Raw genomic sequence first — 115,343 nt, forward strand, 5'->3', positions numbered from 1 at the left:
CCGTGCAACACCACAATGGTTTGCATCTGTTGAAATGTTCCGAAATGAATTATTAGATGCCGTAAAAGCGACAGAATTTACACCGGCATGGGGCGAAACTCGTCTTTACAATATGATCCGTGACCGCGGTGACTGGGTAATTTCTCGTCAGCGTGCATGGGGTGTGCCAATTCCGATTTTCTATGCGGAAGATGAAACACCGATCATCACACCAGAAACAATCGCACATATTTCAAAATTGTTCCGTGAACACGGTTCAAATATTTGGTTCCAGCGTGAAGCGAAAGACTTGCTTCCAGAAGGCTTTACACATGAAGGTAGCCCGAACGGCAAGTTTACTAAAGAGAACGACATTATGGACGTTTGGTTCGACTCAGGATCATCTCACCAAGGTGTGCTTGTAGAGCGCGGACTGAAATATCCTGCTGACCTTTATCTTGAAGGATCTGACCAACACCGCGGCTGGTTCAACTCATCATTAATTACATCTGTTGCAATTAATGGGCATGCACCATATAAAGGTTTATTAACACATGGTTTCGTATTGGACGGTGAAGGACGCAAAATGTCTAAATCACTTGGCAACACGATTGACCCGATTAAAGTAATGAACCAATACGGTGCCGACATCATTCGTATGTGGGTAGCATCTGTCGACTATACAGGCGATGTTCGTATTTCAATGGATATGTTGAAGCAAGTTTCTGAAACATACCGTAAAGTGCGTAATACATTGCGCTTCCTGCACGGAAATGTGACTGACTTTAACGAAACAACTGACCGTGTAGCTTACGAAGAATTACGTGAAATGGATCAGTATATGTACATGCGCTTACAGGATGTTGTAAAAACAATCCGTGAAGCTTATGACCGTTATGACTTCTCAACTGTATACACAACTGTAAATAACTTTGTAGCTATCGAGCTTTCTTCTTTCTACTTGGATATCGCAAAGGATGTTGTATATATCGAAGGAACAGATAATAAAGACCGTCGTGCAATGCAAACAGTTATGTATGATACATTAATGGCACTAGTAAAACTATTAACGCCAATTATTCCACATACGACTGAAGAGTTATGGAGCTACATCGAATTCGATGGTAAGCCACAATCTGTCCAATTAACAGATTTCCCTGAAGTAGTAGAACAGGCAAACTTTGCAGAACTACGTACGAAGTGGGTAAAAGTAATCGCAGTACGCAATGAAGTGTTAAAAGCATTGGAAGAAGCGCGTAATGCAAAAACAATCGGTAAATCACTGGAAGCAAAAATTTCGGTTTATGCAGATAGTGAAACAGTCGAGCTATTGAATGATGCAAACATCGATTTTGCACAGCTTTCAATTGTATCTCAATTCGTTATCGCAGGCAGTAAGGAAAATGCACCTGCAGAAGCGTTGGTACTTGATAAAACAGCGTTAGTTGTTGAAAAAGCTGATGGGGAAAAATGTGAGCGTTGCTGGACAATTTCAGAAACAGTAGGCGCAAGCGAAAATCACCCTACATTATGTAAACGTTGTGCAGATGTTGTAGAAAACTATTACGTATAAAAATCCGGAACGCTATTGCCATTTTGGCAATGGCGTTCCTTTATACCTTTTTTATTTTTTGAAAAAATAAATTATTTAGGAGTTGTACATTTTGGAACGAATCGAACAGAAGCCATTAACTCCTGATACGTTTCTGCAGGGGGTAAAAGACTGTGTGCCGACATTGCTCGGCTATATTAGTATCGGTCTTGCATTTGGTGTTGTCGGAATTGCTTCGGGAATTTCGGTATTGGAAGTATTTTTACTTTCGGTACTTGTATATGCAGGATCCGCCCAGTTTATCTTTTGTGGCCTGTATTTAGCCGGTGCCCCTGTAACGGCGGTCATTGCTACCATTTTTATCGTCAATTTACGGCACTTGCTTATGTCTTTGACTATTGCCCCGTATTTCACAAAGTATTCCACGCTGCGTAATATCGGATTCGGGACATTGCTGACAGATGAAACATTTGGTGTTTCCGTCGTTAGTGCCGGAAAAGAAGGACGTCTTGGCGGGAAGTGGATGGACGGTTTAAACATTACAGCGTATACGACTTGGATTGCGGCATGCTCAATAGGCGGCGTTATCGGGCAATGGCTGCCGGACCCGGAAAAGTGGGGATTGGACTATGCTTTGGTGGCAATGTTTGTCGCACTGCTTGTTCTGACACTTGCGAGCATTCCAAAAGAAAAATTAATGCATTACATAAAACTGATCCTCATTATGGTTATCAGCATGTACGGGATGCTTTACTTTATGCCCGGACATTTAGCTGTCCTGTTATCAACCGTAATTGTTGCAACGATTGGGGTGGCATTGGAAAAATGACAACCTCGGTAGCGATGGTATTCCTAATTTTAGGCTGCGCCCTAGTAACGTGGATTCCTAGAATATTACCGTTTATATTAGTGAAAAATATGAAGATGCCGAAAATCGTGCTGCGATGGCTTGCCTACATACCTGTTTGTATATTGTCTGCCCTTGTAATTGAAGGTTTCTTCGAGAAAGAAGCAGCGATCGTTACGGTTCATTGGCTTAATGTGATGGCGTTTATTCCTACGTTATTTATTGCTTTACTTACAAAAAGTTTATCGAAAACAGTCATTGCCGGAGTATTGACAATGGCAGGATTGCGATTATTTTTTGGTTGAAGGTTTAGAGGATTTTGAGCTTGTTTAGTTGAATGTGACTAAACAGGCTTTTTCATAATGAAATGTAGTGGCCGCTCTTTTATTAGCTAATGTGGATTAGAATGTAGAAACTTGATCACCAAAAGTAGAATCTTTAGTATGAAAAGTAGATCTTTCACCTAAAAAGTAGAAGCTGCTGCTTTTATTGTCACTTTTCACACATTAAAAATATCAGATGGTCTGATATTATGTTAAAATAGGTAAGATATATCGTAAACGGAGGATTTGCTGTGTATAAATATTACGGAATCGCAATAATTGCAGTCATTTTGGATCAATGGACAAAGTGGCTCATTGTTAAAAATATGGAATTAGGGGAACGCATCAGTGTATGGGATCCTTGGTTTGGCATTTTATCGCATCGTAACCGTGGTGCGGCATGGGGCATGTTGGAAGGACAAATGTGGTTGTTCTCAGTTGTTACAGTTGCTGTCATTATCGCCATTATTTATTTTAATCATACAGAAGCAAAAGGGAAGCCACTTTTTCATGCCAGCTTAATGCTGTTATTAGGTGGCGCGGTTGGTAACTTTATTGACCGATTATTCCGTGGAGAAGTAGTTGATTTTGTCGATGTTTATATACCGGTAATCAATTATCATTTCCCGATCTTCAATATAGCGGACGCAGCTTTGACAATTGCTGTTGTAATGCTTTTCATTACGATCATACTAGAAGAAAAAAAGGATAAGAAAAAGGTGAAATAATGACAGTAGTCACATTAACAATAGAAGAATTTGCAGGGGAACGTATCGATAAGGCACTTTCACAAATGGAAGAATCTTGGTCACGTTCGCAAATTAGTAACTGGCTGGATGAAGAACGTATTTTAGTTAACGGTGCAGCCGTAAAAGCAAAATATAAAGTGAAGCAAGGCGACGTTATTGAAGTAACGGTTCCGGAAGTAGAAGATTTGGAAATCATTCCAGAGGATTTAAATTTGGAAATCGTTTACGAAGATGCGGACGTTTTAGTTGTGAATAAACCGCGCGGAATGGTTGTTCACCCGGCACCAGGCCATGCAACCGGCACATTAGTAAATGGTTTGATGCATCATTGCAAAGACTTATCCGGCATTAACGGTGTGGCACGTCCAGGTATTGTACACCGTATTGATAAGGATACGTCCGGTTTATTAATGGTTGCAAAAAATGATGTTGCCCATGAAAGTCTTGTTAATCAGCTTGTTGAAAAATCGGTAACACGTAAGTATACGGCTTTAGTACATGGTCATATTGCGCATGAAAAAGGAACAATTGATGCTCCAATCGGCCGTGACCAGAAAGACCGTCAAAAGCAGGCAGTTGTCGATAAAGGCAAGCATGCGGTTACACATTTCCAAGTGATCGAGCGTTTCGGTGAGTTTACTTTAGTGGAGTGCCGTCTTGAAACAGGCCGTACACACCAAATTCGTGTGCATATGAACTATATCGGTTTCCCGTTAGCAGGAGATCCGAAATACGGTCCAAGAAAAACAATCGATTTCGGTGGCCAAGTATTACATGCAGGTGTATTAGGATTTATCCACCCTGTAACGAAAGAATATTTAGAGTTTGAATCACCGCTACCGGAAGATTTCAAACAATTAATAGAAGAATTACGCGGATAATTTTGAACAGCCGGCTCCTTATATAGGGGTCGGCTGTTTTTTAGTTAGGAAAGGTTTGTGGTCGGCTTTATTAGAACTATTGAAGAGGATATTAGAAAATAGTGCGGCGATATTAGAAGGTGAAGAGCTTTTATTAGAAAACGGGTGGAAATTGGTTCGAATTGAGACATTATCTTTTGCATGCAGAGGCTTTCGAGGAGCTAAAATTAATTTTATTAGAACATTTGAAGAGGATATTAGAAAATACTCAGTACATATTAGCACATTGGGGAGCTATATTAGAAAATCACGCATACTTATTTGAACAATGCGCCAATATATTAGAAGATACAGCTTTTATTAGAAGATTTAAGAATATATTAGAAAATACAGCACACTTATTAGAAAATCACTACCAATACCAAATATAAAATAAAATTCACACTTTTCAAACATTAAATTTCAGTTGTCTGACCTTCACTAAGTTAGTTGACTTATTAAATAATCAAGCCTATACTGACAACAGTGAACTACAGAACTTGACGAGAGCAAGCAGGTAGTCACAGCAAATCAAATCAATCTGAATATTGTTCACCTTTAATGGCAGTCCAGAGAGGCTGAGAAGGGATAATGTGAAGCAACGGAATTTTTGTGCGCAAAAATACCCGTGTGCAGTTTTTCAACATGACTTTTCAAACCCTCTAGAACTTTCTAGAGGGTTTTTTGTTTGAAATTTACATTGATCATACCCAGTGAACATGGAAAAAACGAAAGGAGCAGCACCATGGAAAATTTTACAGTATTACTTGATGGCCCATCGATGAACCGTGCGATTACACGAATTGCACACGAAATTATTGAACGTAACAAAGGCATTGATGAAGTGATTTTAGTCGGGATTAAAACACGCGGTGCCTATTTGGCAAGACGGCTTGCGGAAAGAATCGAATCGATTGAAGGAAAAGCGATTCGCACAGGAGAGCTTGATATTACATTGTACCGAGATGATTTAACACCTAAGCACGAGCAGGCACAGGTTAAGCAAGTTGATATTGAGCACGAAGTAAAGGAACAGAAAGTTGTGCTGATCGATGATGTTCTTTATACAGGAAGAACAGTACGTGCAGCATTGGATGCCATTATGGACTTAGGGAGACCGGCGCAAATCCAGCTTGGGGTTCTCGTTGACCGGGGCCACCGTGAATTGCCGATACGTGCTGACTATGTAGGGAAAAATATCCCGACATCAAGCGCTGAACGCATTGTCGTTAATCTCGTAGAAACAGACAAAGAAGATATTGTAACAATTCATAAATTTGAGGAATAAGTGAATACAGGGAGAGAACATCATGACAAAAGCAGTATTGGATATTCATGAAAAACCTACAGTAGGGCAGCTGATTACATTTAGTTTCCAGCACATGTTTGCCATGTTCGGATCAACAATTTTAGTACCAAAATTAGTCGGGTTAAGCCCATCCATTGCACTTTTAACAAGCGGAATTGCGACAATTATCTTTTTGATCATTACACAGTTTAAAGTACCGGCTTACTTAGGTTCATCATTTGCCTTTATCTCTCCGATTATATTAGTAGCAGGCTTATCGGAAGCAGGTGTTGCGATCAACCCTGGAAATGCAATGATCGGGGCTATGATGGTCGGTGTTGTATACGCAATCGTAGCATTATTAATCTGGAAAACAGGCTACAAATGGCTGATGAATATTTTACCGCCAATCGTCGTTGCACCAGTAATTATCGTTATCGGATTAGGGTTATCTGGCACGGCAGTCGATATGGCGATGAATGTAGACGGCGAATATAGCGGCCTTCACTTCTCGGCGGCATTGGTAACGTTAGCTACTGCGATTATTTTCACAGTATTCTTTAAAAACATTTTAAGTGCAATGCCAATTTTAATGGGGATTATCGTTGGTTATATTTATTCGGTCATCATCGGAATCGTTGACTTCACAGCTGTCAAAAATGCAAAGTTCTTCGCATTGCCGGACTTTTTAATCCCTGGTGTACACTATGACTTCCAACTTACCGGCGCAATTTTTATCGGAATGGTGCCGATTGTCATTGTGACGATTTCAGAACATATCGGCCACCAGCTAGTATTAGGGAAAGTTGTAAACCGCAACTTCATTAAAGACCCGGGCTTACATCGTTCGCTGTTAGGTGATGGCCTTGGAACATTTGCTTCAGCTTTGATCGGCGGTCCCCCAAAAACAACATACGGCGAAAACATCGGGGTTCTTGCTATCACACGTGTATATTCAGTGTATGTAATTTTAGGAGCAGCAGTTGTGGCCATTGTCGTATCATTTTCGGGTCAGCTGATGGCACTGATTGAAACAATCCCGACAGCAGTACTTGGCGGTATTTCAATCCTGTTATTCGGGATTATTGCAGCAAGTGGCTTACGTATGTTAGTGGAGAGCAAAGTAGACTTCGGAAATAACCGTAACATGGTCATTGCATCGGTAATATTAGTAGTTGGAATTGGCGGGGCGGCAATGCGCTTTACGGAAAGCTTTGCGATTGAAGGAATGGCATTAGCATCGATTATCGGTGTCATCTTGAACCTCGTATTGCCAGGTCGTGAAGTAACAGAAAAAGATATTTACGAAACAGAAGAATAAAAGAAATACCTTTTAAAGATTGTCCAGAGAGGCAAGGAAGGGTATGACATGCATGAAAGGATCATTTTTAGAATGATACCTTACCTTGTCACACCCTCCAAGCCTCGCTAATGATGATAGCGAGGCTTATTTATGACGAGATATTGTATATTTAAACAAAAAGTAGATTAAATATTCATAATGTAATAAAATAATATCAAGCTAGCATTTGCGCCGGGGCGTAATTGATATAAGCGGAGGCACTCACATGAAAAATTTATTATCGATGGAACATTTGTCAAATGAAGAAATAATGATGATTTTAAATCGAGCACAGCATTTCGAAAATGGGGGAAACCCTGTGTTACAACGCGAATTTCATGTAGCAAACCTTTTCTTTGAGCCAAGTACACGTACAAAAACGAGCTTTGAAATGGCGGAGCGTCGACTAGGATGTACGGTTATACCGTTTGATGCCGAGTTTTCCAGCACAACAAAGGGAGAAACGCTGTACGATACAGTCAAAACATTGGAAATGATCGGAATCGATGCTGTCGTTATTCGAGATAAGGAAGATGAATATTACAACGAGCTTCTAGAAGGCATCGGGTGTGCGGTCATTAATGCAGGTGATGGCGCTGGCCAACATCCTTCCCAGTCATTGCTGGATTTATATACGATCCAAAAAGAGTTCGGTCGATTTGAAGACTTGAATATTACGATCGTCGGTGATATTTCACATAGCCGTGTCGCAAAATCAAATGCCACAGCACTTACTCGATTAGGGGCAAATGTTCGATTCCTTTGTCCGCCGGCATGGGCAGGCAATTTCGAAGCGGCACATAGCTGGGATGAAGTGCTGGAAGACAGCGATGTCATTATGCTGCTGCGAATCCAGCATGAACGTCACTCCGTAAGTAAAAACTTTTCAAAAGAAAGCTACCATGCAGAGTATGGTTTAACGATTGAACGTGAACAGCGGATGAAAGAGAGGGCCATCATTATGCACCCGGCACCGGTAAACCGCGATGTGGAAATTGCGGATGCCCTTGTAGAATGCAGTCGTTCCCGCATTTTTGAACAAGTGCGGAACGGTGTATTTACACGAATGGCCATTTTAGAAACGATTTTGAAAGGAAGAGATCAATATGACAACAGTTATACAAAATGTGAAGCTACTCAATGAGGAAGGCGAATTAGTAGTTTCTACTATTGTAATAGAAAACGGCAAAATCGCTTCAATTAATGGAGACATTCCAGCTGGCGCTACGGTGATTGACGGGAATGGCCATTTCGCATCACCCGGTTTTGTCGATGTACATACCCATTTACGTGAGCCTGGCTTTGAACATAAAGAAACGATTGCAACAGGTTCTGCATCTGCAGCAAAAGGCGGTTTCACAACAATTTGTGCGATGCCAAATACAAAGCCGGTACCGGATTCAGTAGAAAATATGCAGCTCATTAACGGATTGATCAAAGAAAGTGCAGTAATCCGCGTTTTACCATATGGCTCTTTAACGAAAGATATTTCCGGAGAAGTTCGCACGAATATGCAAGAGTTAAAAGAACAGGGGGCAGTCGCTTTCTCGGATGACGGCATCGGTATTCAGCTAGCGTCGACCATGTATGAGCAAATGCAGCAGGCAGCAAAGCTCGATGCGGTTGTCGTAGCACACTGTGAAGATAATTCACTTATTTACGATGGGGTTATGCATGAAGGAAAGCGAAATAAAGAACTTGGTTTACCAGGGATTCCTTCAATTTGCGAGTCCGTACAGATTGCTCGAGATGTACTGCTGGCTGAAGCGGCTGGTGCACGATACCATGTATGCCATGTATCGACGAAAGAATCCGTACGTGCTGTAAGGGATGCAAAAGCAGCAGGAATTAAAGTGACAGCAGAAGTTTGTCCACACCACCTATTGTTAGAAGAGATGGATATCCCGTCTGATGATGCCAACTGGAAGATGAACCCGCCATTACGTGCTGCAGACGATAAAGATTCACTGCATGCAGCACTGCTTGACGGTACGATCGACTGTATCGCAACAGACCATGCGCCGCATACAGCAGAAGAAAAATGCTGCGGTATGGTTGGGGCACCATTCGGTATTGTTGGTTTTGAGACAGCATTCCCGTTATTGTATACAAATTTTGTAGAGACAGGAAAATGGACATTGAAGCAATTAGTCGACTGGATGAGTGTAAAGGCAGCCCAAATTTTCGATCTTCCATACGGAACATTGGAAGTAGGCGCTTCAGCGGATCTTGTACTAATCGATTTGGATAAAGAACAGACAATTGATGCAGAAGGGTTTGTCTCAAAAGGACGCAACACACCATTTAACGGATGGACTGCAAAAGGATGGCCGGTAGTAACGATGTTTGAAGGCAATATTGTATATCAGGAGGCAGAATAATGAAGAAGCGTTTACTAATTTTAGAAGATGGCACTGTATTTACAGGTACTGCATTTGGAAGCGACAAAGCGAGTCAAGGAGAAGTTGTATTTACTACAGGGATGACAGGCTACCAGGAAACTATTTCAGACCCATCATTTTACGGACAAATTGTTACATTAACATACCCGTTAGTCGGAAATTACGGCATTAACCGTGATGACTTTGAAGCAATTACTCCTGCAATCCGCGGTTTTGTCGTACGTGAATTGGCAGAGCAGCCTTCAAACTGGCGCTCGGATATGTCTTTAGGGGATTACTTGGCAGCGCAAGATATCCCGGGCATTGAAGGGATCGATACAAGAAAATTAACGCGCATTATTCGTACAAAAGGAGCTGTACGAGCGATTTTAACTGAAGCAGACGCCGAAGTGGATATCGCAAAGATCGTAGCTCAATTACAGGAGACACCATATATTACTCACCATGTCCGCGAAGTATCACCAAAAGCGGCATACCCGTCACCAGGACGCGGAAAACGTGTTGTGCTGATCGACTTCGGAATGAAGCACGGTATTTTACGCGAATTAAACAAGCGTGACTGTGATGTACTGGTCGTACCTTATAACACGACAGCCGAGCAAATTTTAGCAATGCATCCGGATGGCATCATGCTTTCGAACGGTCCAGGAAACCCGGAAGATGTAACAGAAGGAATCGAAACAATTAAAGGACTAATCGGAAAAGTGCCAATCTTCGGTATTTGTCTAGGGCACCAACTGTTTTCACTAGCTTGTGGCGCAAAATCGTTTAAACTGCCATTCGGTCACCGAGGCGGAAATCATCCGGTTAAAAACCTTCGTACTGGTCGCACGGATTTAACGAGCCAAAACCATGGCTATGCAATCGATATTGAATCATTAAAGAATACAGATCTAGAGTTAACACATGTCGCTTTAAATGATGGTACTTGTGAAGGGGTTCGCCATAAGAATTATCCGATTTTCACTGTGCAGTATCACCCGGAAGCATCACCAGGTCCTGAAGATTCAAACTACCTATTTGACGAATTTATCGAAATGATGGAATTCGAAGCAGCAAAGGAGAACCAATATGCCTAAACGTACAGATATAAATACAATTTTAGTAATCGGCTCAGGTCCGATCGTAATCGGTCAAGCAGCAGAATTTGACTATGCAGGGACACAAGCATGTCTATCATTAAAAGAAGAGGGCTATAAAGTAATTTTAATCAACTCGAACCCGGCGACAATTATGACGGATACTGAGATCGCAGACAAAGTATACATCGAGCCAATCAGCCTTGAATTTGTATCGCGAATTTTACGAAAAGAGCGTCCGGATGCAATTCTTTCTACATTAGGTGGTCAAACAGGGTTAAATATGGCGATCGAGCTTGATGAGTCTGGAATTTTAGATGAACTAGGAATTGAAATTCTTGGTACAAAACTGGATGCGATTCATAAAGCTGAAGACCGTGATTTATTCCGAAACTTAATGTATGAACTTGGTGCACCGGTTCCAGAGTCTGATATTATCCATAACATGGAAGAAGCGAAAGCGTTCGTTGCGAAAATCGGTTATCCGGTAATCGTCCGTCCGGCATTCACACTTGGCGGAACAGGCGGAGGAATTTGCTACAACGATCAGGACTTACAGGAAATTGTAACGTCTGGTTTAAAATACTCGCCTGTAACGCAATGTTTACTGGAAAAATCAATCGCAGGCTTTAAAGAGATTGAATATGAAGTAATGCGTGATGCGGCAGATAATGCGATCGTTGTATGTAACATGGAAAACTTTGACCCGGTCGGTATCCATACAGGTGACTCAATTGTTGTGGCGCCAACACAAACATTATCAGACCGTGAAAACCAAATGCTGCGTAACATTTCACTTGATATTATTCGCGCATTAAAAATCGAAGGTGGCTGTAACGTACAGCTTGCATTAGATCCGTACTCATTCCAGTACTATGTAATTGAAGTAAATCCTCGTGTATCGCGTTCATCTGCGTTAGCATCAAAAGCGACAGGCTACCCGATCGCGAAGCTTGCAGCAAAAATCGCTGTAGGGCTTACACTGGATGAGATTAAAAATCCTGTTACAGGTTCAACATTCGCGTGCTTCGAGCCGGCACTTGACTACATTGTGGCAAAAATTCCGCGTTGGCCATTTGATAAATTTGAATCGGCAAAACGTAACCTTGGTACACAAATGAAGGCGACTGGGGAAGTTATGGCACTTGGTCGTACATTTGAAGAAGCGATTTTAAAGGCTGTCCGTTCATTGGAAACTGGCCATGTGCATATTGAAATGAAACATGCAGATGAATTAACAGATACATGGATTGAAAAGCGTATTAAAAAAGCAGGGGATGAGCGTCTATTCTTTATAGGTGAAGCAATACGACGTGGTGTTACTGTGGAAAAAATCCATGAATGGTCTGCAATTGACATGTTCTTCTTAACGAAGCTGAAAAAAATTGTAGATATGGAAACAACATTGGCAGAAAACATTGGCAATCAGGAAGTTTTACGCACAGCGAAACGTTTAGGCTTTGCAGATAAAAAAATTGCACAGCTTTGGGAAATGCAAGAGCAAGCGGTTTATGATTTCCGTAAAGAGCATGGCATTATTCCAGTATATAAAATGGTTGATACGTGTGCGGCGGAATTCGAATCGAATACACCATACTTCTACGGTACTTACGAGGAAGAAAATGAATCGATCCGAACTGACAAACCTTCAGTTGTAGTACTCGGCTCAGGTCCGATCCGTATCGGTCAAGGCGTAGAGTTCGACTATGCAACAGTTCACTCTGTATGGGCAATTCAAGAAGCGGGCTATGAAGCAATCATCATTAACTCAAATCCAGAAACAGTTTCGACGGACTTCTCAATTTCGGATAAATTATACTTCGAGCCGTTAACAATTGAAGATGTGATGCACATTATTGATCTGGAGCAGCCAATCGGCGTAGTCGTACAGTTCGGCGGGCAAACAGCGATCAATTTAGCGGATAAGCTTGAAGCGAATGGTGTGAAAATTTTAGGGACGACACTTGAAGATATCGACCGTGCTGAAAACCGTAACAAGTTCGAAACGGCATTACAAGAACTGAAAATTCCGCAACCTCCTGGCGATACAGCAACATCAGCTGAAGGTGCGATGAAAATTGCAGAAGGTTTAGGCTTCCCTGTATTAGTTCGCCCGTCATATGTACTAGGCGGCCGTGCAATGGAAATTGTTTATAACATGGAAGAGCTTGCTCACTATATGACAAACGCGGTTGAAGCATCACCGGATCACCCTGTATTAGTAGACCGTTACTTAACGGGACAGGAAATTGAAGTCGATGCAATTTGCGACGGTGAGAATGTATTAATTCCAGGAATTATGGAACATGTTGAACGAGCAGGTGTGCACTCAGGTGACTCAATCAGTGTATATCCACCACAAAAGTTAACAGATGCTCAGAAAGAAACATTAGTAGACTATACGACTCGCCTGGCAAAAGGCCTTGGTATTGTCGGCTTAATGAATATCCAATATGTAATGAGTGAAGGTGAAATTTACGTCATCGAAGTAAATCCTCGCTCAAGTCGTACTGTACCGTTTTTAAGTAAAATTACAAACATCCCAATGGCAAATATCGCAACAAAAGCGATTCTTGGTCAATCGATTATTGAACAAGGCTATCCAACAGGGCTGGCACAAGAACAGAAAGGCGTATTCGTAAAAGTACCGGTATTCTCATTCGCAAAATTACGCCGTGTCGACATTACATTAGGACCTGAAATGAAATCAACAGGGGAAGTAATGGGGAAAGACGCTACTTACGAAAAAGCATTATATAAAGGTTTCGTAGCAGCAGGAATGGAAATTAAAACACATGGTACAATCCTGTTCACTGTATCGGATAAAGATAAAGATGAAGCAATCAGTCTGGCGAAACGCTTCTCGACAGTCGGCTACCGTATCGTAGCGACAGAAGGTACAGCAAAAACATTTGAAGCAATGGGTATTAAAACTGACGTCGTAGAGAAAATCGGCGGTAAAGGGAAGACATTGATCGATATGATTCAAAATGGTGAAGCCCAATTAGTTGTCAATACATTAACAAAAGGGAAACAGCCTGCACGTGATGGTTTCCGTATTCGTCGAGAATCCGTTGAAAACGGTGTACCATGCCTAACTTCATTAGATACAGCAGAAGCAATGCTGCGCGTAATCGAATCAATGACATTTACAGCAGAAGAAATGCCGAAAGCGGAGGTAGTACACTAAAATGATTCGTCAAGAGAAAATGACAGTTGTAGCGCAAAAGCAAATTGCGACGAATATTTTCGAATTGACACTACAAGGACAACTGGTTCAGGACATGACGCCTGGCCAGTTTGTTCATGTAAAGGTGTCAAATACATTCGAACCTTTGTTACGTCGACCAATCAGTATTGCCAATGTAGATAAAGAAAAAAATGAATTTACGATGATTTACCGTGCTGAAGGCCGTGGCACGAAATTTCTGGCAACAAACCGCGAAAATGAAATCGTGGATGTGTTAGGCCCGTTAGGGAACGGGTTTCCTGTTGAAGCGGCAAAGCCCGGCCAGACTGCGCTTTTAGTAGGAGGGGGAATTGGTGTCCCGCCACTCCATGAATTAGCGAAACAACTGAATGCGCGCGGCGTGAAAACGATCCATGTTCTAGGTTTCCAATCAGAGGATGTATGCTTCTACGAGGAACAGTTCACTGCTTTAGGCGATACTTACTATGCAACAGTAGACGGCACGAAGGGAACGAAAGGGTTTGTTACAACAGTATTTGATGAGGTGAAGCCCAAGTTCGATCTGTTTTATTCATGTGGTCCATTGCCGATGCTTCGTGCTTTAGAAGGCTATTACCCTGAAAAAGAAGGGTACTTATCCTTTGAGGAACGAATGGGCTGCGGAATCGGTGCATGCTTTGCATGTGTATGCGATACGACAGAAGGTTATGGAAAAGACTATGTAAAAGTGTGCTCAGACGGGCCAGTATTCCCGAAAGGAGTTGTGGCATTATGAGCCGATTAAACTTACAATTGCCAGGTTTGGACTTGAAAAATCCAATTATGCCCGCGTCAGGCTGCTTTGGCTTTGGACGCGAATATGCCCAGCTTTATGATTTATCAAAGCTAGGTGCTATCATGATTAAAGCAACAACAGTGGAAACGCGTAAAGGAAATCCGACACCGCGTGTAGCCGAAACATCAGCAGGCATGTTAAATGCGATCGGCCTGCAAAATCCAGGTATTGAAAAGGTAATGGGTGAAGAGCTGAAGTTTTTGGAAAGCTATGATGTCCCGGTTATTGCCAATGTTGCCGGCACGGAAGTTGCGGATTATGTGGAAGTAGCAGACCGTATTTCAAAGGCCTCTAACGTAAAGGCGTTAGAATTAAATATTTCTTGTCCGAATGTAAAATGCGGCGGGATTCAATTCGGGACAGATCCGGAAACAGCTAGACAGTTAACTGCTGCTGTAAAGGCAGTTTCAAGTGTACCTGTATATGTGAAACTATCTCCGAACGTGACAAATATTGTAGACATTGCCAAAGCGGTGGAAGCAGGCGGAGCGGACGGTATAACGATGATTAATACACTTGTGGGTATGCGTTTGGACGAGCGTACAGGGAAACCTGTCATTGCAAACGGGACAGGCGGCTTATCAGGTCCTGCCATTAAACCGGTAGCTATCCGTATGGTGTATGACGTTTATAAAGCTGTGAATATTCCGATTATCGGCATGGGTGGAGTGACTTGTGCACAGGATGTGATCGATTTTATGTCTGCAGGTGCATCAGCTGTGGCAGTAGGGACAGCAAACTTTGTGGATCATTTCGTATGTCCGACAATCATCGAGGAATTACCGGTCTTGCTTGATACATTAAATGTGAAGCATATTTCAGAAATTATCGGAAGGAGCCACCGTTAATATGAATACAAAACCAATTATTGCTTTAGATTTTCCTGGTGAGAAAGAAGTTATGGGCTTTTTAGGACAATTTGAAGAAAACCTTTTCGTTAAAATCGGAATGGAACTGTATATGCAGGAAGGCCCAACTATTGTCCGAAAAGTAAAAGAACAAGGACATGATATATTTTTAGACTTAAAGCTTCATGATATCCCGAACACAGTGAAATCAGCAATGAAGGGCTTAGCAGGGCTAGGTGTGGATTTAGTGAATGTTCATGCAGCAGGTGGACGGATGATGATGGAAAGTGCATTGGAAGGTTTGGAGGCGGGTACACCAGCTGGAGCTAAAAGAGCGGCGTTAATTGCCGTTACACAACTGACTTCTACGACTGAACAGCGAATGCATGATGAGCAAAAAATTGCCCTATCTTTGAAAGAATCCGTCTTACATTATGCACAGCTGACAAAACAAGCAGGTCTTCACGGTGTTGTCTGTTCTGTTCATGAGGCACAGGCTATTCGTGAAGCATGCGGAGATGACTTTTTACGGGTAACACCGGGAATCCGTATGCTTGGTGGGGAGGCACATGATCAACAGCGTATTGCAACCCCTGATGGTGCTAAAAAAGACGGCTCATCACTTATTGTTGTAGGACGTGCCATTACAGGTGCCGTCAATCCGGTGAAAGCATATCAAGAAGTTTGTAACTTATGGGAGGCTAATTAAAATGTCATTACAAAACGAAATTGCACACGCAATGCTAAAAGTAGGAGCGGTGGAATTGAATCCGACCGATTTATTTACATGGGCTTCAGGAATTCAGTCACCAATTTACTGCGATACACGTTTAACTATTTCAGATCCAGTTATTCGCAAGCAGCTTGCCAACGGACTTTCCTCATTAATTAAAGATCATTTTTCTGACTGTGAAGTAGTGGCGGGTACTGCAACTGCGGGGATTCCTCATGCTGCATGGGTAGCGGATATTATGCAATTGCCGATGGTTTATGTGCGTTCAAAAGCAAAAGAGCACGGCCGCGGAAATCAAATTGAAGGAAAATATGCAAAAGGTCAAAAAGTCGTTGTAATCGAGGATATCATTTCAACAGGAGGTTCATCCATTACTGCTGTTGAAGCATTACGAAATGCAGGTTGTGAAGTGTTAGGGGTCGTATGTGTGTATACATATAATTTGCCTAAAGCGGATCAGGCGTTTGATGAAGCTGGCGTGAAATTTGTTTCATTAACAAATTTTGATTACTTAATCGATGCAGCAAAAGAGGCATCAGCCATTCAGGAAAAGGACATTCCTTTCTTAAAAAATTGGCATCAAGATTTAAAAACAGGTAAACTGAGATAAAGTAAAACTTCAATCCGGGGGCTCATCACCCACGGATTGTTAGTTGCACCAATCGGGCTTTTACGGGTAGTTGGTCACCCGCCTGGGTGTCTTACTACCCGTTAATGCGGGATAAAAAAATATTAAAAATATTCAAAAACGTGTGAAGTTATCAAAAATATACTTTACACGTTTTTGTTATAGTTATATAATTCCATTATGTGAAATATCAGTTTTTTTAATAATGAAGTTTAATGAAATGCTTTTTTATTAAACAAGCCTAAAAGTAATTCTCGTTGTTTTATGTTGGAAAAGCGATAATTTTAATCATTAAACGTTAATTTTTAAATTAAATTATCGGAAAATTTAAACTTAAAAGAATAGTTTGCTATTGATAAATTTAAAATGTTAAATTAGAATAGTTAGAAAGTTTAATAATTGACATGTAAATATGTTTTATGGATAATTTACAATGTAATACAAAAATTAACAAATAATTAATATTTTAAAAAGACTGAGTATTAGCAAGGTTTAAATTTTTTTGATAAGGGTATTTTATTCTATTTGGAAAAATTTAATTATAGAACGAGTTTAGCAGAGTCGAAGGTATGTTTAAGGAGAAAGGAGCGGTTATATAGTGTCTACGAATGAATTATTAGAAATCCGAAATTTACGTACGAGTTTCCGAATTAAAGATACATACTACCCAGCTGTAGACAATGTTTCGTTAACGCTTCGCAAAAATGAGATTTTAGCAATTGTTGGTGAATCAGGTTGTGGGAAAAGTACTTTGGCAACATCAGTGGTTGGGTTGCACAATTCTGTTACTACAAAAGTTGAAGGGGAAATTCTTTACAACAATCAAAACTTAGTTAAATTGACAGATGAACAGTTTAATAAGTTAAGAGGAAATGACATCGGTTTCATTTTCCAAGATCCACTTTCTGCATTAAACCCATTAATGCGTATCGGTGAGCAAATTGAGGAAGGGTTAATTTATCATACAAAATTAACTAAAGAACAACGTGAAAAACGTGTTATTGAATTATTGGATCAAGTAGGGATTGCGAATATGCAACGTGTTGCAAGTCAATTCCCGCATCAGTTATCTGGTGGTATGCGTCAGCGTGTCATGATCGCCATCGCATTATCAGGAAAGCCTGCAATCATTATTGCGGATGAACCGACAACAGCGCTTGATGTAACAATCCAAGCGCAAATTTTAGACTTATTAAAGTCTCTGCAAGATGAAATTCAATCAGGCATTATTTTAATTACACATGACTTAGGGGTTGTTGCTGAAGTAGCGGACCGAGTAGCTGTAATGTATGCCGGAGAAGTAATAGAGGAAGCACCTGTTGTGGAATTATTCAGAAATCCGAAGCACCCGTATACAAGATCTTTACTGAAATCAATTCCTCAAACAAACAGTGAGAATGAAAAATTAGAAATAATTCAAGGGATGGTTCCTTCTTTAATGAAGTTACCACGCCAAGGCTGCCGTTTCTCATCACGTATCCCTTGGATTCCGCAATCAGCACATGAAGCAAATCCACAGCTTCATGAAGTTGCTCCTGGCCACCTTGTACGCTGTACATGTTGGAAAGATTTCCATTTTGAGGATGAGGAAGGGAGCGTAAATCAATGAGTTTCATGCAAGTAGAAGATTTAAAAGTTCACTATCCGATCCGAGGTGGATTTTTTAACACAGTAGTTGACCATGTTTACGCTGTAGATGGTGTAACGATGGAATTTGACCGGGGGAAAACTTACGGTCTTGTAGGGGAATCGGGCTCAGGTAAATCGACTACCGGTAAAGCAATTATCGGGTTGGAAAAAATTACATCAGGCCGTATTCTTTATGAAGGTGAAGATGTAACAAATGCACGCCGTAAACGTGATTCAGCCTATAACCGAGATATCCAGATGATATTCCAGGATTCACATTCCAGTATGAACCCGCGTAAACGTGTATTGGATATTTTAGCAGAGCCAATTCGTAATTTCCTGAAGTTGTCTCCGCAAGAAGAGCGCAAACGTATTAATGAGCTACTGGCAATTGTAGGGATGTCAGAGGACGTACTACTTAAATATCCGCACGAATTTTCTGGTGGACAAAAGCAACGTTTAGGGATTGCCCGTGCTGTTGCATGTAACCCAAAAATGATTATTGCTGATGAGCCCGTTTCGGCACTTGATTTATCCGTCCAGGCACAAGTTTTAAACTTTATGAAGGATATTCAGGAACAATATGGAATTAGTTATTTATTCATCTCTCACGATTTAGGTGTTGTTCGCCATATGTGTGACCACATTTCTATTATGTATAAAGGTAGATTCGTAGAAACAGGTAAGCGTGAAGATATTTACACAAATCCGCAGCATATTTATACAAATCGTCTGCTTTCTGCAATTCCTGATATTGAGCCTGAAACACGAATTGAACGTAAGCTTGAACGTCAGCAAGTTGAAGCAGCATATCGCCAGGAACAACATAAATATTACGATAAGGATGGAAAAGTATATCCTTTAAAATCGATTTCAGGCTCACATAGAGTAGCAATGTCTGAAGATGAAAAGGAGCGTGTATAGTATGTGGAAAACGATAGTTCGCCGTGTATTAATAATGATTCCGCAGCTATTTATTTTAAGTCTCCTAATTTTCATATTAGCGAAACAAATGCCAGGGGATCCATTTACAGGATTAATTACTCCTGAGACAGATCCGAATGTTATTGAAGAATTACGTGTTAAAGCAGGTTTCTATGATCCGTGGTATGTGCAGTACTACAACTGGATTACAAATGCTGCACAAGGTGACTTCGGTCAAAGTTATACATTTAAAAAGCCTGTTGCAGATATTATTGGAGACCGTGCAATGAATACATTATTACTTTCATTGCTTAGTGTAGTTTTCCTTTATGTGCTGGCGATTCCTCTAGGAGTACTGGCAGGACGTTACCACGATTCATTTTTAGATAAATCTATTGTACTTTACAGTTTTATCTCTTATGCAATCCCTGCATTCGTACTGTATTTAATTTTCGTATTCATTTTCGGTTACCGACTGATGTGGTTCCCGACAAGTGGTACGGTGGAAATAGGGTTAGACCCGGGAACCTGGAGTTATTATTGGAGTAAGTTCTACCATTTATTGTTACCGGCAGCCAGCTATGCACTGCTAGGTACGACGGGTGTCATTCAATATTTACGTTCGGAAATTATTGATGCAAAAACAATGGATTATGTTAAAACAGCACGCAGTAAAGGGATACCGATGAAGAAAGTTTATTCTCGTCATATCTTCCGTAACTCTTTGTTACCGATTGCAGCGTTCTTAGGATTCACGATTACCGGTTTACTCGGTGGATCGATTTTCATTGAAACTGTATTCGCTTATCCGGGAATGGGTAAATTGTTTGTCGAATCCATTTCAAGTCGTGACTACAGTGTAATAACGGCATTAGTAATGTTATACGGCTTCTTAGCATTATTAGGTAGTCTATTATCCGATATTATCTTAAGTATAGTGGATCCGCGAATTCGCATAGACTAATCAATCAATTAATAATGACTAAGGAGAGGTGATTTTAATCATGGAAAACAAAAATGAACAGACAGTAGAAAAATTAGAATCTCAAAGCTCTCCACCAACTGGTATTCAAGTAATATGGCGAGAGTTTAAAAAAGATAAATTAGCGATGTTCTCATTAATAGGAAGTATTCTGCTAATGATTGCGATTATGATTATGGCATTCTTCACTATTGATCAGACTGAAGTAATGAAAATTCAATTATTGGAGCGCTTCACTGAACCTGGTGTCCGAGGTTATCTCCTTGGAGCCGACGAAGCCGGACGGGATATGTTTGGGCAGCTGATCATTGGCGCTAAAAACTCAATCTTGATTGCAATTGCTATTACAATTATTGCAAACGTAGTAGGTATCGGTCTTGGTATTATTATGGGGTATTACGGTGGTTTCATCGATAATTTCTTCATGCGTATTATTGATTTCTTTATTACTCTACCAACTACAATGATTATCATCGTAGTCGTAACAATCATTCCATCATACGGAATAGTAGATTTAATATTAATTATTGCAGCATTTCAGTGGATGTCGACGGCCAGACTTGTGCGATCCAAAGCACTTTCTGAAGCACGACGCGATTACATTAGTGCCTCTAAAACAATGGGTACAAGTGATTTCGCGATCATGTTTAAAGGATTATTGCCAAACTTAAGCTCACTACTTATTGTCGAAGTGACATTAAGCTTTGCGGGAAATGTAGGGATCGAAACAGGTCTTTCATTCTTAGGTTTCGGTTTACCACCGTCAACACCAAGTTTAGGAACTTTAGTAAGTTATGCTATGAACCCGATAATTTTATCGAGTAAATGGTGGGTATGGTTGCCTGCATCAATATTAATTTTAGTAATGATGCTTGGTATAAATTACGTTGGTCAAGCGTTACGACGCTCTGCTGACGCAAAACAACGTTTAGGATAATAAGGGAGGAAAAACAGATGAAGAAAAAGAAGGGTTTAATGCTGTCATCAGTATTTGCTACGGCACTAGTATTAGCAGCTTGTGGAGGCGATGAAGAAACGTCAACTGAAAAACCGGCTGAAAATACGGATGGTACAAAGACAGAAGAAAGTACAAATGACGGCGGTTCTACTGCACAATCTCCATCACTTCCATCAGAAGTTACAAATGATGGAGAAGCAATTCAAGGTGGTACGTTACAATATGCATTAGTAACAGATTCTCCTTTCCAAGGTGTTTTCTCTTGGGAATTATATGAAGATGCTTATGATTCTGAAATTTTAGGCTTCATGTCAAATGTAATTTTCGATACAGATGGCGACTTCCTTGTAACTGATGAAGGGATTGCGAAGTTAGATGTCGATGCAGATAACAACAAAGTAACAATCACTATCCAGCCTGATGAGGTGAAATGGTCTGATGGAACGCCACTAACTGTTGAAGATATCATTTATCCATATGAAATTATCGGTCATCCAGATTATACAGGTATCCGTTATGATGATGACTTCAAAAACATCATCGGTGCTGCTGAATATAAGGCAGGTAAAGCAGATACAATCTCTGGTATTAAAAAGATCGATGACAAAACAGTTGAAATTTCTATGACTAAAGTTTCGCCGGCTATCTATTCTTTAGGTGACGGTTTATGGGGTTATGCAGCGCCGAAACATGTGCTGAAGGATATTCCAGTTAAGGACTTAATCTCTTCAGATGCGGTACGTAAATCTCCTGTAACTTTAGGACCATTTAAATTAGATAAATTAGTTGACGGTGAATCTGTTCAGTTCGTAGCGAACGAGCATTACTTCAAAGGTAAACCGAAATTAGACAAAGTTGTATTACAAGTTGTCCCTTCATCTTCTATCGGTGAAGCATTACGTACAGGTAAATACGATATGGCTTCTTCATACCCGACGAACCAGTATGATGGCGTAAAAGATCTTGAAAACTTAACAGTATTAGCTCGTCCGGAGTTAGCATACTCTTACCTTGGCTTCAAGCTTGGTAAATGGGATGCAAAAGGAGGAGAGGATAAAACCGGCTTAAACATTACGGATGAAAATGCAAAAATGAATGATGCTAACTTACGTAAGGCAATTGCTTATGCAATGGATATCGAGCAAGTTGGTGAACGTTTCTACCAAGGATTACGTTCACGTGCAACATCATTAATTCCGCCAGCGTTCGCTTCATTCCATGACAATTCTTTAGAAGGATACAACTATGATCCGGAAAAAGCAAAAGAGTTATTAGATGAAGCTGGATACAAAGATGTTGACGGCGACGGCATCCGTGAAGATAAAAACGGTGAGAAATTTGAAATCCGCATGGCAGGTATGTCAGGTTCTGATACTGACGAAGCAATCGTTGAATACTACCGTCAAAACTGGAAAGATGTTGGTTTAGATGTACAGTTAACAACTGGCCGTTTAATCGAGTTCAACAGCTTCTACGACAAAGTAAAAGCGGATGATCCGGAAATCGATATGTTCATGGCAGCATGGGGTACTGGTACAAACCCATCTCCACTTGGTTTATACGGTGAAGGAGCTTCATTTAACTACAGCCGTTTCGTAACACCGGAATTACAAGCATTATTAGTTGATATCGACTCTAAAGAAGCGGTAGATCCAGAATACCGTGCGGATGCATTCCGTAAGTGGGAAGAGTATATGTTCGAACAAGCAACAACAATTCCGACATACTTCCGTACAGAAATCATTCCGGTTAACAAACGTGTGAAAAACTACAATGCTAACTATGCTAATGATACAATGGATGATTTACAATTACTTGAATTAACAGCTGACGCACCAATTAAATAATTATAATTTATTAACAATAAAAACCGCTTAGAAAATTTCTAAGCGGTTTTTTAAGTTTAAAGTATTTTAAAATTATAAACTATTAAATTTTACATGGAATCTCTCATTTTGTTGAACTTTATTGGTAACAACTAGCTAAATTAACAAACATGGAATAATTTTATGGCAATAATTACCTATAATTGTTATTTGTGCTATAATATAGGTGAAAGGGGGGGATATCATGAAGAAAGTTAAAGTATTAATTTTGGCATGTTTACTTGCAGTTGGATTTACAGCAAGTGTTAGTCCTATGTCAGCATCAGCTAATGGTTGTGGTAATATGCCGTGTAAAGAATATAAATGGTTGAATTAATGGGTGTTAAAGTAATTATGAATAAAAGTGGAGTCGCTGATTTCAAATGTGGTAACAGAAGTTAGGGACAAACTAAAATATCAGTGATTAAAGATGCTGGGATAACCCCTGGCTTCTAACTGAAAAACCCCAGAACTTTTAAGCATCGTAAAAGTTCTGGGGTTTTGTTTTTGGGGTATAAAAATGGTTGCTTCTCTGTTAAATTTCGGGAGATTTCACACGTAATGAACGTATTGGAATTTTTGTTAAGAAGTCCTAAGCGAAAGGTGGAGACATTTCGTTAATCGTGCCAATGGTTGCATACTGTGAAAATACGGAACATGATGTAGATGTTATCGAAACAGAGAATGGTATTGCCGATTTACATGGAATAACGCCCAAAGAGCGAATAAAAGTAATTATTAAAAACTGTGTGCATCCTGACTTTAAAAAGGCTATGTGAGATTATTATAACTATGCGGTTGAAAAAACAGGTTATACATATACACTACTTGATAGAGAAAAATCATTATTATGGCATGTGAATTACCTAAAAGTAAAATGATGAAGTAATAATTATGATAGCATACTCTAAAAATTTATTAGAGTGCACTTTTAATATTTACTTTTTCAGCTTCATAACAATCGCTTCATCCGGTGTTACATAAAGCGTTTTTTGTTCAAAATAAATGACAAACCCTGGTTTTGCACCATTCGGTTTTTTCACATGGCGAATTTCCGTATAGTCTACCGGAACCGATGAAGAGTCGCGTGCTTTGGAAAAATAAGCACATAATACGGCGGCTTCCGTTAATGTCTGCTCATCCGGGTTTTCCGAATGGATGACAACGTGCGACCCCGGAATATCTTTCGTATGTAGCCATACTTCGTTGCGTTTTCCAATTTTGAATGTCAAATAATCATTTTGTTTATTGTTTTTGCCGACCGAAATTGAAATACCTGAAGTAGATACAAATTTTTCAGGTTCGGGTTTTGTCGGTTTCTTTTTTCGTTTAGCCTGGCGAATTCGCAGTAAACCTTGTTCTGCCAGTTCTTCACGGATTTCTTCAATATCTTTAGTGGAGGCTTGCTGTACTTGCTGTGTAAGCATTTCCAAATAGTTGATATCTTCAGTTGCTTTATGTTTCTGTTCTTCAATCATAACCAACGCAGTCTTTGCTTTATTGTACTTTGTGTAATAGCTTTGCGCATTTTCGATCGGTGTTTTTCTCGGGCTAATCGGTATTCTTACTGTTTCGGCATTTTCACTGTAATAGTTTTCAACATCTACAAATTCTGCACCTTTTTCGAAATTATAAAGATTGGCCATCAAAAGCTCACCGTAAAGTTGGAACTGCTCCAGATTTTGAGCACGTTCGAAATCTTTTTGAAGCTTTTTTTGTTTCAGCTTTAATTTATTCAATTCATTTTGCAGCCAGCGTTCAAGATCACCCGCTTGCTGTTTTACCCGGTCCCGTTTTGCACGGGCAAAAAATACACGGTCAAGCAGTTCGCCAAGTGTTCCATAGTTTGTAACAGCACCTGATAAATGAGTTAACGCTGTTGGCGAGAAGTAGATTTTTCCTTCCTGCTCAACATAGGTCGGGTTTGCACTCGTTGCAATTTCATTCATCAGCTGTCTGCAAGCAGTAACAGCATCAGTTGTTGTGATACGGTGCAGCAATTCATTCGCATGCAATGGAGAAAAACCGGCAAACTGTTCGACAATGTCTTTAGCGGTTAGTTGTTTTGAGAAAACCTCTTTCAACTCAACATCCGATAAACTTGTCAGGGCAATTTTTTGTTGTTGGGGCGGTGCGACATACTGCTGCCCCGGTAAAACAGTCCGGAAGCTGTTCATCGATGGCGGCAGATGTTTTATGCTATCGATAATTACATCGTTTTTAGCATCGATTAACAGCAAGTTACTATGACGCCCCATAATTTCAATGACGAGTTTTCGCTTTACCGCATCGCCGATTTCATTTTTACTGTCAATTTCAAAAGTGATTACCCGTTCAAAGCCGTCCTGAATGACAGCTGAAATAAAGCCTCCTTCAATATGTTTGCGTAACAGCATACAAAACATTGGCGGATCTGCCGGATTTTCAATCGATTGATCTGTTATGTGAACACGGGAATACGAAGGGTGAATAGAAAATAATAGTTTACTATTTTGGCCTGCTGCACGAATTTGCAATACAACTTCAAGTGCATTCGGCTGATAAATTTTTGTAATACGTCCGGAAGTCAAGCTTTGTAGTTCCTTGCTCATCGAACGAGTAAATAGTCCGTCAAATGCCATCTTTATGCCTCTTTCATTATATAAGTTCTTTGATTGTTTTATCATACCATTTTTTCGTTGAAACCTGTAGTTATCGCAAATTACTATATATTAAGGAAACGTATTATTAATATGAGGGAAATATGATTAAAGCCTGTTGATTGGAATGGAGGGGTGGCGACTCCAGCGGGAGCAGCGTGACGCCTGAGACTACAAGCTCAGGCCACGCCCGCGGAAAGCGTCCGCCCCGGAATGGAAATCAACTCCCTAATTATAGGAAGCCAATTCTTTCCTTCTTACATAAAATAAAAAGTATTTTATTACATCCTATCTATGATAAAATATATATTTGGATAATAGACGTTAACGCAAAATCGATAACACATATGCTATAATTGAAACAATTAAGTAAAGAAGGATGTGACGAACCTTGGTACGTAGTATGACCGGATTCGGCAGGGGGGTCACAACAACGAAACACTTTCAACTCACTGTTGAAATTCGTGCTGTGAATCATCGTTTTTTAGAAATTAATACAAAGTTTCCAAAAGAATGGATGGAATCTGAAGTAGTAGCAAAAAAAATGTTGTCGGATGCAGTTTCTCGTGGGAAAATAGATGTTATCATTTTTCTGAAGGAGCTCCATGACACTGAACAGACGATTCAAATCAATTGGTCACTGCTCAATGCTTTCCTCCAGGCAAAAAAGGAATTGTCACGAACGGTTCCAATGGAGGAAAAGTGGACAATGCAGGAGATTGTGAGTTTGGACCAAGTGTTGCAGGTTGAAAAAATTGAGTTTATGCAGGATGAGATCATAGAATCTGTAAAAAATGCATTGGCAGAAGCGATTCAAAACCTCATTGCGATGCGTGATCGTGAAGGGCAAGGTCTGCAGCAAGTGATGCTACAGTACAAAAAAGACCTTGAAGCGCAAATTGCTGAAATACGCCACTATGCACCGCTCGCAGTTGAAAAATATCGCGAACGTTTAATGAGCCGTTTAGAAGAAGTGGCGAGCGGTCAAACGTTGGATGATCGTTTACTTACGGAAGTTGCGATTTATGCAGAGCGAATTGATATTACAGAAGAGCTGGACCGGTTGGATAGCCATTTCAATCAGTTGTCCGAAACATTAAATGAAAACATTGCGATTGGACGGAAGCTTGATTTCATTATGCAGGAAATGAACCGTGAAATTAATACAATCGGTTCAAAAAATCAGTCAACCCAATGTTCAGCTGCAGTTGTACAGGCAAAGACGATTTTGGAAAAAATGCGTGAACAAGTTCAAAATATTGAATAATATAAAGGAGTTACTTATGAAAAAACAACGTGGATTATTAATTGTTTTATCTGGTCCATCAGGTGTCGGTAAAGGGACAGTTCGTAAAGAGCTCTTTTCACAACCGGATACAAATTACGAATATTCGATTTCAATGACAACGCGTAATCCTCGCGAAGGAGAAGAAGATGGTGTAGACTATTTCTTTAGAACACGTGAGGAATTCGAATCGTTAATTGAGCAAGGAGGCTTACTGGAACATGCGGAATTTGTCGGCAATTATTACGGTACACCACTTGCATATGTACATGAAACGCTAGAAGCAGGACGCGATGTATTTTTGGAAATTGAAGTACAAGGAGCAGCACAAATTCGTGAAAAAGCACCAGATGCGTTGTTTATCTTTTTAGCACCACCAAGCATTACGGAACTGGAACAACGTTTAGTTGGTCGTGGTACGGAAACAGAAGATGTAATCGCCCGTCGTATCGCTACTGCACGTGAAGAAGTCGAAATGATGAGTTTATATGATTATGTTGTAGAAAACGACCAAGTTCAAAATGCATGTGATAAAATAAATGCTATCATAGTAGCAGAGCACTGTCGTCGTGAACGTGTGGAAAAACGCTATTTGTCAATGTTGAGAGGAGAATGAAACCATGTTATATCCATCAGTAGATAAGTTAAAAAAACAAATTGATTCTAAGTATTCTTTAGTGAGCTTAGCTTCAAAACGCGCGCGCCAAATGCAAGAAGAGGGCGGCGAGCACTTAAGCTCATACGTTTCTTACAAACCAGTAGGAAAAGCATTGGAAGAAGTAGCTGCCGGAAAGCTTCGCAAAGTTCAACAAGACGCTTCAACTGTTTACGAAGACGAAATCTAGTTGTTAATTTACTAAAAGAATACTCCCTGAGTAGAAGCTCCCTAAGAATTTTTCTTTGGGAGCTTATCCTTTGAAAGGACGGTAAAATAATGAAAAAAAACAATATACTATTGTGTGTGTCGGGTGGAATTGCTGTATATAAAGCGGTAGCGTTAGTAAGCAAACTGTCTCAGGCAGGCTTCAATGTAAAAGTGATCATGACAGCTTCAGCACAAAAGTTCGTTACCCCTTTAAGCTTCCAGGTGATGTCTAAAAATGATGTGTTTTTTGATACGTTCGATGAAAAAGATTCCAATGTCATTGCCCATATTGATCTGGCGGATTGGGCAGATTTAATTATCGTAGCTCCTGCAACAGCCAATATGATTGCCAAAATGGCACATGGAATGGCGGATGATATGGTAACAACAACATTACTTGCAACGACTGCACCTGTTTGGGTGGCACCGGCGATGAATGTACATATGTATGAACATCCGGCCGTTTTACGGAATATTGCACAACTTCACGAAGATGGCATCCGCTTTATCGAACCGTCTGAAGGATTTTTGGCATGCGGCTATGTAGGGAAAGGTCGTCTGGAAGAGCCGGAAAAAATTACTGCACTCGTAGAAAAGCATTTCCGTGAGCAATCAGGAAGCGATGGACAATGAGATTTGCACAAGTAATCGTCGATGTTTCCGCATATCCGGTTGACCGTCCTTTCGACTATTTAATACCGGAAGATTGGGAAGAGCTGATTGACATAGGATGTCGTGTAAAAGTCCCATTCGGACCGCGCAATGTGCTTGGTTTTGTCGTCGGCATTGTAGCCGAATCAGACGTTCCGGTTGAAAAAATAAAGCCGATTTCAGAAATACTCGATTTGGAATCCATTTTGACTGAGGAAATGCTGAGCTTGGCAAAATGGCTGAAGCATCAAACAATCTGTTATGAAATTGATGCATTACAAGTAATGCTACCGGGTGCTTTGCGGGCCAAGTATGAGAAGTATGCTGTCCTGCTAGGCGAAGTGCCGCAATTACCTCAAATGCTGCAGCCTTACTTTGAGAAAGCCAAAAAAGTGAATTTAGTACAATTTGAAAAGGCAAATTTATTAAAACCATTAAAACGGGCAGTAAAAGAAGGTCTTGTCAATATTGAAAATGAAGTGAAACAAAAAGGCCAAGTGAAACAAGTACGTAAAGTGCAAATTTATCCCCGTGAACAAATAGAAGAAGTGATAGAACAAATGGGAAAACGGGCACCAAAGCAGCTGGCATTGATGGAATGGATGCAAGACCATGCTGGAGCCATCGTTTTACCGGAACAAATATATGAAGCCGTTCAAGTGACAAGCAGTGTATTAAACAGTGTCATTGAAAAAGGGGCAGCAGCGTATATACAAGAGGAAGTTTACCGTGATCCGTTTACAAAGGAAGTCGTAAAAACAGACTTTTTACAATTAACAGATGAGCAAGACAAGGCACTGAAAAAAATTACGGAAGCCATAGATGAAAAACGTCAAGAGACCTTTCTTCTTCACGGCATTACAGGCAGCGGCAAAACAGAAGTGTATCTACAGGCAATTCAGCGCACAATTGCAGACGGGAAAGAAGCGATTGTACTCGTACCTGAAATATCATTGACACCACAAATGACGGAGCGTTTTAAATCGCGTTTCGGTGACGAAGTGGCAGTTATGCATAGCGGATTGTCTGTCGGTGAAAAGTATGATGAATGGCGAAAAGTGCAGCAAGGAAAAGTAAAGGTAGTAGTAGGTGCACGGTCAGCTGTTTTTGCACCGTTTAAAAATCTCGGTCTGCTTATTTTGGATGAGGAACATGAGTCAACATACAAGCAGGAAGATTCGCCTCGCTACCATGCACGGGATGTCGCGATATGGCGCGGAAATTATTATAATTGTCCGGTTATTTTAGGAAGTGCGACACCTGCATTAGAATCGTTTGCACGTGCGAAAAAAGGTGTGTATACGTTACTGACATTGTCACAGCGGGCAAAAAATCAGGCATTGCCGACCGTTCAGATTATCGATATGCGGGAACAGCTGCAGGCAGGAAACCGTTCGATGTTTTCTGAACCGCTTATGGAAGCATTAAGGGATCGTCTCGATAAAAAAGAACAGACCGTCCTATTTTTAAATCGCCGCGGCTACTCATCGTTTGTATTATGCAGGGATTGCGGGACAACAGTGCAATGTCCGAACTGTGATATTTCGTTGACGTACCACCGCTATCAGGAAAAGCTGAAATGCCATTATTGCGGTCACGATGAATATATACCGGAAACATGTCCTGAATGTCTAAGTGAAAACATCCGTTATTTCGGTACCGGAACTCAAAAGGTTGAAGAAGAAATTCATAAGCTGTTCCCGGAAGCACGTGTTATGCGGATGGATGTCGATACGACAAAACAAAAAGGGGCACATGAAAAAATGCTCGATGCGTTCGGCCGAGGGGAAGCGGATATTTTGCTCGGTACGCAAATGATCGCTAAAGGACTTGATTTCCCGAATATTACATTAGTCGGAGTATTGAGTGCCGATACCTCGCTTCATTTACCGGACTACCGTGCAGCGGAAAAAACATTCCAGCTCATGACACAAGTAAGTGGTCGAGCAGGACGCCACAATAAACTGGGCGAAGTATATATCCAAACTTATACACCGGAGCATTATGCAATCCAGCTATCAAAAGATCAGCATTATACTCCGTTTTACGAACGCGAAATGCATGCAAGACACATTGCAGGATATCCGCCATATTTTTATATTGCGCTTATTCAAGTGTCGCATGAAGACGTCATGTTTGCTGCTGAATATGCCGGCCGTGTTGCCGAGTATTTGCGGTCCAATTTATCATTTAATGTTTCCGTTATCGGACCGACCACTGCCAGCATCGCTCGTCTCCAAAATAGATATCGTTATCAATGTTTGATAAAATATAAAGTAGAGCCAAATTTGATTCCGGTTCTTTTACAGCTAATAAAACTGTATCGTTCGGAATGGATAAAAAAAGGCATTGTGTTAACAGTTGATTTAGATCCGACAATGATCTAATGCATATAGAAAGAGGTATTGAAATGGCAATTAAAGAAGTTGTAAAAAACCCGGCGAATATACTATCAAAAAAAACAAGAGAAGTTGAAGTAATCGATGAAAATATCATTCAACTTTTAGATGATTTATATGACACGATGGTAGAAAATGATGGTGTAGGAATTGCTGCACCTCAAATTAATGTTGATTTACGTGTAGCAATCGTAGAATTAGGTGAAGATATTTTAGAAATGATCAACCCGATTGTACTTGAAACACGTGGAGAAGAAGAAGATGTGGAAGGCTGTTTAAGTTTCCCGGACTTATTTGGCATGGTAAAGCGCCCAACATACGTAAAAATCGAAGCCTCAGATCGTGAAGGACGTATTTATGAACTTGAAGCTGAGGACTTTGAAGCACGCTGTATTTTGCATGAAATCGATCATTTAGATGGCGTTTTATTTGATTCGAAAATGACGCGTGTATTAACAGAGGAAGAATTAGAAGAGCTATACGCGGACGTTGAGGAGGAATAATCGATGACAAAAATCGTATTTATGGGAACACCTGCCTTTTCAGCGCCAATTTTGCGTATGCTTCATGAAGAGGGCTATGACATCGCAGCGGTTGTTACACAGCCGGATCGTCCAGTTGGGCGTAAAAAAGTATTAACACCGCCACCTGTAAAAGAAGAAGCACTACGACTAGGCTTACCGGTTATTCAACCTGAAAAGTTGCGCGGTTCACAGGAGCTGGAAGAAATTTTAGCATTAAATGCGGACATTGTCGTAACGGCGGCATTTGGACAGATTTTGCCGAAAGAACTGCTTGAAGCACCTCGACTAGGTTGTATTAATGTCCATGCATCATTATTACCTGCATATCGAGGCGGTGCACCAATTCATCAGGCAATTATCGATGGACAGGCATCAACCGGTGTAACGATTATGTATATGGCGGAAAAACTGGATGCCGGGGATATTATTTCACAACGGGAAATTGCCATTGAAGATACAGACAATACAGGTACAATGTTTGATAAATTAAGTGCAGTAGGTCGTGAACTATTAAAAGAAACAATGCCATCGATTATCGACGGAACAAATGCCCGCATTCCACAGGATGAATCACTCGTAACATTTGCGCGCAATATTAGCCGTGAGCAGGAGTTGATTGATTGGAATAATGAAGCGCGTGCATTGTATAATCAAGTGCGCGGACTACACCCTTGGCCTGTTGCCTATACGACATTTGAAGGGGCTAACTTTAAAGTCTGGGCAGCAAAGGTTGGGGAAACTGCAACAAATGCTGCACCGGGAGAAGTCGTGAAAATTGAAAAAGATCATTTTGAAGTAGCGACAGGCGATGGCAGTACATTGGCGCTGTATGATGTACAACCAGCAGGTAAGAAACGCATGACAGCAGAAGAGTTTTTACGTGGTACGGGCTCGAAATTACAGATTGGGGACCGTTTTGAATGAGTAAAAAGAAACAAGTAATTTGGGACGGTAATGTGCGGGATGCCGCTTTAACGATTTTACTGACGGTCGATAAAAGCCAGGCATACAGTAATTTATTATTACACCAAACGATTGAAAAATATAAAATCGATGCGAAAGATCGTGGCCTGTTAACAGAGCTCACATATGGAACATTGCAGCATAAACTGACACTGGATTATTATCTGGAGCCATTTATTCGCGGAAAAGTGGATATTTGGGTGCGTTGGCTGTTGCGTATGTCGCTCTATCAAATGCAGTATTTAACACGTATTCCTGCACACGCCGCTGTCAATGAAGCAGTGGAAATTGCAAAACGCCGAGGCCATAAAGGGATTGCCTCAATGGTAAATGGTATTTTACGTTCGATTTTACGTGAAGGTGTTCGTTCAACCGATTTAATAGAAGATGCAAATGAGCGTCTGGCAATCGAAACAAGTCACCCGCAATGGCTGGTCGATCGCTGGGTTGAAAGCTACGGCTATGATAAAACACGTGAAATGCTGCTTGAAAATAATATTGCACCATTGCAGACAGTACGTGTCAACACGACGAAAGCAACTGTTGAACAAGTATTGACAACACTTGAACGTGAAGGTGTAAAAGCGCGCCGCAGTGAATATATACCTGAATGTCTGCATCTTGAAAGCGGGCAGGCCGCACGTACGGGAGCGTTCCGAAATGGGCTTATTACGATTCAGGATGAAAGTTCGATGCTGCCGGCAAAAGTGCTGAATCCGCAACCAGGTATGAAAGTACTTGATATGTGTGCAGCACCAGGAGGGAAAACAACGCATCTTGCTGAAGTTATGAAAAACGAAGGCTCGATTTTAGCGACCGATCTTCATCCGAAAAAATTGGATTTAATCGAAGAGAATGTCGCGCGTCTAGGATTGAATATTATCGAAACAGCTCCGCTTGACGGAAGAAAAGCAGCAGGCTTCTTACAAAAGGAAGGCTATGATGCGATTCTGGTTGACGCACCTTGCTCAGGTTTGGGCGTAATGCGACGCAAGCCGGATATTAAATATACAAAGCGAGAAGAAGATTTAGAGAGCCTGCAAACAATTCAGCTTTCGATTTTGAATAATGCAGTCCAGCTATTAAAACAAGACGGACGATTAGTGTATTCAACATGCACAGTAGACCGTAGTGAAAATGAAGGTACAGTACAAGCCTTCTTAAAAGAGCACCCTGAAATGAACTTGGTGCCGATTGAAAATTTACCAACACAACTAGAAGCGAAGCAACAGGACGGGATGCTGCAAGTATTCCCGCAAGATATAGGCAGTGACGGATTTTTCGTAGCTGCATTCGTAAAAAAAGGAGCGTCCAATTAACTAATGGAGCAAGAACAATTAAAACAATTTGATGAACGAATTCAGGATTTAGTGGAAGAAACAGCAGATAAACCGGTACGTCGTGCGAAGAAAGAAAAGCCACAGTTAAAACCTTCCGTCTACTCATTACGTCTAGATGAAATGAAGGAATGGCTGACAGCAAATGGAGAAAAGGCTTTCCGGGCAGCGCAAATTTATGAATGGCTTTATGAAAAGCGTGTCCAAACATTTGAAGAAATGTCAAACTTGCCGAAAGCATTGCGTGAAAAACTTGAGGCCGAGTTTGCATTAACGACACTATCGACAATTATTAAACAAGAATCAAAAGACGGCACGATCAAGTTTTTATTTCAGCTGCAAGACGGCTATTCAATTGAAACTGTATTGATGCGCCATGATTACGGTAATTCAATTTGTGTAACGACACAAGTAGGCTGCCGTATCGGTTGTACATTCTGTGCATCTACGTTAGGTGGCTTGAAGCGTCATTTAATGGCAGGTGAAATTGTTGAGCAGGTCGTAAAAGTTCAGCAACAGCTTGACGAAACAGAAGAGCGTGTATCTTCAATTGTTATCATGGGAATCGGTGAGCCGTTTGACAACTACGATGCGATGATGAATTTCCTTAAAATTATGAACGATGACAAAGGATTAAATATTGGTGCGCGTCATATCACGGTTTCGACTTCGGGAATTGTACCGAAAATCTATGAATTCGCAGATGAAGGCATGCAAATTAACTTTGCGGTTTCTCTTCACGCACCGAACCAAGAGGCACGTCAGAAATTAATGCCGATTGCCAAAGCATATAAATTAGAAGAGTTGATGGAAGCAGTAAAATACTATACGAAGAAAACAGGGCGTCGTGTTACATTTGAATACGGTTTAATGTCAGGTCAAAATGATACAGAAGAAGTAGCAATGGAACTGGCAAAGCTGATCAAAAATATTAAATGTCATGTTAACTTAATTCCGATTAACTACGTGCCGGAACGTGATTATATTCGTACATCACGCAGTAAAATTTTTGCTTTTGAAAGAACGCTTAAGGAGCAAGGTATTAACGTAACAATCCGCCGTGAGCAAGGTGCAGATATTGCAGCTGCATGTGGCCAGTTACGTGCACAAGAACGATCACACGAAACAAAGTAGGTGGACTATAGTGAACTTTACAGTGGAAAGTGATATTGGGTTGAAGCGAAAAATAAATGAAGATCGGGCCGCGTTTTTTGAGCGCCCCGATCATTTTAAGCTTGCGATTTTAGCAGATGGTATGGGTGGTCATAATGCTGGTGATGTAGCGAGTGAAATGGTTATTACCGAAATGCATGCACTCTTTAAACAGGAAAATGCAGAAAATTTTGCAACTAAACAGTTAAAGCTGGAATGGTTGCGTAATGCGGTGTCACATATTAATCAAAAAATATATCATTACTCATTAACACATGAAAATTGTCAAGGTATGGGTACGACAATGATCGCTGTGTTGCTTGATAGGAATGATTGCACGATAAGCCATGTTGGCGACAGTCGTGTATACCATATTACAAACGAAACAGTAAAGTTAGTAACAAGAGATCATTCTTATGTAAATATTTTATTGGAAAATGGAGAAATTAGTGAAGAAGAGGCACAAAATCATCCTCAACGGAACTTTATTTTAAAAGCACTCGGTACAGAAATTTCGATTGAACCTGATTTTTATGAAATCACTCTATCAAATGAGGCCTTTTTACTCATTTGTTCCGACGGGTTAAGTAATAAACTGTCTACAGAGGAAATGGGCAAAATTATTACTACACAGGTTTCCGTTCAGGAAAAAGGAAAAAAATTAGTTCAATTAGCAAATGAGCGTGGTGGAGAAGATAATATTTCCCTTATCTTAATGACAACGGTGCAGGAGGTGTAACAATGCTAGTAGGAAAACATATAAGTGGCCGTTATAAAATTTTAAAATTAATTGGCGGAGGCGGTATGTCAAATGTATATTTGGCACACGACATTATTTTAAGCCGTGACGTCGCAATTAAAATATTGCGTTATGATTTATCGAATGAAGAAGAATTGCACCGTCGTTTCCAGCGTGAAGCATTGTCTGCAACAAGTTTGACTAATCCTAATATCGTAAGCATCTATGATGTTGGCGAAGATGGGGATATGCACTATATTGTCATGGAATACATTAAAGGGAAAACATTAAAACAATACATACAAGAGTTTTCACCTTTATCTGCAGCGCGTAGTGTCCATATAATGAAGCAGCTTACATCGGCAATTTCCCATGCACATGAAAACGGAATTATTCATCGAGATATAAAGCCTCAAAATATATTGATGGACGAAGAAGGAAATGTGAAAATCACTGATTTCGGGATTGCGACATCGCTTGGAGCAACAAGCTTCACGCAAACGAACTCAGTCATCGGAACAGTCCATTATTTATCGCCGGAGCAGGCACGCGGCGGTGTAGCAACGATGAAGTCAGATATATATGCACTTGGAATCGTTTTTTATGAGCTTTTAACAGGTGAATTGCCATTTTCAGGGGAATCTGCTGTATCTATTGCGTTAAAGCATCTGCAGGCGGAAACACCTTCCGTACGTGAATTCGATGCAAGCATTCCGCAAAGCGTGGAAAATATCGTATTAAAGGCAACAGCAAAAGATCAAAACCACCGCTACAGCAATGCAGAAGAGATGGAAGAAGATTTAAATACATGTTTATCATTACAACGGGTGAATGAACCTAAATTTATGCCGCCGGTTGATAATGGGGCGACAAAGCTAATGCCGATTATAAAAGATCCGAAGCCTGTACCTGTCCCGGTTCAGGAGCCATCTACCGGCATTACGGAACAGACAGTCCGAATCGATTCAAAACCGCCTGCAGAGGAAGAACCGAAGCCGCTTAAGCCAAAAAAGAAAAAGAAAAAATGGCCGCTTATCGTTGGTCTATTAGTTCTTTTAGCAATTGGTGCAGTAGTAGCAGCTGTTCTTTTAACACCAAATAGAGTAGTCATAGAAGATGTGACAGATATGACGGTTGAAGAAGCAATTCGAATTTTAGAAGAGCAAGGTTTCGTTATTGGCGAACAAGAGGAACGCAACAATGAAGAAATTGAATCCGGAAATATCATTGAAACGAATCCGCAAGCAGGTCGGGAACGTGATAAAGGCACTACGGTGGATTTAATCGTCAGTATCGGTAAGGAATTGACAAAGATGGAGGATTTCGTCGGTAAACAGCGTGATGATGTAATCGATGCGTTAGAAGAATATAATAGCTATGATTTTAGAGAGGAATATTCTTCAGAGCATGCAGCGGGCGAAATTATCGGTCAAACACCGGAAGCTGGAGAGGAAATTCACGTCAATGAGACAGATGTTGTATTAACAGTTAGTAGAGGACAGGAACAAGTAACGGTGCGTGACTTGATGGCGTTTAATGATGCAAACCGTTCAGAATATGAAAAAAGCTCAGGTTTTAAAGTGAATGTAACTGGTGAAGAATATTCGGATAAACCGGCAGGTGAAGTAATCAGTCAAACACCAAAAGCAGGCACGAAGCTTGAAAAAGGTGGCACAATTAATGTCGTCATCTCAAAAGGACCAAAAGCAAAACAGGAAAAGTTCTATACAAAAACAATTGAAATTCCGTACGAGCCTTTTGAAGAAGGGATCGAGCAAGAGGTCTCCATTTACATTCAGGACAAAACACGTACAATGGCAGAGCCTGTAGAAAAGTTAACGATTAATGAAGATACTTTATATACAATTAAGCTGGTCATCGTTGAAGGGGACAAAGCAGCCTATCAGATTGTACGGGATAACAATGTAATCGAAAATAAAACAATTACGTATGAAGAATTGGCGGAATAAGGAGGAATTGGATGGCGCAAGCCCAAATTCGAAAAGCATTAAGCGGTTATTATTATGTTGAAAAAGACGGCAATTTAATTCAATGTCGCGCTCGTGGGATTTTCCGTAATCGCGGAGAATCACCACTAGTCGGCGATTTTGTGGAATATTCCTATGATGGGGAATCGGATGGTTCCATCGATAAAATACTGGAACGTCACAACGAACTCGTCCGACCACCGATTGCGAATGTGGATCAGGCATTACTTGTGTTTTCCGCAAAAGAACCGGATTTTAATACAGTGCTGCTCGACCGTTTTTTAGTCGTGCTCGAGTCGTTCCATGTACAGCCGATCATTATTTTAACGAAGATGGATTTATTAAATGATGCAGAACGTGCACATCTACAAACATACATTGACGACTATAAAGAAATCGGCTATGACATTATCGAAACATATATTGATGATCCAACATTGCTGGAGAAAATTGAACCATACTTGCAAGAAAAAACATCGGTGCTTGCCGGACAGTCAGGTGTCGGAAAGTCAACATTATTAAATACATTGCTTCCTGAGCTTGATTTAAAAACAGGTATTATTTCAAAAAGTTTAGGGCGCGGGAAACATACAACTCGCCACGTCGAGCTGATTGAAGTATGCGGCGGACTATTGGCGGACACACCAGGCTTTAGTTCTTTTGATTTTGAAATGATAGAAAAAGAAGAGCTGACATCCTGTTTACCAGAGTTCGAACGTATTAGCGAGAATTGTAAGTTCCGTGGTTGTCTGCATATAAAAGAACCGAAATGTGCGGTAAAACAGGCAGTAGAAACGGGAGAAATCCGTTCGTACCGCTATGAGCATTATGAACAAATCTTACAAGAAATTATTGACCGAAAGCCGAGGTATTAGACATGATTAAAATTGCACCATCAATTTTAGCAGCAGATTTTGCAAAGCTGGGACAAGAAGTAAAAGAAGTAGAAGCAGCAGGAGCCGAATTGATTCATATCGATGTAATGGACGGTCATTTCGTACCGAATATTTCATTTGGTGCAATTGCATTAGAAGCCATTCGTCCTCTTTCTACATTACCGATGGACGTACATTTAATGATTGAAAATCCGGACCAGTATATTGAACAGTTTGCGAAAGCGGGTGCAGATTATATTACGGTACATGTTGAAGCATGCCGCCATCTGCACCGTACGATTCAGTTAATTCGTTCACACGGTGTGAAACCGGGTGTTGTATTAAATCCGCATACGCCGATTGAAACAATACAGCATATTTTGGAAGATGTTGATATGGTGCTGTTTATGACGGTAAACCCTGGCTTTGGCGGACAAAAGTTCATTGAATCGGTTGTGCCGAAAGTGGAAGCATTATCGGAAATTATTAAAGAACGTGGCTTGAATATCGAAATTGAAATTGATGGCGGAATTAACGCTGAAACAATCGTACCTTGTGCAAAAGCAGGTGCAACGGTTTTTGTTGCTGGTTCAGCTATTTACAGTAAAGAAGATCGCGCACAAGCTTTACAGGAAATTAAACAAGCAGGATTAGCGGCAATTCAATGATTGTAGCAATCTGCTCAGGCGGCCCCGTTCATGAGGTCGCCTTTTCTTTAACACCGGATGTCTGGATTGGAGTCGACCGGGGGGCATTATATTTAGTGGACAAAGGCATACAGCCACATAGTATTGTCGGTGATTTTGATTCCATTACAGCGGAGGAATTTGCGCGGATTTCCGAAGCTGTAGACCATGTTGAACAATTTCAGGCAGAAAAAGATGAGACGGATACAGACTTAGCCTTGCAGAAGGCACTCACATATGAGCCGCAGGAAGTCTTTTTAACGGGTGTTACAGGCGGGCGTTTAGATCATTACGAAGCGACATTACGGTCTGTATTTCTCATGCAGCAGCAGCATCCTCATATTACTTTTAAAATCATTAATTCTCATAATATCATTCAATTTTTACTGCCGGGTACACATATTTTGACAGAAGACTATTATTCTTACGTATCGTTTTTTGCCTATGGAAAGACTCTGCGAAAGGTGACGTTGCGTAGTGTTAAATATGAGACGACAGATGAAGTGATTGAACAGGGGACAACGCGTTTCACAAGCAATGAAATAATAGGTACAGGGTCTATTTCATTTAGGGAAGGCATATGTTTAATGATAAAGAGTAAAGATTAAGGAGGAACAACACTGAAAGTATATACATTCCAAATGCCAAAATGGTTAAGCGGTGTGGCAAGAGGCTGCGTGAAGTTGTTTCGTAGAGATAAAAAAGAAAAATAAAGATCCTGTCTACAGCTCATAGTGATTATGGGCTGTATTTTTTATGTTGTTGTTTAAGGAAATTATAAACTATCGCACTATGGATAACCTGGAAACAAGTTTTTGTCCCCGTCCAGGCTAAAGCGCCAACTCCTCGGCCATTTCAGTCCCTCCGTGCAAAAGTGGTGAACCGTTTACTTTTGCGTCGGGCCTTCCAATGTCTGAGGCTCACACGATGTGAGCCATTGGGGGTATGCCACAAGGACGTGGCGTTATACCCCCTCGGAGTTGAACGGGCGCTTTAGCGCTTTTGTTCATTTTTTGCAAAAAAATAGAGTACCAGCAAATTGCTGATACTCTATACGCGATTATACGCGCTCGATTTTACCTGATTTTAAAGCACGAGCAGAAACCCATACACGTTTTGGCTTACCGTCAACTAAGATACGAACTTTTTGAAGGTTAGCACCCCAAGTACGTTTGTTAGCGTTCATAGCGTGTGAACGGTTGTTGCCTGTACGAGCTTTACGGCCAGTAATTACGCATTGTTTTGGCATTGTAAAATTCCTCCTTACAGCTGAATCTGAAATCTTTATTTCAGTTCGTTATTTCACATACCATAATAATTTAACATACAGAGTCAATGAGTGCAAGACATTTTACATAACCTTTCAAGAAAAAAACCTTTACACCCCATTTTGCTTAATCGGGATTAAAAACTTCCTGGAAAAGGTAATGTACTATATAAACTAATTATTTGGGGGAAATATTTATGAAAAAGTGTATGGTCATCATCAACCCATCTTCAGGGAAAGAAAAAGCAAGTGAGTATGAAAAGAAAATTATCGGACAATTACATAATTATGAAGTCATTGTAAAAGAAACAGAAGGTGAGAAGGATGCAACCCGCTTTGCTAAAATGGCATGTGATGAGCAATATGATGCGGTCATTTTAGTCGGAGGAGACGGTACACTAAATGAAGGGATCAACGGAATTGCCGAGCAGCCTCACCGCCCTGTTGTGGGAGTTGTTCCATTAGGTACAGTCAATGATTTTGCGCGTGCATTGGACATATCGCTTGATCCTGATGAGGCGATAGCGTTACTTGGCGGAAAAACAACAAAAGCGGACATCGGGAAAGTGAACGATCATTATTTCACGAATGTCATTGCAATCGGATTATTGGCAGAAGCGGTTGGTGACGTGTCGGTAGAGCAAAAAACATCTCTTGGATCGCTCGCCTATTTATTTGAAGGAGTGAAAGCGGCCATTCAAAATGACTCCTACGAAATGGAAGTAACGGCAGATGGACAAACGTATAAAGAAAATATGATGCTCTTCATATGTGTATTAACCGATTCCGTCGGAAGCTTCCGCCAACTAAATGAAGATGCCGATAAATCAGACGGCCTCTTGCACGGGTTTATTATTAAAAGTACGAGCACACTACAAGTAGTAGGGACGGCTAAAAATTTGCTTACAGGCAATTATGAGGACGATGACAATATTATTAAATTGAATGCACGTGAAATGCATATAAAAGCGACTGAAGCATTTCCGCTGAATGTTGACGGAGACTTAATCAGCCAACTTCCGGCAAAAATATCCATTTTGCATAATCATATCGAATTTTTCGCGGTTAATAGTGGGACTCGGCCAAAATAGGTACGTAATAAATAGTCGGTTGGCAGCTAAGCACATGGAACAGAAGGCGGCGACTCCTGCGGGATAAGCGTGACGGCCGATATACCGCAAGAGCGTAGCGGTGAGGAATGGCCCACGCCCGCGGAAAGCGTCAGCCTGTAGTGGAATGTGCGGATAAACATATATTTCGGTATTGAGCTAAAATAGTCAGTGATATGTTTCAAAAATGCTTCCTTGTATAACAACTGAAAATTGTCGAATACTCTAATTAGGTTGTGCAAAAAAAAATATGATGTTGTTTTGCATTCAGTGGGGATAAAGAACCTAACTAATTGAAATTTCACTTTATTAAAAGATTAAAAATAAAGAGATTTTTAATAAAGAGAAATTCAAAAAAACGACTTCAGGCTAGACGTAGATGAACGTTTTCTTTTATAATCGACTTTTGTGTAGTACAATATAAATTAGTCAAATAGAGCCAAGGGGGCATTCACTATGTCAGTAGAATTAAATAACGAATTCGGTCATATTGATATATCCAATGATGTTATTGCTCAAATTGCTGGTGGAGCAGCGATTGAATGCTATGGCATTGTAGGCATGGCATCAAAACATCAGATTCGTGATGGATTAACAGATATTTTACGAAAAGAGAATTTTGCAAAAGGTGTGCTCATTCGCCAAGAAGGTGATGACTTACATATTGATATGTACATTATTGTAAGCTATGGTACGAAAATTTCTGAAATCGCTTATCAAGTACAATCCAAAGTAAAATATACAGTAAATAAAACATTAGGTATGAGCGTTAAATCAGTTAATATTTTTGTTCAAGGCGTTCGTGTTGCGAACGTGTAAGAGGAGGAAATGAATCGAATGAAGTCTTTAGACGGAATTAAATTTGCTGAAATGGTACAAATGGGTGCACATCACCTATACCAAAATGCAGCATATGTAGATTCGCTAAATGTATTCCCTGTGCCGGATGGTGATACAGGGACAAATATGAATTTATCAATGACATCTGGTGCAGATGAAACAGAAGCCAATGTAAGTGCACATATCGGCAAAACAGCTCAGGCTTTATCAAAAGGCTTACTAATGGGCGCACGCGGAAATTCAGGCGTAATTTTATCGCAGTTATTCCGCGGGTTCGGTAAAGCGATTGAAAAAGAAGCTGAAATCGATGCAAAAGACTTAGCGAACGCATTCCAGGCTGGCGTAGATACTGCCTATAAAGCCGTTATGAAACCAGTGGAAGGGACAATCTTAACGGTTGCTCGTGAAGCGGCGGCAAAAGGTGTGGAAGTTGCTGAAACAGAAGAAGATATGATTGTCTTGATGGAAGCTTTTATCGAGGAAGCAAAACAATCATTAAACCGCACGCCGGATCTTTTACCTGTATTAAAAGAAGTAGGCGTTGTCGATAGTGGCGGCCAAGGTTTACTGTTCGTTTATGAAGGATTCCTTGCTTCTATGAAAGGCGAGCCATTACCGGAAAAAAATGAATCTTCACTGGATGATTTAATTAGTGCAGAACATCACCGTGTACAAGACTTCATGGACACATCTGACATCGAATTTGGATACTGTACAGAAATCATGGTGCGTTTCGAAGAAGACAAAGCGCCTTTTGATGAAGACGAGTTCCGCCAAGAGTTGAATCCGATGGGCGACTCATTACTGGTCATCTCGGACGATGAAATTGCAAAAGTACATATACACTCGGAAACTCCAGGTGCCGTACTTGCAGCGGGTCAAAAATATGGTAGCTTAATTAAAATTAAAGTAGACAATATGCGTGAACAGCATTCTGCGATCGTCAACGATGCACCACAAGCACCTGCGAAACAGCAAAAAACAAAAGTTCCATATGCGATTGTAACGATTGCAATGGGTGAAGGTGTATCCAATCTTCTACGCTCGATCGGTGCTTCTTATGTAATTGAAGGCGGACAGACGATGAACCCTTCTACAGAAGATATCGTAAAAGCGGTAAAAGAAATTGGTGCAGAGCGAGTACTAATTTTACCGAACAACAAAAATATCATTATGGCGGCAGAGCAAGCAGCTGAACTTCTGGAAATTGAAGCAGCGGTTGTGCCGACAAAAACGATCCCTCAAGGAATGGCAGCTATTTTAGCATATAATCCTGCCGAGTCAGTTGAAACGAATAAGGCAAACATGACACAAGGCTTTGCACATGTAAAGACTGGTCAAGTAACATTTGCCGTGCGTGATACATCGATCGACGGTGTTGAAATCCGTAAAGATGATTATATGGCATTGGCTGAAGGTAAAATTATTTTATCGACTCCTGAAATGATGGATGCAGCTAAAAAAGTGCTTGAAGGATTGATGGATGAAGATTCAGAAATCATCACAATCATTTATGGTGAAGATGCAACAGCTGAACAAGCCGAAGAATTACAAAACTTTATCGAAGAAAATTATCCGGATGCTGAAGTGGAAATTGTTGAAGGTAAACAATCCCTTTATCCGTTCATTTTATCTGTAGAATAAAATAAATAGTGAAAGCAGTGTGTACTTTCAAGTATGCACTGCTTTCATTATGTTTAAGTGTCTTAAGCGGGCGCTTTGGTAATAAGCCCCAAATTTGCGGTGTTTACAGTAGTGAGACCTATTTGGTGGGAAGTAAGGGGAATAATTCTATTGATTTATTCATCTAACCGCTTAATTGTCAGCGTTAACTTATGGAGTTTAATCCTCATTATGGTTATTATTCTGATTTTACAACAAGAAGTTTGTTAATTGCAGAAAAAATGAGTACACTAGGAGTAAATGAAAGTATAAAAGAATATGGGGGGATAACTTTATGAAATTTACTTCGGTTTTTGATATTATTGGACCTGTTATGATTGGTCCGTCCTCTTCACATACAGCAGGGGCAGCACGTATTGGACGTGTTGCACGCGATTTGTTTGGACGTCAGCCGAAATGGGCGAAAATTTATTTATACGGTTCTTTTGCCGAAACATACCGCGGTCATGGTACGGATGTGGCAATTATAGGTGGATTACTAGATTACGATACGGATGATGAACGGATTAAAACTTCTTTTGCTGAAGCGGAAAAAGCAGGCTTACAGTTTGAGTTTATTCCTGAAACAGCCAATAAAGAGCATCCGAATACTGCGCGCATTTTAATGGGCGATGATGAATCGGAAATGAGCGTTGAAGGTATTTCAATTGGTGGCGGTAAAATTGAGATTAGCGAAGTTAATGGCTTTAAGCTGCGTCTGACAGGCGGGATGCCGGCAATTCTGGTTGTGCATGATGACCGTGCCGGCTGTATTGCAAACGTGGCGAACTGTTTGGCCATGCATGATGTCAATATTGGACATATGGAAGTATCGCGTATTGAACGTGGATTAACGGCTTTAATGGTAATTGAAGTCGATCAAAATATAGATAAGCGTCTGTTAGAGCAAATCTCATATATTCCACATATTACGAAGGTATCGAAAATTAATAACTAGGGGTGACAAATATGGATGTTTTATTCCGCAGTGTTCGAGAGTTAGTGGAGTTGGCTGAGAGAGAAGGAAAGCTTATTTCCGAGTTAATGATTGAGCAGGAAATGTTAATTACAGGTCGCTCTCGTGAAGATATTTTTAAACAGATGGACCGCAACTTAACGATTATGGAAGAAGCAGTAGAGCGCGGCTTAAAAGGTGTACAATCCGTAACAGGTTTAACTGGTGGCGATGCTGTACTCATTCAAAATTATATTAAAAAAGGCAATACATTAGCCGGAGACCTTTTACTTGATGCTGTCAGCAAAGCTGTTGCGACAAATGAAGTGAATGCGGCAATGGGTACAATTTGTGCGACTCCAACAGCAGGTTCAGCGGGAGTAGTTCCGGGGACATTATTTGCAGTTCAAAATAAATTAAATCCGACACGTGAACAAATGATTCGATATTTATTCACTTCGGGAGCATTTGGATTTATCGTTGCGAACAATGCTTCAATTTCAGGTGCAGAAGGCGGCTGTCAGGCAGAAGTCGGCAGTGCATCGGCAATGGCGGCGGCAGCGATTGTAGAAATGGCTGGCGGAACAGCGCAGCAAAGTTCGGAAGCATTTGCCATCACGCTGAAAAATATGCTCGGATTAGTATGTGACCCGGTTGCAGGCTTAGTGGAAGTACCTTGTGTTAAACGTAATGCAATGGGTGCATCCAACTCATTAGTCGCAGCGGATATGGCATTGGCAGGTGTGACAAGCCGCATTCCATGTGATGAGGTAATCGGCGCAATGTACCGAATCGGTCAGGCAATGAGCCCGAACTTGAAAGAAACAGCGCGAGGCGGTTTAGCCGCAACACCAACAGGCAAAGCGATTACCCATGCAATCTTTGAAGGCGGAGACCTGAAAAGCCTGCTCAAATCTCGTGTAGGCAGTAACTAACGTTTGTTTATTAATATAATAATTTAATAAGGAAATTATCTCTTTGTTATAATATTGCATTGAATTAATAAAAAATTGAACACAAATTTTTGTGTTCTTTTTTTAGTTTATGAGAGAACGTATGCACCCATTTTATGATATTGTTAAACTATAAAGTGAAACTTCAATCAGGGGGGTCATCCCACACTGATTATAAGGAACACAAGCTAAAATCGTCACGTCCTGTGACAACGCTTGTGTAACCAACATCGTGTCGGCCCGAACCAATCGGGCTTTTACTACCCGTTAATGCGGGATAAATAATTCGTAAAGGAAGTGTCGACAATGATTCATGAGCCAGTTTCACAATTAAAGGGAATCGGAAAAGAAACAGCCGAAAATTTAATGAAAATTGGCATCGAGACAATCCATGACTTGATTTGGACATTTCCATACCGCCATGAAGATTTTCGATTAAAAGATTTAACTGAAACACCGCATAATGAGCGTGTGACGATTGAAGCACGTGTCGAAAGTGAACCGACCGTATTATTTTTAGGGAAAAATAAATCCCGACTACAATTTACGGCTCTTGCAGGAAGACATTTAATTAAAGTTGTGTTTTTCAATCAAAATTATTTGCGGCAAAAAATTTCAACTGGCGGCATCATAACCGTTACCGGTAAATGGGATCGCGGACGTCAAGTTATTGTCGGATCGTCCGTGACATTCGGGCCGAAAACAGAACAAGTGGATTTTGAGCCTGTTTATAGTTTAAAGGGGAATATTCAGCAAAAGCGCTTCCGTAAATATATGCGCCAGGCGTTGGATACTGTGAAGGAAGAACTGCCTGAAACATTGCCAAATTATCTGCGTGAAAGCTATCAGTTAGTTAATATTCAAGAAGCGCTCGAAGGGGTGCATTTTCCGCTAAATGCAGATCATGCAAAACAGGCCCGTCGCCGTTTCGTATATGAGGAATTACTGCAGTTCCAGCTGCGTATTCAAGCCCTAAGAAAAGCGAATAAGGAAAATGAGAAAGGAATTTCCGTTCGCTTTGATCTGGAAAAATTAAAAGCATTTATAACGACATTGCCATATGAGCTTACAGGTGCCCAAAAGCGGGTTGTCAATGAAATTTGCAAAGATATGTTATTGCCGCAACGTATGAATCGTCTGCTTCAAGGGGATGTAGGATCTGGAAAGACTGTCGTGGCAGCGATCGGACTATATGCAGCTGTAACGGCAGGATATCAAGGGGCTCTAATGGCGCCGACCGAAATTTTAGCAGAGCAACATGCAGAAAACCTGCATATGTGGTTTGATCCGATTGGCGTTAAGATAGCATTATTATCGGGCTCGACAAAGACAAAGGCACGCCGTGAATTATTGGCACAACTTGCAGCAGGAGAAATCGATATTCTCATTGGGACACATGCACTCATTCAGCCGGATGTTGAATTCAAGAAGCTAGGATTTGTCATAACGGATGAACAGCATCGTTTTGGTGTAGAACAACGTCGTGTACTGCGTGAAAAAGGCGAAAATCCGGATGTACTGTTCATGACCGCAACACCTATTCCGCGTACATTAGCCATTACAGCTTTTGGTGAGATGGATGTTTCGATTATTGATGAGTTGCCTGCCGGGCGTAAAGAGATTGAAACGCATTGGCTGAAAAAAGAACAGCTGAACAGTGTGCTGATGCGCATGACCCAAGAACTTGAAGCAGGCCGCCAAGCGTATGTCATTGCGCCGTTAATCGAAGAGTCCGATAAACTGGATGTGCAAAATGCAGTGGAAGCTTACGAACAATTGAAGGCGTATTTCGGCACCCGTTTTGAAATCGGCCTGATGCATGGTCGATTGCATTCTGACGAAAAAGATGCGGTCATGCGAGCATTTAGTGATGGGAAAATTCATGTGCTTGTATCGACAACTGTTGTCGAAGTTGGGGTAAACGTACCAAACGCGACTTTCATGACAATTTATGATGCCGAGCGTTTTGGTTTGGCGCAGCTTCACCAGCTGCGTGGACGTGTTGGTCGTGGAGAACATCAATCCTATTGTGTGCTGATTGCCGATCCGAAAACAGATGAAGGAAAAGAACGTATGATGAGTATGACCGAGACGAATGATGGTTTCCGCCTAGCTGAAAAAGATTTGGAGCTGCGAGGATCAGGGGATTTCTTCGGAAAACGGCAAAGCGGGTTGCCGGAATTTAAATTGGCCGACCTTGTCCATGATTACCGGGCTCTTGAAACGGCAAGACAGGATGCCGAGAAAATGCTCTATGATGAAGCATTCTGGAAAGATCAGGAATATGAATTTTTAAGAGAAGATTTAACGGCTTCTGGAGTTATGCAAGGAGAACGAATCGATTAAACGGTTAGAACCTGTAATTGGTGGAAAACTATTTAGGCTACTTAAAAATGCTGAAAAGAGGTAATAAGATGGGAAACATGTATCCGTATTTTGTGTTAAATGGACGAGCAAAAGAGGCAGTAGTGTTATATGCAGAACTGTTTAATGCCAAAAGTGTAACGATTTCAACATTTGGAGAATTACCGCCAAATCCTGAACACCCTATTCCGCCAGAAGCAAAAGATTTGGTCATGAATGCACAAATTGAACTGGAGGAAGGTCAAATGATGTTTTCCGATACGTATCCGGGCTCTCCGCAAGTGACGGTAGGGGACAATATCAGTATTGCCTATACGTCAAAAGACGAGCAGGAAATCCGATTTATTTTCTATGGTTTAAAAGAAGGCGGAAAGATCGTAATGGAGTTACAGGAGACCTTTTGGAGCAAGTGCTATGGGCAAGTAACAGATAAGTTTGGTGTGCTGTGGCAGCTAAGCTTGGAAGCTTAAGATTTCAAGGACGCAACAAAAAGTTGTTGCGTTCTTTTTTTTATACATGTATATTGATATTAGTACCAAGTGCTAATACTAATCTTTTAGAAAATTAAAGGTAGGTAACAAATACGATGAAGCGTTCCAAAAAAGAGCGACAGTCGTTATTGACTGAACAGATCGCAGACAATCCTTTCGTGACAGATGAACAATTAGCAGCTGAATTTAATGTGAGCGTTCAAACAATTCGATTGGATCGCATGGAACTCGCTATTCCGGAATTGCGTGAACGTATTAAAGATGTTGCTGCTAAAAAATATGATGAAGTAAAATCGTTGCCACTTGATGAGGTCATCGGTGAAATTATTGATATAGAGCTGGATAATCGGGCAATTTCAATATTTGATGTTGGAGAAGAACATGTTTTCCAGCGCAACGGCATAGCGCGTGGTCACCATTTATTTGCACAGGCCAATTCTTTGGCGGTTGCAGTAATTGATGATGAGCTTGCCCTTACTGTAAAATCAAATGTAGCTTTCGTAAAGCCGGTTCGTGCAGGCAATCGTGTCGTAACGAAGGCTGTTGTAAAAGGGAAAAACCCTGATAAAAACCGTACATTTATCGAAGTGACTTCTTCCGTTGATAATGAAGTAGTTTTCAAGGGAGAGTTTGAAATGTATCGGATGAAAGGTGAAGAAACAACATGAAAATAGCAGTAGATGGTATGGGCGGAGATAACGCACCACAGGCAATCATAGAAGGAGTCTTTATGGCGCTTGAAGATTTTCCGAAATTAACGATTGATCTATATGGCGATGAACAGAAAATGGCGCCATATTTAAAAAATCACGAACGCTTAACGGTTATTCATTGTAGTGAAGTTGTAGAGGCAGAGGACGATCCGGCACGCGCAGTACGCCGCAAAAAAGATTCTTCAATGGCTCGTATGCTGGATGCAGTTGCTGAAGGAAAGGCGGACGCTTGTTTATCGGCAGGGAATACTGGTGCCTTAATGGCAGGCGGACTTTTCAAAGTAGGACGTATTGATGGAGTAGCGCGTCCTGCATTAGCAACAACTTTACCGACAATGAATGGCGACGGCTTCCTTATGCTTGATTTAGGTGCCAATGCAGATGCAAAACCTGAAAACTTATTACAGTACGCAATTATGGGAGATATTTATGTGAAGCAAGTTCGCGGTCAAAAAGCACCTCGAATTGGATTATTAAATATCGGTACTGAAGATAAAAAAGGGAATGAATTAACTAAAGCGTCATTTACATTATTAAAAGAAGCGGACTTTAACTTTGAAGGCAATGTAGAAGCACGAGAATTGCTGAATGGGGTCGCTGATGTGGTCGTAACGGACGGGTTTACAGGCAATATGGTGCTGAAAACAATCGAAGGTACGGCAGGCACGGTATTCAAAATGTTGAAGGAAGCGTTATTTGCTACGACAAAAACGAAAATTGCTGCTGCATTAGTAAAGAATGACTTAAAACAGCTAAAAGGTAAAATGGACTATACAGAATACGGTGGGGCGGCTTTATTCGGCCTGAAAGCACCTGTTATTAAAGCACATGGTTCATCGAATGCACGTGCGATTTACAGTGCGATTCGTCAAGCGACAATTATGGTAGAGCATAAAGTATGCGAAACAATTGCCGAAAAAATCGAGCAATTGCCAAAGCCAGAATAAGCGTATTTACAAAGGGGATTATCAAATGACAAAAATTGCTTTTATTTTTCCAGGACAAGGTTCACAAACTGTAGGGATGGGTGCGGAGTTTGTTGCGAATGATGAAGTAAGCAAACAGTATTATAAACGAGCGGACGAAGTGTTAAACCTTCCATTGTCGGACTATATGTTAAACGGTCCACAAGAAACATTGACACTGACATACCATGCTCAGCCGGCTTTATTGACATCAGGGGTGATGATCGCAAATAAGCTGATTGAAGCTGGTATTGCACCGCAATATACTGCGGGACATTCATTAGGGGAGTACAGTGCATTTGTCATTTCAGGAGTAATTGATTTTGAAGATGCAGTTCAAACGGTTCATAGACGGGGTGTATTTATGGACGAGGCAGTACCTGCAGGTCAAGGAGCAATGGCAGCTATATTGGCGTTAGATGGAGAAAAACTAGACGCCATTTGCCAGCAAGTATCCGCTGAAGGAGAAGTCGTTCAAGTAGCGAACTTCAACTGTCCGGGCCAAATTGTGATTTCAGGGACGAAACAAGGTGTTGACGAAGCATGTAAAAGAGCGAAGGAAGCAGGAGCAAAACGAGCTTTACCATTAGTCGTAAGCGGTCCTTTCCATAGTTCATTAATGCAGGAAGCGGCACATAATTTAAAGAATACGGTAGCAAATTTACCATTACAGGAACCAAACATTCCAGTAATGAGCAATGTGACTTCAGAGCTCTTAACAACTGTTGAAGCGATTAAAGAAGAAATGGTAGCCCAAGTAACAAGCTCAGTACAATGGCAACAAAACATTGAAAAGCTTATTGCTGAAGGGGTAACGGTCTTTATCGAGTGCGGACCAGGAAAAGTATTATCAGGCTTAGTGAAAAAAATTGACCGCAATGTACAAACATACTGTGTATATGATGAGGCGAGTTTGACACAAGTTGTTGAGGCATCAAAGGAGTGGAAACAATGGGTTTAACAGGGAAATGTGCTGTCGTAACAGGGGCATCCCGTGGCATTGGTCGCGCGATCGCATTACAATTGGCAAGTGAAGGGGCAAAAGTCGTTGTCAATTATAGCGGGAGCGAGCAAAAGGCGCAGGAAGTTGTAGAAGAAATTAAAGCAAATGGCGGCGAAGCAATTGCCGTACAGGCGAATGTGGCAGATACGGTTTCTGTGCAGAATTTAATGAAAACAGCGCTTGATACGTATGGTTCGATCGACATTTTAGTAAACAATGCGGGCATCACTCGCGATAATTTATTAATGCGTATGAAAGATGACGAATGGGATGATGTCATCAATACGAATTTAAAAGGTGTTTTCCTTTGTACAAAAGCTGTTACGCGTCAAATGATGAAACAGCGTGCAGGTCGCATCATTAATATTTCTTCAATCGTTGGGGTTGCCGGAAATGCTGGACAGGCTAATTATGTAGCGGCAAAAGCGGGTGTGATCGGTCTGACAAAAACAACTGCACAGGAGCTTGCGTCTCGTAATATTTTAGTCAATGCAATTGCACCAGGTTTTATTACAACGGAAATGACGGAAGGCTTACCGGAGGATTTGAAAGAAGGTATGCTAAAACAAATTCCGTTGGCAAAACTAGGTCAACCGGAGGATATCGCAAAAGCTGTCGTATTTTTCGCATCAGATAGTTCCAACTACATTACAGGCCAAACGCTCCAAATAGACGGCGGCATGGTAATGGCTTAATATTATTTAAATATATAAGCTGTAGGCTGTAAATATTTATGGAAGACTTAGCGAAATGTGCTCGAGTGTAGCTGACGGCTAAGCCTTTCGCTACAAGCAAGCTTCCTACGGGAATAGCGGGACTGCCGATACACCGCAGGAAATTTATTTGCGACGAAAGCGAAAGCGACAGGAGCACCGAAGCGACGAGGAGGATTGGCACCGCCCGTGGAAAGCGAGCTCTAATTTCGCTTGTTAGTAGTAGAAAGCATTGTTAGTGATATTATTAAAGTAGCATGCATTGAGGGGAGGTGACTGATTTGTCTACAGTATTTGAGCGTGTTTCAAAAGTAGTCGTTGACCGTTTAGGCGTTGACGAAAGCGAAGTGAAATTAGAAGCATCATTCCGTGAGGATTTAGGTGCAGATTCATTAGACGTTGTTGAGTTAGTAATGGAACTTGAAGATGAGTTCGATATGGAAATTTCTGATGAAGATGCAGAAAAAATTGCAACAGTTGGTAATGCAATTTCATACATCGAAAGCAAAATTAGCTAATTCATTTATAAAACACCAGGCTGTACTAAGTCACAACGACTTTTGTACAGCCTTTTTTGCGTCTGAAAATTTTGTTAAATTGCCATTTCTAGTGGGCTGAATAAATATAGTGAAATTTGATAGGTTTTTGACTGATACCCTTTGCACAATGCTATAGAACAAGGTAAACTAAACGATAGAAACTAGAAGGAAGGCAGAATTACATGACCTATAGAAAAAAAGGGAACAACCAGAAACCCGGTGTCCTCCCTGAAAAAGTAAAATCACAATTTGAAATTTTAGAAAACGAAATGAACATTCATTTCCAGAATAAAGATTTATTATATCAAGCATTTACACATTCATCTTATGTGAATGAGCATCGCCGCAAATTATTTACGGACAACGAACGATTAGAATTTTTAGGGGACGCTGTATTAGAGTTATCTGTATCAAAATATTTATTTGAAAAATTTCCGCATATGAGCGAAGGGGAACTTACGAAATTACGTGCATCAATCGTATGTGAGCCATCACTAGTTGTTTTTGCGAACGAATTGAACTTCGGACAATTTGTATTATTAGGTAAAGGCGAAGAATTAACAGGTGGTCGTGAACGTCCTGCATTGCTTGCTGACGTATTTGAATCATTTGTCGGAGCCCTTTATTTAGATCAAGGTTTAGAAGTTGTTGTCGCATTTTTAGAACGTGTCGTATTCCCTAAAGTTGAAGTCGGTGCTTTTTCGCATGTGATGGATTTTAAAAGTCAATTACAAGAAATTATTCAACAAACAAATAACGGCCTTTTAAATTACGAAATAGTTGATGAAAAAGGTCCAGCACATAATCGAACATTCGTTTCACGCGTATTGTTAAACAGCCAAGAGTTAGGTATTGGCCGTGGAAAATCAAAGAAAGAGGCTGAGCAGCAAGCAGCGCAAAGTGCCATGCTAATGCTTAAGCAGTCAAAGCAAGAGGAGGAATAACATGTTCCTTAAAAGACTCGAAGTAGTAGGCTTTAAATCATTTGCCGAACGAATCGGGATCGATTTTGTACCTGGTGTTACTGCAGTTGTAGGACCAAATGGTAGTGGGAAAAGTAATGTAACAGATGCAATCCGGTGGGTATTAGGAGAGCAGTCTGCCAAAAGCCTGCGTGGAGCCAAAATGGAAGACGTTATTTTTGCAGGAAGTGAATCGAGAAGAGCACTGAATTTTGCGGAAGTTACACTTGTTTTAGATAATACAGATGAACAAGTAGCAATACCTTATACTGAGGTAAGTGTGACAAGACGTGTCTATCGCTCGGGCGAGAGTGAATATTTATTGAATAACCAGCAGTGTCGCCTGAAGGATATTACAGACTTGTTTATGGATTCGGGGCTTGGGAAAGAAGCCTTTTCAATTATTTCCCAAGGACGAGTTGATGAAATTTTAAACAGCCGTCCAGATGACCGCCGCAGTATTTTTGAAGAGGCTGCAGGTGTTTTAAAATATAAGCTGCGCAAGAAAAAAGCGGAGCATAAACTTGTTGAAACAGATGAAAATCTAAATCGGGTTCTCGATATTTTGCATGAAATCGACCAGCGCCTGGAGCCATTGAAAATTCAGGCTTCCAGTGCGAAAGATTATGTGCGGATGACAGAAGAACTGAAAGATTTTGATATAGCATTAATGGTTCATGATATCCGTACAAGCGGGAAAGTATTGCAAGGCTATACCGAAGAGCAGCGCAAATTAACAGCAACCGAAAAAGAACATGCAACGGAAATTGCGACAGTTGAACAGCAATTGCGCAAAATGCGTACGGAGTTAAAAGCGATTGATGAAGTGCTGGACAGTTCTCAAGAGCAGCTTGTCGAAGCGAGCGCAGAAGTAGAACGTTGGGAAGGGCGTAAAGCGCTATTTAACGAAAAGCGTTCAAATGCCGAAAAACAAATTCAGCAACTACGTGATAGCTTAACGGAAGCATCCAATACGGTAAAAGATCTGCAAGAGGCTGAACGGGAAAAACGCGGTCAGTTTACGGAAAAGCAAAAAATCGTAACTGAAATTCGTTCAACGTTAAAGCAAGTAGAGCAAGCTTTAACACGCTCTGCTTCGGAAATCGAACAAGAAATTGAAGATGCGAAAAATACGTATATTAACCTGCTGAATGAAGAAGCGACAGTAAAAAATGAATTAAAGCATATCGACCAGCAACTTTCGCAGGAACAGGCATCTGTTGAGCGAATGACAGGTCGTTCATCAGAAATTCAAAAAGAACTGACTGAAGCACTCGTTGCAAAAGAAGTGACAGAACGTGCGCTGGAACAGGCAGAACAGTCTGTGAAAGAGCAGCTTGGTCATTTTGATGTCATGCAGCTTCAGTTAAAATCAGCGACTGCCGATTTAGATGAAAAGCAAGCATTATTGTATAAAGCTTATCAGCATCATCAGCAATTAAAGGCACGTAAAGAAACATTGGCTGAACTTGAGGCTGATTTTTCAGGCTTCTTCCATGGTGTTAAGGAAGTCCTTTTAGCGCGGGATCGTAAAGAACTGCAAGGGATTGAAGGTGCGGTTGCCGAGCTGATTCAAGTCGAGGCGAAATACTCACAGGCAATTGAAACAGCATTAGGCGCAGCTTCACAGCATATTGTGACTGATAATGAACAACATGCCCAAAAAGCAATTGGCTGGTTGAAGCAAAAACGTGCAGGCCGTGCAACATTTTTACCGAAAACAGTTATGCGCTCTCGGAAGATTCATGCACAGCAATTAAGTGATATTCAATCACATCCTGCATATGTTGCCTTAGCATATGAACTAGTGAATTATGCACAAGAAAATACTACAATTATCGAAAACCTTTTAGGGAATGTACTAGTTGCATCTTCTTTAGAAGGCGCGAGTCAAATTGCCCGTTTATGCGGATTTAAGTACCGGGTTGTTACACTTGAAGGGGACATCGTGAATGCTGGTGGTTCCTTAACCGGTGGTGCCGTAAAACAGCAAAGTTCATTATTTTCGCGAAAAGCCGAACTCGACAAACTCGTATCAACATTAGGGGAAATGGAAACAACAATCCATTCTGCAGAGCATACGGTAGCGACGAAGAAAGAACAGATTGCAGCATTACGACATTCATTGGAAGAGATGAAGCTGCAAGGTGAATCATTGCGTGAACAAGAGCAAATCCACCGTGCGAAGCTTATGGAACTCGATATGATTGTAAAGAACCTGCAGACGACTGTAACGATTACGCAGTCGGAGCAAACTTCATTATCGACACGTAAAGAATCTTTAAATGAACAACAGGCAGCTGCACAATCACGATTAGCCGAATTAAGTAAAGAATTACAGGAAATTCAGCAAACGGTTGATGAACTGACACTTGCTAAGGCACAGAGTGAAACACAAAAAGATGTGCTGCGTGAACAGTTAGCCCAACAAAGATCTGAGCTTGCTGTTGCCCAAGAACAATTAACGCAAGTACAGGCATCGATTGCAGGAATTGAACTGAATTTGTCAAAAGCACAGGCAAATGTCGAAAAAATTTCCCGGGAAATCGACTGGGTGGAATCTGAAGATGGTTTAAACGGGCCATCTGCAGAAGAATTGGCCCAAACAATTGTCGAATGGACGGAGAAAAAAGACGCGTTAACAGAAATTATTCAAAAGAACCGTACAATGCGTTCTACTTTGCATGAGCAAGTTACGGAAAATGAAATCCACCTGCAGGAAATACAGCGAGTACACAAAAGCTATGTCGATGCATTGCGTGCATTGGAGCTGAAATGCAGCCGAATTGAATTTGAAATGAATAGTTTGCAAGAGCAGTTGCTCGAGCAATATGAACTTGATATTTTATCTGCTCAAGAAGAAGCAATCGGCATAGAGGACGAAGAACAAGTTCGACGGAAAGTAAAGCTGTTGAAGCAATCGATCGAGGAACTAGGTCCAGTCAATTTAACATCGATAGAAGAATATGAGCGTGTTCAGGAACGCTATACATTTTTAAGTGAACAACGCGAAGATTTGGTCGCTGCAAAAGATACGCTGCACAAAGCAATCGGCGAGATGGATGAAGAAATGACAGAACGTTTCAGTGAAACATTTAAACAAATCCGCAAGCAATTCGTCATTTCCTTTAGAGAGCTGTTTGGTGGCGGTACAGCTGATCTGGTGCTGTTGGATCCTAATAATATGTTAGAGACAGGCATTGAAATTATTGCCCAGCCTCCAGGGAAGAAACTACAAAGCTTAAGTCTGCTTTCCGGCGGAGAACGAGCATTAACGGCTATTGCTTTATTGTTTGCGATTTTAAATACGCGACCTGTACCATTCTGTATTTTGGATGAGGTTGAAGCAGCATTGGATGAATCGAATGTTGTGCGTTATAGTGAATATTTACGTAAATTTAGTGAGCATACTCAATTCATCGTCATTACGCACCGTAAAGGCACGATGGAAGGGGCAGATGTTCTGTATGGTATTACAATGCAAGAGTCAGGTGTATCGAAACTTGTATCCGTAAAACTGGAAGAACATGCTGAATTAGTAGCGCAAGGGAGTGGCGGAAGATGAGTTTTTTTAAGCGACTGAAAGAAAAACTGGCAGGTAATAGTGAACAACAAGAACAACAAGATCAACAGGTGGATTTGTTACCGCTTGACGAACAAGTACAGGAAGAAAATCGATTAATTGAAACTGTCGAGGAAGAAGATCCTAATTCTGAACAAATTGTTGAAAAAGAACAGGAAGAAACAATTGAACAGCCTGCAATTGAAGAAATTCAACCTGTTGAAGAGGAGATATCGAATCAATCGGACACTGATGTTGTGGAACAACCTCAAAAAGAGTCTGCCTGGTCGATTACACAGAAGTTTAAAGCAGGATTAGAAAAAACACGTAATTCTTTCACTTCTAAAGTAAATGATTTAGTTGCACGTTACCGTAAAGTGGATGAAGATTTCTTTGAAGAACTTGAAGATGTATTGCTGCAAGCGGATGTAGGCTTTGAGACCGTGATGGAATTAATGGATAAATTACGTTTTGAAGTACAGCGTCAAAACATTAAAGATACAAATGGAATTCAAGCAATTATATCTGAAAAGCTTGTTGAAATTTATGAATCTGGCGAAGAAAATTTAACAGAATTAAATATTCAGCAGAGCGGAGATTTAACGGTTATTTTATTTGTTGGTGTAAATGGTGTCGGTAAGACAACGACAATCGGTAAATTGGCCCACCGTTTAAAATCAGAAGGGAAATCAGTGATGCTGGCAGCGGGTGATACTTTCCGTGCCGGTGCCATTGAGCAGCTGCAAGTATGGGGTGACCGTGTCGGTGTAGAAGTCATAGCACAGTCAGAAGGTTCCGATCCGGCTGCAGTAATGTATGATGCCATTCGTGCAGCCAAAAACCGAGGTGTCGATATTTTAATTTGCGATACAGCCGGCCGTCTGCAAAACAAAGTCAACTTAATGAACGAACTTGAAAAAGTGCACCGTGTAATTTCTCGTGAAATTCCGGATGCACCGCATGAAGTATTGCTCGCATTGGATGCGACAACAGGCCAAAATGCGCTTGTTCAGGCTCAAATGTTCAAAGAGGCAACAAATGTAACTGGTATTGTTTTAACAAAACTGGATGGTACGGCAAAAGGCGGTATTGTATTGGCAATTCGCAATAAACTGCACATCCCGGTGAAATTTGTAGGACTTGGTGAAAAAATGGACGATCTGCAGCCATTCGACGCAGAACGTTATGTATACGGTTTATTTGCCGAGGGACTTGAAAAAGAACTTAAAAAATCAGAAGAGTAATGATTTATTCTATTCAAAAAGCAATTCGTATTCATTTTACGAATTGCTTTTTTGTTGAGAAATGAGTCAATCGACTGATTTTTCTTTTAATTCTAAATTGAGGGGTTGCATTTCGTATTATCTTTTGACATGATAAACTTTACCAAAACGTTTTAGTAAACTTTTACAAAAGGAGTCAAAAATGAAAAAAGTAACAATTGCCGACGTTGCTAAGGAAGCAAATGTTTCGGTCAGTACTGTTTCACAATTTATGAATCAGCGCTATGAGTACATGAGTGTTGAAACACGGGCAAAAATCCAGTTAGCCGTTGAAAAACTACGCTATCGACCAAATATTTTAGCACGAAGCCTGAAAAACAAAGGTACACAAACAATAGGGATTATAGTTGCCAATATTATGTACACGTTTACTACGCATATCGTCCATCATTTAGAGCGTCAGTTTCAGCAGCACGGTTTTCAAGTCATTGTGTGCAATGCAAATGATAATCCGCAACTGGAACGTGAACATATTGATTTGCTGCTCGCAAAGCAGGTAGAAGGGTTTATTCTTTTCCCTACTGGCAACAACAAAGATTTGTATGACTATTTATATAACAGTAATATACCGGTTGTATTTTTAGATCGTATGATTGCCGATGTGAAAATTCCAAGTGTTCTATTGAATAATGAAAAAGCAATCGATCTGGCAGTTGGAGAACTGTTAAATAAGGGGTATAGCAATTTAGCTATTGTGGCGGGCTCGATCGAACAAAATATTACGCCACGTGTCGAAAGGCTAGAAGGTTTCCGCAAGGCAATGAATAATAGGGGGTTAGCTTATGGAGAACACCAAATAATTGCTACTTCAGCAGAAAACCTGCCTGAACAGTTCAATCAGTTGCTTACAGAAGTCAACCTCGACGGTATCATTGCCGGAAATGACCGCATGCTGCTCGCAATTTTACATTATTTAAAAGAACATGCTCCGGATTTTTTAGCGAAGATCGGTATTGCCGTAATTGACGAAATGCCATTAGCTAAATTTATGTCTACAAAATTGACAACGATTGAACAGCCAACAGAAGAAATGGCCAAACAAGCCGTTCATTTGTTTCTCCAAATCAAAAAAAGCGGCTACACAGAAGAATTATTATCCGCATACCGTTTTGATCCCATTTTAGTATAAAAATGATAACGATTGAGGAACTGTATAAGAACAGGTCCTCTTAAATTATAGAATATTATTTTTTAAGAATAATATTCTAAAAATTAAGAATAGTCCTTGCAAATGTTTGGAAGATAATTTATTATTTTTAATAAAACGTTTTACTAAATCGTTTTAGCTAAATGTAAACGCATACAAGGGGGAAAAATGATGAGAACAAAAGGGGTTTTAATACTATTACTTGCATTAACAATATTTTTAACTGCTTGTAATTCTTCAGAAGAAGCACAAACAATCATTTTAGCCGAGAACCAGGTAGATGATTATCCTACTTCAGTCGGCGATTATGAATTTGCGAGATTAATTGAAGAAAAAACAAATGGACGTTATAAAGTGGAAGTTTACACAGGAGGACAGCTTGGTGACGAAAAGAGTGCCATTGAATTAATGCAGGTTGGGGCAATTGAACTGGCGCGAGTTAATGGCAGTCCTTTAATGGAATTCTCGGAGTCATTAGGTGTTTTATCCTTACCATACTTGTTTTCAGATGATGAACATAAGTGGGAAGTATTGAATGGTGATATCGGCGAGACATTATTAGATGGATTAAGCGAATCAAATTTACAAGGTCTGGCTTTTTACGATTCCGGAAATCGTCATTTCTATAATGCAATCCGGGAAGTAAAATCACCGGAAGATTTAGCGGGGCTAAAAATAAGAGTTCAGCAATCAAGTTTAAATATTGACATGGTCGAGGCATTAGGAGCATCTGCCACAGCAATGTCATATGGTGAAGTATATTCGGCTATTCAAACAGGGGTAATTGATGGGGCTGAAAACAACTTCCCGAGTTACTACACGACGAATCATTTCGAAGTGGCCAAGTACATAACGATGGATGGACATTCTGGTGTACCCGAAGTTTTGACGGCTTCGAAAGCATTCTGGGATACGTTATCCGATGAAGATAAGGAAATCTTTAAGGAAGCGGCACTGGAATCACAAGTAGTGCAACGAAAAGCGTGGGCAGAGTTGGAAGAAGAGTCTTTGCGTGAAGCAAAAAATGCCGGAAATACAGTTACTGTCATCGATGATGTCACACCTTGGCAAGAAGCTGTTCAACCGATCTACACAAAATACGGCGAGCAATTTAAAGAGAATTTAGAGAAGATTCAATCATTAGTTAAGTAAAACAAAGGGGAGGGCAAACGAGTGGTTACTATAAAAAAAGCAAAAAGTATTTTAGACCGCAGTCTTGATTATCTGTTAGGAACAATGATTGTTGCAATGACACTAATCATCATTTATCAAATATTCACACGTAACTTTTTAGATTTCACACCGAGATGGACGGAAGAGTTGGCATTGCTTTTACTGATTTGGATTGCCTTTATCGGAATTGCTATTGGTTTTAGAGACAACTTACATATTGGGGTAGGGGTTTTTGTAGGCTTGATGCCAAAGAACATTCAAAAGAAAATTGATCTCATTACAAAAGTTTTAGTGATTGCCATGAGTATTATTTTTATTTACTACGGCTTCCGTTTTACATTTTTAATGCACGGATCGCTAATGGCTGGTACAGGATTACCGCAAAGTTTTCTATACAGTGCAATTCCTGTCAGTGGTATTTTAACGTTCATTTATGGGGTTGAAATGTTCTTTAAAGATGCGATTCATGAAGATTTTGATGACGATGCCAAAGAAGCGATGGAGGCGGCTAAATAATGGGGATTGGGATTTTACTTGCAGTATTTGTAGTGTTATTACTTTTACGAGTGCCGGTTGCACTTTGTCTGGCTGTATCGTCATTTGTCACTACGATTTACTTAGGGATTGATTTAGCTGCTATTGTACAGCGAATGGTAAGTGGATTGAATAGTTTTTCGCTTATTGCGATTCCATTTTTCATTTTAGCTGGTGAAATTATGAATGAAGGCGGTATCTCACGTCGTTTAATTAATCTAGCGAACGTTATTGTCGGTAAAGTACGCGGCGGTTTAGCAATGGTAAACGTTTTATCTTCAACGTTTTTTGGAGGTATTTCCGGTTCGGCTGTAGCGGACGTTTCATCAATTGGTTCTGTATTAATTCCGATGATGAAAAAGCAAAAATATGATGCGGAATATTCTGTTGCCGTTACAATTTCAAGTGCTGCACAAGGGGTTTTAATTCCGCCAAGTCATAATATGATCATTTATTCTACTGCTGCCGGTGGTGTATCGGTTGGTGCATTGTTTATGGGGGGGATAGTTCCTGGTATTGCATTAGGGTTAATTTTAATGATCTTTGCGTATACGATTGCAGTAAAACGTAATTATCCGAAAGGTGAACCGATTAAGCGTGAAGAAGTTCCGAAAATTGTACGTGAAGGATTATTAGGATTGTTTACAGCGGTCATTATTATTGGCGGGATATTATCCGGTGTTTTCACAGCGACTGAATCCGCGGCAATCGGTGCGTTATATGCGTTTATTATTTCGTTCTTCGTTTATAAAGACGTGCCGCTATCGGCAATGGGGAACATTTTAAAACGTACAGTAAAAACATTATCGATGGTACTGTTTTTAATTGCTGCTTCTTCGGCATTCGGCTGGTTACTTGCATTTCTAAAAGTACCAGCAATGGTAACCGAAACGTTATTGGCTGTTTCGCCGAATGATTTTGTAACATTATTAATTATTAATATCATTTTACTAGTATTAGGGATGTTCATGGACATGGCACCGTTAATTTTAATTGCGACACCAATTTTATTACCTGTAGCGCTTGAAGCAGGTATGGATCCGGTTCAATTTGGGGTTGTATTGATTCTGAACTTAGCAATCGGTCTTGTAACGCCGCCAGTTGGTACATGTCTGTTTGTCGGATGTGCGATCGGAAAAATACCGATTGAAAAAGCGACAAAAGGGATGCTTCCATTCTATGGTGCAATGATTGTTATACTACTATTAATAACGTTTGTTCCAGACATTACGTTAAAACTTCCGGAATTACTATTAAAGTAAGGGGACTAGAATATGGCAAAAACATTTTTGGATAACTCATTTCTATTGAACAATAAAGTAGCGGAAAAGTTGTATTTCGACTATGCAAAAGATTTACCGATTATCGATTACCACTGTCATTTAAGTCCTCAGGAAATTTATGAGGATAAGCAATTTAAAAATATTACAGAGGCTTGGTTGTACGGGGATCATTATAAATGGCGTGCGATGCGCGCAAATGGAGTTCCAGAGCATCTTGTAACAGGTGATGCAGATGATTATGAGCGTTTTGAAGCATGGGCAAAAACCGTTCCGTATACAATTGGCAACCCTTTATATCAGTGGACACATTTAGAACTGCGCCGATTCTTTAATGAAGAAACTTTATTAAATGAAAAAACAGCACGCGCTATTTGGGATAATGTAAATGAACAATTACCTCAAAAGACAGCTCGTCAGTTAATTTTGGACTCAAAAGTAGAAGTGATCTGCACTACAGATGATCCGATTGACTCACTTGAATATCATATCGCACTTCAAAAAGATGAGCAGTTTAACGTGAAAGTACTGCCGAGTTTCAGACCGGATAAAGCATTGGAAATCAATAAGCCGACATTTGCGGCTTGGATTGGATCATTATCGGAAGTTGTCGGCGAAACAATCGAATCTTATGAACAATTAAAAGAAGCTCTTGCAAAACGAATTCAGTTTTTTGATGAAGTCGGTGGTAAAGTGTCAGACCATGCATTGGATACGATTTATTATGCAGAAGCGACAGAACAAGAAGTGAGTGCTATTTTTGATAAGGGGCTTGCAGGATCACAAGTATCGCTGGAAGAAGAAGCGAAATATAAAACAGCATTACTGATCTTTTTAGGGAAACAGTACGCTTCTTACAATTGGGCGATGCAATATCATATTTCGGCACACCGTAACAACAATACACGTCAGTTCAATAATTTAGGGCCGGATACAGGGTATGACAGCATTAATGACGGACCGATCGCAGTACCATTGACACGTTTATTGGATGCACTTGCACTTGAAGATGCATTACCAAAAACGATTGTTTATTCATTAAATCCGAAAGACTACTATGTTATTGCAAGTATAGTCGGAAGCTTCCAGGAAAAAGTGCCTGGGAAAATCCAATTCGGTACGGCTTGGTGGTTTAATGACCAAAAAGAAGGAATGCTTGATCAGATGAAGGCACTTGCGAGCATCGGGATTTTCAGCCGCTTTATCGGAATGCTGACTGATTCGCGTAGTTTCCTGTCCTACACACGTCACGAATATTTTAGACGTTTAGTAAGTAATCTCATTGGAGAATGGGTGGAAAATGGAGAATTCCCTGAAGATTACGAGCTTCTTGGAACAATCGTACAAGATATTTGCTATTACAATGCAAAAAATTACTTTAACTTTTAAATGAGGTGGATGAAGCATGCAACAGTTATCTAACGAATTGTATACTCGAAAAACAGCTGTCGTAGAGCGTATTGTCCAATTCGGCACGGGGAATTTTCTCCGTGCTTTTGTTGATTGGCTCATACATGAAGCGAATTTACAGCAGCAACAGGATTTAGGAATTGTTATTGTCCAGTCGACATCAGGAAGTACATCAGAAGTGATCAATGCGCAAGATGGTCTATACACACTTGTTACGCAAGGGATTCAAAATGGTCAGCAAGTCAATTATGAACAAGTGATTGAAAGTGTGACACGCAGTATTTCATTGCAAAACCAGTATGAAGAATATATGAAGCTCGCGGTTTCGGAAGATCTCCAATATGTTGTATCCAATACAACGGAGGCAGGAATTGTATATGAGCAACTTCCATTTGATGCACAGCCATCAAAAAACTTTGTGGCCAATGTGACGCACTTTTTATGGAAACGCTATGAAACATTTGGAGCGGATCCGTCAAAAGGGCTGATCTTTTTACCGTGCGAATTAATTGAACAGAACGGTACCGCTTTAAAAAACGGGATTGTTAGCTATGCAAATGCATGGGATTTAGGGCAGAGCTTCATCGATTGGGTGACAGGTGCCAATACGTTCTGCAACACACTTGTTGACCGAATCGTACCCGGATTCCCGAAAAGCCAATATGAAGAATTGACGTTGAAGCTTGGTTATGAGGATAAATTACTCGTTGCTGCAGAACCGTATTATATTTGGGTAATAGAAAATAAAGAAGCGCTTCATTCTTTTCCGTTAGTTACTAATCAATTTGAAGTAAAGCTTGTAGACGACTTGAGTTACTACCGGGAGCGTAAAGTGAAAATGCTCAATGGTGCACACTCTGCCTTAACACCGCTTGCTATTTTGCTGGATACAGATACAGTCGGGCAAGTGATGGAACACTCTAAATTAAGACCTTTCGTTCAACGTTTACTTGTACAGGAAGTGATTCCTACGATTAATGGCGACAAAGAACAGTTAATGACATATCAACAGGCGATATTAGAACGCTTTGAAAATCCGTTTATTGCACATTACGTAAAAAGTATTGCACTTAATGCGCTTGCCAAGTTTAAAACTAGAAATATCCCATCTCTACTGGCGTATTATAAGCAATATGCAACACTTCCAAAACATTTAACAACAGCATTGGCTGCGTGGATATACTTATATCAAACTCCAGAAGTATTTTCACCGCAAGATGCTCCGGAAGCGATCGAGCAAATTAAGGCAAAGCCATTAGCGGGTGTACTGAGTAATGAAAATCTTTGGGGGATAGATTTAACAACGATTCCGCAACTTGAACAATTTGTCGGGGAGGCAATTACGGCGTTTAAAGAGAGCCAAACAGCACAGTTCATTGCGGAATTGGAAGAGGAGGCACTAGGATTATGAAAGAAACGATTGTCATTCATTCGTCTGATAATGTTGCGGTCGCTTTACGTTCCTTTGAAGCGGGTGAACCATTTTCGATCGGCCAAGAGAAGATTAATCTAGAGCAGGAAGTTCCTAGAGGGCATAAAATTGCCACACGTAACATTCAAAAAGGGGAACATATTATAAAGTACGGCTATCCGATTGGGCATGCTACTGAAGACATTGCAAAAGGAACGGTCGTCCACACGCATAATGTAAAAACAAATTTGCAGGACATCATTAACTACAATTACGACAAGAAAGATATTTCATTGAACTATCCGCAACGTAATTTAACATTTAAAGGGTACCGACGTAGCAATGGTGAAGTCGGTATACGAAATGAACTATGGATCATACCCTCAGTCGGATGTGTGAATGGTATTGCGGACATGATCATTCGTGAATTTGAGCAACGGGTAGGAAGTATTGCGCCTTTTGAATCCACGCTTGTATTAAAGCATAATTTTGGTTGTTCGCAATTAGGTGATGACCATGAAAATACACGTACTATTTTACTGGATGCTGTTAACCATCCGAATGCTGCAGCTGTGCTTGTATTAGGGCTGGGCTGCGAGAATAATACAATTGAACAGATGAAGCAGGAACTTGGCGATTACGATACGTCCCGTGTGAAATTTGTCGTGTCCCAGCAAGTTGATGATGAGGTTGAAGCTAGTGTAGAAGCGCTTGTAGCACTACATGAGGCAGTCCGCAACGATCGACGAGAAGATATTCCGATCAGTGAATTGCGTATCGGACTGAAATGTGGCGGTTCAGACGGCTTATCTGGCATTACGGCGAATCCTCTTCTAGGGCGTTTCTCCGACTTTTTAGTATCCCAGGGCGGTACAACGGTGCTGACGGAAGTGCCGGAAATGTTTGGAGCGGAAACGATTTTAATGAACCGTGCAGAAGATGAGGAAACATTCGGGAAGATTGTTTCGCTTATTAATGACTTTAAGCAGTACTTTATCGACTATAATCAGCCGATCTATGAAAATCCTTCACCAGGCAATAAGGCAGGCGGAATCACTACGCTTGAAGACAAGTCGTTAGGCTGTACGCAAAAAGCGGGCAGTGCTGAAATTGTCGATGTTTTAAAATACGGAGAGCGGTTAAAAAAGCGCGGGTTGAATTTATTGAGTGCGCCGGGAAATGATCTTGTTGCATGTACAGCGCTTGCATCTGCAGGTTGTCAATTAGTGTTGTTTACTACAGGACGCGGTACGCCATTCGGCTCATTTGTACCTACGATGAAAATATCCACAAACAGCGCTATTTATGAACAGAAAAAACATTGGATTGATTTCAATGCAGGGCAAATACTAGAAGATGGCGTAGACGAAGATGCGGTTTTGGAAGAATTTATTCAATATATTATTGCTGTTGCTAGTGGCGAGCAATTAAACCATGAACGAATGAATTTCAAAGAAATGGCTATTTTTAAAACAGGTGTTACCCTGTAGAAAATTTGGTCCGGTTTATCATATTCTTCCTATTATATAAGAAATGGCGATGCTCTCTTTTTCGTGAAGGAGCATCGCCATTTTTTCGAAATCGTTTATTAATGAAAAGAAAAGGTTCTACAATGGACAAGGGGATTACCTTGACAGTAACTGCCCACAAGATTATGATAAGATAGACAAATTATGATTGGAGAGATAAAAATGCTACTTGAAAAAACAACACGCATGAACTTTCTCTTCGACTTTTATCAAGCGTTATTAACTGATAAACAGCGCAGCTACATGGAACTATATTACTTGGACGATCACTCGTTAGGAGAAATCGCCGAAAGTTATAATATTTCACGCCAAGCTGTTTACGATAATATTCGCCGTACTGAGGCGATGCTTGAAGAATATGAAGAAAAACTAAATTTATTCGAAAAGTTTCAACAACGTCAAATCGTGTTAAAACAATTGACGAATGCGTTTATGGATGAGGCTTCTACGACAGAGGCGAAACTAGCATTGGTTGAACAACTGAAGGAATCGGATTAGGGGGCGAACGAGTTGGCTTTTGAAGGTTTAGCAGAGCGACTCCAAGGTACGATCCAAAAGATTAAAGGTAAAGGGAAAGTAACGGAACAAGACGTTAAAGAAATGATGCGTGAAGTCCGATTTGCCTTAATCGAAGCGGACGTAAACTTAAAGGTAGTAAAAGAATTCGTTAAAAAAGTTAGTGAGCGTGCAGTCGGCGTCGACGTCATGAAATCATTAACACCTGGTCAGCAAGTCATTAAAATTGTTCAGGATGAATTGAAGAATTTAATGGGCGGCGAGCAAAGTCCGATTAAATTCAGCAACCGTCCGCCTACTGTCATTATGATGGTTGGTTTACAAGGTGCAGGTAAGACGACAACTACAGGTAAATTGGCGAATGTATTACGTAAAAAATATAATAAAAAACCATTACTCGTTGCAGCAGATATATACCGTCCAGCGGCTGTAGAGCAATTACAGACATTAGGAAAACAGTTATCACTGCCGGTGTTCTCACTTGGTACAGATGTTTCACCTGTTGAAATTGCACGTCAGGCAATCGAGCATGCAAAAGAAGAGCATTTGGACGTTGTATTAATCGATACAGCCGGTCGTCTTCATATTGATGAAGAACTGATGCAGGAACTGAAAGACATTCGCGGTTTAAAAGAGCCGGATGAAGTATTTTTAGTTGTTGATGCCATGACAGGTCAAGATGCTGTAAATGTTGCGCAAAGCTTTAACGAAACTGTCGGCATTACGGGCGTTGTCTTAACAAAATTAGACGGTGATACTCGTGGTGGTGCGGCACTGTCGATTCGCTCGGTTACAGAGAAACCGATTAAATTTGTCGGTATGGGCGAAAAGATGGATGCACTGGAACCTTTCCATCCGGAGCGTATGGCTTCACGTATTTTAGGGATGGGCGATGTCCTGTCACTGATCGAAAAAGCACAAGCAAACGTTGATATGGAAAAGGCAAAAGAGCTGGAAGAAAAGTTCATGACACAGAGCTTTACATTTGATGACTTTATCGAACAACTCCAAGCTGTGAAAAAAATGGGACCACTTGATGAATTATTGAAAATGATTCCGGGTGCAAACAAAATGAAGGGCCTTGACAATGTCAAAGTCGATGAAAAGCAGATGGGACGCATCGAAGCAATTATCTATTCGATGACACCAAATGAAAAAACAAACCCTGAAATTATTTCGGCGAGCCGTAAAAAGCGTATTGCCACTGGTTCGGGGACGACAATTCAAGAAGTAAACCGCTTATTGAAGCAGTTTGAAGAAATGAAAAAAATGATGAAACAGATGACGGGCATGGCTCAGGGTAAAGGTAAAAAGAAGATGAAAATGCCTGGTTTTGATTCATTATTTAAATAAAAAATAAGGTGTTAAGAAAAAACACTTTACAAACCATCAAGACATTGCTAATATAATATCTTGTGTGAAACTTATTCGGAGGTGCTATTAAAATGGCAGTTAAAATTCGCTTAAAACGTATGGGAGCTAAAAAATCTCCTTTCTATCGTATCGTAGTTGCAGACGCTCGTTCACCACGTGATGGCCGTCAAATCGAAACAGTAGGTACTTACAACCCACTTACAGTTCCAGCTACAGTACAAATCGATGAAGAGAAAGCTCTTAAATGGTTAACTGATGGTGCAAAACCATCTGATACTGTACGTAACCTGTTCTCAGAACAAGGTATCATGGAAAAATTCCATAACGCTAAATACAGCAAATAATTCAATGATTAATTCGGAGGTGGCATTATGCAGCAGCTGATTGAAGCAATTGTGAAACCGTTAGTCGATTATCCGGAAGACGTTCGTATTGAGACGGACGAAACTTCCAATCGAGTTGTTTATAAACTTTTTGTTCATCCAGAGGATCGAGGGAAAGTGATAGGCAAGCAAGGACGTGTTGCGAAGGCAATTCGTACGATTGTGTACTCAGCAGCGGGCGGCCACCAGAAGAAAAAGACGTATGTCGATATATTGGATTAGTAAAAGAAGGGTGGCATTTTGCTAACCCTTCTTTTTTTGTTATGATAATGTTGTTTTCCGTTACGGTAGGAGTTTATTGCGGTTGCCATAGGAGCATTGTGCATGTGCTCCTGTCGCTCCGCTTTCGTCGCAAAGTAACATTCAAATCAAAAGGCATTTGAATGTTACTTCGCCGCCTTCACTCCAAACAACGGTGTATATAAAAGTTATGTGGTAACAAATTATTATAAAAGGTGGAATATACATGGAATGGTTTAATGTAGGACGTATTGTAAATACACATGGTATTCGCGGGGAACTGCGAATTTTATCGACGACGGACTTTGAAGAAGAACGTTTTGCGGTCGGTTCTAAACTTGCGGCATTCAAAAAAGATGATAAAAAACCGACTTGGGTAACGATCAGTTCATCAAGACGCCATAAAAACTTTATATTGGTGACATTTGAAGGAATGGAAAACATTAATTTAGTGGAACCATTTAAAGAAGGTCTTTTAAAAGTGTCGATGGATCAATTAGCGGAAGATGAGCTTGAAGATAATGAATACTATCACTTTGAAATTAAAGATTGTGAAGTGTTTTCGGAAGAGGGCGAACTGATCGGCGTTGTTACTGATATTTTAGAGACAGGCGCAAACGACGTATGGGAAGTTAAAGCGCAAAATGGTAAGAAACACTACATTCCTTACATTGAAGATATCGTAAAAGATATTGATGTCGATGAAAAGAAAATCATTATTCATGTAATGGAAGGTTTGCTGGAATGAAGATTCACGTATTAAGTTTATTTCCCGATATGTTCACAGGTGTGTTTGGCGCATCAATTTTAAAAAAGGCTCAGGAAAAAGGTGCAGTCGAGCTCGCAGTAACCGATATCCGGGAGTACAGTGTAAATAAGCACAAACAAGTGGATGATTACCCATACGGCGGCGGTGCGGGAATGGTATTAAAGCCGGAGCCGATGTTCAATGCGGTTGAAGCCATTACAGAAGGCCGCAAACCGCGTGTTATACTCATGTGTCCACAAGGCGAGCGCTTCACGCAGAAGAAGGCGGAGGAGCTTGCACTGGAAGATGATTTAGTATTCCTTTGCGGCCATTATGAAGGATATGATGAGCGAATCCGGGAACATCTTGTAACAGATGAGATTTCAATCGGCGACTTTGTTTTAACTGGCGGCGAGCTTCCTGCGATGACGGTAATCGATGGGGTTGTACGTTTATTGCCGGGTGTATTAGGGCAGGAAGATTCACATATTCAGGATTCATTTTCAACAGGGTTATTAGAGCATCCTCATTATACGCGTCCAGCTGATTTTAGAGGGATGAAAGTGCCGGATATACTGTTATCAGGTAATCACGCGAAAATCGAAGCGTGGCGTGAGGAACAGTCCTTTAAGCGTACGTTAGAGCGTAGACCGGATTTATTGGAAGCACTTGAATTAACGGACAAGCAAATAAAAATAATTGAAAAAATTAAGAGTGAAATGTAAAGCAAAACTACTTGCAAGCCTAAAATAATTATGGTAAGATTCATTTTGTGCTTCAATGTAAGCACTGAATTACGGTGTTCCGCTGTGGCTTAAATTAGCGTGCATGAGCATCTGTCTAAGGAGAGAAAACAATGTCAAACATTATTACAGAGATCACTAAAGATCAATTACGTTCAGACTTACCTACATTCAAACCAGGTGACACAGTTAAGGTACACGTTAAAATCGTTGAGGGTACTCGTGAACGTATCCAATTATTCGAAGGTGTAGTTATTAAACGTCGTGGTGGCGGAATTAGCGAAACTTTCACAGTACGTAAAATTTCTTACGGTGTTGGTGTAGAGCGTACTTTCCCAGTACACACTCCAAAAATCGCTAAGTTAGAAGTAGTACGTAAAGGTAAAGTACGTCGTGCTAAACTTTACTACCTACGTAACTTACGTGGTAAAGCTGCTCGTATTAAAGAAATTCGATAAGAACTTTTTAGAAGGGGGCTTGTATATACAAGTCCCTTTCTTTCTTTAAATATAAAAATGTGTATTAACATGTGATTTTGACAATAAACTATAGATAATCTGATGCAATATTTAGATTAGATTTTTGCTTGATATACATATTTCGTATACAATAAATGTGATGAGCAAGGGGGATAGCTACGTGGAAAAAACTGAAAAAGAAAAAAATGAGCTTTGGGAATGGACGAAAGCTCTACTGATTGCATTTGCGATTGCCGCATTTATTCGTTACTTTTTATTTACACCGATTGTAGTAGACGGGGATTCAATGATGCCTACCCTTGAAAATGGTGATCGCATGATCGTCAACAAATTCAGCTATAAAATCGGCGAACCCGACCGTTTTGATATCGTCGTATTCCACGCACCAGAACAAAAGGACTATATTAAACGTGTCATCGGTGTTCCAGGGGACTTTGTAGAATATAAGGATGATCAATTATACATTAATGGGGAACCGATCGACGAACCGTATTTGGACGCATATAAAGCCGAAATTAGCGAAGGCAACCTAACAGGCGACTTCTCGCTGAAAGATATCGATCCGTCACTGGATGTGATTCCGGAAGGCTACGTATTCGTAATGGGCGATAACCGTCGCTTCAGTAAAGACAGCCGCCATATCGGCATTGTCGACCAGAAAGAAATTATCGGTAATACGAATATCATTTTCTGGCCGTTAAACGAAATTGAAATCGTAAAGTAATATTTATTATCGTAAATATTGTCTAAAATGAGGGGGCAGTTTAAACTCCTCATTTTTTTGTTGAAAATAGAAGTATGTAATTTACAGGAGGTTATACATTATGACAATTCAATGGTTTCCAGGACATATGGCAAAGGCACGCCGCCAAGTATCGGAAAGTTTAAAGCTTGTCGATATCGTTTTTGAACTTGTCGATGCACGTCTACCATTATCTTCACGTAATCCGATGATCGATGAAGTCATCCATCAAAAACCGCGTCTGCTCATTTTAAATAAACAAGATATGGCCGATGAACAGGAAACACGCCGCTGGATTCAATATTTTGCCGACAGAGGCTTTAAAGCAGTAGCAATCAACTCGTTGGAAGGGAAAGGCTTGCAGGCGGTTACAAAGGCTGCTCAGGAGATTTTGGCGGATAAATGGGAGCGCATGAAATCAAAAGGAATGAAGCCGCGTGCGATCCGCGCCATGATTGTCGGTATTCCGAACGTCGGGAAATCCACTTTAATCAACCGTTTAGCGAAGAAAAACTTAGCGAAAACAGGAAATATGCCAGGTGTTACGAAAGCACAGCAATGGATTAAAGTCGGTAAAGAAATAGAACTTCTGGATACACCAGGTATCTTATGGCCGAAGTTTGAAGATCAGGAAGTCGGCTACAAGCTCGCATTAACGGGTGCAATTAAAGATACGATTATGAATATGGAAGACTTGGCTGTATACGGCTTACGTTTTTTAGAAACGCACTATCCAACGCGCATGGAAGAACGCTATAAAATTTCATCTGTATCCGAAGAGCTTGTTGAAACATTCGATGCAATCGGGAAATTACGCCGTGTATTTGGACAAGGCGGAGAGATTGACTATGATCAGGTGTCCGTATTAATTGTACGCGACATTCGTGAACAGAATCTTGGGAAACTCACATTTGACTTTGTTTCCGAGCAACTTGAAAAAGAGCAACTGGAAGAAGCGATTGCCCTGGAAAACGAAGAACGCCGGAAAAAAACTGCCGCGCTAAATCGCCAGAAAAAGCAAGAAAACAACGGATAAAGTGGGATAATAGACAGGCAAAACCTTTTTCATTTATTTGAGAAAGGTTTTTTCTTTTATAATAAGAACAATAGACGATATAACAAGTAAGAATGATAGAAAGTAAAATTATATAAAAAGCAAAGTTGATTGGAATGAAGGGGTATGGAACGAATGCTAAAACCGTCACGCCCTGTGACAACGCATTCGTGACCAACAGCGTGTTGGCCTCCAGAATGGAAATTGACGATATATAAAGAAAACGGAATTAATAGATTTGAGGGCATTATATGAAAACAATTAAAGAGATTACAGAAGCATTGAAAACAGCAGCACAAATTGAGCCATGGATGGATTTTATAGTAAAGGATGAACGGTCAGGTGTTCAAAAGGCATGGATACAATTTCAAAAGCGTCTTGAGAAGATGGAGGCACTCCAACAAGCGCATAATGAGAAACTGCAATTTGACGCAAGCTATTTACCATATGAACATGCCTATATCGCAGGTACAGATGAAGCCGGGCGCGGACCACTGGCAGGGCCTGTCGTAACTGCGGCTGTTATATTGCCGAACCACTGCCAGGAACTCCTTGGTGTAAACGATTCCAAACAATTGTCAAAGGAAAAACGCAATCAATTTGCTGAACGGATTAAAAAACATGCATTGTATTATGCAGTTCATTTTCAAAGTGCCGAAGAAATTGACCGCCTTAACATTTATGAAGCAACACGACAGTCCATGTTAAAAAGTATTGAAGCACTTGAAGTCACACCAAATTACATATTGGCCGATGCGATGACTCTTTCAACATCAATTCCGCAAGCTTCCATCATAAAGGGGGATGCCCGCAGCCTGGCAATCGCAGCGGCATCCATTTTAGCAAAAACGGCACGTGATGACTATATGGAGAAGCTGGACCTCGAATTTCCGCAATATGGTTTTGCCCAGCATGCAGGTTATGGAACAAAACAGCATTTGGAAGCGATCGCGCAATATGGACCGACTATACATCATCGAAAAACATTCGAACCGATAAAATCCATACTTCAAAGAAGGGAGTAACGGCATGAACTTCTCAACGTTTAATGCAGTCCAAACAAATACTTCGCAGCAAGTACCAGCAAATCAGCCATTATCGCTAAGGCAAGATCAAGTATTTCATGGGACGATAAAGCAGCTCTACCCAAATCAGATGGCGGAAGTCCAAGTGGGCAATCAAAAGCTCATGGCGAAGCTGGAAGTTCCATTAAAGCTTGGCGATGCACACTTTTTTCAGGTAACAGCGACAAATCCACAAACAGAATTAAAAGTCATTACCGGGCCGATGTCACAATCGATGACTTCCGGCCAGCAAATGTCCCAGCTGCTTGAGACGATGAATTTGCCGAAATCGAATGAAATGCAGCAAGTACTTTCACATTTTATGAAAGCCCAGCTGCCACTTGCGAAAGAACAGCTGCTTGCAGCGGAAAGCTGGATGAAAAACTTGCCCGCAGGAGTGGATAAAAATAGTGCACTTCAGGCACTACAGCGTATGGTGGAGCTGAAAATGCCTTTCACAGATACCGTATTTCAAGCATTGACTCAAGGGATTAAAACAGATGGTATGTCGGCAAATTTAGCGAATTTAGCGCAGCTCTTGGCAAATCAGTCTGGAGGGAATGAAGCGATTAAATTGTCACTTTTACAGCAGATTGATCAGCTGGCAAAGCCGTTAAACAATGAAACAGGCGGTATTCTCCTTGCACGGGCGACCCAAAATTTAATGGATAATAATTTGCCGATTGCATCAAAACTTCAGACGCTGACAGTATTAAAAGAAGCTGGAATTTTACCGCAAAATGCTACTTTGCAAAATTGGCAAACGGTAAACCAGCAAGGAAGCCAACAATCTGTGAACCAAGTACAGACAACAGCAACACCGCTATTTAAAGAAGCAGGTCAAATGCTGCAGCAGCTCGGGCAAACAAGCTCTGAACAGATAAAACCGATGTTAGAGCAAGTAAGAGTCTGGATTAATAATGAAAGCTTATTATCGTCAACACAAAAGCAGCAGCTACAGCAATTATTAACGCGTTTTGAGCAAATTCCGGCTTCGAAGCAAGCAGTGGAAGCATTGGTAAATCAACTACGGCAGCAATTGACAAACGCATACAGTGAAAATGTGACGCCGCGATTGTTTATGCAAAATGATCAAGGATTAACCGCCAAGGATCAATTGTTTACGTTACTGAAGCCGGATGCGAATTTACCGGTTGCAGAGCAGCTGTTACGGAATTTAGTGAAAGTGACGGCTGATAGTTCACAGCCGGTCATGCAAAGTGCTCTTACGCAAGCAGAAGGTCAAGTACAGGCGGCAGTTGATGGTCGTGCGATGGAACAGGCAATAAAAACCGTTTTAAAGGGGCTCGGTGTCAGCTATGAGGCGACACTTGCAAATAAGGCAGGGGATATTCAGGCCATTGCCCAGCAGATAAAACCGCAATTATTGGCGCTTCTTCAAGATGTCCAAACACCCGCTGCAATAAAAGATGCCGCTGAAATGGTGATGGCCAGACTAAATGGTATGCAGCTCACTTCAGGGGAAAATGGACATCAGCATCAGCTTGTCATGCAAGTGCCGCTAAATTTTTTCGGCAAGAAAATGGATGCTACATTGCAATGGAATGGTCGAATGAAGGAAGATGGTAAAATCGATGCCAATTTTGCACGTATTCTATTCTATTTAAATATGGAAACATTGCAGCAGACGGTAATCGATATGCAAGTACAAAACCGTGTTGTCACGATTAATATATATAATGATATGCCGAATTTGGATTCGTTGGCGACATCGCTGAAAGGCACATTAAAGTCGGGATTGCTGGAAAAAGAATATACATTATCGGGACTGTTTATCAAACCTTTTGCAGACCAAGGAGAAAAAACTGTCACAAAACTGTCAAATCAGCGAGAAGACGAGCAGGGGGGTGTCGATATACGCGTATGACCGAAAAAAAATATATAAGAAAAGAAGCAATCGCCCTGTCCTATGATCCGCAAAAAAGCAGTGGTCCGACAATCGTTGCAAAAGGGAAAGGGAAAATTGCGGAAAATATATTAGAAAAAGCAGCGATGCATGAAGTACCCGTTTATGAAGACCCAAACTTAGTCGAGCTGTTAGGCCAGCTAGATTTGAACACATCGATACCGGAAGAACTTTACCAGGCGGTTGCAGAAGTTTTTGCTTTTATTTATCATTTGAATGAAAAGCAGAGGTTAACTTTTAAAAATAAATAGTCGATGTTTTTTATTTTTATGTAGAGTATATCTTTCGGAAAATTAGAAAATATCTAGACAAAGAATATTTTGACATAAAGCAATCTAAAAATTGCTTGTGTGACAAATATAGACATTGTCTGAATAATTGTATAAAATAGATTATGTTAGTAGAATAATTTCCAAATGTCCGATGGGAGGATGTATCATGAATATCCATGAGTATCAAGGGAAAGAGATATTAAGACAATACGGTGTAGCGGTTCCAAGAGGAAGTGTCGCGTTTTCACCAGACGAAGCAGTAAAAGCAGCAAAAGAGCTAGGATCTAACGTAACAGTAGTGAAAGCACAAATTCATGCAGGGGGCCGCGGTAAAGCGGGTGGCGTTAAAATTGCAAAAAACCTGGATGAAGTTCGTTCTTTCTCTAAAGAATTATTAGGGAAAATTTTAGTAACTCACCAGACAGGTCCAGACGGTAAAGAAGTAAAGCGTCTTTATATAGAAGAAGGTTCGGACATTAAAAAAGAGTATTACTTAAGTTTAGTATTAGACCGTGCAACTTCTAGAGTAGTAATGATGGGTTCTGAAGAGGGCGGTATGGATATTGAAGAGGTAGCCGAGACGAATCCGGAAAAAATCTTCAAAGAAGTGATTGATCCGGTAACAGGCCTGAATGCTTTCCAGGCACGCCGTATGGCATTCAATATGAATATTCCTGCTAAGTTAGTAAATAAAGCAGTAGGATTAATGCTTGGTATTTACAAAGCATTTATCGATAAAGATGCATCAACAGTAGAAATCAACCCGCTAGTTGTAACTGGTGATGACCAGGTAGTGGCACTTGATGCAAAATTCAACTTTGATGCAAACGCATTATACCGTCACAAAGATATCGTAGAATTACGCGATTTCGATGAAGAAGATCCAAAAGAAATTGAAGCATCTAAATATGATTTAAGTTATATTTCGTTAGACGGCAATATCGGATGTATGGTAAATGGTGCAGGTCTTGCCATGGCGACGATGGATACGATTAGTTACTACGGCGGATCACCCGCAAACTTCCTTGACGTTGGGGGCGGTGCTACAGCCGAAAAAGTAACAGAAGCTTTTAAAATCATTTTATCAGACAAAAATGTTAAAGGAATTTTCGTTAACATCTTTGGTGGGATCATGAAATGCGACATCATTGCAAAAGGTGTTATTACGGCTGCAAAAGAAGTTGGTTTAGCGGTTCCGTTAGTAGTACGTTTAGAAGGGACAAACGTAGAGCTAGGTAAAAAGTTGTTAAATGAATCTGGTTTAAACATTGTGGCAGCTGACTCAATGTCAGACGGCGCTCAAAAAATCGTGAAATTAGTTGAAGCTGAAGGCGGGGTAACGGCATGAGTGTGTTCATTAATAAAGAAACAAAAGTAATCGTACAAGGGATTACTGGGGAAACAGCCCTTTTCCATACAAAACAAATGCTTGAATACGGAACAAAAATCGTTGCAGGGGTAACACCAGGTAAAGGCGGTCTTGAAATCGAAGGTGTTCCTGTATTCAATACAGTACAAGAAGCAGTCGATGCGACAGGTGCCAATGTATCCGTTATTTACGTACCGGCACCATTTGCAGCAGATGCAATTATCGAAGCAGTGGATGCGGACCTGGATATGGCGATTTGTATTACAGAACATATACCGGTACTTGATATGGTAAAAGTAAAGCGCTATATGGAAGGCAAGAAGACACGTTTAGTTGGTCCAAACTGTCCGGGTGTCATTACTGCTGATGAATGTAAGATTGGTATCATGCCGGGTTACATTCATACAAAAGGACATGTAGGTGTTGTTTCACGTTCTGGTACTTTAACTTATGAAGCGGTACACCAGCTGTCTCAGGCAGGAATTGGTCAAACAACAGCGGTAGGAATCGGGGGCGACCCGGTAAACGGGACAAACTTTATTGACTGCTTAAAAGCATTCAACGAAGACCCGGAAACTTATGCGGTTGTCATGATTGGAGAAATCGGTGGTACAGCGGAAGAAGAAGCTGCTGAATGGATTCAGGAAAACATGAACAAACCGGTAGTAGGCTTTATCGGTGGTCAAACAGCACCTCCAGGAAAGCGTATGGGTCACGCAGGTGCCATTATTTCCGGCGGTAAAGGAACAGCTGCAGAGAAAATCAAAGCAATGAATGCAGCAGGTATTGAAGTAGCTCCGACGCCTTCTGTAATCGGTGAAACACTGATTAAAGTAATCAAAGAAAAAGGCTTGTACGAAGCTTGTAAAACACATTAAAATGAAAGATGTAGCGGTCGCCTCGCTACATCTTTTTCGTATGTCTCCGTACATTAGGTTGCGTGGACGGGTTAATAGCCTGTATTCATTGGCAATACTATGTTTTACACGATGCTTACCTCACACTTAAAACTGCGGTCATCTGAATTTCTTCTATTAAAAAGGAGTGTTGATATGGCCAATCCAGCAAATGAACAATTATTGAAACTGCATTATATTCTTCCTCTCTCCTGGGAAAAAGTCCGAAATTTAATGAAAATTACAGATGATTTCGACGAAATACTGCATATTTCGCCAAAATTTTTAGCGAGCCAGCTAAATATAAGAGAAGAAAAAGCCGCACAGCTCATAAAACATTATAAAGAGCTCATACAAAGGTCGATGGCAATATATTATGACCAACATAATATTACGCCCATTCCTTATACGGACCCTTTATATCCGGAACGCTTAAAACAGCTGTACGATGCACCTGCTGTTGTATATGCGCAAGGTGATGTTCAGCTGCTGAACAGACCGAAAATGATGGCGGTCATCGGTTCGAGAGCAGCGACTAGCTATAGTGAAAACGTATTGAAATCCATTCTTCCCCCATTAATTCGTGAGCAATATATCATAGTGAGCGGTCTTGCAAAAGGTGCCGACCGACTTGCACATGAAGCAACAATCCGATATGGTGGAAAGACGATAGGTGTTTTAGGCCATGGCTTATTCCATAGCTACCCACCACAAAATAAAGAGCTGAATGCATATATGGCAAGTGAGCATTTACTCATAACAGAATATCCACCCTATGTAGGTGTGCAAAAATGGCATTTTCCTGCACGAAACCGGATTATTAGCGGATTGTGTGAAGCACTGGTCGTAACGGAAGCCGCACTCAAAAGCGGGACACTTATCACAACAGAGCTTGCTCTTGAGCAAGGAAAAGATGTTTTTGCAGTGCCGGGAAATATTTTTAGCGAGCAGTCACGAGGGACAAATAAATTAATAAAAGAAGGTGCAATTCCAGTGTGGGATGGCTTTCAAATCTTAGAGGAAATCCAATTGTTTTCAAATTCGCGTTGAAAAAAAGTTGCAATATTAGCCAATCTGTTATACATTTTGCAACAGGAAAAGCTTTGACATACATGGACAGCTTCATGTGCGTGAATATAAGAAAAATAACTATACCTCTATAAGGAGGACAACAGATGGCAGATTATTTAGTAATTGTTGAATCACCTGCAAAGGCGAAAACAATTGAACGATATTTAGGAAAAAAATATAAAGTAAAAGCTTCGATTGGACATGTACGTGATTTACCACGTAGTCAAATGGGAATCGATACCGAAAATAATTATGATCCAAAATATATTACGATTCGCGGTAAAGGTCCGGTACTTCAGGAACTGAAAACAGCAGCAAAAAAAGTGAAAAAGATTTATCTCGCAGCCGATCCAGACCGTGAAGGGGAAGCGATCGCATGGCATTTAGCCACTGCTTTGAACATTGATATTAATTCAGATTGCCGCGTCGTATTTAACGAGATTACGAAAGAAGCAATTTTAGAGAGCTTCAAGCACCCGCGCCCGATTAATATGGATTTAGTCGATGCACAGCAAGCTCGTCGTATTTTAGACCGTCTAGTAGGCTACAATATTAGCCCGATCCTTTGGAAAAAAGTAAAGAAAGGCTTATCGGCAGGACGTGTACAATCCGTTTCATTGCGTTTGATTATTGACCGCGAAAATGAAATCAAAAGCTTTGAGCCTGAAGAATATTGGTCGATCGATGCAAGTTTCGAAAAAAACAAAAAACAATTCGATGCGTTTTATTACGGAAACGGTAAAGAAAAAGTTAAATTAACAAATGAACAACAAGTTAAAGATATATTAAAAGGTATAAAAGGCTCAGAATTTGAAGTAATGAATGTTGTAAAAAGAGAACGGAAACGCAATGCTTCTCCAGCCTTTACGACTTCTTCACTCCAACAGGAAGCCGCACGTAAATTAAACTTCCGCGCCAAGAAGACAATGATGCTTGCCCAGCAGCTTTATGAAGGTATCGAGCTAAGCAAAAAAGAAGGTGCAGTCGGATTAATTACGTATATGCGTACTGACTCGACTCGTATTTCCGATACGGCAAAAACAGAGGCTAAGTCATATATCGAAACAAAATACGGCAAAGATTTCATTGCCGGAGAACAAAAACAGGCAAAAGCGAAGGCAAATGCACAGGATGCCCATGAAGCGATCCGTCCAACAAGTGCGATGCGTACACCAGAGGAGCTTAAGGCGATTTTAAGCCGTGACCAGCTGCGACTGTATCGTTTAATTTGGGAACGCTTTATCGCGAGTCAAATGTCTCCAGCTGTACTCGATACTGTAACAGTTGATTTGCAAAACAATGACGTATTATTCCGTGCGAACGGATCTCAAGTGAAATTTGCCGGATTTATGAAACTTTATATTGAGGGTACAGATGATCAGGAAGAAGAAACGAATAAGCTTTTACCTGAAATGGAAATCGGCGATAAAGTGAAATCACTTGAAATCGAACCGAAACAGCATTTCACTCAGCCACCTCCTCGCTATTCGGAGGCGCGTCTAGTAAAGACATTGGAAGAGCTAGGTATAGGTCGTCCATCGACATATGCCCCTACACTGGATACAATCCAAAAGCGCGGCTATGTTCAGCTTGATGCAAAACGCTTTGTACCAACAGAACTTGGAGAAATCGTTCATCAAGCAACATTGGAATTTTTCCCGGAAATCATCAACATTGAATTTACCGCACAGATGGAGCAAAATCTGGATGAAATTGAAGAAGGCATTACACAATGGGTAAATGTCATCGATGAATTTTACAAAGACTTTGAACCGCGGGTAAAATATGCGGATGAAGTGATGGAAAAAATCGAAATTAAAGATGAGCCTGCTGGTGAAGACTGTGAAAAGTGCGGTGCGCCAATGGTATTCAAGCTTGGACGTTACGGGAAATTTATGGCTTGTTCCAACTTCCCGGATTGCCGCAATACAAAAGCGATTGTAAAACCGATCGACGTTAAATGTCCTTCATGTGAGACAGGTGAAATTGTCGAGCGTAAATCCAAAACAAAGCGCATTTTTTACGGATGCAATCAGTATCCGGAATGTGACTTCGTATCATGGGATAAGCCGATTAGTAGACCTTGTCCGAAATGTAGTGCATTATTAGTAGAGAAGAAATTGAAAAAAGGTGTTCAGATTCAGTGTACTAACAGTGAATGTGATTATGAAGAAACACCGTCACAATAAAATGAAGAGGTAACAAAAATGACACAACAAGTAGTAAATGTAATTGGTGCAGGTTTAGCCGGTTCAGAAGCAGCTTGGCAGATTGCAAAGCGCGGTGTGAAGGTACGTTTATATGAAATGCGACCAGTAAAACAAACACCGGCACATCATACAGATAAATTCGCAGAGCTTGTATGCTCAAACTCTTTACGTGCAAACGGACTGACAAATGCTGTCGGTGTAATTAAAGAGGAAATGCGTAAATTGGACTCTGTTATTATTGCAGCAGCAGACAATAGTTCTGTACCTGCCGGCGGTGCGTTAGCCGTTGACCGTCATGAATTTGCAGGAATCGTAACAGAAAAGGTGAAAAACCACCCGTTAATCGAGGTAATCAATGAAGAGGTAACTGAAATTCCAGAAGGCATTACAGTAATCGCAACAGGTCCATTAACTTCTGAAGCATTGGCAAAACAAATCCAAGGCCTAACAGGGGAAGACTATTTGTACTTCTATGATGCCGCAGCACCGATCATTGAGAAAGATTCGATCAATATGGATAAAGTGTACTTGAAATCACGCTATGACAAAGGTGAAGCAGCATACTTGAACTGTCCGATGACGAAAGAAGAATTTGATGCTTTCCGTGAAGCACTTATTACAGCAGAATGTGCACCGCTAAAAGAATTCGAAAAAGAAAAGTATTTCGAAGGGTGTATGCCAATTGAAGTAATGGCCGCACGCGGTGAAAAAACGATGACATTCGGACCGATGAAACCGGTTGGTCTGGAAGATCCGAAAACGGATAAGCGTCCATATGCTGTAGTTCAGTTACGACAAGATGATGCAGCGGGGACACTTTATAATTTAGTAGGTTTCCAAACACATTTAAAATGGCCGGAACAAAAACGTGTATTCTCGATGATTCCGGGTTTAGAAAATTTGGAAATTGTACGCTACGGAGTAATGCACCGTAATACATTCATCAATTCTCCAAAAGTGCTGACACAGACATATCAGTTGAAAGCGCGTCCAAACCTTTTCTTCGCCGGTCAGATGACAGGTGTTGAAGGTTATGTAGAATCTGCCGGCAGTGGTCTGATTGCCGGAATTAATGCAGCTCGCATGGCGTTAGGTCAAGAGTTACTTTACTTCCCGCATGAAACAGCATTAGGGGCAATGGCTCGATACATTACTCATACAGATGCGAAAAACTTCCAGCCGATGAACGTGAACTTCGGGATTTTCCCGGAATTTGGTGAACGCATCAAATCAAAGCCTGAGCGTGCTGAACGCCATGCTAACCGCGCATTAGAATCAATTCAGAATTTTATTAATAATCAGGCAATTTAATTGCGTAAAGCCCTTAAAGATTGTTATACTTTAGGGGCTTTTAATTTTGCGGTGATTTTTTGTAAATGACTATAAAAATAAGAATTGCTTGACATGATATTGCGAAATTTGTCGAATAATACAAAGAAGTTGAATAACTCCAGCAAATTTTACTTGAAAAGTATTCATAATAGGTATAGTGTCAATATGTGTGTTTTTTTAGTAGGAAAATGAACATATTTATTCATACAACATCATTTCTCTTTTGCAATAACAGGGGGTATACACGATGGATGAAAATTTGCAAAGTCAGCTTGATCAATTTATTCGCTACGTGCAACTAGAAAAAAACTTTTCCCTACATACTGTTCGCGAATATACTTCTGATTTAGAAGAATTTTTTGCATTTTTGCACGCTGAGGGTATCCAAAAAATTGCAGAAGTTGAGTATATCCATGCACGTCTATATGTAACAAAGCTTTATGATGAACAAAAAGCAAGAACTTCAATTTCCAGGAAAATCTCATCGATCCGTTCTTTTTTCCGTTTTTTAAATCGAGAACAGAATATTGATGATGCTCCGTTTCGTTCACTTTATCATCCGAAAAAGGAAGAGCGATTACCGAGCTTTTTTTATGAGGAAGAATTGAACGAACTATTCGAGAAAAATGAAGGCGATGAGCCGATTCAAATTCGTAATATGGCGCTGTTGGAACTTCTTTATGCGACTGGAATGCGTGTGAGCGAGTGTGTCAGTTTGGAACTGACGGATATCGATTTTCATTACAATATCGTCCGTGTAATGGGAAAAGGACGGAAAGAGCGAATTATTCCGTTCGGTCAATATGCGCATGATGCACTTATACGTTATATAGAACAAGTACGTCCGACATTAATGAAGAAGGAAAATCATCAGAAAGTTTTTGTCAATATGCGCGGTGGCGAACTTACTACCCGTGGTGTGCGTTATATATTAAGTGAGATGATTGACAATGCCAGTATGCATACGAAAATTTATCCACATATGTTGCGACATACATTTGCTACGCATTTATTGAATAATGGGGCAGATATGCGTACAGTCCAGGAATTGCTTGGGCACGCCAATTTATCTTCAACTCAAATTTATACTCATGTAACGAAGGAAGCTTTAAGAAAGACATATATGAATAGTCATCCGCGAGCATAGTTAAGGAGGAAATAAAGAATGGGTCAAATTCATGCGACAACGATTTTCGCTATTCATCACAACGGTGAATGCGCAATGGCTGGTGATGGTCAGGTGACATTGGGAAATGCAGTTGTAATGAAGCATACGGCACGTAAGGTCAGACGTCTGTTTAATGGGAAAGTACTGGCAGGTTTCGCAGGTTCTGTTGCGGACGCTTTTACATTATTCGAAATGTTTGAGGCAAAACTGAATGAATATAATGGTAACCTGCAAAGAGCTTCGGTAGAGGTAGCGAAGCAATGGCGAGGAGATAAAATGCTCCGTCAACTGGAAGCGATGCTGCTTGTAATGGATAAATCAACATTGCTCCTTGTTTCAGGTACTGGTGAAGTCATTGAGCCGGACGATGGCATTTTAGCAATTGGGTCAGGTGGAAACTATGCATTATCAGCTGGAAGAGCATTAAAAAAACATGCGGGCGATCATTTATCGGCAAAAGAAATCGCAGAGGCTGCGCTGACGACCGCTGCGGATATTTGTGTGTTTACAAACCATAATATTATCTTGGAGGTATTATAATGACTGTGATCAATTTAACACCAAGACAAATTACGGAACAATTAAACCGGCATATTGTTGGCCAGGAAACAGCAAAACGTGCAGTTGCAGTTGCGTTGCGTAACCGGTACCGCCGCTCTTTATTAAGCGAAGAATTAAAAACAGAAGTTATACCGAAAAATATTTTAATGATTGGACCTACCGGGGTAGGTAAAACAGAAATTGCACGCAGAATCGCAAAACTGACGAATGCTCCGTTTATTAAAGTGGAAGCGACAAAGTTCACGGAAGTTGGTTATGTTGGGCGTGATGTCGAATCAATGGTACGCGATTTGGTAGAAGCTTCTCGTCGACTAGTGAAGGACGAAATGTTCGAAAGAGTAAAGGATCAGGCGGAGCGCAATGCGAATGATATACTCGTTAAACTGCTTGTACCCTCTAAAGTGAAAGAAAAGCTTACGCAAAATCCTTTTGAAATGCTGTTCGGACAAAAAGAGTCATCTCAAGAAGATACAGCAAATCAGGATGAACCGGAAATTCGTACACGACGTGCGCAAATTACCCAAGATTTAAAAGACGGTAAATTAGAAGAGCAATGGGTAACAATTGAAGTAACGGAAAATGCCCCATCTCTTTTTGATGCAATGCCTGGTATGAATATGGATAATGCGAACGGTATGCAAGATATGCTATCTAATTTAATGCCGAAAAAGACAAAAAAACGCAAAGTCCAAGTAAAGGATGCGCGTCGTTTATTAACACAAGAAGAAGCAAACAAGCTGATCGATACGGATGCATTGTCTAGTGAGGCGATCCAGCGTGCAGAACAGGCTGGTATTATTTTTATTGATGAAATCGATAAAATTGCAAGCAAAGGTTCTTCATCGGCGGAAGTATCCCGCGAAGGCGTTCAGCGTGACATATTACCGATTGTGGAAGGATCCACAGTTACGACAAAATACGGCACTGTAAAAACGGATTATATGCTCTTTATTGCAGCAGGTGCTTTCCATATATCGAAACCGAGCGATCTTATTCCTGAATTGCAAGGACGATTCCCGATTCGCGTCGAACTCGAAAAGTTAACGAAAGATGATTTTGTTCGGATTTTAAAAGAACCGGATCAATCGTTAATATTGCAGTATAAAGCATTGCTTGAAACAGAAGGTGTTACGCTGAACTTTACGGACGAAGCGATTGAACGTATTGCGGAAATTGCAACAGAAGTAAATCAGGAGACAGATAACATTGGTGCACGCCGACTGCACACCATTTTAGAACGCTTGCTTGAGGAACTTTCCTTTGAAGCTTCGGAAATTGCACCCGCTCATATCGACATTACACCGAACTATGTCGATCAAAAATTGGCGAATATAGTAAAAAACAAAGATTTATCGCAATTTATTCTTTAAGTATAAGTTGAATTAGTATCTTTAAATTGTAAAAACCTTTAGAATATTAAGTGAATTAAAACGAAACGTTCCGTAGGAGGAAACAGAAATGAATTTATTAACAAAAACACGAAAAATCAACGCAATGTTACAAGCATCTGCTGGTAAACCAGTTAACTTTAAAGAGATGGCCAATACTTTAGGCGATATTATCGAAAGTAACGTCTTTATCGTAAGCCGTAAAGGTAAGTTGCTTGGCATTTCAATTCACCAACAAATCGAGAATGAGCGCATCAAGAAAATGTTCGAAGAGCGCCAATTCCCTGAAGAATATACACAAAACTTATTTAATATTACAGAAACTTCTTCCAATTTAGATATTAACAATGAACATACTGCATTCCCAGTGGAAAATAAAGACCTATTTGCATCTGGTTTAACAACAATTGTTCCAATTATCGGTGGCGGTGAGCGTTTAGGTACGTTAATGTTAGCGCGTATTAGCGATCAATTTGAAGATGATGATCTTATTTTAGCTGAATACGGTGCAACAGTAGTTGGTATGGAAATTTTACGTGAAAAATCAGAAGAAATTGAAGAAGAAGCACGTTCAAAAGCAGTTGTCCAAATGGCAATCAATTCATTATCTTATTCTGAACTTGAAGCAATCGAGCATATTTTTGAAGAATTAGATGGCAACGAAGGCTTACTAGTTGCTTCGAAAATTGCTGACCGTGTTGGTATTACGCGTTCGGTTATCGTAAACGCATTACGTAAACTGGAGTCTGCTGGTGTAATTGAATCACGTTCATTAGGTATGAAAGGAACATATATTAAAGTATTAAACGATAAGTTCCTGAACGCTTTAGCAGAAATTAAAATGAAGTAAGAGACATTCACAAACAGCAAGGAGGTTTTCCTCCTTGCTGTTTTTTTTATTTATTTTTAATTAAGAAAATGCAGAATATTGTCGAATGACGAGAGTTTGAACGAGTATTTTAAGAGTTTTTATTATATAATTAGGTATAAGGTCTTTGTTAAATTTAAAAAATAAATATCTTATAGACCTAAATGGTGATAGAATTCATATGACAAACGATTTGTTACAAATTTATGAAATGTATATATATAAATATTAATATAAAGGGATTTAATGTATGATGTTTAAGGAATTAAATAGAACAATTCTATTGCCAAATAACTTATTCTTAGTTAATTTTAAAATTATGATTTAAATAGAGATTAATGCTCTTGAAATATAATGTCGTAAAGATAACGTTTAAATATATAGTTAAAAAATGGTATTTAAATATTCAAAAATGGTTCTTTCGTTCTATGAGAAAGGGTCTAAAGTCGATAGACACTTAGGTTTAATCTAATTACAATTGTAATATTGAGGTTTTATCGCAAATTTTAACAAAATATGAACGAGGTGAAAAATTTGGATTTATTTGGTGGAACTATAAACAGTCTTGAAAAGGGTCTATTCTATGCAACTATGAAGAATAAAACTATTGCGCAGAATATAGCGAATGTTGACACACCAAACTATAAAACAAAAGAAGTAAGCTTCAAAGACGTATTAAATGATGCAAAGCAAGCCACGATTCCTGCGTATCGCACAGATGCGAGGCATTTTGATTTTAAAATTAATATTGGAAGCAGCGGTGTGTATTCAAATGAAAACTTCCGCAGCAGAGCAAATGGAAATGCTGTAAACATGGATGCTGAACAAGCAAAGCTGGCTGAAAACACCATCTACTATAATGCGCTTATAGATCGTGTCAGCAGTAAATTTTCAACATTGAATAATGTTGTTAAAGGAGGAAGATAGCGATGTCGATTTTTCATAGTATGAATACGACAGCTTCTGCATTAACGACACAGCGATTACGAATGGATGTAATTTCCTCCAACATTGCCAATGTCGATACAACGCGAGCGAAGCAAGTAAATGGAGAATGGGAGCCATACCGGAAAAAATCTGTCACATTAAAAGAGCAGGAAGGCCAATTTTCTAACTTTTTAAATATGGCAATCGGAAAAACAGAAAAAAACGGTATCGGTAACGGTGTTAAAGTAAGTTCTATTAAAGAAGATACGGAAACCCCTTTTAAATTGATGTATGATCCATCACATCCCGATGCGAATGCAGAAGGGTATGTACAAATGTCGAATGTTGACGTATTAAAAGAAATGGTTGATCTGATTTCGGCGAGCCGCTCTTATGAAGCCAATATTACTGCTTTTAATGCAAATAAGAACATGTTGACAAAAGCATTAGAAATCGGGAAAGGGTGATATTTAAATGGCAATTAATCCAATATCGTTCATGTCTCCTGCGCAATCTGTGAATGAAGTAAATGTTCAGAATCAACTGACTCCTGCAAATGCCCAACAGCAATTTGCGGATACATTAAAAGAAGCGATTGCAAGTGTCACTGAACATCAAAAAACATCGGATACAATGACTCAAAAATTAATTAACGGTGGAGATGTTGATTTATTTGAAGTGATGATTGCTGCACAAAAAGCAAGTGTTACTTTAAACACAACAATTGAAGTTCGTAATAAAGCTGTGGAAGCTTATCAAGAAATTATGCGTATGAGTGTGTAATGATTTGAAAAACGACTGACGAATTGTTGGGCATTCACTTTAAGCGGAGGATTCATAATGAATGAACGACTTACAAAAATTAAAAGCGACTCAACCGGTTTCTGGCAAAGTCGTACAAAAAATCAAAAAGGCGCACTAATCGGGGCGTTTGTTGCTGTCATAGCGATTGCAGCTGCAATTACGTATTTCTCAACACGTACGACAATGGCTCAGTTATTTCCTGAGATGTCTCAAGCTGAAGTAGGAAGAATTACGGAAGTTCTTGCTTCACAAGGTGTCAAGTACGAAGTGACAAATGGCGGGACAGTAATATTAGTGCCGGAAAATCAAGTACAGGACTTACAAGTGTCATTAGCAGCCCAGGGTTATCCTGATTCTGGGGAAATTGACACGTCTTTTTTTACTTCTAACGCAGGCTTTGGGATGACAGACAATGAATTTAACGTTATTAAACAAGCGACGATCGAAACGGATCTGGCTAATTTAGTTCGGAAATTCGAAGGAGTAAAAGATGCAAGTGTCATGATTACTTTACCTGAAGAAGGTGTCTTTCTTAAAGATGCCAAAGGTGAAGCACAGGCTGCAATTGTATTGGATACAGCACCTGGACACAAGTTCTCAGACGACCAAATTAAAGGGTTATTTAATTTAGTATCGATGAGTATACCGAATTTACCTAAAGAAAATATCACGATCATGAATCAGTATTCTGAATATTATGATCTGGCTTCAGCAGAAAATGGAGACGGCGGAATCGATTCAGTTACTGGACAAATGGAAGTGAAAAAAACAATTGAGCGTGATTTGCAGCGCCAAGTGCAGCAAATGCTCGGTACGTTAATCGGTCCGGATAAAGTTGTAGTAAATGTATCAGCCGATATTGACTTTAAAAAAGAAAATCGCGAAGAAAACCTGGTCCGACCTGTTGATGAGGAGAATATGGAGGGTATTGAAATAAGTGCCCAACGTATTACAGAAACTTACTCGGGCGGTGCTGCAGGAGCTGCAGAAGGCACGACTGAAGCAGGAAGTGTAACAGATAACTTTGTGGATTATGTAGAAGGAACAAACGGTGACGGCGATTATGAAAGAGTAGAAGAGACAATTAACAATGATGTTAACCGCATTCGCCGTGAGATACAGGAAAGTCCTTACAAAATTCGTAATTTGGGTATTCAAGTAATGGTAGACCCTCCAAATACAGAAGAGGGGTTCGATCAAGGTGTTCGCACAGATATTGAACAAATTTTATCGACAATAGTCCGTACTTCGATTGATCAAGAAGCTGCCGGTAATCTGACAGACGAAGATATTGCAAATCGCATTGTCGTATCTGTACAGCAATTCCAAGGAAATGATACAGCGGAAGATCAGCCGCAGTCAGTTATTCCATGGTGGGTATGGGTAATTGGCGGTATATTAGTTGTTGCAATTATATTATTGGTTATTAATTTTCTGCGTGCACGTCGACGTAAACAAGATGAAGAAGAGCTGGGAATTTTAGAACAGCAACAGCAATTAATCGAAATAGAAGATATTTCCGAAGAAAAAGAAACTGAAGCGACTGTACGCCGTAAGCAATTAGAGAAAATGGCTAAAGATAAGCCGGAAGATTTTGCGAAACTATTGCGTAGCTGGATTGCTGAAGACTAATAGGAGGTTCCGCTGTGTCCAAGAAAGATAAAGACCTATCAGGAAAGCAAAAGGCTGCTTTACTGTTAATTTCTCTAGGACCGGAAGTTTCGGCTTCTGTATATAAGCATTTAAGTGAAGAGGAAATTGAACGTCTGACACTGGAAATTTCAGGTGTTAAAAGAGTGGAATCGACTGTCAAAGAAGAAATTATAGAAGAATTTCATCAAATTGCACTTGCGCAGGATTATATTACGCAAGGCGGTATAGGGTATGCGAAGACGGTACTGGAAAAAGCATTAGGTGCTGAACAGGCACAGGCGATACTGAATCGTTTAACTTCTTCATTACAAGTAAGACCATTTGATTTTGCCAGAAAAGCAGATCCGGCACAAATATTCAATTTTATCCAAAATGAACATCCCCAAACAATTGCCCTTATTCTATCTTATTTAGAACCAGGGCAAGCGGGAGTTATTCTTTCTTCGTTACCACAGGAAGTACAAGCGGATATTGCAAAGCGTATTGCAATTATGGAATCGACGTCTCCGGAAGTCATTAGTGAAATTGAATCCGTATTAGAGCGAAAACTATCATCTACGGTTACGCAGGATTACACAGAAACAGGCGGTGTAGATGCGGTCGTGGAAGTATTGAATGGTGTGGACCGTCAAACTGAGAAAACGATTCTTGATGCACTTGAAATTCAAGATCCGGAACTAGCCGAAGAAATTAAAAAGCGCATGTTTGTGTTTGAAGATATCGTTACACTCGATAATCGCTCAATCCAGCGTGTTATTCGTGACTGTGAAAACGAAGACTTATTATTATCGATGAAAGTTTCGTCAGAGGAAGTAAAAGAGATTATTTTCCGCAATATGTCCCAACGTATGGCGGACACATTCCGTGAAGAAATGGATATTATGGGACCAGTTCGCTTGCGTGATGTAGAAGAAGCACAGTCTCGAATTGTAGCAGTTATCCGACGTTTAGAAGATGCAGGTGAAATTATAATTGCACGTGGTGGAGGAGATGATGTAATTGTCTAAAATCATCCGTTCAACAAATGCACAGCAACCCAAAGATTCATCAATAGTTGAAATTAAACTTCAAAGTTTCTTCGAGCCAATTCATTATGGGGAAACGGAAGATGAACGTATAGAGGAATTGTCACAACAAAAAACAATAGACATTGAAGCTGAACGTCAGCAAATGCTGGAACAGGCAAATGATGAAATCGAACTGCAAAAAGCCCAATTTGAGCAATATCGAAAAGAGCAGCTTGCGGAAATTGAAGCGTTAAAGCAATCGTGGGAAGAAGAAAAAATCATTCTTCAGCAGGAAGCTTATGAAGGCGGTTTTGCGCAAGGGTATGAGGATGGCGTACAAAAGGCAAATGCAACGATGCAACAGTCGTTACAAACGGCAAATAGGACGATGGCAAATGCACAAAAAAATGCAGCTTCCTATATTGATTCACAGGAGGCAGTCCTTTTGGAACTGGCATTAACAGCTGCAGAACGCATCATTCATACAACACTTGACCGTGACGATGAAATATTCGTTTCCATTGTACGACGTGGTTTAAAAGAAGCACGTGAAATGAAAGAAATTAAATTATATGTTTCGCCAAAATACCATCCGATTGTAACAGAGCAACAAAAGGAATTAGCGGAAATGTTTCCTGTAAATGTTCCGTTTATGGTATTTGTCAATGAAGATTTACTAGATTCGGAAAGTTATATCGAAACAAATCATGGACGCATTGTCGTTTCAATAGATGAACAGTTGCAGGAGCTTCGCAGACAGTTATACGAACTAATCGAAAGTAAGGAATGATAAGGATGAAAATGGCTCAATTAGTTGAACAAATTCCTAATCTTAATACATTTAAAAAGTATGGGAGAGTGACGAGAGTTGTCGGCTTGATGATTGAGTCCCAAGGTCCTGAAAGTTCCATCGGTGACGTATGTAAAATCCATATTCAAACATCGAAAAACGGTCCGCAAGTTATGCTGGCGGAAGTAGTAGGTTTTAAAGATGAGATTGTGATTTTAATGCCATACTCTTCGCTGAAGGAAATTTCGATTGGCTGTCTTGTAGAGGGGACAGGTTCACCGCTGGAAGTGAAAGTAGGTCCTGAACTGATTGGAAAAGTTCTAGATGCGATGGGTAACCCGTTTGATGGACAACCATTACCAAAAGGATTAATGACAGTACCAACGGAAAAAGAGCCGCCAAATCCTTTAAGTCGTCCGCCGATTAACGAACAGTTAGAGGTCGGGGTAAAGGCGATTGACGGAATGCTTACAGTTGGCAGCGGTCAGCGTGTAGGTATATTTGCAGGATCGGGCGTCGGAAAAAGTACATTGCTTGGTATGATTGCCCGAAACACGGAAGCAGATATCAATGTCATTGCGCTTGTAGGAGAACGTGGACGTGAAGTACGGGAGTTTATCGAACGGGATTTAGGTCCAGAAGGGTTACAAAGGTCGGTTGTTGTAGCGGCTACCAGTGATCAGCCGGCATTAATGCGGATTAAAGCGGCATTTACCGCCACAGCCATTGCAGAATATTTTAGGGATCGCGGAAAGAACGTCATGTTAATGATGGATTCCGTAACACGTGTTGCGATGGCACAGCGCGAAATTGGACTGGCAATCGGTGAACCGCCTGCTACAAGAGGTTATACACCATCTGTTTTTGCAATATTACCAACATTATTGGAACGGTCAGGTACGAATATAAATGGGACAATTACCGCATTTTATACAGTGCTAGTTGACGGTGATGATATGAATGAACCAATTGCAGATGCGGTCCGGGGGATTTTGGACGGTCATATTGTACTGGACCGGAATCTTGCCAATAAAGGCCAATATCCTGCGATTAACATATTAAAAAGTGTAAGTCGTTTAATGAATCATATTGCACAGCCTGAACATGTGCGTGCAGCAAGCCGATTGCGGGAATTATACTACAGCTATTCAAAATCGGAGGACCTGATCAATATCGGGGCCTATAAGCGCGGCACATCAAAGGAAATCGACGAAGCAATTATGTATGAGCCGCTCATTACGGAATTTTTAAAGCAAGGGTATAAAGATAAAATTTCGATCGATCAAACAGTCAATGAAATTATCGCATTATCGAATGGTGGTGCCCGTTAACTATGAAGTACAATTATCGTTTTGAAAAAATTCTTGTTGTAAAAGATCAAGAAAAAACGGAATCGGAACTGGCTTTTAAAGAATCCGTGCAAGTGTTTGAGGAAATTGCTACAAAGCTGTATGACCTGTTAAAGAAAAAAGAAGATTTAATCGAATATCAGCAGGAACGGTTAAAAATAGGATCATCCATTGATGAAATTAACCATTATTCGAAATTTATCGATAGTATGGAAAAAACAATCGAGGATGCACAGCAAAAAGTAATACAGGCACGGGCAAAAATGAATTGGCATGAGCAAAAATTATTGGAAAAAAGTTTGGAAGTACGCAAATATGAAAAAATGCGTGAAAGAGATCATGAAAGATTTATAGAAGATCAACTTCATATAGAGGCAATACAACTGGATGAGCTTTCGACAATTGCGTATTACAAGAAGGAAATCAGGTGATTCCGTGGCAAAAAAAATAAAAAATACGATGGAACAAGTGGAAGAAATGGAGTTGGAAAGCCAATCTCCAGGTTTTTTCAAAAAGTTTTTCTACCTTTTTTTAATCCCGTTTATGTTTCTCATCGCAATTTTATTGATTATTTCAACTATGACGGAATATAACGTGTTTAAAATAGCGGATGAGGCAGTTGAGAAAATCCCCTTTATCAGCTCTGATGAAAAAGATGGAGCAGTAGAAAACAGCTCACTAAATGAACAAAAAGTAGTAGAGCTGCAAGCGGAAATTCAAGAGAAGGAAGCGCAAATTTCCCAGCTGCAAACACAAATTGACGCATCGGCGACTGAAAAGGAAGAGCTTTTAATCGAACAGGAGCGATTGCTGTTTGAAATTGAAAAACTTCAGCGCGATCAGGAAGAGACGAAGAAAGAGTTCAAAGAGATTCTGTCTACTTTCGAAAAAATGTCTGCTAAAAAAGCAGCACCTATACTGGTTGAAATGAGTGATACAGAAAGCGTGCGTATTCTGTCGGAGATGAAACCCGATACATTATCAGCTATTTTCGCAAAAATGGAGCCGGCAGATGCTGCCCGCTATACAGAGCTTTTATCACAGCAATAGTCCTTGAATGGAGGGAGGTGTAATAAATGAATATCGCAATGCTACAAACAGTAAAAATGCCGAAGCAAGAATTTCAGCCAAACATAGTGAAATCAGAAAAGCCGGATTCAAAAGCATTTGGAAGTGTGTTTAATTCGATGATTACAAAGTCATCTGCTCCAACTGCCAAGCAACCGGAAATGACAGAACCGCCGCTAGCTGAAAGTATTTCCGGAATTTTAGAAGAGGACTCACTGGAAAGTTTGCTTGAACAATTAGGTGTTGAAATGGATGAGACGGGATTATTTGCATTAGTAGGTGAAGAAAGTACACCAATCGCATTGGACGAACTAATGACTTTAGATAACTTAACGGAGCTTTTAGGAATAACAAAAGCGGAATTGAGTCAAATTATTGAACAGTTATTAGGCGATGCAAAGCAAGAAATTACGGATGTTTGGTCTCTTATCGAGCAGGCACCGAATATTTTAAATGAAGTATTGGCAGCTGTGCAGAAGCCTGAACAAAACAATGTGCAACCAAAAGAATTGCAGCAAATTGTACGAATCTTAAAGTTGGCTCAATTAGCAGGAAGTAAGGTAGATACTGCCTATCAACAAGAAATTCAATTAGACAGTTTAAAAAATGCATTATTAGGGTTAGCGGATGAAGCAAGGAAAATCGATGATAAAAACCAAAGTGCACCAAATATTTCTGATGTAAAACAATCGAAAACTCAAAATATTCAAATTCAGTCACACCAAATGTTAAAAGAACCTACACAAATTCAATCACACCAAGAGGGAAAAGAATCTAAACAAAATCAATTACAACAAGTAGTAGAGGATTCTACACAAGACAAGTTCCAACAATTAGTGCAAAAATCTACTTCACAGAATACTCAAAATCAGTCACAGCAAAATCAACAGACAACATTAAAAGTTGAGACTGATACACTATCAGCGGGTCACTTGCAACAGCAAGTGACACAAACAAAGATAGCAACGGTTACATTACCCGCTGAAAAGCCTGCACAGACGGATGTGTTAATAAAAGAAATTCAAAACTTGATCAATCGCAGCCAGCTCTCAGGACAGCCAGGTAATATGAAGTTATTCCTGAAACTGTTTCCGGAAAACCTCGGTCAAATTCGAATTGAATTAGTTCAAAAAGACGGAATCATGACTGCCAGATTATTGGCCACGACTGCGTTGGGGAAAGAATTACTGGAAAATAATATTAACCAATTAAAAGCCGGTTTTGTCGCTCAAAATATTCAAATGGAGAGAATCGATGTTGCACAGTCTTTACAGGACGCCGATCGAAATACACGTGATCAAAACTTCTTTAATAATTTCTTCCGTCAAAAAGATGAAGAAGAACAGGAAAATAACGAAGATGCCCTAGATGAAGAAAGTCTATCGTTTAAAGATCTATTAAGTGAGGAGGTAGAATAAGTGGCAAACTCAATTTCAAATGATTTTTATTTACCGGCGAACAATCCCAATTTCAAAGTAACTGATAAACAGGATAATGGGGCACTCGGAAAAGATGCGTTTCTAAAAATATTAATTACACAATTGCAAAATCAAGATCCAACAAGCCCAATGGATGACAAAGAATTCATTTCACAGATGGCACAATTTTCATCGCTGGAACAAATGCAGAATATGACAAAAGCGATGGAGAATTTACTTCAATCACAGCAACAGTCACAATTGATGAGTTATACAACATTTGTAGGCAAAGAAGTGAAATGGCATGAAATTACAGATAAAGTGGATGCAGATAATAAGCCGATCTACAACGAAGGAATAGGCACTATTCAGGAATTGAAATTTGTTAATGGAGAGGCCGTGTTTGTACTGGCTGATGGCAAGGAAATTAAACCAGGCAATATTTCATCGATTCTTGGTAGTACGAGTGAAGTACAGCCGACAGTTCCAGCAGGAAATCCATTAGCAGAAGCAAGCAAGCTGATCGGACAGACCATTCAATATAAAAATGGAGATCAGGTCGTTGAGGCGATTATTGAAGCAATTAAAACAAATAATGTGAATATCGAATACATTTTAAATGATGGTTCCCGTTTGACGAAAGACCAATTTACGGTAAGTTCTCAAACAGCCCAAAATGAAAATGTAACAGAATAAGGGGTGGGGCTGATGAATCGAGTCAATATTCAACATATCCCGTACCATCCACCGATTAAGCCATTAGTAAAGCAAAATACAGACCAAGTTTCAAAGCAGTCCTTTATGGACCATTTAAAACAGGCGACCGGTGAAGAATTAAAAATAAGCAAGCATGCTTCAGAACGATTGAATGAACGAAATATTTCTATAACTGATCGTGAATGGCAGCAAATTTCAGAAAAAGTATTTGAGGCAAAAAATAAAGGTGTGAAGCAGCCATTAGTCCTGTTAGATCAGGCAGCATTAATTGTAAGTGCAAAAAATGCGACGGTTATTACGGCATTGGATCGTAATGAAGCAAAACAGCAACTATTTACCAATATTGATGGAACAATCCTTTTATAGGCCGGACCTTCAGAAGTAAGGAAGCCTACAGTCGTTGAATGATCGAGACGGCTGAACTAAAAAACAGATGTGAAAAACGAAGGGAGAACGACATTTTATGTTACGTTCAATGTATTCAGGTATATCAGGTTTAAAAAATTTCCAGACAAAATTAGACGTGATTGGGAATAACATCTCGAATGTTAATACGTATGGCTACAAGAAAGAGCGAACTATTTTTAAAGATTTAATTTCGCAAACACAATCAGGCGCTTCTGGTCCATCTACAACTCGTGGTGGAGTAAATGCAATTCAAGTAGGCTTAGGATCTCAGTTAGCTGCGATTGATACTATTCATAATGCGGGGTCCATGCAAACGACTGGCCGAACATTGGATTTAGCGATTTCAGGGGATGGTTTCTTTATGGTGGCAGATGCTACTGACTTTGTGCAAGGTGATCCAGCTAACGGTGAACCTGCTACAGCAGGTGGATACACAAGTACCCTTTATACACGTGCAGGGAATTTCTATATGGATAGAAATGGATTCTTAGTAAATGGAGACGGCAAATATTTAGTTGGTTTTGCTGGAGATGTAACGGCTTATGATGCAATAAATCCATTGAATGCTCCAGGTTCAGGATTTGAACAAAATAAACCCGAGGTTGCCGGAGGTACTAATTTAATTGATCCCGCAACGGGTGAATTGATAGCACAGGGGGGCACAACTCCATCTCCAATTCGTATTCCAACAACAGCTCAATCAATGAGCATTTCACAGGATGGCTCAATTTCATTTGTCGATTCGGCAGGTGATTTACAGTATGCAGGAACGATTGTGCTGGCAAAGTTTGCGAATAGTGGCGGTCTTGAAAAGACAGGAAGTAACTATTTCCAAACGACGCCAAACTCAGGAGCTATCTATGCTCAATTAGCTACTCAAGATGGTATAGGTTCGATTAACTCAGGGTTCATGGAAATGTCAAACGTAGATCTTTCCGAAGAATTCACAGAGATGATCGTTGCACAGCGCGGGTTCCAGGCAAACTCTCGTATTATTACAACTTCAGATGAAATTTTACAAGAGCTTGTTAACTTAAAACGATAGTATAAATTCAATTGAAATTCATTGAAAATTCATTATAGAAGGGGGGGCGGGCCGGCTCTCAAGTACAGGTCCGGCCCTTTTCAATGATTGAGGTGACTCGCCTTAACGGTAAAGCATTTACTCTAAATGCTTTATACATAGAAACAGTTGAAACATTTCCAGACACTCAAATTACGCTGACGACTGGACGTAAATTCATTGTATTAGAGACTGAAGAACAGGTGCGGCAAAAGGTGAAGACATTCTATCAGCATGTCCAACTATTATCTAACCCGCATCTTAGAGGTGAAGAAAATGAAGAATAATAAATTACTGACAATTATGCTAATTATATTAGTGACAATTACATTATTCGGTGTTATTGTCGTTGTGTTATTGACACAGCTCAACAAAGAGAAGCCAGATGGTCCAACGATTGATGAAATTATCGAGTCATCGGTGGAAATTCCTGAGATTACGACGAACTTAGCAGATGGTAGCTTTGTCCGAATTACATTGAAAATTCAGGGATCAGATAAAAAAGCTGGTGAAGAGTTGTTTAAACGAGATTTCCAAGTGAAAAATATCGTAATTCAGGAACTTTCTGAAATGGAAGAAGAAGCTTTAGAAGGTAAGCAAGGGAAAATTACATTCCAAGATGCAATTAAATCTCAAGTGAATGAGTTAATGCAAGAAGGGGAAGTTACGCAAGTGTATATTACTTCATATGTACTTCAGTAATCAGTACTACACAATTTTAATTTTTGAAATGGAGGTGGGCAAATGGCAGGAGATATAATGTCGCAATCCGAAATCGATGCGCTCTTATCAGCGATATCGACCGGAGAGATGTCTGCAGAAGACATCAAAAAAGAAGATGAGACACGAAAAGTAAAAGTATATGACTTTAAGCGGGCTCTGCGCTTCTCGAAAGACCAAATCCGAAGTTTGACCCGTATACATGAAAACTTTGCGCGACTGTTAACAACTTTCTTTTCTGCACAGTTAAGAAGCTATGTCCAAATTACAGTTGCATCTGTTGACCAAATTCCTTTTGAAGAATTTGTTCGTTCCATCCCAAACATGACATTGATCAATGTATTTGAGGTTCCGCCTTTGGATGGCAATATTTTAATGGAGATTAACCCGAACATCGCCTATTCAATGCTAGACCGCTTGATGGGCGGAGCAGGGGGAAGTCATAGCAATGTTGATAATTTAACTGAAATCGAAACGAAAATCATGACGAATTTATTCGAGCGTTCTTTTGATAATTTGCGTGAAGCATGGGAAAACGTTGCGGAAATCGATCCGATGCTTGTGGAATTGGAAGTAAATCCACAGTTTTTACAGATGATTTCGCCAAATGAGACTGTTGTTGTCATTTCATTTAATACAATCATCGGAGAAACAACAGGGATGATCAATATTTGTATCCCGCATGTTGTATTAGAGCCAATCGTTCCGAATTTATCTGTTCGCTACTGGATGCAGACAAATACAAAGGAGATTTCTCCTGAACAATCGAAAATGCTTGAATCACGTGTGAAACAAGCAAAATTACCTATTATTGCAGAGTTAGGCTCTTCAGATATAACAATTGAAGATTTCTTGACGATGGCTGTCGGTGATGTCATTCCGTTAAAACAAAAAATTGAGAATCCGTTAACACTGAAAGTCGGCAGTTTACCAAAATTTACTGTTCAGCCAGGGAAACTGAATAATAAAATGGCTGTACAAATTATCGATCCTTTGAAAGGAGGAGACGAAGATGAGTGATGATATGCTCTCCCAAGAAGAAATTGAGGCTCTATTAAGGGGCGAAACACTGAAGGATTTATCAGCAAATACTGAAAGTCCACAAGAAGAAATTATAGTTGAGGAACACTTAACACCAATAGAAATTGATGCATTAGGTGAGGTAGGAAATATCTCATTCGGCAGTTCAGCCACTGCATTATCTTCATTACTAGGTCAAAAAGTAGATATTACAACACCGAGTATTTCAATGATTAACCGTAATCGCTTGGAACAGGAATTTCCACATCCTTATGTTGCAGTGCAAGTAGAGTATACAACTGGGCTATCAGGAATGAATCTGCTTGTCATCAAACAATTGGATGCTGCCATTATTGCAGATTTAATGCTAGGTGGCGATGGTATAAATCCAAGACCTGAATTAAGTGAAATCCAGTTAAGTGCTGTTCAAGAAGCAATGAATCAGATGATGGGTTCAGCTGCGACTTCCATGTCAACAGTATTTAACCAAAAGGTTGATATTTCACCGCCGACAATTGATTTACTGAACATTTCACAAAATGAAGGTACAGACACTATTCCAACAGATGAATTATTAGTGAAAATTTCATTCAGATTGCGTATCGGTGAATTGATCGATTCGAATTTAATGCAATTATTACCTTTAAAGTTTAGTAAAAAGATAGTAAAGTCATTAATGGGAGAAACTGATGAGCCTCTTACTGCAACAACAACAGTGGAGCCTCCGCCAGTTCAGCCGACACAACAGCAGCCAATGCAGCAGGCACAACAACCGACTGCACAGCAATCGATGTTTGAACAACCTGTTCAGCAGCCAATGTATGAGCAGCCAGTACCGCAGCCGGTCTATCAGCAGCCAATATATGAGCAACCGGTGCAACAGCAAGCTTATCAGCAACAGCAACCTGTTTATGAACAGCCCGCTTATACAGCACCACCGGCAAATGTACAGCAAGCTCAATTTGCGAGCTTCGAATCTGCAAATATTACACAGTCAGAAGCACGCAATTTAAATATGCTGCTTGATATTCCATTGCAAGTAACAGTTGAGCTGGGACGGACTAAACGTTCTGTAAAAGAAATACTGGAACTTTCGAGCGGATCGATTATTGAATTGGATAAGCTTGCAGGTGAACCTGTTGATATTTTAGTAAACAGTCGGTTAATTGCCAAAGGTGAAGTTGTAGTAATTGATGAGAACTTCGGTGTTCGCATCACAGATATTTTAAGTCAGGCAGATCGCTTGAACAATATTAGATAGTTTTAATTGGAGGAATTAGATTATGTCTAAAAGGATTTTAATAGTGGACGATGCAGCTTTCATGCGCATGATGATCAAAGATATTTTAACGAAAAATGGTTATGAAGTAGTTGGAGAAGCAGCTGACGGAATTCAAGCGGTTGAAAAGTACAATGAATTGCGTCCGGATTTAGTAACGATGGATATTACAATGCCTGAAATGGATGGTATTGCAGCATTAAAAGAAATTAAAGGCACGGATCCAAGCGCGGTAGTGATTATGTGTTCAGCAATGGGCCAACAAGCTATGGTAATCGATGCGATTCAAGCTGGTGCAAAAGACTTTATCGTAAAGCCTTTCCAAGCAGATCGCGTAATCGAAGCGATTCAAAAAGCTTTAGGTTGATGTGATGAATGCAAGAAAATCATTTCGATTTTGGCTCGCTGTTGGAATTGTATGGATGACGGCATTATTTACACCAAACTCAAATGGAACTTTTGCGATGGTAAGTAACGTATACGAAAACTGTAATGAAAACCCTGAAGTATGTTCAGAAGAAAAAATTTCAGATGAAAATACTCCGGATGCCGACACAGAACAAACTGACTCGGCATCCGTTAGTATTGGATTTTGGGATTATCTTAAAGTTTTAATAGCACTTGTCTTCGTCATAGGGCTATTATTGTTCATTTTAAAGTATTTAAACAAGCGTAACTTCAACTATCAACAAAATGCCGTAATTAAGAATATCGGTGGCATGTCTGTAGGACAGCAAAAGTCTGTACAATTATTGTTAATTGGAAAACGAGTTTATGTAGTGGGTGTCGGCGATAACATTCAGCTTCTGAAGGAAATTGATTCCGAGGAAGAAATCGACCATTTACTGAATCAGATCGAAACTAAACAGAGCATGGTGAATACTTCACCTTATATAGCACAATTATTTAATAAGTTTTCACAAAAAAAACGCCCTCAAGATATTTCGGAAAGCCCTAAATTCAATGATTTGTTCAATGAAAAAATCGGGAAAATCAAGCAACAACGAAGTGATGAGCTGGAGCGTTGGAAAGAACAGGAGCGTGATGATCGATGAACGACATTCTTTCCGTGTTTTCTGAAAGTGATCCCGGAAATGTATCCACATCGGTTACGCTGTTATTCCTGTTAACCGTTCTATCTTTAGCACCGAGTCTATTAATCTTAATGACTTCTTTTGCGCGTATTGTCATCGTTTTGTCGTTTACTAGGACAGCCCTTGCGACGAACCAAATGCCGCCTAACCAGGTAATTATCGGGTTGGCATTGTTTTTAACATTCTTTATTATGGCGCCGACTTTCCAGCAAGTAAATGAGCAGGCATTACAACCGCTTTTTGATGAGGAAATTAATTTGGAAGAGGCGTATGATCGGGCGACGATTCCGTTTAAACAATTTATGGCTCAGCATACAAGGCAAAAGGATTTAGAGCTTTTTATCGAATATAATCAGGCGGAGTATCCGGATTCCATCGAGGAAATTCCGATGACACTGTTAGTACCCGCATTTGCGTTAAGTGAAATTAAAACAGCTTTTCAAATGGGTTTTATGATCTTCATTCCGTTTTTAGTTATTGATATGGTGGTCGCAAGCACACTGATGTCAATGGGGATGATGATGCTGCCTCCAGTAATGATTTCACTGCCATTTAAAATCTTATTATTTGTACTCGTCGATGGTTGGTATTTAGTGATGAAATCTTTACTTCAAAGTTTTTAGGGGATGATATAAAGTGACACAGGAAATGGTCATTGCAATTGCAGAAAATGCAGTATTCACGATATTGATAGTTTCGGGACCTTTACTATTAATCGCGCTTATCAGTGGTTTAATAGTCAGTATATTTCAGGCAACAACTTCCATTCAAGAACAAACATTGGCGTTCGTACCTAAAATCGTAGCGGTTTTAGTGGCGATTATTTTTTTTGGCCCGTTTATGATCAGCAAGATGACGGACTACTTTCACGACATTTTAAATAACCTAGTTCGGTATATTGGGTGAGTAGATGACGGAATTATTACCGAATTTATCAATATTGCTATTAATTTTAGTACGTGTTTCTGCATTTTTCGTCTCCGTCCCTTTATTTTCATATCGTACAATACCACCGCAAGTGCGTATTATATTGGCTGTCGCTTTAGCTTGGATGATGTACTATACGTTTAATATCGAGCCGTTTGAAATTAATGCGTTTTACTTGCTGCTCGTTTTAAAAGAGGCAATTATCGGGCTCATGCTGGGATTGGCCGCGATGATTATCGTTTCCGCTGTTCAAATAGCAGGCGGATTTATCGATTTCCAGATGGGTTTTGCGATGGCGAATATTATCGATCCGCAAACAGGTGCCCAGTCTCCGTTAATGGGGCAGTTTTTAAACTTTTTAATGCTTTTATTATTGCTGTCAATAAATGGTCATCATCTTATTTTGGATGGTATTTATTATAGTTATCAATTTATGCCGATGGATCAGTTTTTCCCGAATTTCGGTGAAGAAGGAACCGCATTGTTTATTATTAAAATATTTGTTTCTGTTTTTGCCATAGCATTTCAAATGTCAGCTCCAATAGTTGCAACATTATTTTTAGTAACATTAGCGTTAGGAATTACAGGGAAAACGGTACCGCAAATGAATATATTTGTTATCGGATTCCCGATTAAAATTGCAGTAGGGTTTCTTGTATTGATTGTGACAATGGGTGTATTAGTGGGAGTTATGAAGGAGCTAATTGAATTTATGATTATTTCTTTACGTGACTTAATGGTTATTTTAGGTGGTGGCTAACATGGACAGAAAGCTATTAATTAACGTTGACCTTCAGTTTTTTGCAGGTGAAAAAACGGAAAAAGCAACACCGAAAAAGCGGCAGGATTCACGAAAAAAAGGACAAGTATTAAAAAGTCAGGACGTCACAGCTGCCGTATTACTGCTATTGTCATTTTTCTTTTTACTTTTCTTTGCACCATTCATGTACGAAGGAATGAAAGATTTTTTATTACAAGCACTTAACCGCAATATGTTAATTGAAACGCTGAACGCTGAAACCGTAATGGATATGTATGTTGAATCCATTAAAGAGATGGCAATTATCGTTCTGCCGATTATGGTCATTGCCATTATTGCAGGTATTGGAGCTAACTTTTTTCAGTTTGGCTTACTTTTTACAACAGAAACATTAAAAATAGATTTAAAAAAAATGGATCCGATTAAAGGGATCAAAAAGATTATTTCTGTACGTGCAATCGTCAATTTAATTAAATCATTATTGAAAGTAACGCTAATCGGAACCGTGACAACCGTTGTCATAATTATATATCTGGAAGATGTATTGTCGCTTGCTTTACATAGCCCGGCAGAAATTTTGGCCACTGTAGCATATATGTCGGCAATCATGGGAATTGCCGCTTCGATTATGCTCGTTTTTATTGCATTGTTTGACTATATATATGAACGGCATGAATATGAGAAACAATTGAAAATGTCGAAACAGGATGTTAAAGATGAGCATAAAAATGCAGAAGGTGATCCGTTGATCAAGTCGAAAATTAAACAGCGTCAACGTGAAATGGCGATGCGCAGAATGATGCAGGAAGTACCTGCTGCAGATGTTGTCATTACAAACCCGACCCATTTTGCGATTGCTTTAAAATACGACGAAGATATGATGGATGCTCCGAAAGTTGTAGCAAAAGGAACCGATTTTGTCGCACAGAAAATAAAACTTATTGCAAAAGAACATGATGTCATTATGGTAGAAAATCGTCCGCTTGCCCGTGCGATGTATGACCAGGTTGAAATCGGCCAGGCTGTACCGGAAGAATTTTTCAAAGCTGTTGCCGAAGTTCTTGCATATGTATACCGGATCAAACGCAAAATTTGACATAGATTTCAGGAGGGACAACAATGCAAATACGCGACTTAGGGGTTTTAGCTGCAGTGATTATGGTTGTAGCGATGCTCATTATCCCTCTTCCACATTGGCTACTCAGTTTTTTAATTATTATTAATATTACATTGGCACTACTCGTATTATTAACTTCGATGAATATGAAGGAAGCGCTCGATTTCTCGATTTTCCCTACTGTTATTCTATTATTAACACTGTTCCGTCTGGCATTGTCCGTATCGACAACACGTGCCATTTTAGCGGAAGGTGACGCAGGTAAAGTAGTAGAGACATTTGGTAATTTCGTAACAGGCGGTAATATTTTAGTAGGTTTAGTTATTTTCTTATTACTAGTTATTATCCAGTTCATCGTAATTACAAAGGGTTCGGAGCGTGTTGCGGAAGTTGCTGCACGTTTCACATTGGATGCGATGCCGGGTAAGCAAATGAGTATCGATGCGGATTTAAACGCCGGAATGATTTCGGAAAAAGAAGCGCGGGAACGCCGTGAAAAAGTATCCGGCGAAGCGGACTTTTACGGAGCAATGGATGGTGCAACGAAATTCGTAAAAGGGGATGCCATTGCCTCGATTATTATGGTTGGTATTAACTTACTGTTCGGTATGATCATCGGTATGATTCAGATGGAGCTAAGCTTTGCTGAAGCAGCATCTAAATATTCGATGCTGACAGTCGGTGATGGACTAGTATCGCAAATTCCGGCCTTATTAATTTCTACTGCGACAGGGATTGTTGTAACACGTGCTGCTTCAAAAGGGAATCTTGGTTCAGACATTACAGCACAGTTATTTGCACAATCCAAGCTATTGTATGTAGCTGCAGGTACTATTCTCCTGCTCGGATTATTTACACCGATTCCAGACTGGATTACGATTCCGATTGCAATCGCATTAGCGGTTGGCGCATTCTTAATGGACCGTAAAAAGGAAGAAACACCAGAAGAAATTATGGAATTCGAAGAGGAAGTTGCCTCTGATACGATGAAAAGTCCGGAAAATGTTATTAATCTATTAAATGTTGATCCGATAGAATTCGAATTTGGCTACGGATTAATTCCTTTAGTAGATGCGGCACAGGGCGGGGATTTACTGGACCGCGTTGTTATGATTCGTCGTCAGCTTGCATTGGAGCTTGGGATTGTCATACCGATTGTACGTATCCGTGACAATATTCAGCTGCAGCCAAATGAGTACCGGATTAAAATAAAGGGAAATGAAATGGCAAGAGGTGAATTGTTACTGGATCATTATTTGGCAATGAGTCCGGGGGATGATAATTCAATTGATGGTATTGACACAATTGAGCCATCATTCGGCCTGCCTGCAAAATGGATTACAGAAGCAGTAAAAGAGGATGCGGAAATGTTCGGCTATACAGTTGTCGATCCGCCAAGTGTTGTTTCTACACATTTAACCGAAATTATCCGTGCAAATGCCCACGATCTGCTCGGCCGTCAAGAGACGAAGCAATTGATCGATCATTTACGCGAAACACATGCCATTTTAGTGGATGATTTAATTCCGACACCATTATCGATAGGGGAAGTACAAAAAGTATTGGCAAAATTATTGCGTGAAAATGTTTCGATACGGAATTTGCCGATCATTTTCGAAACATTAGCAGATTATGCAAAGCTTACTAGTGATCCCGATATTTTAACAGAGTATGTGAGACAGGCATTGGCTAGACAAATTACATCTCAATTTATTAACGGTCAACAAGCGCTAAAAGTTATTACAGTGTCTGCAAAAGTCGAAAAACTTGTAGCTGACAGCATCCAGCAAACAGACCATGGCAACTATTTAGCGATGGATCCACAGCAGTCGCAATTCGTATTGGAAGCTATTGCGAAAGAAGTGGAGCGTGTTTCTTATACGGAACAGTCGCCAATTATTTTATGTTCGCCGGGTGTGCGTCTGTACATAAGACAACTGACAGAACGTTATTTCCCGCAAGTCCCGATTCTTTCGTATAACGAATTGGATGCAGCCGTTGAAATTCAAAGTGTAGGGGTGGTGAATGTTGAATGAAGATGAAAAAATACAATGCACCTTCCATTGCTGAAGCAATGAAACAAATTCGCGCTGATCTAGGGGAAGATGCAGTTATTCTGAATTCGAAAGTCGTCGTGACGAAAAAGTTTTTCGGATTAGTAAAAAATAAAAGCTATGAAGTCGTGGCAGGATATGACGCGTTGGAAAAGAAACCTTCATTACCGTCTTTTGAAGACCTTCCGACATTTGCACCGCAATTGAAAGAGGAAGGAATCAGCGAAGCAGCATCGTCTGTGGAACAACATACAAAAGTTCCACAAAACGGTGCTGCTGGCTTACCTGAAAACTTGATCAAAGAAATTGCTGATTTAAAATCGATGATGCAATCGATGCAACGTATGTCTACACAGTCTCAATATCCTGATGAACTCTTATCATTTATCGACTTTCTACGTGAGCAGGAACTTGGAGAGGAGCTTATCACAAAAATCAGTGATGAGCTTTTTATGTATTATAACGAGCATGGCAAACAAATGACATGGAACGAAATGCAGGAAGTTGCCAAAGATTATTTAAGAAAAGAATTGTATGACTTGCCGATTAGCGGAATTTCATATGAGAAAAAATATATTAACGTGCTAGGTCCAACTGGTGTTGGGAAAACGACTACGATTGCGAAAATGGCTGCACGCGCTGTACTTGAAAAGAAAAAGAAAATCGGTTTTATAACAACAGACACTTATCGTATAGCTGCGATTGAACAATTGAAAACGTATGCTGCATTACTGCAGGCCCCGGTTGAAGTTGTCTATAATCCAACAGATTATGCAGAGGCGCTTCAAAAGTTTGACCATCTGGATTTAATTTTTATTGATACAGCCGGTAGAAACTATAAAGAAGCGAAATATGTAGATGATTTAAAGTCATTGATACAATTTAGCGAACAAGTAGAATCTTACTTAGTTTTATCGTTAACGTCTAAGCAAAAAGACTTAGAATCAATTATTGAACAATTTGCGAACTTGCATATTGAAAAATTTATCTTTACGAAGCTTGATGAAACAAATTCTATTGGCACTATGTTTAATTTAATGATTAAATATAATAAAGGACTAGCTTATTATACAAATGGTCAAGAAGTACCAGAAGATATCGAACAACCTAATAGTGATAATTTACTAGAACTTTTCTTCAAGGAGAACTCCGATGAAAGATCAAGCTGAAAAACTACGTCAGAAGATGCTTGAAAGTGAACATAAGCCAGGGCGATCAATTGCAGTTGTTAGTGGAAAAGGTGGAGTTGGTAAAAGTAATTTCACGACAAACTTCGCTACCCTATTATCTAAAAAGGGGAAAAAAGTAGCTATATTAGATATGGATATTGGCATGGGTAATGTACACATTCTCATAGGAAGCTCCGTGAAATACAGTTTAAAAGATTACCTGGATGGTCAAGTGCCGCTGGAAGATGTTCTTTGCGAAACAAAGGAAGGGGTAAGCTATATTTCCGGCGGTACCGGTATGTCGTCGTTAATGGAATGGTCTCCTGATGTTTTTGCACGTTTAATCACGTCTTTTGAAACATTGCAGAAAAATTATGATTTTGTCTTATTTGATATGGGAGCCGGTGTTGTGGATTGGTCACTCGATCTATTAACATCCATAGAAGAAATTATCGTTATTTCTACCGCGGAACCGACATCCATTATGGATGCCTATTCTATGATGAAATTTATCCATCTAAAAGACCCGATGAAGAAATTTTATCTATTATGCAATCGAGCATTTACCATCGAGGAAGGGCAAGATACGACACAGCGCCTGAAAACAGTGATGCAACGTTTTTTGGAAAAGGAAGTATCGATTTTAGGATCGCTGCCGGAAGACCCTGTTGTGCGTCAAGCGGTACGTCAGCAAGCCTTATTTGCATTGCTCTATCCTGATGCTCCTGTCACAAAAACAATGGCTAAAATTGTAGAGCAATTTTTAACAACGCAGGCAGTAATGAAAGAAGTACATGCAACAAATGAGTCGATGAAATTTATATCAAAATTAAAAAGCATCTTTTCGAGAGGGCGTGAGTAAATGAGCAACTTACAGAAAACAAAACTGCTAGTTGTTGATGATTCCGCCTTTATGCGGAAGCTAATAAGCGATTTTTTTTCGGATCATCTGCATATTGAGGTCATCGGGGCGGCCCGTAATGGGAAAGACGCCATAAAAAAAATTGAGCAGCTTAAACCCGATGTCGTGACAATGGATGTGGAAATGCCGGAAATGAATGGGATGGAAGCGTTAAAAGAAATCATGCAAAAGTACCCATTGCCTGTCATCATGCTTTCAAGTACGACAAAGCGCGGTGCAGAGAATACATTAATGGCAATGGAGTACGGAGCAGTCGATTTCGTTGCAAAACCAAGCGGTTCCATTTCATTGGATTTACATAAAATTAAAGATGAACTTGTACGAAAAGTGGAAGAGGCATCTAAAGTAACGGTTTCAAAACTGAGAAAACCATACGAAAAATCGACTGTTGTAAGTAGAACAATCCGTCAACCTCTTCATAATGAAGAATCAAAACTAAAAAGCATGACTAAACCAACCATCAAAATTGATGTACCGACCCAAAAGACGGAGTGGAGCAAAACTTCGAAGAAAATCATTTTAATCGGAACTTCAACAGGTGGGCCAAGAGCTTTACAGGAAGTCATTACAAAAATTCCCGCAAATGTGGATGCACCGATCTTAATCGTGCAGCATATGCCTGCCGGATTTACAAAATCATTGGCAGCCAGACTTGATCAATTAAGTGAAATTCATGTAAAAGAAGCAGAACAAGGCGACCTATTGCAAAAGGGAACGGCCTATATTGCCCCTGGTGGCTATCATCTTAAATTAAGAAAAGTCGGATCGGCATTTGCTGTCGTCCTCGATAATCAGGAACCGCCAAGAGCAGGACATCGCCCGTCTGTAGACGTCTTGTTTGAAGATGTCAGTCAGTATTCGGAATTCGATAAAATTGCCGTCATTATGACCGGAATGGGCTATGACGGATCAAAAGGACTTGTCTCGCTCAAAGAAACAGGGAATGTCACGGCTATTGCCGAGTCAGCAGAAACATGTATCGTATATGGAATGCCAAAAGCTGCCGTGGAAACGCAGCTTGTAGATGAAGTGGCGGATGTTGATGATATTGCCCGAACAATTATGAAATATATGCCTTAAAAAGGGGTGCCCTCTAAATGGAATTAAATCAATATTTAGAAATGTTCATTGAAGAAAGTAAAGAACATTTACAAGCATGCAGTGAACACTTATTGGAACTTGAAAAAAATCCGGAAGATTTAACGATTGTCGGAGAGATTTTCCGCTCGGCACATACTTTAAAAGGTATGGCAGCAACAATGGGTTTTGAAGATCTAGCTGATTTAACACATAAAATGGAAAATATATTAGATGCGATCCGCAACAGTAAAATTAAAGTGAACGCAGAAATTTTAGATGTCGTTTTCGAATCAGTCGACCATTTAGAAGAAATGGTATTTGACATTGCTGATGGCGGCGACGGTAAACGCAATGTGCAAGCAACAGTGGAAAAGCTAAAGCGCATTGAAGCAGGCGAACCGGCAACTACCGATACAGAAGAAACAACGGCAGAACAGGAAGTTGCTGCTGCAGTAGTAGCAACTGAGCTTGAACAGCCAGCCCAAAGATTGGAATTAAAATTGTCCTATGATGATTTTGAAAAAACGGTCATTCTGCAATCATCTGAACAAGATTTCAATGCATTTGAAATTACAGTATTTTTGCGTGAAGACTGTTTATTAAAAGCGGCTCGTGTGTTCATGGTATTCGAAATACTGGAGAAAAATGGAGATGTCATTAAATCTTCGCCGACTGTAGATAAATTAGAAGAAGAACAGTTTGATAGTGAATTCCATGTTGCCTTTATCTCGAAAGAGTCAGCTGAAGATTTGCAAAAGATGCTCATGAAAGTATCAGAGGTCGATCGTGTAGTTGTCAATAAAATCAGCCAAGATGTATTTGTTACAAAAGCTACGGCCATCGACGTACCTGTAGAAGAAGTACAATCACAGCCAGCAGTACAGGAAACTGTAACTGCCGTGTCTGAAGAACAGCCAAAAACAGCAGCTGCTAAAAACAATAATAAAACGGGTCATGCATCGAGTAAAACGATCCGCGTAAATATTGAACGCCTAGACATATTGATGAACTTGTTTGAAGAACTTGCGATTGATCGCGGCCGTCTTTTAACAATTGCCGGTGACGTGAATCATGGTGAACTGAATGAAACAGTTGAACGTATGAGCCGTACAATGGGTGACCTGCAAAATATCGTCTTAACGATGCGCATGGTTCCTGTAGACACAGTATTTAACCGTTTTCCGAAAATGGTACGTCAATTATCGCGTGATTTAAACAAAAAAATCGAACTTAATATTGTCGGTGCAGAAACAGAGCTTGACCGCACAGTAATTGATGAAATTGGAGATCCGTTGGTGCATCTGATCCGCAACTCAGTTGACCATGGAATCGAAAGTCCGGAAGTACGCCGTGCAAAAGGCAAACCGGAAGAAGGAACGGTGGAACTTCGTGCTTATCATAGCGGGAACTATGTATTCATCGAGATTGAAGATGATGGGGCAGGAATCAACCGAGAAAAAGTATTGGCAAAAGCGCTGTCTAAAGGGATTGTTACACATGAACAGTCATTAACGATGACAGACAAGCAAATTAATGAGCTAATTATGGCATCTGGTTTCTCAACAGCGGACGTCATTTCGGATGTATCAGGCCGTGGTGTCGGTTTGGATGTTGTTAAAACAACGATTGAATCATTAGGCGGGAATATTTCGATTGAATCAACTCAAAATGTCGGCTCAGTCTTCTCGATTCAATTACCGCTGACACTGTCGATTATTTCAGTCATGCTTGTAGAAATTGAAAATGAAATTTATGCAATTCCGTTATCATCTATTATTGAAACATCGATTATCCGTCATTCAGATATTTTAAATGCCCATAATCAAAAAGTAATCGATTTCCGTGGTAAAGTTGTACCGCTTGTATTCCTGGAAGAAATTTTTGAAGTACCGCGCGCTGTACAAAATGATGATGGCTTCCATTCAGTTGTAATTGTCCGTAAAGGCGATAAATTAGCTGGTTTAGTAGTAGATTCATTTATCGGTCAGCAGGAAATTGTGCTGAAATCATTAGGAAACTACTTAACGAACATTTTTGCGATTTCAGGTGCGACGATATTAGGAAACGGAAAAGTGGCGTTAATAGTAGACTGTAACGCACTAATGAAGTAAAAGGATAAGAGGTGTGAAGGATGACGAATGCAACAGAGCAAAAAAACTTGAAAGTAATTGTGTTTCAATTAGCAGATAAAGAATATGCCATTCCTGTTTCGCACGTAAAAGGAATCGAAAAATTAATGCATATTACACGTGTGCCGAAAACAGAACGTTATGTAAAAGGTGTCATTAATCTTCGAGGTGTTGTAACCCCTGTTATCGATTTACGTGAACGGTTTGAATTGCCGGTTTCAGGGAACGAGGAAACAACTCGAATTATTATTATTACACTGGAAACGATGGAAGTCGGTTTTATAGTAGATTCAGCAAATGATGTGTTGGATATCGATGCATCTTCCATTGAAAAGCAGCCGGAAGTGGTGGGCTCATTAGAAGAAGATTTTATCGCTGGTGTCGCAAAATTGGAAAACCGCTTATTAATTTTACTTCACTTAGATAAAGTGTTAAATCCGTTCGATTGATTTCAATGAATAATTTTCCGGGTGAGCTTCGCTTGCCTGGAATCTATTAAAGTAGGGATTGAAAATGAACTTTAGTGAAAAAATCACATTGCTGCATTTAGATGTTTTAAAGGAAATCGGAAATATTGGTGCTGCACATGCGGCTACGGCATTATCGAATTTATTGGGAAAAAAGATCGATATGCGTGTACCCGACGTGAAGATGGCCTCGTTTAATGAAATGATGGAACTCGCTGGCGGCTCGGAAAATGCTGTCGTCGGTATTTATCTTCGTATAGAAGGGGATGCCCAAGGAAGCATGTTTTTCATTTTGCCGATTGAACAGGCAAACCGATTTATTCAAAGTCTTATTCAGGATGAATCATTTGATTTTCACACACCTCCATATTCGGAAATGGGCTTATCGGCAATGCAGGAAATGGGAAATATTTTATCCGGCTCTTATTTATCGGCTTTATCCGATTTTACAGGGCTTAAAATCTATCCGACTGTCCCTGGATTGAGTGTGGATATGTTTGGTGCGATTATTAGTATCGGCCTGATTGAACTTTCACAAGTAAGCGATACAGTCATCGTCATTAATACGTCCATATATGAAGAAGTCATGTCTGATGATGACGCAGTAAAGGGGCAGTTCTTCCTGTTACCTGAACCTGATTCATTCGAAGCGATTTTTAAAGCATTAGGAGTGCCTACGACATGATAGTTACCCATTCAAGCGAAGTGATTAAAGTAGGTATTGCACAAATGGATATCGTAAAAGTTCCAAAAACGATCCGTACGTCGGGTTTAGGTTCTTGTGTTGGTGCAGTCATTTACGACGATTCCAAAAAAGTTGCCGGTATGGTCCATGTCATGCTGCCGGATTCTAGTTTAAATCGCACGGCAACAATGAATGCCGCGAAATTTGCCGATACCGGAATTGCTGCTTTAGTTGATCTTTTAAAACAAGAAGGAGCACAACGCTTTAAGCTGAAGGCGAAGATTGCGGGTGGTGCACAAATGTTCCAATTTACAGCAGACAAAGATTCGATGAGGATTGGACCTAGAAATGTGGAAGCTGTAAAAGCGCAGTTAAAAGAACTGGGCATACCGCTCATCGCTGAAGATACGGGCGGTAACAGCGGTCGTACGATTGAGTTTAACCCTGAAACGAGCATGCTTTCAGTTCGTACCGTCAATAAAGGAGTGAGTGAAATTTAATGTTTGGTTCAATATTTTATAATTTTTGGGCAGCACTATTTTCATTCGCTGTATATTTTATTGCTGCAATTCAAAATCCGTATGCGTTGCCACTGCCGACGATTGGCGCAGCTTTTATCGTTGCTGTCATTGCATTTAGTTTAATGTTTCTTATCCGTTATTTCCTTGGGTATGTATTTTATACACCGGAAGCACCTGTTTTGTTACAAACAGAAGAGGAGCTTCCGGGAGCAGTTGCGAAAGAGACGGACAAAACACAGGCTGTTCCGCAAAGCGACCTTCCGGCAAAGGAAGTTGAAGATGAGAATTCGGAAGAAATTGCACAAGTCGTTCGTTCGATGCTTCAAGGCGATGAATCCCTTTCAAGGTAAAAGAGTCGTATATCCGGCTCTTTTTTATTTAGCAGAATTAAGGAAATACTGTGTCGAATTATTGGATTAAATGTATATTAAAAGGCTTTTTGGTATAATAAACATAAATATGTTACTTTTCAAAAAAAGGGGTGGGTATGTTTGACAGAACAAAGGCATAGAGACGAACAATCATTATGGGTTCGTTGGACAAAGAACCGTGATCCCGAAGCAGGCGATTTATTAATAAAAAAGTTTAAACCACTCGTATCCTATCATGTACAGCGTATCGCTGTCGGGCTTCCGAAAAACATTTCCAGAGATGACTTAATGAGTCTTGGGATGATGGGGCTGTTTGATGCGTTAAATAAATTTGATATAAACCGAGATTTAAAATTTGATACGTATGCTTCATTCCGTGTTCGTGGTGCTATCCTTGAT

Annotated in this window: 113 protein-coding genes and 1 pseudogene (2 of these 114 cut by a window edge); 112 read left to right on the forward strand and 2 right to left on the reverse strand. The window is 40.1% G+C overall.

Annotated features, from left to right (window positions below; genetic code table 11):
- From ileS to MHB58_RS20280, 22 genes are all read left to right on the forward strand, one after another.
- Nucleotides 1-1,552, forward strand: partial view of an isoleucine--tRNA ligase gene (gene ileS / locus MHB58_RS04655; protein WP_014824538.1) — the 3' portion only. Its footprint begins 1,214 nt before the window's first position; only the last 1,552 of its 2,766 coding nucleotides appear in the window; its start codon lies beyond the left edge, outside the window; the stop codon is at nt 1,550-1,552.
- 91 nt (nt 1,553-1,643) lie between these two features.
- Nucleotides 1,644-2,360, forward strand: coding sequence for an AzlC family ABC transporter permease (locus MHB58_RS04660; RefSeq protein ID WP_014824537.1), 717 nt, complete (start codon nt 1,644-1,646; stop codon nt 2,358-2,360).
- A complete protein-coding gene (locus MHB58_RS04665; RefSeq protein WP_014824536.1) occupies nt 2,357-2,683 on the forward strand; it encodes an AzlD domain-containing protein in 327 nt (108 codons plus the stop codon). The genes MHB58_RS04660 and MHB58_RS04665 overlap by 4 nt, the downstream gene beginning before the upstream one ends.
- Before the next feature lie 269 nt (nt 2,684-2,952).
- Nucleotides 2,953-3,429 carry a signal peptidase II gene (gene lspA, locus MHB58_RS04670; protein WP_014824535.1) on the forward strand — a complete coding sequence of 159 codons (477 nt, stop codon included), beginning with the start codon at nt 2,953-2,955 and terminating at the stop codon, nt 3,427-3,429.
- Nucleotides 3,429-4,331 carry an RluA family pseudouridine synthase gene (locus MHB58_RS04675; protein WP_008403374.1) on the forward strand — a complete coding sequence of 301 codons (903 nt, stop codon included), beginning with the start codon at nt 3,429-3,431 and terminating at the stop codon, nt 4,329-4,331. Before lspA ends, MHB58_RS04675 begins: the two co-directional genes overlap by 1 nt.
- Before the next feature lie 724 nt (nt 4,332-5,055).
- The gene (gene pyrR, locus MHB58_RS04680) at nt 5,056-5,637 is read left to right on the forward strand and encodes a bifunctional pyr operon transcriptional regulator/uracil phosphoribosyltransferase PyrR (protein WP_269454588.1); all 582 of its coding nucleotides are present in this window, start codon (nt 5,056-5,058) and stop codon (nt 5,635-5,637) included.
- Nucleotides 5,638-5,659: 22 nt separating this feature from the next.
- On the forward strand, nt 5,660-6,958 hold the full coding sequence (locus MHB58_RS04685; protein WP_008403372.1) for a solute carrier family 23 protein: 1,299 nt from the start codon (nt 5,660-5,662) through the stop codon (nt 6,956-6,958).
- Between the two features lie 247 nt (nt 6,959-7,205).
- On the forward strand, nt 7,206-8,123 hold the full coding sequence (locus MHB58_RS04690) for an aspartate carbamoyltransferase catalytic subunit (protein WP_014824534.1): 918 nt from the start codon (nt 7,206-7,208) through the stop codon (nt 8,121-8,123).
- Nucleotides 8,086-9,360 carry a dihydroorotase gene (locus MHB58_RS04695; RefSeq protein WP_008403370.1) on the forward strand — a complete coding sequence of 425 codons (1,275 nt, stop codon included), beginning with the start codon at nt 8,086-8,088 and terminating at the stop codon, nt 9,358-9,360. The genes MHB58_RS04690 and MHB58_RS04695 overlap by 38 nt, the downstream gene beginning before the upstream one ends.
- A complete protein-coding gene (carA, locus tag MHB58_RS04700; RefSeq protein WP_340734777.1) occupies nt 9,360-10,460 on the forward strand; it encodes a glutamine-hydrolyzing carbamoyl-phosphate synthase small subunit in 1,101 nt (366 codons plus the stop codon). Before MHB58_RS04695 ends, carA begins: the two co-directional genes overlap by 1 nt.
- Complete coding sequence (carB, locus tag MHB58_RS04705) at nt 10,453-13,650, forward strand: carbamoyl-phosphate synthase large subunit (RefSeq protein WP_340734778.1); 3,198 nt, start codon at nt 10,453-10,455, stop codon at nt 13,648-13,650. Before carA ends, carB begins: the two co-directional genes overlap by 8 nt.
- A 1-nt stretch (nt 13,651) precedes the next feature.
- Nucleotides 13,652-14,425 carry a dihydroorotate dehydrogenase electron transfer subunit gene (locus MHB58_RS04710; protein ID WP_340734779.1) on the forward strand — a complete coding sequence of 258 codons (774 nt, stop codon included), beginning with the start codon at nt 13,652-13,654 and terminating at the stop codon, nt 14,423-14,425.
- Nucleotides 14,422-15,333: a dihydroorotate dehydrogenase gene (locus tag MHB58_RS04715; protein ID WP_014824530.1), complete on the forward strand. Its 912-nt coding sequence runs from the start codon at nt 14,422-14,424 to the stop codon at nt 15,331-15,333. The genes MHB58_RS04710 and MHB58_RS04715 overlap by 4 nt, the downstream gene beginning before the upstream one ends.
- Before the next feature lies 1 nt (nt 15,334).
- Nucleotides 15,335-16,042, forward strand: coding sequence for an orotidine-5'-phosphate decarboxylase (gene pyrF / locus MHB58_RS04720; protein WP_014824529.1), 708 nt, complete (start codon nt 15,335-15,337; stop codon nt 16,040-16,042).
- A gap of 1 nt (nt 16,043) precedes the next feature.
- The gene (gene pyrE / locus MHB58_RS04725) at nt 16,044-16,676 is read left to right on the forward strand and encodes an orotate phosphoribosyltransferase (RefSeq protein WP_008403361.1); all 633 of its coding nucleotides are present in this window, start codon (nt 16,044-16,046) and stop codon (nt 16,674-16,676) included.
- Between the two features lie 616 nt (nt 16,677-17,292).
- Nucleotides 17,293-18,303: an ABC transporter ATP-binding protein gene (locus MHB58_RS04730; RefSeq protein WP_008403360.1), complete on the forward strand. Its 1,011-nt coding sequence runs from the start codon at nt 17,293-17,295 to the stop codon at nt 18,301-18,303.
- Nucleotides 18,300-19,247: an ATP-binding cassette domain-containing protein gene (locus MHB58_RS04735; protein WP_340734780.1), complete on the forward strand. Its 948-nt coding sequence runs from the start codon at nt 18,300-18,302 to the stop codon at nt 19,245-19,247. Before MHB58_RS04730 ends, MHB58_RS04735 begins: the two co-directional genes overlap by 4 nt.
- Before the next feature lies 1 nt (nt 19,248).
- The gene (opp4B, locus tag MHB58_RS04740) at nt 19,249-20,211 is read left to right on the forward strand and encodes an oligopeptide ABC transporter permease (RefSeq protein ID WP_340734781.1); all 963 of its coding nucleotides are present in this window, start codon (nt 19,249-19,251) and stop codon (nt 20,209-20,211) included.
- Between the two features lie 40 nt (nt 20,212-20,251).
- Nucleotides 20,252-21,166, forward strand: coding sequence for an ABC transporter permease (locus MHB58_RS04745; protein ID WP_087615454.1), 915 nt, complete (start codon nt 20,252-20,254; stop codon nt 21,164-21,166).
- Nucleotides 21,167-21,183: 17 nt separating this feature from the next.
- Nucleotides 21,184-23,034 (forward strand): oligopeptide ABC transporter substrate-binding protein, encoded by a 1,851-nt coding sequence (locus MHB58_RS04750; RefSeq protein ID WP_340734782.1) that lies wholly within the window; start codon nt 21,184-21,186, stop codon nt 23,032-23,034.
- Between the two features lie 223 nt (nt 23,035-23,257).
- Nucleotides 23,258-23,389 (forward strand): hypothetical protein, encoded by a 132-nt coding sequence (locus MHB58_RS04755; protein ID WP_340734783.1) that lies wholly within the window; start codon nt 23,258-23,260, stop codon nt 23,387-23,389.
- A gap of 274 nt (nt 23,390-23,663) precedes the next feature.
- The gene (locus MHB58_RS20280; protein WP_445683154.1) at nt 23,664-23,831 is read left to right on the forward strand and encodes an acetyl-CoA hydrolase/transferase C-terminal domain-containing protein; all 168 of its coding nucleotides are present in this window, start codon (nt 23,664-23,666) and stop codon (nt 23,829-23,831) included.
- Between the two features lie 159 nt (nt 23,832-23,990).
- On the opposite strand, the gene MHB58_RS04765 is transcribed toward MHB58_RS20280, so the two are convergent.
- On the reverse strand, nt 23,991-25,673 hold the full coding sequence (locus tag MHB58_RS04765) for an Rqc2 family fibronectin-binding protein (protein ID WP_340734784.1): 1,683 nt from the start codon (nt 25,671-25,673) through the stop codon (nt 23,991-23,993).
- Between the two features lie 409 nt (nt 25,674-26,082).
- Between MHB58_RS04765 and MHB58_RS04770 the strand changes: the two genes are divergently transcribed.
- The 14 genes and pseudogenes from MHB58_RS04770 (at nt 26,083) to MHB58_RS04835 (ending at nt 39,763) form a co-directional block, all read left to right on the forward strand.
- Complete coding sequence (locus MHB58_RS04770; RefSeq protein WP_014824522.1) at nt 26,083-26,958, forward strand: YicC/YloC family endoribonuclease; 876 nt, start codon at nt 26,083-26,085, stop codon at nt 26,956-26,958.
- Nucleotides 26,959-26,974: 16 nt separating this feature from the next.
- A complete protein-coding gene (gene gmk, locus MHB58_RS04775; RefSeq protein WP_008403353.1) occupies nt 26,975-27,592 on the forward strand; it encodes a guanylate kinase in 618 nt (205 codons plus the stop codon).
- Between the two features lie 4 nt (nt 27,593-27,596).
- On the forward strand, nt 27,597-27,821 hold the full coding sequence (gene rpoZ / locus MHB58_RS04780) for a DNA-directed RNA polymerase subunit omega (protein WP_008403352.1): 225 nt from the start codon (nt 27,597-27,599) through the stop codon (nt 27,819-27,821).
- A gap of 89 nt (nt 27,822-27,910) precedes the next feature.
- Nucleotides 27,911-28,456: pseudogene (gene coaBC / locus MHB58_RS04785) on the forward strand (bifunctional phosphopantothenoylcysteine decarboxylase/phosphopantothenate--cysteine ligase CoaBC); the annotation flags it as partial.
- Nucleotides 28,457-28,470: 14 nt separating this feature from the next.
- Nucleotides 28,471-30,879 (forward strand): primosomal protein N', encoded by a 2,409-nt coding sequence (gene priA / locus MHB58_RS04790; protein WP_340734785.1) that lies wholly within the window; start codon nt 28,471-28,473, stop codon nt 30,877-30,879.
- Between the two features lie 23 nt (nt 30,880-30,902).
- Nucleotides 30,903-31,394, forward strand: a complete 492-nt coding sequence (gene def / locus MHB58_RS04795; RefSeq protein ID WP_008403349.1) for a peptide deformylase — start codon at nt 30,903-30,905, stop codon at nt 31,392-31,394.
- Between the two features lie 3 nt (nt 31,395-31,397).
- Complete coding sequence (gene fmt, locus MHB58_RS04800; protein WP_014824520.1) at nt 31,398-32,339, forward strand: methionyl-tRNA formyltransferase; 942 nt, start codon at nt 31,398-31,400, stop codon at nt 32,337-32,339.
- Complete coding sequence (gene rsmB / locus MHB58_RS04805; RefSeq protein ID WP_008403347.1) at nt 32,336-33,697, forward strand: 16S rRNA (cytosine(967)-C(5))-methyltransferase RsmB; 1,362 nt, start codon at nt 32,336-32,338, stop codon at nt 33,695-33,697. Before fmt ends, rsmB begins: the two co-directional genes overlap by 4 nt.
- 3 nt (nt 33,698-33,700) lie before the next feature.
- Entirely contained in the window at nt 33,701-34,849 is a 1,149-nt protein-coding gene (gene rlmN, locus MHB58_RS04810) for a 23S rRNA (adenine(2503)-C(2))-methyltransferase RlmN (protein ID WP_008403346.1), read from the forward strand.
- Between the two features lie 10 nt (nt 34,850-34,859).
- Nucleotides 34,860-35,606 (forward strand): Stp1/IreP family PP2C-type Ser/Thr phosphatase, encoded by a 747-nt coding sequence (locus MHB58_RS04815; protein WP_014824519.1) that lies wholly within the window; start codon nt 34,860-34,862, stop codon nt 35,604-35,606.
- 2 nt (nt 35,607-35,608) lie between these two features.
- Complete coding sequence (gene pknB / locus MHB58_RS04820) at nt 35,609-37,576, forward strand: Stk1 family PASTA domain-containing Ser/Thr kinase (protein ID WP_014824518.1); 1,968 nt, start codon at nt 35,609-35,611, stop codon at nt 37,574-37,576.
- A gap of 11 nt (nt 37,577-37,587) precedes the next feature.
- The gene (gene rsgA, locus MHB58_RS04825) at nt 37,588-38,469 is read left to right on the forward strand and encodes a ribosome small subunit-dependent GTPase A (RefSeq protein WP_008403343.1); all 882 of its coding nucleotides are present in this window, start codon (nt 37,588-37,590) and stop codon (nt 38,467-38,469) included.
- A gap of 2 nt (nt 38,470-38,471) precedes the next feature.
- Nucleotides 38,472-39,137: a ribulose-phosphate 3-epimerase gene (gene rpe, locus MHB58_RS04830; protein ID WP_008403342.1), complete on the forward strand. Its 666-nt coding sequence runs from the start codon at nt 38,472-38,474 to the stop codon at nt 39,135-39,137.
- Nucleotides 39,134-39,763, forward strand: coding sequence for a thiamine diphosphokinase (locus MHB58_RS04835; protein ID WP_340734786.1), 630 nt, complete (start codon nt 39,134-39,136; stop codon nt 39,761-39,763). The genes rpe and MHB58_RS04835 overlap by 4 nt, the downstream gene beginning before the upstream one ends.
- A gap of 452 nt (nt 39,764-40,215) precedes the next feature.
- Here MHB58_RS04835 and rpmB read toward each other — a convergent pair whose 3' ends face one another.
- A complete protein-coding gene (rpmB, locus tag MHB58_RS04840; RefSeq protein ID WP_004227417.1) occupies nt 40,216-40,404 on the reverse strand; it encodes a 50S ribosomal protein L28 in 189 nt (62 codons plus the stop codon).
- Between the two features lie 215 nt (nt 40,405-40,619).
- On the opposite strand from rpmB, the gene MHB58_RS04845 reads away from it, so the two are divergent.
- The 76 genes from MHB58_RS04845 to MHB58_RS05220 form a co-directional block, all read left to right on the forward strand.
- Nucleotides 40,620-41,513, forward strand: a complete 894-nt coding sequence (locus tag MHB58_RS04845; RefSeq protein ID WP_014824516.1) for a diacylglycerol/lipid kinase family protein — start codon at nt 40,620-40,622, stop codon at nt 41,511-41,513.
- A gap of 474 nt (nt 41,514-41,987) precedes the next feature.
- Entirely contained in the window at nt 41,988-42,350 is a 363-nt protein-coding gene (locus tag MHB58_RS04850) for an Asp23/Gls24 family envelope stress response protein (protein WP_008403339.1), read from the forward strand.
- A gap of 18 nt (nt 42,351-42,368) precedes the next feature.
- Complete coding sequence (locus MHB58_RS04855; RefSeq protein WP_014824515.1) at nt 42,369-44,015, forward strand: DAK2 domain-containing protein; 1,647 nt, start codon at nt 42,369-42,371, stop codon at nt 44,013-44,015.
- Between the two features lie 313 nt (nt 44,016-44,328).
- Entirely contained in the window at nt 44,329-44,991 is a 663-nt protein-coding gene (gene sdaAB, locus MHB58_RS04860; RefSeq protein WP_008403337.1) for an L-serine ammonia-lyase, iron-sulfur-dependent subunit beta, read from the forward strand.
- Nucleotides 44,992-45,002: 11 nt separating this feature from the next.
- Complete coding sequence (sdaAA, locus tag MHB58_RS04865; RefSeq protein WP_008403335.1) at nt 45,003-45,923, forward strand: L-serine ammonia-lyase, iron-sulfur-dependent, subunit alpha; 921 nt, start codon at nt 45,003-45,005, stop codon at nt 45,921-45,923.
- Nucleotides 45,924-46,247: 324 nt separating this feature from the next.
- Nucleotides 46,248-48,287 (forward strand): ATP-dependent DNA helicase RecG, encoded by a 2,040-nt coding sequence (gene recG, locus MHB58_RS04870; RefSeq protein ID WP_340734787.1) that lies wholly within the window; start codon nt 46,248-46,250, stop codon nt 48,285-48,287.
- A 68-nt stretch (nt 48,288-48,355) separates the two neighbouring features.
- Nucleotides 48,356-48,775 carry a VOC family protein gene (locus MHB58_RS04875; RefSeq protein WP_014824513.1) on the forward strand — a complete coding sequence of 140 codons (420 nt, stop codon included), beginning with the start codon at nt 48,356-48,358 and terminating at the stop codon, nt 48,773-48,775.
- A 116-nt stretch (nt 48,776-48,891) separates the two neighbouring features.
- The gene (fapR, locus tag MHB58_RS04880; protein WP_008403331.1) at nt 48,892-49,464 is read left to right on the forward strand and encodes a transcription factor FapR; all 573 of its coding nucleotides are present in this window, start codon (nt 48,892-48,894) and stop codon (nt 49,462-49,464) included.
- The gene (gene plsX / locus MHB58_RS04885) at nt 49,461-50,456 is read left to right on the forward strand and encodes a phosphate acyltransferase PlsX (RefSeq protein WP_014824512.1); all 996 of its coding nucleotides are present in this window, start codon (nt 49,461-49,463) and stop codon (nt 50,454-50,456) included. The genes fapR and plsX overlap by 4 nt, the downstream gene beginning before the upstream one ends.
- Nucleotides 50,457-50,481: 25 nt before the next feature.
- On the forward strand, nt 50,482-51,435 hold the full coding sequence (fabD, locus tag MHB58_RS04890) for an ACP S-malonyltransferase (RefSeq protein ID WP_008403329.1): 954 nt from the start codon (nt 50,482-50,484) through the stop codon (nt 51,433-51,435).
- The gene (fabG, locus tag MHB58_RS04895; protein WP_340734788.1) at nt 51,426-52,172 is read left to right on the forward strand and encodes a 3-oxoacyl-[acyl-carrier-protein] reductase; all 747 of its coding nucleotides are present in this window, start codon (nt 51,426-51,428) and stop codon (nt 52,170-52,172) included. Before fabD ends, fabG begins: the two co-directional genes overlap by 10 nt.
- Before the next feature lie 299 nt (nt 52,173-52,471).
- Complete coding sequence (acpP, locus tag MHB58_RS04900) at nt 52,472-52,708, forward strand: acyl carrier protein (RefSeq protein ID WP_008403327.1); 237 nt, start codon at nt 52,472-52,474, stop codon at nt 52,706-52,708.
- 203 nt (nt 52,709-52,911) lie between these two features.
- Nucleotides 52,912-53,673 carry a ribonuclease III gene (rnc, locus tag MHB58_RS04905; RefSeq protein WP_008403326.1) on the forward strand — a complete coding sequence of 254 codons (762 nt, stop codon included), beginning with the start codon at nt 52,912-52,914 and terminating at the stop codon, nt 53,671-53,673.
- A 1-nt stretch (nt 53,674) separates the two neighbouring features.
- The gene (smc, locus tag MHB58_RS04910) at nt 53,675-57,256 is read left to right on the forward strand and encodes a chromosome segregation protein SMC (RefSeq protein WP_340734789.1); all 3,582 of its coding nucleotides are present in this window, start codon (nt 53,675-53,677) and stop codon (nt 57,254-57,256) included.
- The gene (gene ftsY / locus MHB58_RS04915; RefSeq protein WP_014824509.1) at nt 57,253-58,497 is read left to right on the forward strand and encodes a signal recognition particle-docking protein FtsY; all 1,245 of its coding nucleotides are present in this window, start codon (nt 57,253-57,255) and stop codon (nt 58,495-58,497) included. Before smc ends, ftsY begins: the two co-directional genes overlap by 4 nt.
- A gap of 181 nt (nt 58,498-58,678) precedes the next feature.
- Nucleotides 58,679-59,665, forward strand: a complete 987-nt coding sequence (locus tag MHB58_RS04920; protein WP_340734790.1) for a LacI family DNA-binding transcriptional regulator — start codon at nt 58,679-58,681, stop codon at nt 59,663-59,665.
- A 189-nt stretch (nt 59,666-59,854) separates the two neighbouring features.
- On the forward strand, nt 59,855-60,835 hold the full coding sequence (locus MHB58_RS04925; RefSeq protein WP_340734791.1) for a TRAP transporter substrate-binding protein: 981 nt from the start codon (nt 59,855-59,857) through the stop codon (nt 60,833-60,835).
- A gap of 21 nt (nt 60,836-60,856) precedes the next feature.
- Nucleotides 60,857-61,372, forward strand: a complete 516-nt coding sequence (locus MHB58_RS04930; protein WP_008403320.1) for a TRAP transporter small permease — start codon at nt 60,857-60,859, stop codon at nt 61,370-61,372.
- Nucleotides 61,372-62,652 carry a TRAP transporter large permease gene (locus MHB58_RS04935; RefSeq protein WP_008403319.1) on the forward strand — a complete coding sequence of 427 codons (1,281 nt, stop codon included), beginning with the start codon at nt 61,372-61,374 and terminating at the stop codon, nt 62,650-62,652. Before MHB58_RS04930 ends, MHB58_RS04935 begins: the two co-directional genes overlap by 1 nt.
- 12 nt (nt 62,653-62,664) lie before the next feature.
- Entirely contained in the window at nt 62,665-64,059 is a 1,395-nt protein-coding gene (uxaC, locus tag MHB58_RS04940) for a glucuronate isomerase (protein ID WP_014824506.1), read from the forward strand.
- Between the two features lie 16 nt (nt 64,060-64,075).
- Nucleotides 64,076-65,491, forward strand: a complete 1,416-nt coding sequence (locus tag MHB58_RS04945; protein WP_340734792.1) for a tagaturonate reductase — start codon at nt 64,076-64,078, stop codon at nt 65,489-65,491.
- Entirely contained in the window at nt 65,488-66,981 is a 1,494-nt protein-coding gene (locus MHB58_RS04950) for a UxaA family hydrolase (RefSeq protein ID WP_340734793.1), read from the forward strand. The genes MHB58_RS04945 and MHB58_RS04950 overlap by 4 nt, the downstream gene beginning before the upstream one ends.
- A 201-nt stretch (nt 66,982-67,182) precedes the next feature.
- Nucleotides 67,183-67,518: a putative DNA-binding protein gene (locus tag MHB58_RS04955; protein ID WP_340734794.1), complete on the forward strand. Its 336-nt coding sequence runs from the start codon at nt 67,183-67,185 to the stop codon at nt 67,516-67,518.
- 12 nt (nt 67,519-67,530) lie between these two features.
- Nucleotides 67,531-68,889 (forward strand): signal recognition particle protein, encoded by a 1,359-nt coding sequence (ffh, locus tag MHB58_RS04960; protein WP_008403313.1) that lies wholly within the window; start codon nt 67,531-67,533, stop codon nt 68,887-68,889.
- A 92-nt stretch (nt 68,890-68,981) separates the two neighbouring features.
- Nucleotides 68,982-69,254 carry a 30S ribosomal protein S16 gene (gene rpsP / locus MHB58_RS04965; protein WP_008403312.1) on the forward strand — a complete coding sequence of 91 codons (273 nt, stop codon included), beginning with the start codon at nt 68,982-68,984 and terminating at the stop codon, nt 69,252-69,254.
- Nucleotides 69,255-69,281: 27 nt separating this feature from the next.
- Nucleotides 69,282-69,515, forward strand: coding sequence for a KH domain-containing protein (locus tag MHB58_RS04970; protein WP_008403311.1), 234 nt, complete (start codon nt 69,282-69,284; stop codon nt 69,513-69,515).
- A gap of 244 nt (nt 69,516-69,759) precedes the next feature.
- A complete protein-coding gene (gene rimM, locus MHB58_RS04975; protein ID WP_008403310.1) occupies nt 69,760-70,281 on the forward strand; it encodes a ribosome maturation factor RimM in 522 nt (173 codons plus the stop codon).
- On the forward strand, nt 70,278-71,006 hold the full coding sequence (gene trmD, locus MHB58_RS04980; RefSeq protein WP_340734795.1) for a tRNA (guanosine(37)-N1)-methyltransferase TrmD: 729 nt from the start codon (nt 70,278-70,280) through the stop codon (nt 71,004-71,006). Before rimM ends, trmD begins: the two co-directional genes overlap by 4 nt.
- Before the next feature lie 131 nt (nt 71,007-71,137).
- The gene (gene rplS / locus MHB58_RS04985) at nt 71,138-71,482 is read left to right on the forward strand and encodes a 50S ribosomal protein L19 (protein ID WP_008403308.1); all 345 of its coding nucleotides are present in this window, start codon (nt 71,138-71,140) and stop codon (nt 71,480-71,482) included.
- Between the two features lie 181 nt (nt 71,483-71,663).
- On the forward strand, nt 71,664-72,227 hold the full coding sequence (gene lepB, locus MHB58_RS04990) for a signal peptidase I (RefSeq protein ID WP_008403307.1): 564 nt from the start codon (nt 71,664-71,666) through the stop codon (nt 72,225-72,227).
- Between the two features lie 100 nt (nt 72,228-72,327).
- Nucleotides 72,328-73,281 (forward strand): ribosome biogenesis GTPase YlqF, encoded by a 954-nt coding sequence (ylqF, locus tag MHB58_RS04995; RefSeq protein ID WP_008403306.1) that lies wholly within the window; start codon nt 72,328-72,330, stop codon nt 73,279-73,281.
- A gap of 269 nt (nt 73,282-73,550) precedes the next feature.
- The gene (locus MHB58_RS05000; protein ID WP_340734796.1) at nt 73,551-74,324 is read left to right on the forward strand and encodes a ribonuclease HII; all 774 of its coding nucleotides are present in this window, start codon (nt 73,551-73,553) and stop codon (nt 74,322-74,324) included.
- A 4-nt stretch (nt 74,325-74,328) separates the two neighbouring features.
- Nucleotides 74,329-76,251: a hypothetical protein gene (locus MHB58_RS05005; RefSeq protein ID WP_340734797.1), complete on the forward strand. Its 1,923-nt coding sequence runs from the start codon at nt 74,329-74,331 to the stop codon at nt 76,249-76,251.
- Complete coding sequence (locus tag MHB58_RS05010) at nt 76,248-76,541, forward strand: EscU/YscU/HrcU family type III secretion system export apparatus switch protein (RefSeq protein ID WP_340734798.1); 294 nt, start codon at nt 76,248-76,250, stop codon at nt 76,539-76,541. The genes MHB58_RS05005 and MHB58_RS05010 overlap by 4 nt, the downstream gene beginning before the upstream one ends.
- A 187-nt stretch (nt 76,542-76,728) precedes the next feature.
- Entirely contained in the window at nt 76,729-77,910 is a 1,182-nt protein-coding gene (gene sucC / locus MHB58_RS05015) for an ADP-forming succinate--CoA ligase subunit beta (RefSeq protein WP_008403302.1), read from the forward strand.
- Nucleotides 77,907-78,809: a succinate--CoA ligase subunit alpha gene (gene sucD, locus MHB58_RS05020; protein ID WP_008403301.1), complete on the forward strand. Its 903-nt coding sequence runs from the start codon at nt 77,907-77,909 to the stop codon at nt 78,807-78,809. The genes sucC and sucD overlap by 4 nt, the downstream gene beginning before the upstream one ends.
- Before the next feature lie 174 nt (nt 78,810-78,983).
- Nucleotides 78,984-79,877, forward strand: a complete 894-nt coding sequence (gene dprA / locus MHB58_RS05025) for a DNA-processing protein DprA (protein ID WP_340734799.1) — start codon at nt 78,984-78,986, stop codon at nt 79,875-79,877.
- A gap of 125 nt (nt 79,878-80,002) precedes the next feature.
- Nucleotides 80,003-82,087 carry a type I DNA topoisomerase gene (topA, locus tag MHB58_RS05030; RefSeq protein ID WP_008403299.1) on the forward strand — a complete coding sequence of 695 codons (2,085 nt, stop codon included), beginning with the start codon at nt 80,003-80,005 and terminating at the stop codon, nt 82,085-82,087.
- An 18-nt stretch (nt 82,088-82,105) separates the two neighbouring features.
- Nucleotides 82,106-83,419, forward strand: a complete 1,314-nt coding sequence (trmFO, locus tag MHB58_RS05035) for an FADH(2)-oxidizing methylenetetrahydrofolate--tRNA-(uracil(54)-C(5))-methyltransferase TrmFO (protein WP_008403298.1) — start codon at nt 82,106-82,108, stop codon at nt 83,417-83,419.
- A gap of 268 nt (nt 83,420-83,687) precedes the next feature.
- The gene (gene xerC / locus MHB58_RS05040) at nt 83,688-84,587 is read left to right on the forward strand and encodes a tyrosine recombinase XerC (protein WP_340734800.1); all 900 of its coding nucleotides are present in this window, start codon (nt 83,688-83,690) and stop codon (nt 84,585-84,587) included.
- Nucleotides 84,588-84,605: 18 nt separating this feature from the next.
- Nucleotides 84,606-85,148 carry an ATP-dependent protease subunit HslV gene (gene hslV, locus MHB58_RS05045; protein WP_008403296.1) on the forward strand — a complete coding sequence of 181 codons (543 nt, stop codon included), beginning with the start codon at nt 84,606-84,608 and terminating at the stop codon, nt 85,146-85,148.
- The gene (hslU, locus tag MHB58_RS05050) at nt 85,148-86,539 is read left to right on the forward strand and encodes an ATP-dependent protease ATPase subunit HslU (protein ID WP_008403295.1); all 1,392 of its coding nucleotides are present in this window, start codon (nt 85,148-85,150) and stop codon (nt 86,537-86,539) included. Before hslV ends, hslU begins: the two co-directional genes overlap by 1 nt.
- An 88-nt stretch (nt 86,540-86,627) precedes the next feature.
- On the forward strand, nt 86,628-87,407 hold the full coding sequence (gene codY, locus MHB58_RS05055) for a GTP-sensing pleiotropic transcriptional regulator CodY (protein ID WP_008403294.1): 780 nt from the start codon (nt 86,628-86,630) through the stop codon (nt 87,405-87,407).
- 552 nt (nt 87,408-87,959) lie between these two features.
- Nucleotides 87,960-88,352 (forward strand): flagellar basal body rod protein FlgB, encoded by a 393-nt coding sequence (gene flgB / locus MHB58_RS05060; RefSeq protein ID WP_014824493.1) that lies wholly within the window; start codon nt 87,960-87,962, stop codon nt 88,350-88,352.
- Between the two features lie 2 nt (nt 88,353-88,354).
- A complete protein-coding gene (flgC, locus tag MHB58_RS05065) occupies nt 88,355-88,819 on the forward strand; it encodes a flagellar basal body rod protein FlgC (protein ID WP_014824492.1) in 465 nt (154 codons plus the stop codon).
- Between the two features lie 7 nt (nt 88,820-88,826).
- Entirely contained in the window at nt 88,827-89,135 is a 309-nt protein-coding gene (fliE, locus tag MHB58_RS05070; protein ID WP_008403290.1) for a flagellar hook-basal body complex protein FliE, read from the forward strand.
- A gap of 57 nt (nt 89,136-89,192) precedes the next feature.
- Nucleotides 89,193-90,788 carry a flagellar basal-body MS-ring/collar protein FliF gene (gene fliF, locus MHB58_RS05075; protein WP_014824491.1) on the forward strand — a complete coding sequence of 532 codons (1,596 nt, stop codon included), beginning with the start codon at nt 89,193-89,195 and terminating at the stop codon, nt 90,786-90,788.
- A gap of 14 nt (nt 90,789-90,802) precedes the next feature.
- Complete coding sequence (gene fliG / locus MHB58_RS05080; RefSeq protein WP_008403287.1) at nt 90,803-91,816, forward strand: flagellar motor switch protein FliG; 1,014 nt, start codon at nt 90,803-90,805, stop codon at nt 91,814-91,816.
- Nucleotides 91,809-92,606, forward strand: coding sequence for a flagellar assembly protein FliH (gene fliH / locus MHB58_RS05085; RefSeq protein WP_340734801.1), 798 nt, complete (start codon nt 91,809-91,811; stop codon nt 92,604-92,606). The genes fliG and fliH overlap by 8 nt, the downstream gene beginning before the upstream one ends.
- A gap of 5 nt (nt 92,607-92,611) precedes the next feature.
- Nucleotides 92,612-93,937 (forward strand): flagellar protein export ATPase FliI, encoded by a 1,326-nt coding sequence (gene fliI / locus MHB58_RS05090; RefSeq protein ID WP_014824489.1) that lies wholly within the window; start codon nt 92,612-92,614, stop codon nt 93,935-93,937.
- A 2-nt stretch (nt 93,938-93,939) separates the two neighbouring features.
- On the forward strand, nt 93,940-94,386 hold the full coding sequence (gene fliJ, locus MHB58_RS05095; RefSeq protein ID WP_008403284.1) for a flagellar export protein FliJ: 447 nt from the start codon (nt 93,940-93,942) through the stop codon (nt 94,384-94,386).
- Between the two features lie 4 nt (nt 94,387-94,390).
- Nucleotides 94,391-95,005, forward strand: coding sequence for a MotE family protein (locus MHB58_RS05100; RefSeq protein ID WP_014824488.1), 615 nt, complete (start codon nt 94,391-94,393; stop codon nt 95,003-95,005).
- A gap of 26 nt (nt 95,006-95,031) precedes the next feature.
- Entirely contained in the window at nt 95,032-96,441 is a 1,410-nt protein-coding gene (locus tag MHB58_RS05105) for a flagellar hook-length control protein FliK (protein WP_014824487.1), read from the forward strand.
- Nucleotides 96,442-97,137, forward strand: a complete 696-nt coding sequence (flgD, locus tag MHB58_RS05110) for a flagellar hook assembly protein FlgD (protein ID WP_014824486.1) — start codon at nt 96,442-96,444, stop codon at nt 97,135-97,137. It abuts the gene before it with no gap.
- 12 nt (nt 97,138-97,149) lie between these two features.
- Nucleotides 97,150-97,524: a TIGR02530 family flagellar biosynthesis protein gene (locus MHB58_RS05115; RefSeq protein WP_014824485.1), complete on the forward strand. Its 375-nt coding sequence runs from the start codon at nt 97,150-97,152 to the stop codon at nt 97,522-97,524.
- Nucleotides 97,525-97,621: 97 nt separating this feature from the next.
- Nucleotides 97,622-98,611 (forward strand): flagellar hook-basal body complex protein, encoded by a 990-nt coding sequence (locus tag MHB58_RS05120; protein ID WP_340734802.1) that lies wholly within the window; start codon nt 97,622-97,624, stop codon nt 98,609-98,611.
- An 83-nt stretch (nt 98,612-98,694) separates the two neighbouring features.
- Nucleotides 98,695-98,916, forward strand: coding sequence for a flagellar FlbD family protein (locus tag MHB58_RS05125; protein ID WP_041865780.1), 222 nt, complete (start codon nt 98,695-98,697; stop codon nt 98,914-98,916).
- Nucleotides 98,906-99,331, forward strand: a complete 426-nt coding sequence (fliL, locus tag MHB58_RS05130; RefSeq protein WP_014824483.1) for a flagellar basal body-associated protein FliL — start codon at nt 98,906-98,908, stop codon at nt 99,329-99,331. Before MHB58_RS05125 ends, fliL begins: the two co-directional genes overlap by 11 nt.
- Before the next feature lie 42 nt (nt 99,332-99,373).
- Nucleotides 99,374-100,369, forward strand: a complete 996-nt coding sequence (gene fliM / locus MHB58_RS05135; RefSeq protein ID WP_014824482.1) for a flagellar motor switch protein FliM — start codon at nt 99,374-99,376, stop codon at nt 100,367-100,369.
- Nucleotides 100,362-101,630 carry a flagellar motor switch phosphatase FliY gene (gene fliY, locus MHB58_RS05140; RefSeq protein ID WP_340734803.1) on the forward strand — a complete coding sequence of 423 codons (1,269 nt, stop codon included), beginning with the start codon at nt 100,362-100,364 and terminating at the stop codon, nt 101,628-101,630. Before fliM ends, fliY begins: the two co-directional genes overlap by 8 nt.
- Before the next feature lie 22 nt (nt 101,631-101,652).
- Nucleotides 101,653-102,015, forward strand: a complete 363-nt coding sequence (locus MHB58_RS05145; protein ID WP_014824480.1) for a response regulator — start codon at nt 101,653-101,655, stop codon at nt 102,013-102,015.
- A gap of 4 nt (nt 102,016-102,019) precedes the next feature.
- The gene (locus MHB58_RS05150; protein WP_041865779.1) at nt 102,020-102,703 is read left to right on the forward strand and encodes a flagellar biosynthetic protein FliO; all 684 of its coding nucleotides are present in this window, start codon (nt 102,020-102,022) and stop codon (nt 102,701-102,703) included.
- A complete protein-coding gene (gene fliP, locus MHB58_RS05155; RefSeq protein WP_339263981.1) occupies nt 102,700-103,365 on the forward strand; it encodes a flagellar type III secretion system pore protein FliP in 666 nt (221 codons plus the stop codon). The genes MHB58_RS05150 and fliP overlap by 4 nt, the downstream gene beginning before the upstream one ends.
- A 13-nt stretch (nt 103,366-103,378) precedes the next feature.
- Complete coding sequence (fliQ, locus tag MHB58_RS05160) at nt 103,379-103,648, forward strand: flagellar biosynthesis protein FliQ (RefSeq protein WP_008403270.1); 270 nt, start codon at nt 103,379-103,381, stop codon at nt 103,646-103,648.
- A 4-nt stretch (nt 103,649-103,652) separates the two neighbouring features.
- Nucleotides 103,653-104,429: a flagellar biosynthetic protein FliR gene (gene fliR, locus MHB58_RS05165; protein ID WP_008403269.1), complete on the forward strand. Its 777-nt coding sequence runs from the start codon at nt 103,653-103,655 to the stop codon at nt 104,427-104,429.
- 1 nt (nt 104,430) lies between these two features.
- On the forward strand, nt 104,431-105,525 hold the full coding sequence (flhB, locus tag MHB58_RS05170) for a flagellar biosynthesis protein FlhB (protein WP_008403268.1): 1,095 nt from the start codon (nt 104,431-104,433) through the stop codon (nt 105,523-105,525).
- A gap of 23 nt (nt 105,526-105,548) precedes the next feature.
- On the forward strand, nt 105,549-107,582 hold the full coding sequence (gene flhA, locus MHB58_RS05175) for a flagellar biosynthesis protein FlhA (protein ID WP_008403267.1): 2,034 nt from the start codon (nt 105,549-105,551) through the stop codon (nt 107,580-107,582).
- Nucleotides 107,579-108,769: a flagellar biosynthesis protein FlhF gene (gene flhF, locus MHB58_RS05180; RefSeq protein ID WP_340734804.1), complete on the forward strand. Its 1,191-nt coding sequence runs from the start codon at nt 107,579-107,581 to the stop codon at nt 108,767-108,769. The genes flhA and flhF overlap by 4 nt, the downstream gene beginning before the upstream one ends.
- Nucleotides 108,753-109,631 (forward strand): MinD/ParA family protein, encoded by an 879-nt coding sequence (locus MHB58_RS05185; protein WP_014824475.1) that lies wholly within the window; start codon nt 108,753-108,755, stop codon nt 109,629-109,631. The genes flhF and MHB58_RS05185 overlap by 17 nt, the downstream gene beginning before the upstream one ends.
- Entirely contained in the window at nt 109,632-110,771 is a 1,140-nt protein-coding gene (locus tag MHB58_RS05190) for a protein-glutamate methylesterase/protein-glutamine glutaminase (RefSeq protein ID WP_014824474.1), read from the forward strand.
- A gap of 17 nt (nt 110,772-110,788) precedes the next feature.
- On the forward strand, nt 110,789-112,882 hold the full coding sequence (locus MHB58_RS05195) for a chemotaxis protein CheA (RefSeq protein WP_340734805.1): 2,094 nt from the start codon (nt 110,789-110,791) through the stop codon (nt 112,880-112,882).
- 20 nt (nt 112,883-112,902) lie between these two features.
- Complete coding sequence (locus tag MHB58_RS05200) at nt 112,903-113,349, forward strand: chemotaxis protein CheW (protein WP_014824472.1); 447 nt, start codon at nt 112,903-112,905, stop codon at nt 113,347-113,349.
- Between the two features lie 64 nt (nt 113,350-113,413).
- On the forward strand, nt 113,414-114,052 hold the full coding sequence (locus tag MHB58_RS05205) for a chemotaxis protein CheC (protein WP_008403260.1): 639 nt from the start codon (nt 113,414-113,416) through the stop codon (nt 114,050-114,052).
- Nucleotides 114,049-114,552, forward strand: a complete 504-nt coding sequence (locus MHB58_RS05210; RefSeq protein ID WP_008403259.1) for a chemotaxis protein CheD — start codon at nt 114,049-114,051, stop codon at nt 114,550-114,552. The genes MHB58_RS05205 and MHB58_RS05210 overlap by 4 nt, the downstream gene beginning before the upstream one ends.
- Nucleotides 114,552-114,923, forward strand: coding sequence for a hypothetical protein (locus tag MHB58_RS05215; protein WP_014824471.1), 372 nt, complete (start codon nt 114,552-114,554; stop codon nt 114,921-114,923). The genes MHB58_RS05210 and MHB58_RS05215 overlap by 1 nt, the downstream gene beginning before the upstream one ends.
- A 141-nt stretch (nt 114,924-115,064) precedes the next feature.
- Nucleotides 115,065-115,343: the beginning of a FliA/WhiG family RNA polymerase sigma factor gene (locus tag MHB58_RS05220; RefSeq protein ID WP_008403257.1), read on the forward strand. 492 nt of this gene lie beyond the right edge of the window; only the first 279 of its 771 coding nucleotides appear in the window; the start codon lies at nt 115,065-115,067; its stop codon lies beyond the right edge, outside the window.

Source organism: Solibacillus sp. FSL K6-1554 (assembly GCF_038005185.1).
GTDB lineage: Bacteria > Bacillota > Bacilli > Bacillales_A > Planococcaceae > Solibacillus > Solibacillus silvestris.

Excerpts from the sequence above, each read along its gene's own strand:
- MHB58_RS04665 (WP_014824536.1), top strand. The coding sequence starts at position 2,357 with ATGACAACCTCGGTAGCGATGGTATTCCTAATTTTAGGCTGCGCCCTA.
- MHB58_RS04675 (WP_008403374.1), top strand. The coding sequence starts at position 3,429 with ATGACAGTAGTCACATTAACAATAGAAGAATTTGCAGGGGAACGTATC.
- MHB58_RS04685 (WP_008403372.1), top strand. The coding sequence starts at position 5,660 with ATGACAAAAGCAGTATTGGATATTCATGAAAAACCTACAGTAGGGCAG.
- MHB58_RS04690 (WP_014824534.1), top strand. The coding sequence starts at position 7,206 with ATGAAAAATTTATTATCGATGGAACATTTGTCAAATGAAGAAATAATG.
- MHB58_RS04695 (WP_008403370.1), top strand. The coding sequence starts at position 8,086 with ATGACAACAGTTATACAAAATGTGAAGCTACTCAATGAGGAAGGCGAA.
- carA (WP_340734777.1), top strand. The coding sequence starts at position 9,360 with ATGAAGAAGCGTTTACTAATTTTAGAAGATGGCACTGTATTTACAGGT.
- carB (WP_340734778.1), top strand. The coding sequence starts at position 10,453 with ATGCCTAAACGTACAGATATAAATACAATTTTAGTAATCGGCTCAGGT.
- MHB58_RS04710 (WP_340734779.1), top strand. The coding sequence starts at position 13,652 with ATGATTCGTCAAGAGAAAATGACAGTTGTAGCGCAAAAGCAAATTGCG.
- MHB58_RS04715 (WP_014824530.1), top strand. The coding sequence starts at position 14,422 with ATGAGCCGATTAAACTTACAATTGCCAGGTTTGGACTTGAAAAATCCA.
- pyrF (WP_014824529.1), top strand. The coding sequence starts at position 15,335 with ATGAATACAAAACCAATTATTGCTTTAGATTTTCCTGGTGAGAAAGAA.
- pyrE (WP_008403361.1), top strand. The coding sequence starts at position 16,044 with ATGTCATTACAAAACGAAATTGCACACGCAATGCTAAAAGTAGGAGCG.
- MHB58_RS04735 (WP_340734780.1), top strand. The coding sequence starts at position 18,300 with ATGAGTTTCATGCAAGTAGAAGATTTAAAAGTTCACTATCCGATCCGA.
- opp4B (WP_340734781.1), top strand. The coding sequence starts at position 19,249 with ATGTGGAAAACGATAGTTCGCCGTGTATTAATAATGATTCCGCAGCTA.
- MHB58_RS04745 (WP_087615454.1), top strand. The coding sequence starts at position 20,252 with ATGGAAAACAAAAATGAACAGACAGTAGAAAAATTAGAATCTCAAAGC.
- MHB58_RS04750 (WP_340734782.1), top strand. The coding sequence starts at position 21,184 with ATGAAGAAAAAGAAGGGTTTAATGCTGTCATCAGTATTTGCTACGGCA.
- MHB58_RS04755 (WP_340734783.1), top strand. The coding sequence starts at position 23,258 with ATGAAGAAAGTTAAAGTATTAATTTTGGCATGTTTACTTGCAGTTGGA.
- MHB58_RS04765 (WP_340734784.1), bottom strand. The coding sequence starts at position 25,673 with ATGGCATTTGACGGACTATTTACTCGTTCGATGAGCAAGGAACTACAA.
- gmk (WP_008403353.1), top strand. The coding sequence starts at position 26,975 with ATGAAAAAACAACGTGGATTATTAATTGTTTTATCTGGTCCATCAGGT.
- rpoZ (WP_008403352.1), top strand. The coding sequence starts at position 27,597 with ATGTTATATCCATCAGTAGATAAGTTAAAAAAACAAATTGATTCTAAG.
- priA (WP_340734785.1), top strand. The coding sequence starts at position 28,471 with ATGAGATTTGCACAAGTAATCGTCGATGTTTCCGCATATCCGGTTGAC.
- def (WP_008403349.1), top strand. The coding sequence starts at position 30,903 with ATGGCAATTAAAGAAGTTGTAAAAAACCCGGCGAATATACTATCAAAA.
- fmt (WP_014824520.1), top strand. The coding sequence starts at position 31,398 with ATGACAAAAATCGTATTTATGGGAACACCTGCCTTTTCAGCGCCAATT.
- rsmB (WP_008403347.1), top strand. The coding sequence starts at position 32,336 with ATGAGTAAAAAGAAACAAGTAATTTGGGACGGTAATGTGCGGGATGCC.
- rlmN (WP_008403346.1), top strand. The coding sequence starts at position 33,701 with ATGGAGCAAGAACAATTAAAACAATTTGATGAACGAATTCAGGATTTA.
- pknB (WP_014824518.1), top strand. The coding sequence starts at position 35,609 with ATGCTAGTAGGAAAACATATAAGTGGCCGTTATAAAATTTTAAAATTA.
- rsgA (WP_008403343.1), top strand. The coding sequence starts at position 37,588 with ATGGCGCAAGCCCAAATTCGAAAAGCATTAAGCGGTTATTATTATGTT.
- rpe (WP_008403342.1), top strand. The coding sequence starts at position 38,472 with ATGATTAAAATTGCACCATCAATTTTAGCAGCAGATTTTGCAAAGCTG.
- MHB58_RS04835 (WP_340734786.1), top strand. The coding sequence starts at position 39,134 with ATGATTGTAGCAATCTGCTCAGGCGGCCCCGTTCATGAGGTCGCCTTT.
- rpmB (WP_004227417.1), bottom strand. The coding sequence starts at position 40,404 with ATGCCAAAACAATGCGTAATTACTGGCCGTAAAGCTCGTACAGGCAAC.
- MHB58_RS04845 (WP_014824516.1), top strand. The coding sequence starts at position 40,620 with ATGAAAAAGTGTATGGTCATCATCAACCCATCTTCAGGGAAAGAAAAA.
- MHB58_RS04850 (WP_008403339.1), top strand. The coding sequence starts at position 41,988 with ATGTCAGTAGAATTAAATAACGAATTCGGTCATATTGATATATCCAAT.
- MHB58_RS04855 (WP_014824515.1), top strand. The coding sequence starts at position 42,369 with ATGAAGTCTTTAGACGGAATTAAATTTGCTGAAATGGTACAAATGGGT.
- sdaAB (WP_008403337.1), top strand. The coding sequence starts at position 44,329 with ATGAAATTTACTTCGGTTTTTGATATTATTGGACCTGTTATGATTGGT.
- sdaAA (WP_008403335.1), top strand. The coding sequence starts at position 45,003 with ATGGATGTTTTATTCCGCAGTGTTCGAGAGTTAGTGGAGTTGGCTGAG.
- recG (WP_340734787.1), top strand. The coding sequence starts at position 46,248 with ATGATTCATGAGCCAGTTTCACAATTAAAGGGAATCGGAAAAGAAACA.
- MHB58_RS04875 (WP_014824513.1), top strand. The coding sequence starts at position 48,356 with ATGGGAAACATGTATCCGTATTTTGTGTTAAATGGACGAGCAAAAGAG.
- fapR (WP_008403331.1), top strand. The coding sequence starts at position 48,892 with ATGAAGCGTTCCAAAAAAGAGCGACAGTCGTTATTGACTGAACAGATC.
- plsX (WP_014824512.1), top strand. The coding sequence starts at position 49,461 with ATGAAAATAGCAGTAGATGGTATGGGCGGAGATAACGCACCACAGGCA.
- fabD (WP_008403329.1), top strand. The coding sequence starts at position 50,482 with ATGACAAAAATTGCTTTTATTTTTCCAGGACAAGGTTCACAAACTGTA.
- fabG (WP_340734788.1), top strand. The coding sequence starts at position 51,426 with ATGGGTTTAACAGGGAAATGTGCTGTCGTAACAGGGGCATCCCGTGGC.
- rnc (WP_008403326.1), top strand. The coding sequence starts at position 52,912 with ATGACCTATAGAAAAAAAGGGAACAACCAGAAACCCGGTGTCCTCCCT.
- smc (WP_340734789.1), top strand. The coding sequence starts at position 53,675 with ATGTTCCTTAAAAGACTCGAAGTAGTAGGCTTTAAATCATTTGCCGAA.
- ftsY (WP_014824509.1), top strand. The coding sequence starts at position 57,253 with ATGAGTTTTTTTAAGCGACTGAAAGAAAAACTGGCAGGTAATAGTGAA.
- MHB58_RS04920 (WP_340734790.1), top strand. The coding sequence starts at position 58,679 with ATGAAAAAAGTAACAATTGCCGACGTTGCTAAGGAAGCAAATGTTTCG.
- MHB58_RS04925 (WP_340734791.1), top strand. The coding sequence starts at position 59,855 with ATGAGAACAAAAGGGGTTTTAATACTATTACTTGCATTAACAATATTT.
- MHB58_RS04935 (WP_008403319.1), top strand. The coding sequence starts at position 61,372 with ATGGGGATTGGGATTTTACTTGCAGTATTTGTAGTGTTATTACTTTTA.
- uxaC (WP_014824506.1), top strand. The coding sequence starts at position 62,665 with ATGGCAAAAACATTTTTGGATAACTCATTTCTATTGAACAATAAAGTA.
- MHB58_RS04945 (WP_340734792.1), top strand. The coding sequence starts at position 64,076 with ATGCAACAGTTATCTAACGAATTGTATACTCGAAAAACAGCTGTCGTA.
- MHB58_RS04950 (WP_340734793.1), top strand. The coding sequence starts at position 65,488 with ATGAAAGAAACGATTGTCATTCATTCGTCTGATAATGTTGCGGTCGCT.
- MHB58_RS04955 (WP_340734794.1), top strand. The coding sequence starts at position 67,183 with ATGCTACTTGAAAAAACAACACGCATGAACTTTCTCTTCGACTTTTAT.
- rpsP (WP_008403312.1), top strand. The coding sequence starts at position 68,982 with ATGGCAGTTAAAATTCGCTTAAAACGTATGGGAGCTAAAAAATCTCCT.
- MHB58_RS04970 (WP_008403311.1), top strand. The coding sequence starts at position 69,282 with ATGCAGCAGCTGATTGAAGCAATTGTGAAACCGTTAGTCGATTATCCG.
- rimM (WP_008403310.1), top strand. The coding sequence starts at position 69,760 with ATGGAATGGTTTAATGTAGGACGTATTGTAAATACACATGGTATTCGC.
- trmD (WP_340734795.1), top strand. The coding sequence starts at position 70,278 with ATGAAGATTCACGTATTAAGTTTATTTCCCGATATGTTCACAGGTGTG.
- rplS (WP_008403308.1), top strand. The coding sequence starts at position 71,138 with ATGTCAAACATTATTACAGAGATCACTAAAGATCAATTACGTTCAGAC.
- ylqF (WP_008403306.1), top strand. The coding sequence starts at position 72,328 with ATGACAATTCAATGGTTTCCAGGACATATGGCAAAGGCACGCCGCCAA.
- MHB58_RS05000 (WP_340734796.1), top strand. The coding sequence starts at position 73,551 with ATGAAAACAATTAAAGAGATTACAGAAGCATTGAAAACAGCAGCACAA.
- MHB58_RS05005 (WP_340734797.1), top strand. The coding sequence starts at position 74,329 with ATGAACTTCTCAACGTTTAATGCAGTCCAAACAAATACTTCGCAGCAA.
- MHB58_RS05010 (WP_340734798.1), top strand. The coding sequence starts at position 76,248 with ATGACCGAAAAAAAATATATAAGAAAAGAAGCAATCGCCCTGTCCTAT.
- sucC (WP_008403302.1), top strand. The coding sequence starts at position 76,729 with ATGAATATCCATGAGTATCAAGGGAAAGAGATATTAAGACAATACGGT.
- sucD (WP_008403301.1), top strand. The coding sequence starts at position 77,907 with ATGAGTGTGTTCATTAATAAAGAAACAAAAGTAATCGTACAAGGGATT.
- dprA (WP_340734799.1), top strand. The coding sequence starts at position 78,984 with ATGGCCAATCCAGCAAATGAACAATTATTGAAACTGCATTATATTCTT.
- topA (WP_008403299.1), top strand. The coding sequence starts at position 80,003 with ATGGCAGATTATTTAGTAATTGTTGAATCACCTGCAAAGGCGAAAACA.
- trmFO (WP_008403298.1), top strand. The coding sequence starts at position 82,106 with ATGACACAACAAGTAGTAAATGTAATTGGTGCAGGTTTAGCCGGTTCA.
- xerC (WP_340734800.1), top strand. The coding sequence starts at position 83,688 with ATGGATGAAAATTTGCAAAGTCAGCTTGATCAATTTATTCGCTACGTG.
- hslV (WP_008403296.1), top strand. The coding sequence starts at position 84,606 with ATGGGTCAAATTCATGCGACAACGATTTTCGCTATTCATCACAACGGT.
- hslU (WP_008403295.1), top strand. The coding sequence starts at position 85,148 with ATGACTGTGATCAATTTAACACCAAGACAAATTACGGAACAATTAAAC.
- codY (WP_008403294.1), top strand. The coding sequence starts at position 86,628 with ATGAATTTATTAACAAAAACACGAAAAATCAACGCAATGTTACAAGCA.
- flgC (WP_014824492.1), top strand. The coding sequence starts at position 88,355 with ATGTCGATTTTTCATAGTATGAATACGACAGCTTCTGCATTAACGACA.
- fliE (WP_008403290.1), top strand. The coding sequence starts at position 88,827 with ATGGCAATTAATCCAATATCGTTCATGTCTCCTGCGCAATCTGTGAAT.
- fliF (WP_014824491.1), top strand. The coding sequence starts at position 89,193 with ATGAATGAACGACTTACAAAAATTAAAAGCGACTCAACCGGTTTCTGG.
- fliI (WP_014824489.1), top strand. The coding sequence starts at position 92,612 with ATGAAAATGGCTCAATTAGTTGAACAAATTCCTAATCTTAATACATTT.
- fliJ (WP_008403284.1), top strand. The coding sequence starts at position 93,940 with ATGAAGTACAATTATCGTTTTGAAAAAATTCTTGTTGTAAAAGATCAA.
- MHB58_RS05105 (WP_014824487.1), top strand. The coding sequence starts at position 95,032 with ATGAATATCGCAATGCTACAAACAGTAAAAATGCCGAAGCAAGAATTT.
- MHB58_RS05115 (WP_014824485.1), top strand. The coding sequence starts at position 97,150 with ATGAATCGAGTCAATATTCAACATATCCCGTACCATCCACCGATTAAG.
- MHB58_RS05120 (WP_340734802.1), top strand. The coding sequence starts at position 97,622 with ATGTTACGTTCAATGTATTCAGGTATATCAGGTTTAAAAAATTTCCAG.
- MHB58_RS05125 (WP_041865780.1), top strand. The coding sequence starts at position 98,695 with ATGATTGAGGTGACTCGCCTTAACGGTAAAGCATTTACTCTAAATGCT.
- fliL (WP_014824483.1), top strand. The coding sequence starts at position 98,906 with ATGAAGAATAATAAATTACTGACAATTATGCTAATTATATTAGTGACA.
- fliM (WP_014824482.1), top strand. The coding sequence starts at position 99,374 with ATGGCAGGAGATATAATGTCGCAATCCGAAATCGATGCGCTCTTATCA.
- fliY (WP_340734803.1), top strand. The coding sequence starts at position 100,362 with ATGAGTGATGATATGCTCTCCCAAGAAGAAATTGAGGCTCTATTAAGG.
- MHB58_RS05145 (WP_014824480.1), top strand. The coding sequence starts at position 101,653 with ATGTCTAAAAGGATTTTAATAGTGGACGATGCAGCTTTCATGCGCATG.
- MHB58_RS05150 (WP_041865779.1), top strand. The coding sequence starts at position 102,020 with ATGAATGCAAGAAAATCATTTCGATTTTGGCTCGCTGTTGGAATTGTA.
- fliP (WP_339263981.1), top strand. The coding sequence starts at position 102,700 with ATGAACGACATTCTTTCCGTGTTTTCTGAAAGTGATCCCGGAAATGTA.
- fliR (WP_008403269.1), top strand. The coding sequence starts at position 103,653 with ATGACGGAATTATTACCGAATTTATCAATATTGCTATTAATTTTAGTA.
- flhB (WP_008403268.1), top strand. The coding sequence starts at position 104,431 with ATGGACAGAAAGCTATTAATTAACGTTGACCTTCAGTTTTTTGCAGGT.
- flhA (WP_008403267.1), top strand. The coding sequence starts at position 105,549 with ATGCAAATACGCGACTTAGGGGTTTTAGCTGCAGTGATTATGGTTGTA.
- flhF (WP_340734804.1), top strand. The coding sequence starts at position 107,579 with ATGAAGATGAAAAAATACAATGCACCTTCCATTGCTGAAGCAATGAAA.
- MHB58_RS05185 (WP_014824475.1), top strand. The coding sequence starts at position 108,753 with ATGAAAGATCAAGCTGAAAAACTACGTCAGAAGATGCTTGAAAGTGAA.
- MHB58_RS05190 (WP_014824474.1), top strand. The coding sequence starts at position 109,632 with ATGAGCAACTTACAGAAAACAAAACTGCTAGTTGTTGATGATTCCGCC.
- MHB58_RS05195 (WP_340734805.1), top strand. The coding sequence starts at position 110,789 with ATGGAATTAAATCAATATTTAGAAATGTTCATTGAAGAAAGTAAAGAA.
- MHB58_RS05200 (WP_014824472.1), top strand. The coding sequence starts at position 112,903 with ATGACGAATGCAACAGAGCAAAAAAACTTGAAAGTAATTGTGTTTCAA.
- MHB58_RS05205 (WP_008403260.1), top strand. The coding sequence starts at position 113,414 with ATGAACTTTAGTGAAAAAATCACATTGCTGCATTTAGATGTTTTAAAG.
- MHB58_RS05210 (WP_008403259.1), top strand. The coding sequence starts at position 114,049 with ATGATAGTTACCCATTCAAGCGAAGTGATTAAAGTAGGTATTGCACAA.
- MHB58_RS05215 (WP_014824471.1), top strand. The coding sequence starts at position 114,552 with ATGTTTGGTTCAATATTTTATAATTTTTGGGCAGCACTATTTTCATTC.